This window comes from Streptomyces lavendulae subsp. lavendulae (assembly GCF_002803845.1).
In the GTDB taxonomy this organism is placed as follows: domain Bacteria; phylum Actinomycetota; class Actinomycetes; order Streptomycetales; family Streptomycetaceae; genus Streptomyces; species Streptomyces lavendulae.
Map to the genome: position 1 here is coordinate 1,544,813 of NZ_CP024985.1, position 112,960 is coordinate 1,657,772.

Here is a 112,960-nt window from a genome sequence, read left to right on the forward strand (position 1 = left end):
CCCGGTGCAGGCTGGCGACGGCGTCGGCGCGGCTGAATTCGGTGGTCACGTCGAGGCCGGGGTACTCGGCCGAAACGGCCTTCGCCGTGTCGTCCAGGAGCTCGCGGCCGTCGACGCGGACCCGTTCGATGGTCTCCGCCGACAGGTACAAGGCCCTGCCGTCGGTGTCGGCGCCGTACACGATGTGCAGCGGACGGTCCCGGCGTACGGCCTCCTCGGCCGCCCACAGGGCAGCGACGCGCGCCGACTGCGAGCCGTCCACGCCGACGGCCACCGAGCTGGTGTCCGGCGTACGGAATGTGCTTTCCACGGTTCCTCCCAACCGAGAAGCCGATGAGGGACACCTCTCACGCTGGCACCGGCGGTGCTTCGGGAAGAGGGCCGCCCGGGGCCGCCGGCGGGGCCAAAGGTCCCCATCGTCACGGCTTGGCACCCCGGGCCCTTACGGGCCCCCGGAAGGACCCGTTCGGCCCTCGCTCGCCTGCGGTCGTCGACGGAGGGTGGGAGCACACCCGCACCGGACACCGGCCTCGCGTGACACGGCGGAGCAGGAGGGCCTCATGAAGCACATCAAGGTGGCGGACCTGATGACCGACGAGGTCGTCTCCGTGGCCCCGGGTACCGCCTTCAAGGACGTTGCGAAGCTCCTCGCCCAGTACGACATCTCCGGTGTCCCCGTACTCGACGACGAGGACCGCGTGGTGGGTGTCGTCTCGCAGACGGACCTGCCGGCCCATGCGGGCCCCGGCCCCGGTACCTCCCTGCAGAACGGCACAGCGGTGGAGCCGCCCACCGCGGGCGACGTCATGTCCGCGCAACCGCTCACGCGGACCAGGCCCGGCACGCAATGCCGTGGTGACGGGCACCGGACCGCACGAAGGGAACCGCAGCCATGGAACACCACGTGACCGTTGGAGTCGACGGCTCCCCGGAGAGCCGGGCAGCGGCGCGCTGGGCAGCCCGGGAGGCTGTCCTGCGCCAGGTGCCGCTGCGGCTCGTGCACGCCGTCGACTGGCCCCTGGACCCGGTATTCCCCGGCCTGGGCCGCCAGGACGTGGACCGCTGGGCGGACCAGGCTCTGAGCGAAGCCGCGCGGGAGCTGCACGGGCGCCACCGGAACCTGGAGATCACGACCCGTTGCCTGACCGCCCGGCCGGCCGCCGCCCTCGCGGCCGAGGCCGCCGACGCCGGGCTCCTGGTCCTGGGATCACGCGGTCTGGGCGGCCTGGTCGGTTTCATCGTCGGCTCGGTGGCGATGTCCACCGTGGTGGCGACCGACACCCCGGTCGTCCTCGTTCGCGTCGCCGACGACCCGGACGGCCCGGGCACCGACTCCGGCGCCGAGATCGTCGTGGGCGTCGACATCCATGAAGCGTGCGACCGGGTACTCGTCTTCGCCTTCGAAGAGGCGGCCCGGCGCGACTGCCCCTTGCGGGCGGTGCACGGCTGGGAGATGCCGGCCGCCTACAGCTACGTCCCGTTCTTCGACCCGGACAACGAGCGGGACATCGGCAGGAGCGTCACTCACATGGTGGACGACATGTTGCTGCCCTGGCGGCACAAGTTCCCCGACGTGAACGTCAGCCACGACGTGTTCATGGGATCGGCGGGCGGGCATCTCGTCCGGGCCTCGCGGGGCGCGGGACTCGTCGTCGTGGGACGCCGTGTGCGCCGCTCTCCCCTGGGCGCGCATCTGGGCGCGGTCGCCCACGCGGTCCTGCACCACGCGGCAGCCCCCGTGGCTGTCGTCTCCCACGACTGAAGGAGCGGATCCCGATGGTGCGGTGCACGGCGCTCGGCCGCGTCTCCGCATCCTCGCCGGCCGTCCCATCGAGGAGAACGGACATGAAGCACCTGCACAACGTCGAGGACGTCATGACACACGCCGTGATCTCTGTCGACCGAGGAACCGCGTTCAAGGACATCGTGGAAGCGCTGCGGATGTGGAACGTCAGCGCGCTCCCCGTCCTGGCCCAGGACGGACAGGTGGTCGGCGTCGTCTCCGACGGCGACCTGCTGCTCAAGCCCCAAAGCGCCGACACGGCCCACGACACCACCGCCGAGCAGCTGATGACCCGCCCGGCCGTGACCGTCAGGAAGGACGCCACCATCCCCAGCGCGGCACGCCTGATGGCCCGCAGGCACCTCAAGCGCCTTCCCGTCGTCGACCGCGACGGCCGCCTCGTCGGCGTCGTCAGCCGCGGCGACCTGCTCAAGGTCTTCCTGCGCCCGGACGAGGACATCGGCACCGAGATCCGCGAACTGATCATGTACCAACTGCTCCCGCACATCCCCGCCGAAGCGCACGTCCACCCGCACGGTCCCATCGAGGTGCACGTCCACGTCGCCAACGGCATCGCCTACCTCAACGGGTCGCTGCCGGACCCCGCGATGGAAGACATCGTCCTGCGCGCCGCCGGCACCGTACCGGGCGTCGTCGACGTCAAGGCGGATTTCACCGCCCCCGTCTCCGCATGAGGGCACGACCGCCATGAGGCACCGCAGCGTCGCCGACACAGTCGGCCGGCAGGGCCGGTCGGTCCCCGGTTGGGCCGCTCGGTCCTTCCCAGAGGCCCCGCGAGCGGAAGAGCCTGAAAGCAGCGGCTTTCCGACCCAGGAGGAACATCATGTCGAACCGGATCACGGTAGGCCTGGACGGATCAGGGGCCGGCAGCGCCGCAGCCGACTGGGCCGCCGACGAGGCCGAACTGCGCGGCGCGGCTCTGGAACTCGTCCACGCGGAGGACTGGGCACAGTACGGACCCTTCGCCGCGCCGCTCCCCGAACCGCGTCGTCAGTGGGCGGAAGACCTCCTGTCCCTCACGCGGGACCGGCTCCTGCGCGAACACGGCACGCTCGACATCAGCACCCAAGGCAGCAGAGGAGCAGCGGCCTCCGAGGTCCTCGCCGCGTCCGCAGCCGCATCGGACCTGCTCGTCCTCGGCTCACGCGGTCTCGGCACCGTCGCCGGGTTCATCGTGGGCTCGACCGGCTCGGCAACCATCCCCGAGACCGACACACCCGTCGTCCTCGTGCGCTCCGTCGACGGCCCGGACCATCCGCGCGGGCTCGCGTACGACGCCGGGCCGGTGGTGCTCGGAGTGGACCTGCGCAGCAACTGCGACCGGCTCCTCGCCTTCGCCTGCGAGGACGCCGACCGGCGGGCCTGCCCGCTCGTCGTCGTACACGGCTGGTCGCTCCCGCCCGTCTTCTCCTACGCTCCCACCCTCGATCCCGGCATCGAGAAGGAGATGGCCGACGGACTCGAGACCGCGCTCCGCGAGCTGCTCGGTCCCTGGGAACAGAAGTACCCGCAACTCGCCGTCGACGCACGCATCGTCATCGGCCAGCCCGCCGTCCAGGTCCTGGACGCGGCGTCGGGCGCGGCACTCGTCGTGGTCGGCCGGCGGATCCGCCGTCCGGCACTCGGCACCCGCATCGGCCCCGTCACCCATGCGGTGCTGCACCACGCCACCTCGCCGGTCGCCGTCGTGGCGCACGACTGAGACCGCGCAGACAGGAACAGTCCCGTGACCGCACCACACTTCGACCCCGACACCGTCACACGGCTCATCGGCGACGCCGTCACCGCCCCGTCCATGCACAACGCCCAGCCGTGGAAGTTCGTGTTCCATGTCGACAGCGGTGCACTCGCCCTGTACGGCGATCCGGACCGCGCCATGCCCCGAACCGACCCGGACCACCGCAGCCTCCACCTCGGCTGCGCCGCTGCCCTGTTCAACCTGCGCGTGTCCGCAGCCCGGATCGCTCTCCCGGTCCGCGTGCAGCTCTTGCCCGACGACGCCGAACCGTGGCTGCTCGCGACAGTGACCATCGACGAAGCCGCGGGCACGGACCGCGAGCTGGCCTCCCTGCACGACGCCGTCCGGCGTCGGCACACCAGCCGGTACCCCTTCAGCGAGGAACCGGTGCCGACCGCACTGCTGGACGGTCTGTGGGCCGCGGCCCGCTTGGAGGGCTGCCGGCTGACCGTCCCGGACACCTGGCACATCGACACCGTGCTCGGGCTGGTGCGGGACGCCGAACACCGTGAGGAGATCGATCCGCTCGCCCGGGAGGAGACCACGGCCTGGACCTCCCCCGCGCAGAACGCTTCGGGCACGCGTCGCGACGGCATCCCGGCCGCCGCATTCGGACCGAAGGCCTCCGGCGGCCCGGCCCCCGTCCGCGACTTCGGCTGGGCCAACCCGATACCGGATCGCGGCTGGGCCGTGTTCGAGAAGCGACCGCAGCTGGCTCTGCTGAGCACCGACGGGGACACGCGGGCCGACTGGCTGCGCGCCGGCCAGGCGATGGAGCGCGTACTCCTCCGGGCCACCGCCGACGGCCTGGCCACGTCGATGACGTCCCACCCCCTGGAATGGCCGGAGCTGCGCTGGACGGCCCGCGACCCGGTCGCCGCCATGGGACACGTGCAGATGGTCTTCCGCCTCGGCTACGGCCCCGCAGGACCCGACACGCCCCGCCGCCCATTGACCGAGGTGCTGGACATACGGGAGTAGAGACCACCGGGCGCCTGCCGCGGTCGTCCCGCGCCGGCCGCCGAACGGCCGGAAGCCGGGCCCGCCGTACCGTGGCGCGCCCGGCTCTCCCCCTGCCCCGGGACGCTTCAGGGATGCGGGACCACCGCCACCGGACAGGCCGAGTGGTGCAGGACGGCATGGGCCACGGACCCGATGTGCGCTCCCATCGCCGACCCGCGGACCCGGCGGCCGACGACGAGCAGTTGCGCGTCGGACGCGGCGGCCAGCAGCACCTGGCCGCCACTGCCCTGCTCCACGTGCGCGACGACTTCGACCTGCGGGTACTTCTCCCGCCACGGCTCCAGCGCCTGCTCCAGCGCGGCCTTCTCGTACGGTTCCAGGCCACCGAACCGGTCGGCGATCCACATCGACCCGGGGCTGTAGCCGCAGACCGGAGGCAGACTCCAGGCCCGGACCGCACGGAGCGGCACCTTGCGTGTCGCGGCCGCCTCGAAGGCGACGCGCAGCACCTCGGCGGACTCCTGCACACCGCCCTGCTGCCCGACGACGACCTCACCCTCTTCCGGCACGGCAACCGGCCGGCCGTGCGCCGGGCGTACGGACACGACGGGGCACTCCGCGGCGGCGATCACCTGCCGGCCGTAGGAGCCCAGCAGGAAACCGACCAGCGCTCCGTACCCGCGAGTGCCGATGACCAGCAGCTCCGCGTCCTCGGCGGCGTGCAGCAACCCCGGCACGGGCGCGTCGGAGAGCACTTCCGCGGTGAGGTCCAATCCCGGGTACCGGTGGATGAGCTCGCCCTCGACCTCCTTCAGGACGTCCTCGGCACGGCGGGCTTCGGTCTCACGGTCCTGGACGATCGGGGCGGCGAGCGGCGCCCACTGCCAGGCGTGAACAGCGTGCAAGGGCAGGCCACGCCGTACGGCCTCCTGTGCGGCCCAGTCCGCCGCGGCCCGGCTCTGAGGGGATCCGTCCACTCCGACGACCAGGGTGCGCTTCACGAGTCAGTCCTCCGTACTGATGCCGGAGCATCGGGTGTCGGTCGGCAGGGAGCGGCGTCGGCCGGGAGCACCGGCAGCGCCGACCTCACTCTCCCGGCCGGGCGCCGTGCCACACAGGGGCCAACGGTCCCTCCCGCAGGGCCTGTCCTCCCCTCGCGGCGCCGACCCGGGGAGGGCAGGGTGGAGGCATCGGCTCAGCAGACGAACGTCCCGGACCGTCGCACTCAGGAGCGGGCATGACCTCGTACCCCATCTCGGAGCTCGACGCGCACTGGCGCGCCGCCAACTATCTGGCAGCCGGCCAGATCTACCTCATGGACAACCCCCTGCTCACCGAGCCGCTGCGGCCGGAGCACATCAAGCCGCGGCTGCTCGGCCACTGGGGCACCTCCCCCGGCCTGAACCTCGTCCACACCCACCTCAACCGCGTGATCAAGGACCGCTCGCTCGACGCCCTGTGCATCTGGGGTCCGGGCCACGGCGGCCCCGCCGTCCTCGCCAACTCCTGGCTGGAGGGCACGTACACCGAGACCTACCCGGACATCACGCGGGACGCGGCCGGCATGGGCGCCCTGTTCCGGCAGTTCTCCTTCCCCGGGGGCGTCCCGAGCCACGTGGCCCCCGAGACACCCGGCTCCGTCCACGAGGGCGGCGAGCTCGGATACTCCCTCGCCCACGCCTACGGAGCCGCCTTCGACCACCCCCACCTGCTGGTCGCCTGTGTCATCGGGGACGGCGAGGCCGAAACGGGGCCGCTGGCCGCGTCCTGGCACTCGAACAAGTTCCTCGACCCGGTCCACGACGGCGCGGTCCTGCCGATCCTGCACCTGAACGGCTACAAGATCGCCAATCCCACGGTCCTGTCCCGGATCCCCGAGGCCGAGCTCGACTCGCTCCTGCGCGGATACGGCCACGACCCGCTGTACGTGACCGGCAGCGATCCCGCCCTGGTGCACCGGGCCATGGCCCGCGCGATGGACGAGGCCTTGGACCGCATCGCGGCCATCCAGCGCGAGGCCCGGACGGCGGGCACCGATCCGGGCCGGGAGTACGCGCACTGGCCGGTGATCGTGCTGCGCACCCCCAAGGGCTGGACCGGCCCCGTCACCGTCGACGGCGACCCGGTAGAGGGCACCTGGCGAGCCCACCAGGTCCCGCTCGCAGGTGTGCGGGATAACCCCGCACACCTGAAGCAGCTGGAGACCTGGCTGCGCTCGTACCGACCGGAGGAGCTCTTCGACGCCGACGGGCGGCCCTCCGAACAGGTGCTCGCATGTGTCCCGCGGGGTGAGCGCCGCCTGGGCGCCGTCCCGTACGCGAACGGCGGCCGGCTGCTGCGGCCTCTCCCTCTGCCCGCCCCCGGTGCGTACGCCGTCCCCGTCGACAAGCCGGGCCGCACCCTGCACGAACCGACGCGCGTCCTGGGGCACTTCCTGACGCAGATCATGAGGGACACGGCCGGCCGCAGGGACTTCAGGGTCGTCGGGCCCGACGAGACGGCGTCCAACCGGCTGGACGACCTGTACGACGCCACCGGCAAAGCCTGGCAGGGGCTGACCGAGGCCACGGACACGAACCTGTCCCGGAACGGCCGCGTCATGGAGATCCTGTCCGAACACGTCTGCCAGGGCTGGCTGGAGGGGTACCTCCTCACCGGCCGCCACGGACTCTTCTCCACGTACGAGGCCTTCGCCCACATCGTCGACTCCATGGTCGCCCAGCACATCAAGTGGCTGAAGACCTCGCGCGAACTGTCCTGGCGCGCGCCGATCGCCTCCCTCAACTACCTGCTCACCTCACACGTCTGGCGCCAGGACAACAACGGCTTCTCCCACCAGGACCCCGGCTTCGTCGACCACGTGCTCAACAAGAGCCCCGAGGTCGTACGGGTCTACCTGCCGCCGGACGCCAACACCCTGCTGGCTGTGGCCGATCACGCCCTGCGCAGCCGCGACCGGGTCAATGTGATCGTCGCCGGGAAGCAGCCCTCCTTCGACTGGCTGTCCGTGGACGAGGCCCTCGCCCACGTCGCGAGGGGCGCGGGCATCTGGGAGTGGGCGGGAACCGGCCACGGCTCCCGCGAACCCGACGTCGTACTCGCCTGTGCCGGCGACGTACCCACCATGGAGGTCCTCGCCGCCGCGGCCCTCCTGCGCGAGCACCTCCCGTCGTTGGCCGTCCGCGTCGTCAACATCGTGGACATCGCCCGCCTGATGCCCCACGAGGAGCATCCGCACGGCATGTCCGACACCGAGTACAACGCCCTCTTCACCACCGACAAGCCGGTGATCTTCGCCTACCACGGCTACCCGTGGCTGATCCACCGCCTCGCCTACCGCCGCACCGGCCACCCGAACCTGCACGTCCGCGGGTACAAGGAGTCCGGTACGACGACCACGCCCTTCGACATGGTCGTGCGCAACGACATGGACCGCTACCGGCTGGTCATGGACGTCATCGACCGCGTCCCGGGCCTGGCCGGCCGCGCCGAGGGACTGCGCCGGGCCATGGCCGACCAGCGCATCCGCCACCACGGCTGGATCCGCGAACACGGCACCGACCTGCCGGAGGTCGCGGACTGGTCCTGGCCGTACTGAGCCGGCACGGCACCGCAGCACGGGAGGGGCTCGGCCTCTGCGAGCGCCTGCCGCCTTCACCCATGGTCCGGTCCGAGCCCGCTGCCGCGGACCCGCCCGCTCATCCACGGTCGTAGGCCGGGAGGGGAGCGCGCCGAGGTGCGGCCCCGGCTGCTGCCATGTCGCCGTAGGCGCTGCGCTTGAGCTGTTCCGCCAGGTTCTCCAGCGCCCGGGCGGCCGCGAGTTCGTCGCCGATCTCGGGCACGTCCTTGTCCGTCGGGTTGCAGCGCGCGGTGCCTGCGGTGGCGCCGTGCTTGGTGCCGTAGGCGACCAGGACTCGCTTGGTGCTCATGGCGCGTGCTCCTTGGTTGCGTGGTGCGGGGCCGATGCCACTGTCACGCGGCCGACGGCTGGTCCGCTTGGGCCCTACGGATCCCTGCGGGGGCCATTCGGTCCTCCCCGTAGCGGCTCTCCTCGGCGGCGACGACGTCATGCTTGACGGCGGCGAAGCTGTCCGGAGCGACGGAGATCGAGTCGATGCCGGCGCGGACGAGGAAGGCGGCGTAGGCCGGGTCGTCGCCGGGCCGCCGGCCGCACAGGCCCACCGGACGTCCCAGGGTCCGGACCCGTGGGAGGAGGATGTCGGAGGGGATCTCGGCCGGCCACGGTCGAGGTAGCCCTCGGTGAGCTGGTCGATGGCGCAGCGGTCGGAAGCATCCAGGCGCTCTCCTCGTACGGGAGGCGGCCCGCGTACACCTTGCCCCGGCTGCCTTCGGTCCACGAGACCGTGACGTCGGCGCCGTCGCGCAACACCTCGGTGGCGTTCCCGGTGCGGACGACCGCTGGTACGCCGAGTTCCCGGCTGACGATCGCGGCGCGTGAGGTGCGGCCGCCATGGTCGGTGACGACGGCTGCGGCACGCTTCATGACCGGTTCCTTCATGACCGGTTCCCAGTCCGGGTCGGTGATCGAGGTGACGAGCACGGCTCCTCGGCGCCGACCCGCACGTCCGTGACCGCGCGATCGGGCACCACGGCGGCGCGGCCGCTACGGCCACGGCCTCCCGCTCCGGCACGCCCCAGGTGGTGGTTGGCCGGGTCGGCGAGACCCGCACGCCCGGCGAAGGAGCGGCCGGCCATACGCCGGGCGTACCGAGGTGGAGGTCACGCAGCGGGTACGTCCGCCCGGACGATGGTGATCGGGCACGGTGCGTGGAGCGCCGTCTGATGGCTCACCGAACCGAGCAGAGCCCGGCTGAAGCCGCCTCGACCGCGGCTGCCCACGACCAGCATGTCCGCACCGTCCGCCGCATCCACCAGGACGTCGACCGGATTGCCGCGTACGAGGCGCTGGTGCACTGTGGAGGCGCCGTCCTCACCCAGAACCGTGCGGACCTCCTCGACCAGCCGGCGCTCGGCCTCCTCCTCGTCGAACGTTGCGTCCACCGCCGGGGCCGACCACGATGCGGCACCGGGCAGGTCCCATGCCGCGACCGCTTCCACTCGCCCGCTCACCAGCCCCGCGTACCGGACCGCCCAGCGCAGCGCGGCCTGGGACGCGGGCGATCCGTCGACGCCCACCACGATCCGCGGAGCCTCCTGCTGCCTGTCCATTCCGTTCATCCTTCCGACGGCTGATACATCCACAGTGTGCGCATCGCGATCGCCCCGCCACGCGAGCGCGGGATGGCTGTCGCGTCAGCCCTTGGGGAGGCGGAACCATCGTTCCTGGCCTGCGGAAATGCGTTCGTGCCGGTCTCCGGGCAGGACCAGGGGCACCGGGCCGAGGAGTGACGGGGGGACGCTGATGCCGAGGCGGCCGGGGCGGAACCGGACGTGGATGTCCCGGTGCCCCAGGTAGGAGATCGAGAACGAGCAACCGGGCACTTCGGAGAGGCGCACGGGGTCGATGTGCAGGCCGTCGGCGTGGGGTTCGAGGCCGACGATGCCGCGCTCGACGAGGTCGAGGGTGCCGCCCATGGCTCCGAGGTGGATCCCTTCGCCGGTGGTGCCGCCCCGGACGTCGGTGATGTCGCCGAGCAGGGCTTCCTGGCAGTAGCGCCAGGCGTCCGGGCCCTGCTCCCTCGCGAGGATCCAGCCGTGGACGAGGCTGCTGAGCGTGGAGCCGTGGCAGGTGCGCCGCAGGTAGTACTCCACCGTCCTGCGCCAGAGGCCGTCGTCAAAGCGACACCCGAGCCGGAGGAACAACTGTTCGAGTTCCGAGGGGCGGAAGAGATGGCCGAGCATGAGGGTGTCGGCCTGCTTGGAGGCCTGGTAGCGGTTGGGGGTGTCGCCTTCGGCTTCCAGGATGCGGTCCAGGCGGCGGATGTCGTGGTAGCGGCTGCGGTAGCCGTCCCAGTCGAGCTCGTCGAGGTCTCCGTAGCCGTGGAACTGGCTGATCACGTCGCGATGGAACGGCACGTACAGGCGGCGGGAGACGTCCTCCCAGAGGGTGAGGTCGTCGGGGCCGATGCCGAGTCGGGTGAGGAGCTCGGCGCGTCGGGCCGCCGGGAGTTCCCCGTACAGGTCGAGGGCGCGGGCCAGTACCCACGCGGCGGTGACGTTGGTGTAGGCGTTGTCGTCGATGCCGGGAGCGGCGGCGTCCGGGTAGGCGTCGTGGTACTCGTCGGGTCCGACCACACCGCGGATCCGGTACCGGCTGAGGCCGGTGTCCCACGTCGCCGAGTCCGCCCAGAAGCGGGCTATGTGCAGGAGGAGTTCGGCGCCCGGGCCGTGCATGAATCCGGCGTCGCCGGTGGCCAGCCCGTACCGCCACACGTTCCAGGCGATGGCCGACCCCACGTGGTGCTGGAGGTGGGAGTGGTCCGGGAGCCAGCGGCCGGAGCGCGGATTGAGGTGCAGCCGTTGCGTCTCCTCTGTGCCGGAACTGCCGCTCTGCCAGGGGAACATCGCTCCGTTCGCCCCGGCCCGGCGGGCGGCCTCCAGGGCCGCGGGGAGCCGTCGGTGCCGGTACGCCAAGAGGGCGCGAGCGGTCTCGGGGAGGTGGAGGGCGAGGTAGGGCAGGACGAACAGTTCGTCCCAGAAGACGTGACCCCTGTACGCCTCGCCGTGAAGGCCGCGGGCGGGGACGCCCGCGTCGAGCTCCGCGGTGTGCGGCGAGAGGGTCTGCAACACGTGGAAGGCGTGTAGCCGCAGAACCTCGCCCGTCTCTCCCGGCACCTTCAACTCTCCGTCGCTCCAAAGGCATTGCCAGGAGGCGCGGTGGGAGGTCAGCAAGGAGGAAAAGTCCGGGGCATGGACGGCGCAGTCGATGCTCCGCCGCAGCGGATCGGCCGGGGGACGGTCGAGCGAGGTGCACAGGGCGGCGGTCTTCACGACGACGACCGGGGCGGCCCGCCTGATCGGCAGGACGAACGTCTGTGTGGCGGTGGTGGCTGTGCATGCCCGGCCCACCTGTGCCAGAGGGTGTGTTGCTGTCCGGACCGCGAGCCCGATCACTACGCGGGAGGTGCTCGTGGTGCAGGACAGCCAGGCGGCGCCCTCCGCCTCCACCCCGGTTCGGTGCACGACGAGATGCCGCCCTGCCAGGGCGCGGTAGCGCTCGACCCCCGCGTTCGTGACGTCGCCGTCGAGCACGGACTCGACCTCGATCCCGCCGCCCCAGCCGTACGCTCTGAACACCGTGTTCTGAGCGGCCAGGTTCGGGTCGCCCATGTGGACGAGGCGGGTGTGCGTGACGCCCAGACGGCGGCCTTCGGCGTCGTGGAAGAGCATGCGGCGGGTGAGCGTTCCGGCGCGCAGGTCCAGCGACACGTGGCTGTGGCGCAGGGACGGGTGGTCGGGTGTGAGCCAGTCGCCGGGCGGTGCGCCCTCGGGCAGGCAGCGGTACCGCAGGGCGGTCCAGTCCGGCAGCCGGACCATGTCCTCGTTGGAGACCGTTCGTCCGCCGACGGTGGAGTCGAGCCGGTCGTAGCAGCCGGCGAGGTAGGTGTCCGGGTAGTGGATCTCGTCGGCGACGCTTTCGGGCGCTGAACCGCGTGTGGCGAAGCGGCCGTTGCCCAGGGTGCACAGGGCTTCGACCAGCCGCTCGGTCTTGGGGTCGTAGCGGTCGTACTCCCAGTGCCAGGCGGTCGTCACGGGCGGCGGCCGCCTTCGAGAGCGGCGGGCAGTCCGCCGAGGTCGGGGAGGACGAGATCGGCGCCGTGCGCATCCAGGGCGTCCCTCATGCGTGGATCGTCCTCGCGGTCGAGCCCCACCACCAACCGGAACCCGCCCCGGTGTCCCGCCTCGACACCGGCGAGCGCGTCCTCCACCACGGCCGTATGTGCGGGGGGCACACCGAGACGGCCGGCAGCTTCGAGGAAGAGGGCGGGGTCGGGCTTGCCCGGAAGTGCGAGTGCGGCCGCGTCACGGCCGTCCACCAGGGCGTCGAAGTAGCCCGTGAGCTCTGCGGACTCCAAGAGGGAGCGGGCGTGCCGGGAGGCCGAGACGGCTGCGCACCGGACCGCCTTCTCCCGCAGTTCCCGGAGCGCGGGCCGGACGTCCCCGAAGGCACGGACGCCGTCAGCCCGCAGCATCGCGGAGAAGACCTCCTCCTTGCGGGCGGCGACCGCGTGGACGGTCGCGCACTCGGGCGGATCCTCGGGCGTCCCGGGCGGGAGGCCGATGTCGCGGGCGGCGAGGAAGGCGCGGACACCGTCGAGCCGGGAGCGGCCGTCCACGAGGTCCCGGTACTCGCGGACGGCGTCGAACGGACGCGGTCGTACACCGGTCTGCGACCGCTGCCACTCGGGAAGGCAGCCGTCGAAGGTCTCCTTCCAGGCGGCAGCGTGGCGGTCCGCCGTGGCCAGGAGCACTCCGTCGGTGTCGAAGACGACCGCGCACAGGTCGTTCATACGGCGGTCACGTCGTCGGTGTTGTCGATCCCGAAGGCGACGTCGGGACCTGCGAGCAGGTGGTGGCGATACGTCCCGCCCCGTGCGTGTTCGGCAGCCGTCGGCACGGCACTCACCGCTCCTGGGGCGGTACGGTGACCGTGTCGTGCTGCGGGCCGCCGAGCACGACCTTGAGGGCGCCGGTTTCACCGGCGTTCGAGAAGACGTCGTACGCCTCTTCCATCTGGTCCAGCTCGAAACGGTGGGTGACCATCGCGGCCCCGGGCAGGCGGCCTGCGGCCGTCATGCGCAGCAGCATGGGGGTGGAGTGGGTGTCGACGAGGCCGGTGGTGATGGTGACGTCCTTGATCCACAGGTCTTCGAGGTGGAGGACGGCAGGCTTCCCGTGGACACCGATGTTGGCGACGTGTCCGCCCGGGCGGACCATGCGGGTGCACATCTCGAACGCCTCGGGTACTCCGACGGCCTCGATGACCACGTCCGCCCCGAGCCCGTCGGTCAGGTCCTCGACCAGCCGCTCGGGCTCTTCGTCCGCGCTCGCGGTGGCATCGGCTCCGAGATCGCGTGCGGCGGCGAGCCGGGAGGCGGCGAGGTCGACGGCGATGATCCGACCGGGGCTGTAGAGCTGTGCGGTGGCGATGGCGGCCAGGCCGATGGGGCCGGCACCGACCACGACCACGGTGTCTCCGGGGCGGACGTTGCCGTTGAGCACGCCGACCTCGTAGGAGGTCGGGAAGATGTCGGCGAGCAGTACGGCGTCGTGGCTGTCCAGGGCGCTGGGCAGCGGGTGGACGGAGAGGTCGGCGAAGGGGACGCGGACGTATTCGGCCTGGGTGCCGTCGATGGTGTGGCCCAGGACCCAGCCACCGCCTCCTCGGCACTGTCCGTAGTGGCCCTCGCGGCAGAAGCGGCAGCGGCCGCAGGCGGAGATGCAGGAGATCAGGACGCGGTCGCCGGGGCGGACGCTGCGGACGTCGCCGCCGGTCTCGACGACGGTCCCGACGGCCTCGTGGCCCAGGATGCGTCCGGGAGTGACCTCGGGGACGTCGCCCTTGACGATGTGCAGGTCGGTGCCGCAGATGGTGACGGCGTCGACCCGGACGATCGCGTCGGCGGCGTCCTTGACGGAGGGGTCCGGGACGTTCTGCCAGGAGGTTTGTCCGGGTCCGTGGAAGACGAGTGCCTTCATGGCGCGGCCTTCTCTCTGTGTGCTGCGCGGGAGGTGACCACTGCCAGGCTGTGCCCCTGTCCCTCCCACCCGCTTGGGCCGGTCGGCCCCCACCCGGGACCGGTCGGTCCCCAGCGGACAGGGCGTTCCGGTGCGACGGTGAAGACCGGCATCCGTTCCGAAAGGACTCGACCGTCCAGGAGTCCATCGACATCAACAACTCCACCGGGCCCGCGATCATCGTCTCCTCCGCCGGCATGGCCACCGGCGGCCGCGTGCTGCACCACCTCCGCCGGATCCTGCCGGACCCCCGCAACGCCGTGGTCATCGTCGGGTTCGCCGCCGCCGGCACCCGCTCCCGAAACCTGGTCGACGGCGCCCGCACGCTCAAGATGTTCGGCGAATACGTCCCCGTACGCGCCGAGGTTGCCGACGTCCCGCACTTCTCCGCACACGCCGACGCCGGCCAGGTCATCGACTGGCTGCGCAACGCCCCGGCCCCGCACACCACCTACCTCGTCCACGGCGAGGAGACCCAGGTCCGGGGAGGCCGTCCTGGTCCGCTGACCGGGGCCGGACGGCCCCCGCGGTGTGCACCGCGCGGCCCTCCCGGAGACGGTGCCCACCGAGCAGAGTGGAAGCGAAGGGCTGGAGGCACTCCATGAGCACCCTGCACAGCATCCCCGCTCGCCTACTCAGCTTGAGGACCCCGCCATGACCTCCACCCCGTACACCGTCGCCGACGTCATGACCACCAAGGTCATCGCCGTCACCCCCTCGACCGGCTTCAAGGACATCGCCACTGCGATGGAGCGGTGGAAGGTGACCGCCCTACCCGTCATCGAGGGCGAGGGCCGCGTGGTCGGTGTGGTCTCCGAGGCCGACCTCCTGCCCAAGGAAGAGTTCCACGAGCACCGCCCGGGGCTGATCGAGCAGATGCTCCGCCTCGGCGACACGGCCAAGGCCGGCTCCACCCGGGCCGAGAACATGATGACCACCCCTGCCGTCACGATCCGCCCCGACGCCACCCTGCCTCAGGCCGCCCGCCTCATGGCCGACCGTCGCATCAAGCGCCTCCCGGTCGTCGACGCCGACGGCACCCTCAAGGGCGTCGTCAGCCGCGCCGACCTCCTCAAGGTCTTTCTCCGCAGCGATGAAGAGTTGGCCACCGAGATCCGCCGCACCGTCGTCGACCGCCTCTTCCCCCTCTCCCGCGAATCCGTCAAGGTCACCGTCACAGAGGGCATCGCCACTCTGACCGGCCACGTCAGAGACGGCCACCTGATTGGGATGGCTGACCGCCTCGCTCGCTCCGTCGAAGGCGTCGTGCAGGTCCGCTGCCGGCTGGAGTCACCCGCCTCGCCGTGAGCCTGGACCCGCCGACCTTGAACCGACCAGCCGGAGCGCCGCCTGGCCCGCTCTGACCACCCTGGTCCTCAGCCGGTCCCAAAAACGATCAAGGGGCCGTTTCAGATTGCTCTGAAACGGCCCCTGACCTGCGACTTCGAAAAGTCGGGACGACAGGATTTGAACCTGCGACCCCTTGACCCCCAGTCAAGTGCGCTACCAAGCTGCGCCACGTCCCGTTGTGCCGTCCACCTGGGGTTTTCCCCCTCGCGGCGGGCACATGCAGAACATTACCGCACGTTGAGGGGTGCGCGTGCACGGGTAATCGACGCGCGCGAGGATGGCCCGGTGAACGGACGGGATCGCGATGGTGAGGGGCGGGCGCGCAGTGCGCGGCCGCGTGACGGGCTGGGGCGGCCGCTGCCGTACGGGGCCGAGGGAGTGGCGCGGCAGCCGGAGGGGGTGGTGCGCACTCCGGCCGCGACCGTGGAGGAGGCGCAGCGGCTGCTGGACGCCGGGATGCCCTTCCACGCGCACGAGGTGTTCGAGGACGCCTGGAAGTCGGGGCCGGCGGCCGACGCCCCCCTGTGGCGGGGGCTGGCGCAGCTGGCGGTGGGGCTGACGCACGCCGCGCGGGGGAACGCGGTCGGCGGGGCCAGGCTGCTGCGGCGCGGGGCGGCGCAGCTGAGCGGGGTGCGGGAGGCGTACGGGATGGACCTGCCGGGGCTGGCCCGGTGGGCCGGGGAGCTGGCCCGCCGGGTGGAGGGCGGCGCCGGGGTCGACGCCGCCGTGGAGGCCCCGAGGCTACGCGGTGGCGGGCTGTAGCAGGTCCCAGCGATTGCCGTAGAGGTCCTCGAAGACGGCGACGGAGCCGTACGCCTCGTGGCGGGGCTCCTCCAGGAAGCGGACGCCCTCGGCGGTCATCCGGGCGTGGTCGGCGGCGAAGTCGGCGGTGTAGAGGAAGAAGCCGACGCGGCCGCCGGTCTGGTCGCCGACGCGGGCGCGCTGGGCGTCGTCCTTGGCCCGGGCGAGCAGCAGGGCCGACTCGGTGGCGCCGGGCGGGCGGACCACGACCCAGCGGGAACCGTCGGGGCGGGCGGAGTCCTCGACCAGGTCGAAGCCGAGGGCGCGGGTGTAGAAGTCGACGGCCTCGTCGTAGTCGCTGACCACGAGGGCGGTGAGGGCGATGTGGGATGGCATGCCGTCATTGTGCGTCGAGCAGGACCACGTCCAGGACCCGGGGACCGTGGACGCCCTCCACCCGGTCGAGCTCGATGTCACTGGTGGCGGAGGGGCCGGAGATCCAGGTCAGGGGGCGGGTCGGGTCCAGCCGCTCCAGTGCCTGCGGGACGGAGTCCACCACCTGACCGGGGACGCGCACCACGCAGACGTGGTGGTCCGGGATCAGGGTGATGCGCCGGCGCCCCTGGTCGGGGCCGCCGTCGAGGACGATCGTGCCGGTCTCGGCGACGGCCAGGGCGCAGCCGGTGACCACGGAGCCGACGCGGTCCAGTGCGGCCGGGGTGGAGTCGGCCCGGTCGTGGATGCGGGCCGGGCCGGCCGCGGAGAGCCAGTACGGGGGCAGGCCGGGCGGTACGAGGACGCTCTCGTGCCGGGACAGCAGCCGCGCGAGCAGCTCCGGCAGGCCGTCCCCGTCGGTGCGGTGGACCGTCGCGCGGTAGTCGGTGAGGTGTGCGGCGAGCAGGTCGACGCGCTCGGCCGGGGTGCGGACCGCGTGGACCCGGAGGTAGTCGCGGGGGACCTCGGGGTCCGGGCCGGAGGCGGCGCGGCGGATGCGGGAGAGGATGCGGTCCTTGCTGCTCACTTCTGCGGGGCCTTCCGTTCTCGGGCCCACCAGTCGCGGAAGGACTCCGCCGGTACGTCGGGCAGTGCGCGGGTGTCGGTCCAGGCCCGGCCGGGTCCGGGCAGGCGCTGCGGGCGCAGCCGCCGGGCCCGGGAGAGCAGCCGTTCGCCCGCGCGCAGGGCGCCGGGGCGGTCGAGGAGGAGGCGGGCGGCGCGCATCGCGGCCCGTTCGGCGGTGTGGCCGTGGGCGGGCCGGATGCGGACGCGGACGCCTTCGCGGGTCACGGGGCCGCCCTGGACCACCCGCTCGCGCAGGTGGACGAGGATCTCGGGGATGTCGATGGCGACGGGGCAGACCTCGTAGCAGGCTCCGCAGAGGGTGGAGGCGTAGGGCAGCGTGGCGTCGATCGGGTTGGCGGTGCCGCGCAGTTGGGGGCTGAGGACGGCGCCGATGGGGCCGGGGTAGACGGAGCCGTAGGCGTGGCCGCCGGCGCGTTCGTAGACGGGGCAGACGTTGAGGCAGGCGGAGCAGCGGATGCAGCGCAGGGCCTGGCGGCCCACCTCGTCGGCGAGGGTGTCGGTGCGGCCGTTGTCGAGGAGGACGAGGTGGAAGGCGGTGGGGCCGTCGCCTTCGCCGGTGCCGGTGCCGGTGCCGGTGCCGGTCCACATGGTCGTGTACGGGTTCATCCGCTCGGCGGTCGAGGAGCGCGGCAGGGTCTGGAGGAAGACCTCCAGGTCGCGGAAGGTGGGGACCACCTTCTCGATGCCGACGACCGAGATCAGGGTCTCGGGCAGGGTCAGGCACATCCTGCCGTTGCCCTCGGACTCCAGGACGACCATGGTGCCGGTCTCGGCGACCATGAAGTTGGCTCCGGAGACGGCGACCTTGGCGCGCAGGAACTTCTCGCGCAGGTGCAGGCGGGCGGCTTCGGCGAGTTCGCGCGGGTCGTCGCCGAGGTCCTCGGGGGCCGGGCGGCCCCAGCGGCCCATCTCGGAGCGGAAGAGGTCCCGGATCTCGCCGCGGTTGCGGTGGATGGCGGGGACGAGGATGTGGGAGGGCCGGTCGTGGCCGAGCTGGACGATCAGTTCGGCGAGGTCGGTCTCGTAGGCGGCGATCCCGGCCGCTTCGAGGGCCTCGTTGAGGCCGGTCTCCTGGGTGGCCATGGACTTGACCTTGACGACCTCGCGTTCGCCGGTGGCGAGGACGAGGCCGGTGACGATCCGGTTGGCCTCGTCGGCGTCGACCGCCCAGTGCACGGTCCCGCCCGCCGCCGTGACGGCGGCCTCCAGCTGCAGGAGGTAGCGGTCGAGGTGGCGGAGCGTGTGGTCCTTGATCGCTTTCCCGGCGGCGCGCAGCCGGTCCCAGTCGTCGAGTTCGGCGACGGCGCGGGCGCGTTTGTCGCGGATGGTGTGGGTGGCGTGGCGCAGGTTCGCGCGCAGCACCTCGTCGTGCACGGCTTCGCGGGCCGCTTCGGGGAAGGGCGGGAAAGCGGGCATGCCGAGGTCGGTGCCGGTCATCGCAGCGGTTCCTCCTCCGTGGCGGCCAGGATCTCGGCGAGGTGCAGGGTGCGCAGGGGCTCGCCGGCGCGGCGCAGGGTGCCGTCGAGGTGGGCGAGGCAGGAGTTGTCGGCGCCGCACAGCACCTCGGCTCCGGTGGCCCGGGCGGCCCGGATCTTGTCGGCGCCCATGGCGGCGGACACGTCGGGGTTCTTCAGGGCGAAGGTGCCGCCGAATCCGCAGCATTCCGCGGCGCCGGGCAGTTCGACCAGTTCCAGGCCCTTCACGGCGGCCAGCAGCCGGCGCGGGCGGTCGCCCAGCCCGAGGGAGCGCAGGCCGTGGCAGGAGGGGTGGTAGGTGACGGTGTGCGGGAAGTAGGCGCCGACGTCGGTCACGCCGAGGACGTCCACCAGGAACTCGGTCAGCTCGCGCACCCGCGGTACGAGGTCGTCCGCCAGCGCCGCGAGGGTGCTCCCGCGCCCTTCCTCGGCCGCCTTCCGGCCGATGCGCGGGTACTGCTCGCGGATCATCGCGGCGCAGGACCCGGAGGGGGTGACGACGTGGTCGTAGCCCGCGAAGGCCTCGGCGGTGCGCCGCAGCAGCGGTTCGCTCTCGCGCCGGTAGCCGGTGTTGTACTGCGGCTGGCCGCAGCAGCTCTGGGCGGCCGGGAAGTCCACCTCGACGCCGAGGCGCTCCAGGAGGCGGACGACGGCGATGCCGGTGCGCGGGTACAGCGCGTCGTTGACGCAGGTGACGAACAGGGCGGCACGCATGACGGGCAGAATAGCCGGGTGAAGAAGTTCTCAGTGATCGGCATAGGCGCGGGCGACCCGGACCACCTGACCCTCCAGGCGGTCCGGGCGATCGGCGCGGCGGACGCATTCCTCATCCTGGAGAAGGGGGAGGAGAAGTCGGACCTGACGGGGCTGCGGCGGGCCATGCTGGAGCAGCACGCCCGGCCCGGCCACCGGCTGGTGGAGGGCCGCGATCCGGACCGGGACCGCGATCCGGCCGAGTACGCGCCGACGGTGGACGGCTGGCGCAGCGCGCGCGCCGGGATCTTCGAGCGGTTCGTCGCCGAGGACCTCGCGGACGGCGAGACGGGGGCCTTCCTGGTCTGGGGCGACCCGTCCCTCTACGACTCCACCCTGGCGATCCTCGACGAGGTGCTGGAGCGCGGCCGGGTGGAGTTCGAGCACGAGGTGGTGCCGGGGATCAGCAGCGTCTCGGCGCTGCTGGCCCGGCACCGCACGAACCTGAACCGGGTCGGGCGCCCGGTGCAGATCACCACGGGCCGGCGGCTGGCGGAGGGCTGGCCGCAGGACGTGGACGACGTGGTGGTGATGCTGGACGCGCGGCACGCCTTCACGGCCCACCTCGACCAGGACCTGTTCATCTACTGGGGCGCCTACGTCGGCACGCCGGACGAGATCCTGGTCTCGGGGAAGCTCGCGGAGGTGGCCGGGCGGATCGAGGAGCTCCGCACCGAGGCACGGGCCCGCAAGGGCTGGATCATGGACACGTACCTGCTCAGGCGCCCTTGAGGAAGGCGGGCAGGAGCTCGGCGAGGCGTTCGTACTCCTCGGCGCGGTTGTAGACCTGCCCGCACACCCGGATGCCGCCGCCTCCCCGCCGGGGCCAGATCAGGACCCGGATGCCGGCCTCGGCCGCGAGCTCCTCGCGCAGGGCACGGGCGGCGTCCTGGGTCTCGGCGGTGCCGGGGGGCAGCAGCAGGGAGCGCATCGCCAGGCCCGGGGTGTACGGCAGTGGGGTGAGGCCGGGGATCCGGGCGAGCAGGGCCGCGCCGTAGGCGGCGAGCGCGCTGTTGTGGGCCCGGACCTTGTCCGCGTCGAGGCGTTCGAGGAGGTCGAGGCCCTCGGGCGCGGCGAGCCAGCCGGTGTAGTCGGCGGTGGCGCGGTACTCGACGGACCACGGGAAGCCCCGCTCGTCCTCCCAGGACGGGGAGAGGGAGCGGACGCGGGAGCGGTGGGCGGGGGCCACGGCCAGGAGGGCGCTGCCGGAGGGGGCGTACCCCCACTTGTGCAGGTTCCCGAACCAGAAGTCGGCGCCGGCGGCGATCGGCTCGGCCAGCATGCCGGGGGTGTGGGCCCCGTCGACGACGGTGGTGATCCCGCGCGCGGACAGCTCGGCGAGGAGCCGGGGTCCGGCGATCAGGCGGGCGGTGGGTGAGCTGACGTGGTCGAGGACGGCCACTTTGGTCCGGGGGGTGAGCCCGGCGAGCACGGTCTCGCAGACGGCGTCCTCGTCGGGCAGGTGCGGGTCGAGGGCCACGGTGGTGACGGAGGCCCGGCGGGCGGCGGCCGCGACGACGGTGCCGTAGCCGTGGTCGGTGACCAGGATCTCGTCGCCCGCCGCCAGTTCCACGGCGTCGAGGGCGAGGTTGGCGCCCTCGGTGGCGTTGGCGATGAAGGCGATGCCGTCGGGGTCCGCCCCGAGCCGGCCGGCGATCCGGCGGCGGGCCGCGGCGACCCGTGCGGGGACCGCGTTGAAGAAGGCGTCCGGGTCGGCGTGGGCCTCGGTGCGCAGCAGCTCCTGGGCCTCGTTCACGAGCAGCGGGACGGCCCCGTAGGAGCCGTGGTTGAGGTGGGCGACGCCGGGGTCCAGCCGGAACAGGGCCGGGCCGCCGGGGAAGACGGGCGGAGCGGTCGGGACGGGCGGGACGGACGGCTCGGGCACGGGTACCTCCGGGTGCGCGGTGTGGGCCTGGGCTGCGGGACGCCCCCGGGCTCCCGGCACGGGGCCCGGGGACGTGTCCCCCGGAGCATGCAGTCCCGCCGCACCCTCCGACAGGGCCGATTCCGCCAGAGTGGCCTACCTCCCCGCCGCCCGCCCGCAGGCCGGGCGGACCCGGAGGGTCAGCGCGGCGCGTCCTCCCGGCCGCTGCTCGCCGCGTAGTACTGGAGGTCCTGCACCGCCACCGTGCCGTCGACGCGGTACGGCAGCTCCACCGAGGCGAGCGTCCTCCCGTCGCGCACCACCTCGGCGGAGCTGGTGCCCGGTGCCAGCGGGAGCAGCCGGGCGTGCGTCCCGGCCGGCGCGGCGTGCTCGTCGCGGGCGGCGCCGACGGCGGTGCGGACGGTGGCGGGCTCCGTCAGGAAGCTGAGCACCTCCACCGTGTCCCGGGGCGGGGCGCCGCCCTTGCGCGGCGACATCAGCAGCGACTGGCCGCCGGTCGGGTCGGTGGCGGCGAACTGGGTGCGGGAGGTGAGGTACAGGGTGTCGCGGACGATCCGCGGCCACTGCCCGGTCTTGAAGCGGGTCAGGTAGTACGAGGTCAGGTCCAGGTACGCGTACCCGTTGTGCAGGGAGGGCGCGAACTGGCTGCCCTCGGAGTAGTCGTTCCAGGTGGTCAGCTGCACCCAGTCCGCCCCGTCGTCGATGGCGTGGCTCCAGGTGGTCCGCAGGGTGGCGGTGTTGCCCGCCTCGTCGTAGATGCCCTGGTTCGGCCGGGCGTCCTGGACGGACACCGGCTGCATCCAGACCTTGCCGAGGCCGTGCGCCCGGTCCGCGTCGGCACTGGCGCCCTCCTGGCCGGCGTAGCTGCGGCTGCCCCACTCGGAGAACCCGTAGCTGATGGGCGCGTAGGCCGCGTGGTGGGCGCCGAAGTCGAGGAAGAGGGGGACGAGGGCGGTGCGGACGCCGTACCGGCTCCTGAGGGTGTCGGTCATCCGGGTCCACCAGGCCGGACTCTTCTCCTCCGCCTTGAACGGGGACACGACGAGGCGGCCGTCGCCGAGCCGGTGCGCCGCGGGGTACCGGGCCAGGGCGGCGAGGGCGTCGGCGAGCACCGCGGGGTCGTCGGTGTCCAGCGAGGTCATGTCCGGCATCAGCATGACCTTGAAGGCCGGGTCGACGTCGTGGGCGGCCCGCATCAGGAGGTCCGCGCGCTCCCGGTTCTTCCCGGTCAGGGAGAGCAGGTCGAGGGTGAAGCCGTCGATGCCGGCGCCGCGGGCGGTGCGCACCTCCTGCCGGAGGTTGGCGTACTCCCAGTCGCCGTCCTTCGGGGCGACGGGCAGGGGGCGGTCGCGCAGCAGGCCGCCGTACCGCTCGTGCTTGCCGTTCTCCCCGCCGGGCTGGAGGTAGTTGCGGGTGTAGTAGTCGGAGTCGGCGCTCGCGTTGTCCAGGGAGAGCGGGTACGGGGTGAAGTAGTGGGCGAACACCAGCTTCCCGGCGGCGGCTCCGGTGCGCAGCGCGGCCGGTCCGGGCAGGTCGAAGGGGAGGGCTCCGGCGGGGCGGGCGCCGCCGTCGTCGGCCCTGCCCCGCACGGGGGCGGAGGGCGGGGGCGCGGACGGCACCGGGCCCGTGCTCCCGGGTCCCGGGCCCGTGGCGGGGGCGGTGGGGTCCGAGGGGGCCGACGGGCCCGTGGAGCGGGGCGTGCCGGAGCCGGGCCCGGCGCGGTCCTGGCCGGCGGCGGCCCGGAAGGGGTCCCAGACCATGCCGGTGGCGACGCAGACCCCGGCGAGGAGGCAGGCGACGAGGAGGGCGAGCAGGGGCCGCTTCCCGCGCGGCCGTGGCCGGAGGCGGTGGGACGGGGGCTTCTCGGGGCCGTCCTCGTACCGGTGCGACCGCCCGTACGCCGTCATCTCTCAGCCCCTCCCCGGTACGCGCCCCTGCCGGGGGCTGCACAGCAGTAGAGCGGATTCCCGCTCCCCGGACAACCGTTCCCGGGGAGCCGCCGTTCAGGCGGGGGCCAGGCGGGTCAGGAGGGCGCGGGCGGCGTGGTTGCCCCCGGCGGCGCGGAGGCGGACCCGTAACCGGCGCGCGGCGTCGGTCACCCGGGCCGACTCCAACGGGCCCACGGTGTCGAGCAGTTCGTGCCAGGTGGCACAGGCCCGCTCCAGGTGTCCGCGGTCCAGCTGGAGTTCGGCGAGCCGCGCGGAGGTGACGGCGCGGGCGCGGCGTTCGGCGGGCGGGCGGTGGCGCAGCGAGGCGGACAGGGCGGCCACGGCCCCCGCCGTGTCGCCCAGCGCGGCCAGGACTTCGGACTGCTGGTGGTGGTAGGCGGCCCGGTGGTAGTCGCCGATCGGGACGCACCGGCCCGTGGCGCGTTCCAGCAGCCTTTCGGCGCGGCCCAGTTGGGTCAGGGCGGCCCGCCGGTCTCCGCAGGCCGCCTCCGCGACGGCGAGCTGGCCGGTGACGAACGCGGCCTGGACCGGGGGCAGTCGGGGGGCGTGGCGGGCGGCGGCCTCGGCCAGTTCCCAGGCCTGCTTGCGGTGCCCCAGGTGGTGGGCCTGGACGCTCATCGCCCGGAGCGCGGGCGCGTGGCACCGCGGGTCCCCCGCCTCCCGGCCCAGTCTCAGCGCCGCCCGGTAGTAGGCCTGGGCGAGGCCCTGTTCGTTGCCGTCGAAGCACAGGAATCCGGCCGTGTAGGCGAGGCGGGCGGCGGCGGCGAGCAGCCGGTGGCGGACGGCGGGAGGCGCGTCGGCGCTCAGCCAGGGGACGACGGTGGTGGTGAGGTAGGCGGTCAGGGCCGGGCGGATCCGGCCGCTGCCGTACGTCATGTCGGCGTCTCGGAACACCGGCAGCAGGGCCTCGGCCGCCGCGACGTGGTGGTGTCCCAGCCGGCCCCCGGGCGCCGCCCGCCGGACCGGAGGGCCGGCCGGCGGCTCCCCGTCGGGCCGCCAGTCGCGGGAGTAGACCGGGACCTCGCCGAAGGGGCCTTCGGCCGGGGCGGCCGGTGCGTCGCCACCGGTCGCGCCACCGGTCGCGCCGCCGGTCGTGTCCGGTATCCCGGAGGGCACGGTCCGGGCGAGCCCGGTGTCGGCGGGGCTGATCCGGCGGCCGGTCCGCCGGCTCAGCGCCTCGGCGGCGAGGGCGACCACGTGGGCGGAGGGGCGGGTGCCGGAGAGCCAGTGGGAGACGGAGGTGCGGTCGTAGCGCAGGGTGAGACCGTGCTCGGCCGCCACGCCGTTCACGGCGCGGGCGAAGTCCTGCCCGCTCCAGCGGGCGTCGGTCAGCAGGGTGCGCAGTCGTCCGTTGGGTTCACGCTTGGCCATCAGAACCGTCCAGGTCGCCGGATCGTACACGCGTCCACCGCTTCAACACGGCCGGACATTCAACACGTCGGGGTCGCGGCGGACGTACCGGGTCCGGCCGTCCTGCGCCTCACTAGGACCTGTGCACACCGTGGCACACGGGCCCCGTCCCGCGCCCCGGGCGTACGGGAGCACTGCGGACCCGGGCGGAGCGGAACCGGTCCCCGGCTCGCTCCGGCACACCTCGCACCCCCCGCCCCTCCCCCCGCCCACCGCCCCGGCGCACGCGCCGCGGGACGGCCGCACGACGCCCGCGCACGGCCCGCCGGACAGGAGGCCCACAACCGTGATCCCGTACCCGACGGACCATGACGACCCCGGTGCGGCGACCGCGCCCGGCCGGGCCCGCGCCGCCGCCGACCCGGTGCTGCGCGCCTGTCTGCACACGCTGCCCGAGGCCGTACGGGTGGTCTGCGCGTACCAGCTCGGCTGGGGCGACCGCACCGGCGCCCCGACCGGCAGGGGCACCGGTGCGGGGAGGGGGATCGGGCCCGCCCTGGTGCTGGCGGCCGCGCGGGCGGCGGGCGGACCCGAGGAGGCGGCGCTCCCCGCGGCGGCGGCCGTCGAACTCGTCCACCAGTCCACGCTGTTGCACGCCGGTGTGACCGGCCGCGCCCCGGGCGCGCGTCGCCGGCCCCCGACCCGGGCCGTGTTCGGGACGACCGGGGCGGGCGCCGCGGGCGACGCGATGGCCGCGCTCGCCGTCCGCCTCGTCGCCGGCCGGCCCGAGGCCGTCACCCTCCTCTGCGACCGGCTGATCGAACTGTGCGGGGCCCGGGCCGCACGCCACGCGGCCGGCCCCGCCGCGGCGCTTCCCGGGCCGGGGGCGCTGTTCGGACTCGCGTGCGCACTGGGCGGGATCCACGCGGGCGCATCACCCCGGGTGACAGCGGCCCTGGACGCCTTCGGCCGAGCCATGGGCGCGGCCACCGCTCCTACCCCGGCGACCCGGGCAGCCCCCCTGGCCCGGCTCACCCCGACAACTCGGCCGGCTCCAGCGGCCGGACTCGCCCCGACAGCCCTGCCGACCCCGGCAACCCGGCTCGCCCCTGCGGCCCCGACGGCCCCGCCGACCCCTTCCGCTCCGGCGGCCGGGGCCCACGCTCCCGCAGGGGCCCGGTACACGGTCCCCGCAGGGCCCGGCAGCCCGCTGGAGCAGTTGGCGCGGGCCCTTCCCGGCCCGGGCGAGGCGGCCGAGCTGGCGGCCCTGTACCGGCTGATCGCCCGGACGGATCCCTGAGCCGCGGCCCCGGGGCCACACCGGTCGGCCCGATGGGACGGAATGCGACATTCCCCTGGCCATGCCCTGGAATTGGCGCATAATCGTCGTCACGCGGCTCGAAGAATCCCTGTGGCCGCGCTCGGTCACGCATGCAATGGGGGGCATCGTGATGATGGGGGACTCCCCGCCGCCCGGCGCGGCCACCACACTGACGACCACGTCCGCCGAGCTGTCGATGCTGCTCACCGCCGTGCGCCGGGGCCGGGTGCTCACCGTCACGGGCCGGTTCCGCGCACCGCGGAGCCTGCTCGTACGGGACATCGCGCGCCGGCTCTCGTCCAACTTCTGCGACGGGACGGCGGTGGTCACCGTCACCCGGGACGGCAGTCCGGGAGAGCTGGTGGCCGCGTTGGGCCGCGTACCCGGCACGCCCTTCCCGCCCGGCGGCACGGCGAACGCCGCCTCCTGGCTCGCGGAACGCGACATGCTGCTCGTCCTCGACGACAGCGACCGGCTGAGCCCCGCCGCACTGTCCTGGCTGCGCGCCCTGCTCATCCTCGCGCCCGGCCTGCGGATCCTGGCCTCCGGGGCGCACCCGCTGGCCGTGGGACAGGGGCGGGTGCACCGGCTCTGAGGGCGGCGGCCCCGCTTCACACGCGCGGCACACGACTGCCATACGGGAGTCATTGAGTGGGGGAGCCCCGAATCCTAGGGTCTGACCTGCGGGTTCCGGCGGCCCTGGCGTTCCGGTCGCGGGCCCGGGTACGTACGTCAACTTCCCCCGCGCGTACAGGAGACCCTCGTGAGCGAGCACGACAGCACGCCCCGCACCCCCGTGGTGGCCCGCCGCGGCTTCCTCGCCGGTGCGGCGGCCGTCGCCGCCTCGGCTGCCGCCCCGGCCCTCGCCCGGGCGGCGACGCCCGCCGCCGGCCCCGCAGGAGCACGCCCGAACATCCTGCTGATCGTCACCGACGACCAGCCCAAGCACACCGACTGGGCCATCCCGAAGACCGTCGACTGGCTCGGCGGCCAGGGCGTCACCTTCACCCACGGGCACTCCGCGACCCCGCTGTGCGCGCCCTCGCGCTCCTCGGTGTTCTCCGGCCGCCACGCGCACCACCACGGCGTCCGCAACAACGCGGCCTCCCACAGCCTGGACCAGTCCACCACCGTGCAGCGGTACCTCAAGGAGGCCGGCTACCGCACCGGGCTCTTCGGCAAGTACCTCAACTCCTGGACGCTGGCGGACAATCCGCCGCACTTCGAGGAGTTCGCCCTCCTCCAGCCCGCCTACAACGACGCCCGCTGGAACGTGAACGGCACCGTCCAGACGATCGACGGCTACACGACCAACATCGTCCGCAACAGGACCCTCGCCTTCCTCGACAAGGCCGCGACCGACAGCCGCCCGTGGTTCGCCTACGTCACCCCGTACGCCTCCCACGCGCCGAACGTCCCGGCGCCCAAGTACGCGGAGACTCCCGTCCCCGCGTGGAACGGGCGCCCCTCAGTCCCCGAGGCCGACCGCTCCGACAAGCCGCCCTTCATCCAGGACGCCACGGCCACCCTGGACGACGCCCGGGAGGTGCGCACCCGCCAGCTGCGCAGCCTGCTGTCCGTGGACGACGCGGTGCAGGCCATCCGGGACAAGCTGGTGGCGCTGGGCCAGCTGGAGAACACCCTGGTCATCTTCACCGGGGACAACGGCTACACCTGGGCGGACCACGGCTGGCTGAAGAAGTCGGTGCCCTACTCCCCCTCCCACGAGGTGCCGTTCTACCTGTCCTGGCCCGCCCGCGGGCTCGCCGCCGGGACCACCGACCACCGGATCGTCGCCAACATCGACATCGCGCCGACCATCCTCGAAGCGGCGGGCATCGGGCAGCCCGCCGGACAGGACGGCCACTCGCTCCTCGGCGCCGCCGACCGGGACCACCTGCTGGTCCAGTGGTGGAAGCAGGGAACCGGTGGCGAGGGGCCGAAGACCTGGGCCTCGTACGTCGCCAAGGACAAGCAGTACACGGAGTACTACGACCTGCACACCGATGCGAGCGGGGCGGTCTCCGGCACCGGGCAGGTCTCCTTCCGGGAGTACTACGACCTGGTCGAGGACCCGTACCAGCTGAAGAACCTGCTGTACCAGGCCACCCCCGCGCAGGAACGGGCCCTCGGGATACCGGCGCTCGCCGCGCGGCTGGCCGCCGACCGCACCGGCTGATCCGCCCACCGGCCCCTCCGGGAGACATCCATGGCACCGAAGTCCTGCTGCGCGCCCGTCCGCGGATCCGACCCGCTCACCCTGTCACCGCCCCCGCCCCCGCCCCCGCCCCCGCGGGCGGCGGACCCGGCGGCGGAGCGGGCCGTCCGGGACCTGCTGGACCTGCCGGGGGGCCGGTTCCTGATGGGCACCGAGGACCCGGACGGGTTCCCCGCGGACGGGGAGGGGCCGGTCCGGGAGGCGGTGGTCGGGGCGTTCCGCATCGCCCCGACCACCGTCACCAACGCCCGGTTCGCCTCCTTCGTGAAGGCCACCGGACACGTCACGGACGCGGAGTCCTTCGGCTTCAGCTTCGTGTTCGACGGTTTCCTCACCCCCGCGGTCGCCGCGGCCTCACCAGCGGTCGCCGGGACGCCGTGGTGGCGGGCGGTCTCCGGCGCCGACTGGCGCCGTCCCGAGGGGCCCGGTTCCACTTCCCTGACCACCCGCCAGGAGCATCCCGTGGTGCACGTCTCCTGGAACGACGCGCAGGCGTACTGCGCCTGGTCCGGGACCCGGCTGCCCACGGAGGCCGAGTGGGAGTACGCGGCGCGCGGCGGGCTGGAGCAGCGCCGCTACCCCTGGGGCGACGAACTGCGGCCGGGCGGCCGGTACATGTGCAACATCTGGAACGGGGACTTCCCGCTCCACAACACCCGGGCCGACGGCCAGGCGGGCACCGCACCCGCCCGGTCCTTCCGGCCCAACGGGTACGGGCTCTACCAGGCGGTCGGCAACGTGTGGGAGTGGAGCGCCGACCGGTTCGGCCCGGACGGCCCCGAGCGGACGATGCGCGGCGGCTCCCACATGTGCCACGACTCGTACTGCAACCGTTACCGGGTGGCCGCCCGGACCCGCAACACCCCGGACAGTTCGGCGGGCAACATCGGGTTCCGGGTGGCGGCCGGACCCCGCACCGGGTGACGCGGGGCGGGGCGGCCGGTCAGCGCTGCCAGTCGGCCGGCTTCCACTCGTCGGCGGGCAGTCCGAGGATCACCTCGTCGAGGTACTCCCCCATCACCCAGGCCGACCGGCGCAGGGTGCCCTCCGGGACGAATCCCGCCCGGCGGGCCGCGCCGATCATGGGGGCGTTGTCCGCGAGGGTCTCCAGCTGGAGGCGGTGCAGCCCGCGCACGGTGAACCCGTAGAAGCAGAGCAGCTGGACCACCTCGGCGCCGAAGCCGCGTCCCCGGAAGGCGGGGCGCAGCGACATGCCGAGGTGGGCGCTGCGGTTGTGGGTGTCGATGCCCCACAGCAGGGCCTCCCCGGCGAGTTCGCCGGAGGTCCGGTCGACCACGGAGAAGAAGGCCTCGGCGCCGTCCGACGCCTGCGGCTCGTACGGGGAGCTCCCGCCGGCGGCGGCGATCGGGGCCCAGGGCCGGGTGTCGGCGCGCGAGCGCGTGGCGACGTCGTCGTAGAGCTCGGCGTGGAGCACGGGCACGTCTTCGGGGAGCCGGGCGCGCAGCCCGGTCGAGGGTCCTTGGATCACGGGGACTTCCTACGTGCTCTCCCGGGCCCGGCACAACCGGGTTTCCGCCCGCCGCCCGCGCCCGGAGACGGGTCCGCCCCGGCCGGGCACGAGGCCGGCCGGGGCGGAACCGCGGAGCGCGGGGGCGTCAGCCGAGGAGGCCGAGCGCCTTGTTCAGCGTCGCGGAGGGACGCATGATCTCGGCTGCCTTGGCCGGGTCGGGCTGGTAGTAGCCGCCGATCTCGGCCGGGGAGCCCTGGACCGCGATGAGCTCGCGGACGATGGTCTCCTCGGACTCCGCCAGGGTCTTGGCGAGCGGCTCGAAGGCCGCGGCGAGCTTCGGGTCGTCGATCTGGCGGGACAGCTCCTGGGCCCAGTACAGGGCCAGGTAGAAGTGGCTGCCGCGGTTGTCGATGCCGCCCAGCTTGCGGCTCGGCGACTTGTCCTCGTTGAGGAAGGTGCCGGTCGCGCGGTCCAGGGTGTCGGCCAGCACCTGGGCGCGGGCGTTGCCGGTGGTGGTGGCGAGGTGCTCGAAGGAGACGGCCAGCGCGAGGAACTCACCGAGGGAGTCCCAGCGCAGGTAGTTCTCCTTGACCAGCTGCTGGACGTGCTTGGGGGCGGAGCCGCCGGCGCCGGTCTCGAAGAGGCCGCCGCCGTTCATCAGCGGGACGACCGACAGCATCTTGGCGCTGGTGCCCAGCTCCAGGATGGGGAAGAGGTCGGTCAGGTAGTCGCGCAGCACGTTGCCGGTCACCGAGATGGTGTCCTCGCCGCGGCGGATGCGCTCCAGGGAGTACGCGGTGGCCTTGACCGGGGACAGGATCTCGATGGTGAGACCGTCGGTGTCGTGGTCGGCCAGGTACGTCTTGACCTTGGCGATCAGCTGCGCGTCGTGCGCGCGGCCCTCGTCGAGCCAGAAGACGGCCGGGACGCCGGTGGCGCGGGCGCGGGTGACGGCGAGCTTGACCCAGTCCTGGATCGGCGCGTCCTTGGTCTGGCAGGCGCGGAAGATGTCACCGGCGGCGACCTCCTGCTCCAGGACCGTGTTGCCCGCGGCGTCGACGAGGCGGACGGTGCCGGCGCTCGCGATCTCGAAGGTCTTGTCGTGGCTGCCGTACTCCTCGGCCTTCTGGGCCATCAGGCCGACGTTCGGCACCGAGCCCATGGTGGCCGGGTCGAAGGCGCCGTGGGCGCGGCAGTCGTCGACGACGACCTGGTAGACGCCCGCGTAGCTGCTGTCCGGGAGGACGGCGAGGGTGTCGGCCTCGGCGCCGTCCGGGCCCCACATGTGGCCGGAGGTGCGGATCATGGCCGGCATCGAGGCGTCGACGATGACGTCGGACGGCACGTGCAGGTTGGTGATGCCCTTGTCGGAGTCGACCATCGCCAGGGCCGGGCCCTCGGCGATCTCGGCGTCGATCGAGGCCTTGATCGCGTCGCCGTCGGCGAGGGCGCCGAGGCCGTTCAGGATGGTGCCGAGGCCGTCGTTGGGGGACAGGCCGGCGGCGGCGAGGGTCTCGCCGTAGCGGGCGAACGTCTTCGGGAGGAAGGCGCGGACCACGTGGCCGAAGATGATCGGGTCGGAGACCTTCATCATCGTGGCCTTGAGGTGCACGGAGAACAGGACGCCCTCGGCCTTGGCCCGCTCGATCTGGTCGTTGAGGAAGGTGCGCAGGGCGTCGACGTGCAGGACGGACGCGTCCACGACCTCACCGGCGAGGACCGGTACGGAGTCGCGCAGGACGGTGACGGCGCCGTCGGCGGCGACGTGCTCGATGCGGAGCGCGCCGGCCTCGGCGATCACGGTGGACTTCTCGGTGGAGCGGAAGTCGTTCTCGCCCATGGTGGCGACGTTCGTCTTCGACTCGGAGGTCCAGGCGCCCATGCGGTGCGGGTGGGCCTTGGCGTAGTTCTTCACCGAGGCGGGGGCGCGGCGGTCGGAGTTGCCCTCGCGCAGGACCGGGTTGACGGCGCTGCCCTTGACCTTGTCGTAGCGGGCGCGGATCTCGCGCTCCTCGTCGGACTTCGGGTCGTCCGGGTAGTCCGGAAGGGCGTAGCCCTGGCCCTGGAGCTCGGCGATCGCGGCCTTCAGCTGCGGGATCGAAGCCGAGATGTTGGGCAGCTTGATGATGTTCGCTTCCGGCGTCTTCGCCAGCTCGCCGAGCTCGGCGAGGGCGTCGGCGATCCGCTGGCTCTCCTCAAGGTGCTCGGGGAAGCTGGCGATGATCCGACCGGCCAGGGAGATGTCACGGGTCTCGACATTCACACCGGCCGTCGACGCGTACGCCTGGATGACAGGCAGGAAGGAATACGTCGCGAGGGCCGGGGCCTCGTCAGTGTGCGTGTAGATGATGGTCGAGTCAGTCACCGGATGCTCCGCTCCACAGTCTGCGTCTCTCGTCTGCAACATTGCTCGACATCAAGATATCTCGTGATCGGGGCTGTCTGGACAGCCCCCTGCCGCAAGCGTGACGAGACGCGTGTCACCCCCGGCGGGCCCGGGGCGCGCAAAAGGCGTCGCCCCCCGCCGTCACTGGCGGGGGGCGACGCCTCCGGGCGGCTCCTAGGCCCGGATCTCCTTGGGGTTCTGTCCGTACTCGTTGGCTCCGGGGTGACCCTCGGTGGCCATCAGGATCAGGATCCAGATCCAGCCGACGAACGGGATGAAGCTCACCAGGTACCACCATCCGGACTTTCCGGTGTCGTGCAGACGGCGCACCGAGAGGCCGAGGGACGGCAGGAGGATGGCGAGCGTGTAGATCCAGCCGAGGACCGGGTAGGTGCCGAGGACAAAGTCGAGCACCGTGAGGACGATCACGATCGGGACGTTCCAGAGGACGAACATCCAGTATTCCTGGCGGCGGGCACGGCCGGCGAAGTCGGCGTACCGCTTGATGACGTCGAGGTAGTAGTTCACGAGTCCCCCTGAGGACGGAACCTGCGGCCCTCCCCGTCGAAAATGGGCCGGGCCGGGCTTATGCCCTCCCTACGGCACTCCCAAGCCACTTCGAACCACCTGAATGCGGCCAACCTCCCTGGTTTCAGGGGCAGTTGACGACGACCGGGGCGGAAGTGACGGCACCTCCGCAGCGGGGCGGGGCGGCGGCCGCTCAGGAAGCGGCGGCCGCCGTCACCGGGAGGGTGACCTCGAAGCGGCAGCCGCCGGGGACGTTGTGGACGGCGGTACGGCCTGCGTGGGCCTCCACGATGCCCCGTACGATCGCCAGCCCCAGCCCCGCCCCGGCTCCCACCGGGGCCCCGGCTCGGGACCCCGTGCCCGCACCCGGCGCGGGCACCGGCGTACGCGCCACCGCTCCCCGCCAGCCCGTGTCGAACACCCTCGGCAGGTCCTCCGCCGGGATCCCCCCGCAGCCGTCGGTCACCGACAGCACCACGACCCCGTCGTCCGCCCCGGCATCGGCCGCGATGGCGACCGTACCGTCGGCCGGCGTGTGCCGGATGGCGTTGACCAGCAGGTTCGCCAGGACCCGGGACATCTCCTTGGCATCGACCTCCACCGGCACCCGTTCCACCGCCTCCCCCACCAGCCGGACCCCGTGCTCCCGCGCCAGCGGGTCCACCCCGGACAGCGCCTCCGCGACGAGGTCGTACAGCGACATCCGGCTCGGGCTCAGCGCCAGCGCCCCCGCGTGGATGCGCGACAGCTCGAACAGGTCCCCGACCATCGTGTTGAGCCGCTCCACCTCGGTGCGGATCTGCCGGTGGTAGCGGCCCGGATCGGCGGCCATGCCGTCCTCCAGCGCCTCCGACATCGCCCGCAGCCCGGCCAGCGGGGTCCGCAGGTCGTGCGAGATCCAGGCCACCAGCTCCCGCCGCGAGGCCTCCAGCGCCCGCTCCCGCTCCCGCGAGGCGGCCAGCCGGTCGCTGGTCGCCGCGAGCTCCCGGGACAGCGCCTCCAGTTCGGCGGTGGTCTGCCCGGGCGGCGCGGCGAACCGGCCCCCGTCACCGAAGTCCCGTGCGGCCAGCGAGAGTTCCCGGCTCCTGGCCACCACCCACCGGCCCAGCAGCAGCGCCGTGGCCAGCGAGACCACCGCCGCCATCGCCACCACCAGGGTGACCACGCCGAGGTCGTGCGGGGACAGGAACATGGCCTCGGCCACGGCCAGCGTCCCGGCCAGCATGGCGGTGACCGTCACCCCGGCGATCACGGCGAGGGAGACGGCGACCGAGCGGCGCCGCACGAGGCGCAGCACGCCCGCGCCCAGCACCCCCGCGCACGCGGCCCCGCCGAGCGCGAACAGCGCGATGAGCAGCACGTCCTTCACGCCGCCACCGCCCCACCGGGCTCGAAGCGGTAGCCGACGCCCCACACCGTCTGGATCAGCAGCGGCCGGGCCGGGTCCTCCTCGATCTTGGCGCGCAGTCTGCGTACGTGCACGGTCACCGTCGACAGGTCCCCGAAGTCCCAGCCCCACACCTCGCGCATCAGCTCCTCGCGCCCGTGCGCCCGGCCGGGATGCCGCAGGAAGTGCGCGAGGAGGTCGAACTCCCTCAGGGTGAGGGCGAGTTCGGCGCCGTGGCGGGTGGCCCGGTGGGTCGCGGGGTCGAGCGAGAGCCCGGCGCCGGTCAGCGGCGCGGGCACGGGAGCGGCGCCCGCGGCCCGGCTGCGCCGCAGGACGGAGGTGACCCGCAGGACCAGCTCGCGCGGGCTGAAGGGCTTGGTGACGTAGTCGTCCGCGCCGACCTCCAGGCCGGTGATCCGGTCGTCCTCGTCGCCCCGCGCGGTCAGCATGATCACGGGTACGGGTCCGGTCGCGCGCAGCCGCCGGCACACCTCCAGCCCGTCGATCCCGGGCAGCATCAGGTCGAGGACGACCAGGTCCGGACGGGCCCGTCCGGCGGCTTCGAGGGCGGCGGGGCCGTCGCCCGCCTCCTCCACGGCGAAGCCGGCCCGCCGCAGGTAACCGGCGACGACCTCGGAGACGGTCGGGTCGTCGTCGACGACGAGGATCCGCGCGGGCGCCGTTTCGCGCGGGGGCGCCGCTTCCATGCTGTTCATGCCCCCAGCCTCCCATCCCCCGCCCGCCACCGGACCCCCGCCCGGGGCCGCCGGGGGTGACGTCCGCGTTTCGTAAGGAGCTCGGAGCCCCGTTCGGGGCCCGGCGTTCCTACGGTGAGGACGTGACCTTGACCGTGAATGCTGATCCCTTCCCGCCCTGCCCGACGACGACCCTGCTGGTGATCGCGAAGGAACCCCTGCCGGGCCGGGTCAAGACCCGGCTCACCCCGCCGTTCACCCCGGCCGAGGCGGCCGCCCTGGCCGAGGCCTCGCTCGCCGACACCCTGGCCGCCGTCGCCGCGGCCCCCGCCGCGCGCCGGGTCCTCGTACTCGACGGGCGGCCCGGCCCCTGGCTGCCGCCCGGCTTCGAGGTGCTCCCGCAGTCGGCGGGGACCCTGGACGAGCGTCTCGCCGCGGCCTTCGGGGCCTGCTCCGGGCCCGCGCTGCTGATCGGCATGGACACCCCGCAGGTCACGCCCGAGCTGCTGACCGTCGGCTGGGACAAATGCGACGCCTGGTTCGGGCCCGCCGTCGACGGCGGCTTCTGGGCGCTGGGCCTCGCCGAGCCGGACCCCGCGCTGCTGCGCGGGGTGCCGATGTCGGTCCCGGAGACGGGCGCCCTCCAGTACGCGCGCCTGCGGGCGGCCGGGCTGCGGACCGGGCGGCTCCCGCTGCTGCGGGACGTGGACACGGCCGAGGACGCCCGGCTGGTGGCGGCCTCGGCTCCGGCGGGGGCGTTCGCGGCCCGGCTGGCGGCCCTGCCCGGCGGGACGCCGGCGGTGCGGGGGTGACGGCCGCCGCGGCCTGGACCGCCGACGACCCTTACTCCCTGGCCCTGCGCAGCGGGCGGGGTCCCCTGTACCTGCGGCGGCGGGACGGCTGGCTGCTGCCGCTGGAGGTGGAGCGCTGGTGCGAGGCTCCCGACGAAGCCGACCGGACCGTGCTCGGGCGCTGCCGCGGGGCGGTGCTCGACATCGGCTGCGGCCCCGGGCGGCTGGTGGCGGCGCTGGCCGCCAGGGGCCACCGGGCCCTGGGCATCGACGTGAGTCCGGAGGCGGTGGCCCGTACGGCCCGCGCGGGCGGCAGCGCCCTGCACCGGTCGGTCTTCGACTCCCTTCCCGGCGAAGGGCGTTGGGGCACGGCCCTGCTGATCGACGGGAACATCGGCATCGGCGGCGACCCCGCCGCCCTGCTGGGACGGATGGCCGAGGTCCTCGCGGCCTCGGGATCTCTGATCGTGGAGTGCGCGGAGGTGGACGTGGACGAGCGCTGCGAGGTCCGGGTCGCGGACGGCCGCGGGGCCCTGGGCACGCCCTTCGTCTGGGCCCGCGTCGGCGCCGCCGCGCTGACCGCGCACGCCGGGGCGCGGGGGTGGGTCCGCGCGGACCAGTGGACGGTCGCCGGGCGCGTGTTCGTGGAACTGCGGCGGCGCGCGGGGGCGGTTCCGCGGCCCTCGGACGGACGGCCGGACCGGGCGGTAGGCCCCTGACCGTCCGGTGCCGTACCCGCGGCGGGGGGCCGCGCCGGGCCGTTCCCCCTGTTCGGCGGCGCTCGTTGGACTTTCCGCCGAGGGCGTCCGGCGGCCACGGTCCGGACAGCGCATTGCGCGGGGAGGTGGCGGCGGATTGGATCGGCGGGATCAAGACGGCGGGACCGCTGCCCGGCGTCGACCGGGGGGAAAGCGCATGACCACCACGCCCGACGGCCACACGCCCTGGCCCGCGGAATTCGTCGACCGCTACTGGGCGGCCGGGTACTGGCGCGGCAACACGCTGGACGACCTGCTGCGCGACCGGGCCCTGCGGTACGGGCCGCACACCGCGCTCGTGCACGGCGACACCCGTGTCACCTACGCGAACCTGAACCGGCGCGTGGACCGCATGGCCGCCGGAATCCGGTTGCTCGGCCTCCGTCCCGGCCAACGGGTCCTCGTCCAGCTGCCGAACGTCCCCGAGTTCGTCGTCACCGCGTTCGCGCTGATGCGCGCCGGCGTGGTCCCCGTGTTCGTTCCGCTCCCGTACCGCGCGGACGGGGTGTCGCACCTCGTCCGCGCCACCCAGGCCGTCGGCTACGTCGCCCCCTCGACGTACCGGGGCTTCGACCACACGGCGATGGCCACGGAGATCGCCGCCCGAGAACCCTTCCTGCGGCGGGTGTTCACCCTGGAATCGCCGGACTCCCCGCCCCCGTACGGCGGTGGCTTCACGACCGACCCGGCGGGCTGCCACTACTTCCCGCTGGGCTCCGTCGACGCCCCTCCCGGCCCGGCGCTCGCGCCGGGCGCGGACCGGGTGGCCCTCCTGTTCCCGTCCGGCGGCGGCCCCGCGACGCCCCGGCTCGTTCCGCGCACCCACGAGGCCTACGCCTACCAGGCCCGGGCCGCCGCGGAGGTGGTGTCACTGACCCGGGACGACGTGTACCTCGCCGCGCTGCCCGCCGGGTCCGACTTCGTCTTCGGCTGCCCCGGCATCGTCGGGACCCTCTCCGTCGGCGGCACCGTCGTCCTGGCCGAGGACGCGGATCCCGCCGCGTGCCTTCCGGTCGTCGAACGGGAGCGGGTCACCGTCACATCGCTGTCGCCCGCCGCCGTACGGGCCTGGCTCGACGCGCCCGGCCCGGCCCGGTGCGACACGAGCAGCCTGCGCCTGGTGCAGGTCGGCGGCGCGCCCCTGGAGCGGGAGACCGCCGAACGGATCGGCCCCGCGTGGGACTGCCGCCCGCAGCAGGTCTTCGCCATGCCCGAGGGACTGCTCGTCCTGACCCGGCCCGGCGATCCGGACGGGGCCGTGCTCACCACGCACGGCCGCCCGCTCTCGCCCGGCGACGAGGTCCGCCTGGTCGACGCCGACGGCGAGGACGTGCCCGACGGGGAGAGCGGCGAACTCCTGGTCCGGGGCCCGTACACCGCGCGGGGCTACTTCCGGGCGCCCGGCGAGAACGCGCGCGCCTTCACCGCCGACGGCCGCCTGCGCACCGGCGTCCGCGCGCGGCGCACCCCGGACGGCAACCTGGTGGTGGCCGTCCCCGACCGGGCGGAACCGGCCCCCGGAACCCCTCCGGCAGAATGAGGTCATGAACGGCACACGACACCTCATCGGTTCGGGCTCGCCCCTGGAGCCCGAGATCGGCTTCTCCCGGGCCGTCCGCGTCGGCCCCTACGTGGCGGTCGCCGGCACCGCCCCCATCGGGGACGACGGCGCCACCGTCGGACCGGGTGACGTCCACGCCCAGACCGTGCGCTGCCTGGACATCGCCGAACGGGCGCTGGAGGCCGCCGGGGCCTCGCTGGACGACGTCGTCCGTACGCGGATCATGCTCACGGACGTCACGACGTGGCGGGAGGCGGCGCGGGCGCACGGGGAGCGGTTCGCCTCCGTCCGGCCCGTCACCACCTTCGTCGAGGTGTCCCGTTTCATCGATCCCGCCTGGCTGGTCGAGGTCGAGGTCGACGCCGTCCTCCCGTAGGCCGCCCCGTGCCGGATCCCGCCCGGCCGCTCAGACCCGTTCGAAGACGTGCGTGTGGCCTATGGACGTGAAACCGCGCCTGGCGTACCAGGTGCGCGGCCAGTCCTGGGTGTCGGCGATCAGGAAGCGGATGCCGCATCCCGCGTCGGCGGCCCGGCGCAGGGCCGCGTCCAGGACCGCTCCGGCGTGCCCGCGGCCGAGGTGGGCCTCGGCGGTGACCAGGTCCTCGATCTGGGCCGTGCCCGTCCGCGGGTCCGCGTAGAGGTCGGCCCAGGAGGCTATCTCGCCCTCGCGGGTGCGGGAGCCGATGAACCGTACGAGCTCGGCGCCCCGGCGGCGGCTGCCGCGCTGGTCGACGAGGGCCCGGACGGTCTCCTCCCCGGCCTCCGGCAGGAAGCCCCGCCAACGCCGGGTCAGCGGGTCCCGCAGCGCGTCGAGTTCCACCTCCCGGGCGTGCGCGCCGTCGGGGACGGAATCGGTGTGGAGCATGACGAGATAGGACGAGTGCGTGTACCCGGCCCGCGTCAGCCACGGCCCGCAGGCCGTCGCGGTGTCCTCGTCGAAGACGGAGACCATCCGGTGCTCCAGGTGACCCAGGAGTTCCTCGGCCCGTGCGGGCAGCGCCGCGGGGTCGACGGCCCGCTCGACGACGATCTGGTTGGCGGACCAGGTGCGGGCGAAGGCGTCGTCGAGGGCGGCGAACCCGCCCGGGAACTCGACGGTCCGCGCCGCCTGGCGGCGGGCGAAGGCGGTCAGGAAGGCATTGATCCGAGGAAGTTCGGTGCCCGGTTCGATCGGCTGCGGATGCGGCTGCTGCGGGTGCTGCGTCGGCTCGGTCGGCATGGGCCGAGCCTAGGCATCCGCTCCCCGCTCCCGCCTCCGATTTCCGGCTCATCGACGCCGCCCGGGCGCCGTCCCTCCGCGTCCCGCGCCGGGGCCCGGGACGCCCCGAGGGGTCTCGTCCCGGGCCGCGGCGCGGGCGGGTGGGCGGTGCTCAGCCGATGTGGAAGGAGTCCCCGTAGACCTTCCAGTCGAGCGGGGTGTTGAGGTTCAGGTTGCCCTTCTTCAGGAAGACCCGCTGCGCGGTGTCGACGCGGCTGGTGTCGCTGTGTGCCTCCTCCTGCTTCATCGCCCAGACGCGGGCGTCGAGGAAGGCGTTCAGCCAGGTGGTCTCGTTGCCGCCCTGGGCCGGGGGCTTGGCCTTGGTGAGGGCCCGCTTGCGGATGTTGCGGAAGCTGGTGGAGTCGCTTCCGTCGCCGTGCATCACTATGGCGTCGTAGTAGATGAACTGCCCGAGGGTGCCGACGCCGTCGCTCTTGCCCTGGCCGACGGCGGGGTTGAAGTAGACGCGGTCGCGCTCGTGGTCCTGCGCCTTCTTGAACTCGGCGTCGGTGGCGGCCTTGGCCCAGTCCTTGGTGAAGTTGGGGTCGAGGCCGGCGTGCGAGTCGCCGCCGTTGACCTTGCGCAGGGCGGGCAGGTACTTGGCGAGCACGTTGCCCGGCTTGACCTGCGTGTAGTACTCGACGAGGTCGAGCATGTCGCCGGTGCCGGAACAGAACCCGATGATGCCGGCGGTGTAGCCGCGCCCGTCGCGTATGTCCTCGATGTACTTGTACTGCGCCTTCCAGTCCAGCGAGGAGTTCTCCGCGCTGGAGACGATCTGCATGGCGATGTCCTTCTTCGCCGGGTCGTCGAGCCCGGTCGCCGCCGCCGCGGCGGGGGAGGCCGCGGCCGGGGCCGCCGCCGGGGTGGCGGTGGCGTGCGCGGCGACGGGGGCGGCGAGGAGCGCGGCGCCGAGCAGGGCGCCGATCGTCATGGTCTTGCGGCGGGGAGTGAACACAGGTCCTCCGTACGGTGGTTGAGCCTGCCTCGACTTCATTAGGAAACTTTCCTACCAGACATCCGGGGTGGCCGACACCCCCCGCGGAAGAAGTCCGGAGGAGACCAATCCGCCCGGGCGGCGGCTCCGAAGTCCTCCATGACCGACGCAGCCACCGTCCCGGAGGACCGCCATGACCCGTACGCGACGCCGCCCCGCAGGTCACGGCCGGAGGGGGCCCGCGTGAGGCGGCCGATCCCCTTCGGCACACCGCAGGAACGGTCCGCCCCCGACCTCCCCGGGATCATGGAACACGTCGCCCGCGGCGACCAGGACGCCTTCGCCGCGCTCTACGACGTGATCGCGGGCCCCGTCCACGGGATCGTCGTCAAGGTCCTGCGGGACCGGGCGCAGTCCGAGGAGGTCACCCAGGAGGTCCTGATCGAGGTCTGGCGCCAGGCTCCGCGCTACCGCCCCGACAAGGGCACCGTCATGACCTGGGTGCTGACCATCGCGCACCGGCGCGCGGTGGACCGGGTCCGTTCGGCCCAGGCCGCGACCGCCCGCGAACAGGACACGGCGGCGCGCGAACACGCCCGCCCCTACGACGAGGTGAGCGAGCAGGTGGAGATCCGGCTGGAGGGGGAACAGGTGCGCCGCTGTGTGCGCGGGCTGACCGAACTCCAGCGCCAGGCCGTCAGCCTGGCCTACTACGGGGGGCTCACGTACCGGGAGGTCGCCGAGACCCTCCAGACCCCGCTGCCCACGGTCAAGACACGGCTGCGCGACGGGCTGATCCGGCTGCGCGACTGCATGGGGGTCACGGCATGAGCCGCACGAGAACCGGCACCGAGCAGCTGCACTCGCTCTCCGGGGCCTACGCCCTGAACGCGCTGGACCGGGCCGAACGGGACGCGTTCGAGCGGCACTTGGAGCAGTGCCCGCAATGCGCGCAGGACGTAAGGGAGTTCGCGGCGACGGCCGCCCGGCTCGGCGCGGGAGTGGCACTGCCCGCCCCACCGGGGATGCGGGCGGCTGTCCTGGGCCGCATCGACGGGGTCCGGCAGCTGCCGCCGGCCCGCCGGGGCATCGCCACCCTGCGCCGACGGGCCCTGCCGCTGGCGCTCGCGGCCTGCCTGACCGGGGTGCTGGCCCTCGGCGGGACCGCGGTGTGGGAACACCAGCGGGCCCGGCAGTCGGCCGAGGCGCTCCAGGACCTGACGGCGGTACTGGCCGCGCCGGACGCCCGTACGGTGATCAGGCGGTCGGCGTCCGGTGCCACGGCGACGGTGGTGGCCTCACCGTCCCGGGACCGGGCGGCCTTCCTCGGCTCCGGGCTGCCGACGGCCCCGGAGGGGCGGACCTACCAGCTGTGGCTGGCCGACGGGGGCACGATGCGGCCGGCGGGACTCATGAGCGGCGACGGCGCCTCCGTCCTGACGGCCCCCATCGGCCGCGCGACGGCGGTCGGCCTGACCCTGGAACCCACGGGCGGCTCCCCCGCCCCGACCGGCCCTCCGCTCCTCCTCGTCCCCCTCCCCCACTGACCCCGGGCCCCGCCGGGCGGCGGGGCGGGTGCCGGGACGGGGCGGGGCGGGGCGGGTGCCGGGTCGGGACGGGGCGGGGGCGGGGCGGCGTGCGTGGCTCTGGCACATTCGGGTTCCTTCCGGGCATCCTTGCGTACATGCGAGCCTTATCCGCCATATAACCTCTTACATGCACCCAGCCCTCCAGGCTCCCGCCCGCCCGTACCGACACCAGGAGGCGCCGATGGCCCTCGTCGTGATCCGCCACGCCCCCGTGCCCGCCCCCGATCCGCTCGCCCCCGCCCTGGACGCCGGCGGAGCGTCCGGGCCGGAGATCCGGCGCTGCGACCCCTGGTCGGGGGATCCACTGCCGGCCGGGCTCAAGGACATCGAGGGCCTGGTCCTGACCGGGGACACCCCGGAGGCCCTCCCCCTGCTGCGGGAGGCGCTGGCCGCGGAGGTGCCGGTACTGGCCCTCGGCGGTGGGGCGGACCTGCTGGCCCGCGCCGCCGGCGGATCGACGCCGCCCGCCCCCCGGGCCCCGGAAGCCGCCGATCCGCTGCTCGGCGGCGGGGACGACCGCGACGACCGCGACGGCCGCGACGGCCGCGACGGCCGCCCGGTACCGGCCCCGGCGTTCCGGGTCGGCGGCAGTGCGTGGGGGCTCACGACCCCGCCCGAGGGCGACGGGGCCGGGGGTCTGCTCGGCCGGTTCGCGGCGCTGGTGGCCGGGCGGGCCGAACACACCGCCACCCGGGCCTTCTTCACCCCGCGCGCCGACGCCTGGGAGGAGCGGTTCGCCTACCAGACCCCGGCCTACGAGGCGGCCGTGTCCCGGATGGGCCTCACGGAGGGCGGGACCGCGGTCGACCTCGGCTGCGGCAGCGGCCGTGCGCTGCCCGCGCTGCGGAGGCTGGTCGGCGCCTCGGGCACGGTGCTCGGCGTGGACCTCACGCCCGCCATGCTCACGGCCGCCGCCCGCGAGGGCCGGACCGGCCCGGGGCGGCTGCTGCTGGTCGCCGACTGCGCGCGGCTCCCGCTGGCCGCCGGGACGGTGCACGGCATCTTCGCCGCCGGCCTGCTGGACCATCTGCCGAAGCCGCGCACCGCGCTCGCCGAGTGGGCCCGGGTCTGCGCGCCCGGCGGGGAGCTGCTGCTGTTCCACCCCTCGGGCCGGGCCGAACGCGCCGCCCGCCACGGCCGTCCGCTCAGCCCCGACGACCCCCTGGCCGAGCCCAGCCTCCGCCCGGCCCTGGAGGCGACGGGCTGGCACCTCGCGGAGTACGAGGACGCCCCGGACCACTTCCTGGCCCGGGCCCGGCGCCCGTGAGCCCGGCGCCCCCGATCAGGCAGCCGGCTCCGCCGGATCCGCGGGCAGGTTCAGCTGCCAGGAGACGCCGAAGCGGTCGTTGAGCCAGCCGAACCGGGGGCTGAAGCCGTAGGAGTCCAGGGGCATCAGCTCCTCGCCCCCTTCGGCGAGGGCCCCGTAGAGGCGGTCGATCTCGGCGACGCTCTCGCACTCCACGAACAGCGACACGGCCGGGGTGAAGCCGAAGTCGTGCTTGACGTGGCTGTCGATGCACATGAGGCGCTGGCCGGCGAGCGAGAAGGTGGCCTTCACCACCGTGCCCTCCTCGCCGGGCCCCTCGGGCCCGTAGCGGACGACGTCGATGATCCCGGAGTCCTCGAACAGCGAGGTGTAGAGGTTCATCGCCTCTTCCGCCCTGCCCTCGAACATCAGGAACGTGGTGATCTTCTGTGGCAGCGAGGCCATCGTGCCCGCCTTCCGCGTGATGGTGTGGGCCGTTCGCCTCCGAGGCTAGGACACGCCTGTGACAGCGGCTCCGGGACATCGCCGCGGTCCGCCGGACCCTGCGCACCGCCCGGCCCGGCCGCACGGGAGTTCCACCTCTCGGTCAGAGCCAGCCGTTGCGCCGGAAGCCGCGGTGGATGACGAAGCAGGCGGCCGCCATCACGGCGACCACGATCGGGTAGCCGTAGGTCCAGTGGAGTTCGGGCATGTTGTCGAAGTTCATGCCGTAGACCCCGCAGACCATGGTCGGGACGGCGACGATCGCCGCCCAGGCGGTGATCTTGCGCATGTCCTCGTTCTGGGCGACCGTCACCTGCGCGAGGTGTGCCTGGAGGACGGAGTCGAGCAGGCCGTCGTAGGCGTTGATCTGCTCGGTGGCGCGGATCAGGTGGTCGGACACGTCGCGGAAGTAGGCGCGGGCCTCGGCCGGGATGACCGGTATCGGCTCCGTGGCGAGGTGCTGGAGCGGCCGGCCGAGCGGCGACACCGCCCTGCGCAGTTCGAGGAGTTCGCGCTTGAGCTGGTAGATCCGGCCCGCGTCGCCGCGCCCGCCGTGCTCGCTGAACACGGCCGTCTCGACCGCGTCCATGTCGCTCTGCACGGCGTCGGTGACGGCCACGTAGTCGTCGACGACGTGGTCCGCGATGGCGTGCAGCACCGCCGCCGGCCCCTTGGCCAGCTGCCCGGGCTCCGCCTCCAGCGCTTCCCGGACGGGGCCGAGGGTGCCGCGGCCGCCGTGCCGGATGGTGATCACGAAGTCCTCGCCGACGAAGGCCATCAGCTCGCCGGTCTCGACGACCTCGCTGGTCGCCGTCAGCTCCTCGTGCTCGACGTAGCGCACGGTCTTGAAGACGGCGAAGAGGGTGTCGTCGTAGCGCTCCACCTTGGGACGCTGGTGGGCGTTGACGGCGTCCTCGACGGCGAGCGGGTGCAGCCCGAACAGTTGCGCGAGTCCGGCGAGCTCCTCCTGGGAGGGCTCGTGCAGGCCGATCCAGACGAAGCCGTCGCCCGTCTTGCGGACCCGGCGCAGCGCCTCCTCCACCTCGGCGCAGTCCTCCTGCCGGACGCCGTCGCGGTAGACGAGGCAGTTGACGACGGCGCTGCCGAGCGGGGAGCGGGCGGGGTGGCTGAGGTCGACGGCCCGCCGGTAGCCGCGTCGAACGGCCCGGCGCAGGTTGCTGAACATGGACAAGGACGTACTCCCCTTCGGCGGATCAGCGGACAGTCTGCCACCGCCCCCGCCCCGCGCCCGCTACACCGGCCTCAGTGACTCCTGCGCGCTCTCGGCGACCACCCGCGCGACGAGGGCCAGCGCGGGCGAGTCGAGCTTCCACTGCTGCCAGTACAGGGGTACGTCCAGCGGGCGCTCGGGGGCCAGTTCCAGCAGCCGCCCGGAGCGGATCAGGGGATCCGCCTGCGTCTGGGGCACCAGCCCCCACCCGAGTCCGGCGGCCACCGCGTCGCGGAAGCCCTCCGAGGTCGGCACGTGGTGCCGGGCCCGGGAGGCGCCCGAGGCGCCGTCGGTGAGCCCCCGTACGAAGGCGTCCTGGAGCTCGTCCCGCCGGTCGAACACGATCAGCGGGGCCTCGCACAGGTCCCGTGCCGGTGCCCCCGTCAGGTGGCGGGCGGCGAAGCCGGGGCTGGCCACCGCCAGGTAGCGCACCAGGCCGAGCGCGCGCACCGTGCAGCCCGCGACCGGGTCCGGCGAGGAGGTGACGGCCGCCATCACCTGGCCCTCCCGCAGCAGCGCCGTCGTGTGGCCCTCGTCCTCGCGGTACAGCTCGAAGCAGACCGGCGGGTCCTGCGGCACCCGGGTGAGCGCGGGCAGGAACCAGGTGGCGAGCGAGTCCGCGTTCACCGCCATCGGCAGCCGCACCGGGCCGAGTCCGTCGGCGGCTCCCATCCCCAGCTCGGCCCGCGCGTCGCGCTCCAGACGGGCCAGCTGCCGGGCGAAGCGGATCACCACCTCGCCCGACTCGGTCGGCCGCACCGGCTTGGTCCGCATCAGCAGCACCCGCCCCGTGCGCTGCTCCAGTGACTTCACCCGCTGGCTGACGGCGGAGGGGGTCACGTGCAGGGCGGAGGCCGCGGCGTCGAAGGTTCCCTCGTCGACGACCGCGAGCAGGGTCCGCACCTGTTCGAGGGGGAGCTCGTCCATCATGGGCGCTAATGGTACGTAAAAATCTTTAGCTGTACTCAGCCACACGCCGTGCCTACGGTCGGTTCCATGAACAACGGCATCACCACAGCGGCCCTGGCCGGTTTCGGCACCGGCCTTTCCCTCATCGTCGCCATCGGCGCCCAGAACGCCTTCGTCCTGCGCCAGGGCGCGCGCCGGCACGCCGTGCTCGCGGTGGTCGCCATCTGCGCCGTCTCCGACGCGCTGCTCATCACCCTCGGCGTGGCCGGGGTCGGCGCGTTCGTCACCGCCTGGCCGGCCGCCCTGACCGCCGTCGCGATCGCCGGGGGCACCTTCCTCGTCTGCTACGGGATCCTCGCGGCGCGCCGGGTGCTGCGCCCCGCCCCGGGCGCGGCCCTCGGTACCGGGGGCGCCCCCGCCGGCTCCGCCCGTGCGGCGGTGCTGACCTGCCTGGCGATGACCTGGCTCAACCCGCACGTCTACCTGGACACCGTGCTGCTGGTCGGGTCGCTGGCCGCGGACCGGGGCGACCTGCGCTGGGCCTTCGGCACCGGGGCGGCGCTGGCCAGCCTGATCTGGTTCGGCGCGCTGGGCTACGGCGCCCGGCTGCTGAGCGGGCTGCTCGCGCGTCCGGGGGCCTGGCGGGTGCTGGACGGGCTGGTGGCCGCCACCATGGTGACGATGGGCGGCATGCTGCTGGCCCGGGCCTGACCGGGGGCCGGGCCGCCTGACCGGGGGCGGGGCCGCCTGACCGGGGCCGGGCCGCCCGGCCGGTCCGGCGGCCGTGGTACTGATGCCTGACGGCCGCGCATCCCCGCCCGGCCCGCCGCAGCCTCCAGGAGCCGCCGCCGTGCCCGACCGCCGCCCGCCCCAGGACCCCGCCACGCCGTCCGCCTCCTCTTCGTCCGAGACGGTGCGCGCGCACTACGCCGGCCTGGCGGGCCCCCTCGTCGCCGCGACCGGGGTCGTGCTGGACCTCCACGGCCGGGTCCTGGTCCTGGCCACCTCCTACAAGGACGGCCTGGAGCTGCCCGGCGGCACGGTGGAGGACACCGAGACCCCGGAGGAGGGGCTCGCCCGCGAGCTGAAGGAGGAGCTCGACCTGTCCGTCCCGGTCGGCCGGCTGCTCGCGGTGGACTCCTGCCCGCCCGGCGCGCTCGGCCGCTCGCTCGTGGTCCACGTCCACCTGGTCGGGCCGCTCGACCCGGCCCGGATCGCGGGGATCTCCTTCCCCGACGGGGAGATCACCGAGGCCCACTGGCTCGCCCCGGAGGAGGCCGCCGAGCGGCTCCCCGACCGGATCGCGCCCCGGCTGCGGGCCGCCGTGGCCGCGCTGCGCTCGGGCTCGCTGGCGCACCTGGCCGACGGCGTCCCCCAGCCCGGCTCCCCCGCCGGCCTCGACCCGGCCGTCCGCGCCGCCCTGGAACACGCGGGCGGCTACGACGAGGCCGGCCACCGCGCCGCCCGGCCCAAGGCGGTCACCGCCGCGAACGTGCTGTTCACCGATCGGGCCGGGGCGGTCCTGCTCGTACAGCCCGGCTACGGCGAACCGGGCCGCTGGCTGCTGCCCGGGGGCGGCGTGGACAGCGACCTCGGCGAGACCCCCCGGGCCGCGGCCGCCCGCGAGGTCCGCGAGGAGATCGGCCTGGACCTGGAACCGGGCCGCCTCCTCGCCGTCAACTGGTCCCACCGGCCCGGCTTCCCGGCCCGGATCCGCTTCCTCTACGACGGCGGCGTCCTCGACCCGGACACCCTCGCCCGGATCCGCCTGCAGCCGTCCGAACTGCTGCGCTGGCGCACCGCACCCCGCGACGAACTGCGCGGCCTGGTCAAGCCGCTGCTGCGCCGTCAGATCAAGAACTGCCTGAAGGCCAAGGCCCGGGGCGCCGGACCGCTGGAACTCCACGAGGGGCGCCCCCTCGGCCCGAAGCCGCCCAAGCCGCCGAAGGCGCCCAAGGGCCACACCACGTCACTCTGAGCCGGAAATCAGCCCAACCAAATACGACCCTGTTCGGCTCTCCAGCCGAGCAGTTGACAGGCCATTGCCGAAGTTGACATGGCAGATGCACGATAGGGGCAGGCAGGGCGGACCGGCGACGCGCCGCTCCTCCGACTCCTGCACCGAGCGAGGTGGACCCCATGAACGAGCGCCGCGCGGACGGCAGCGCCGGAGACGTCGACTACGGCCGCATCGGCAGCGGCTACGCGGACCACCGGCGCCCGGACCCCCGGATCGCCCGACGCATCGCCGAGGCACTGGGCGACGCCCGTACGGTGATCAACGTGGGCGCCGGTTCCGGATCGTACGAGGGAGCCGCCCGCGCGGTCACCGCCGTGGAACCCTCCCGCGCGATGCGCGCCCGGCGTCCGGCCGGACTGCCCCGGGCGGTCGACGCCGTGGCGGAGGACCTGCCGTTCGCGGACGGGGAGTTCGAAGGCGCCATGCCCCTCTTCAGCGTGCACCAGTGGACCGACGTGAAGGCCGGCCTGCGCGAGGTGCGGCGCGTGACGCGCGGCCCGGTGGTCATCCTGACCTGCGACCCGAAGCTGGTGCGCGACTTCTGGCTGCACTCCTACGCGCCCGAGGTGCTGGAGACCGAGGCGCGCCGCTACCCGCCGATCGAGGACATGGCCGACGCCCTCGGCGGCACCGGAACCGTGGAGACCGTCCCCATTCCGCTGGACTGCACCGACGGTTTCAACGAGGCCTACTACGGCCGCCCCGAGATGCTCCTCGACCCGGCCGCCCGCCAGGCCTGTTCGGCGTGGAGCTTCGTCGACGACGGGGGGCGCCGGCGGTTCACCGAATCCCTGCGCCGCGATCTGGACTCCGGGGCCTGGGACGAGCGCCACGGCCACCTGCGCCGCCTCCCGGCCTACGAGGGCTCCCTGGTCCTCATCCGCGCCACACCGGCCTGACCCCGGACCCCCGACGCCCGACACCCAGCACTCGACGCCCGAAGCCCTTCGCCCACATACCCCCTACCCCTTTGGAGTATCTCCCGCCGGTCCCCTACGATGCGGGCATGAGCACACGGGCGGGGCGACGGGACGGGCGGCACGGGCCGCCCGCGCGCCTGTTCCTGCTGTTCGCCCTGCTCACCGGGATCGTCGCCATGCACGGCCTGGGCCCCGGGCCGCTGAAGCCCGCCTCCGGGCACACCATGCCCGCGGCGGCACCGGCCGCCCACCACACGGCCGGGGACCGCGACCCGGCCGGCCCCTGCGCGTGCCCCGACGACGGCGGCTCCGACGGGCACGGCCTGCACGCCGACCCGACCTGCGCGGCGCCCGGCACGGCCGGCGCCCCGGTCCTGCCCGCCCCGGCGGCGGCCCCCGGAACCCTCCCCGCCGTGGCAGCGGCCGCACACGGGACCGCGCCCGGGTCAGCGGTCCGGGGTCGCGCCCCTCCCTCCCTCAGCGAACTGCAGCTCCTGCGCATATGAGACGGCTCCGGCACCCGTGCCGCCGAGCCAGTCCTCACACCCCAGCACAGGAGCAGCACCATCATGAGCACCCAGCGTTCCCTCGTCCGCCGCACCGCCGCCGTGGTCGCGGCGGCGGCTGCCGCCCTCGTCCTCGCCGCCTGCGGCACCGACTCCGCGAAGGGCTCCGCCGCGGGCGCGCCCACGCACGACGGCCACGCCGCCGGCTCCCCGGCGTCCGCCACGCCCGGCCAGGGCGGGAACAACGCCGCCGACACCGCCTTCGCCCAGGGCATGGTCCCCCACCACCGCCAGGCGGTCGAGATGGCCGGCCTGGCCGCGACCCGCGCCGGATCGCCCGAGGTCAAGGCGCTCGCCGAGGAGATCAGGAAGGCGCAGGACCCGGAGATCAAGACCCTCTCGGGCTGGCTGACCTCCTGGGGGCAGCAGGTCCCCGCCGCCGACGCCGGTCACAGCGGACACGCCATGTCCGGGATGATGACGGGCGGCGAGATGGACGAACTGACCAAGGCCTCCGGAGAGGAATTCGACCGGGCCTTCCTGCGGATGATGATCAAGCACCACGAAGGCGCCGTGGCCATGGCCCGCACCGAGCAGTCCGCCGGCGCGTACGGGCCGGCGAAGGACATGGCCGCCGCGATCATCAGCTCCCAGAGCGCCGAGATCACCCGTATGAACTCCCTCCTCGGCAAGGGCTGACCCCACCCCCGCACCCCCGGGCCGCGGCGCCCCGCGCGCCGCGGCCCGGGGTGATGTGCGGCCCGTGCGGGGCCGTGCCACGCTGGTCACAGACCCGGGCAGGCGACCGTCGCGAGGAACGGGGGCGCGCTGTGGTGCGAGGAGCGAACACCGGATCCCCCGGGCGCCGCGCCGCCGCCGGTTGCGCGGCGCTGCTGCTCGTGGCCCTCACCTCGGGCCCGGCCACCGGGTCGCCGTCCTCTCCGTCCGCCGACGGGACCGGCGGGCTCGACCCACGGATCACGGCGATCATGCACAAGCCGGAGTACCGCAACGCCCAGTGGGGCCTCCTGGAGACCGACCCCGCCGGCGGCCGGGTGGTGCACAGCCTGTCGCCCCGGACGTTCTTCATCCCCGGGTCGACGGCCAAGCTGTTCGGCGTGTCCGGAACCTGGCGGACGCTGGGCGCCGACCACCGCTTCGTGACCCCGCTCCACGCGGTCGGCGAGCGCCACGGCTCCACGCTGACCGGCGATCTGGACCTGGTCGCGCAGGGCGACCTCACGATGGGCGGCCGGACCCGCCCCGACGGCACGGTCGCCTACACCGACCTCGACCACACCTACGCCAACGACTTCCCGGGCGCCACCCTCACCCCGGAGAACCCCCTCGCCGGAATCGACCTGATCGCCCGCCAGGTGCGCGCCGCCGGAATCACCCGCGTCGACGGCGACGTGATCGTCGACGACCGGCTCTTCCTCCCGGAGCCGGTCTTCGATCCCACCCCGACCCCGCTGATCATCAACGACAACCTGATCGACCTGCTCACCACCCCCGGGGACCGTCCCGGCGCCGCCGCCCGCCTGGACTGGCGGCCGAAGGTCGCCCCGTACGAGGTCACCTCGACGGTCAGGACCGTGGCGGCGGGCCGCCCCACCGCCGTGACGGTGACGGCCACCGGCGGCGGCACCCGGATCCGGCTCTCCGGCACGATCGCCGCGGACGCGCGGCCGCTGCTGCGCACGGCCCCGGTGACCGATCCGGCGGCCTTCGGCCGCACCGCCCTGATCGAGGCGCTGGCACGGTCCGGGGTCAGCGTCAGCGCGCCCCCGACGGGCCCCAACCCGGCCGGCCGGCTGCCGCGGGACTACCGGGGCCGGCCGCGCGTGGCCGCGTACACCTCCCCGCCGTTCGTCCAGTACGCCACGCTCATCCTCAAGGTCAGCCACAACCTGGGCGCCAACCTCGACATGTGCCTGCTGGCCGTCACCACCGGCAGCCGGCAGTGCATGGCCGGCTTCCCGGTGCTGGCCGGTTTCCTGGACCGGGCGGGGGTCGACCGCGAGCAGGCGGAACTGCTGGACGGCCGGGGCGGCAACCCCGCGGACCGTGCCACTCCGCAGGCGCTGGTGCAGATGCTGACGTACTGGCAGCGCACGCCCGAGGCCGCACGCTTCCGGGAGGCCCTGCCCGTCCTGGGCGTCGACGGGCTGCTGGCGGAGAACTGCCGGGACTGCCCGGCCCGCGGCAAGGTCTTCGCGAAGACCGGGGCGGCCGTCGGCCTGGACGCGCTCAACGACCGCCTCGCGGTCGGGGCGATCACGATCGCGGGATACCTGGACAAGGGCGGCGGCCGCTACGACACCTTCTACGCGGGCGTCAACGGCGCCTCCACCCCGACGGCCGACCCCACGGAGGTCCTGTCCATCGCCAACGACCTTGCCATGATCGCCGCCTACCTCCAGGAAGGCTGATTCAGCGCGACTGCGAGCGGGCCGGGGACTCGTCGAGGAAGCCGCCCGACTGGTGCTGCCACAGCTTCGCGTACGCGCCCTCGGCGGCGAGCAGCTCCTGGTGCGTGCCCTGTTCGACGATCCTTCCCCGGTCCAGGACCACGAGCCGGTCCATGGTGGCCACGGTGCTCAGCCGGTGGGCGACCACGAGCGCCGTCCGCCCCTCCATGAGCCGCCACAGCGCCTCCTGGACGAGGAGCTCGCTCTCGGAGTCCAGGGCGCTGGTCGCCTCGTCGAGCAGCAGGATCGGCGCGTCGCGCAGGATCGCCCGCGCGAGGGCGACCCGCTGGCGCTGCCCGCCGGAGAGCTTGACGCCGCGCTCGCCGACCATGGTGGCGAAACCGTCCGGCAGGGCGTCGGCGAACTCCGTGACGTGCGCCGCCTCGGCCGCGCGCCGTACTTCGGCGTCGGTGGCGTCGGGCCGGGCGAAGGCGATGTTGTCGCGCAGCGTGCGGTGGAACATCGCCGGGTCCTGCGGGACGTAGGCGATCAGCCCGCGCAGGTCGGCCTGGCGCAGTCGGCTGATGTCCTGTCCCCCGATCGTGATCCGGCCGGCGTCGACGTCGGTCATCCGCAGCAACAGCCGGGTCAGTGTGGTCTTGCCCCCGCCGGACCGTCCGACGAGGCCGAGCTTCGTCCCGCTGGGCACGTCCAGGTCGAGGTGCTCGAAGAGCGGTTCCCCGCCGCCGTGGGCGAAGGCCACCCCCTCGAACCGGACGTCGCCGTCCCGGAAGCACAGCGGCTCCGGCGAGAGCGGGTCGACCACGGTGGGCGGGGTCAGCAGCAGCGTGGTGAACTGCGCGGCCTCCGTCATAGAGCTCTCCAGCCGGCGGTAGATCTGGTTGAACTCGAACATGATGCGGGTGGCGTTGGCGAAGTAGGTGAAGGCGACGACCACCGCCTCCACGCCGTGCGCCCCGCCGCCCAGCGCGACGGCGAGCAGCAGGCCGAGCGCGTTGGTCAGTACGGACATCGGCGCGACGAGCGTGTCGATGCGCAGGTTGCCGTAGTCCCACGACCGCAGCATGAACCGGCGCGAGCGCGCGACGCGCGAGCGGTGCTCGGCGGCTTCGCGTTCCTCGGCGGCGAACGCCCGCACGGTGTCCATGTTCATCAGGCTGTCGGCGACGTGGCCCGAGACGTGGGCGATCGCCTCCTCGCGCTGGGCGACCAGTGCCTGGCGGCGCCGGATCAGCGGCAGCACGCACACCGCCGTCACACAGATGAGCGTCAACAGCCCCACCACCAGAAGCGGTTCGTACCTCCACAGCACCACCGACCCGAACAGCAGCGGTACGAGCCTGCCCAGGACGGAGAACGCCAGCGTGTCGACGAACTCCTCGAAGCGGGACGCGAAGCTCAGGACCCGTTTGGTCAGCGATCCGGCGAAGTTGTCGTGGAAGAACGCAGCGTCCTTGGCGAACAGTTCGTCCATGCCGATCACGTAGAGATGTTCGATCCCGAGGGCGTCGAGGCGGTTCAGGAAGTGCAGCCCGAGGCGCCACAGCCCCTCGGAGAGCAACAGGACGCCGGCGAAGCCGAGCACGTAGGGCAGCGCCGGCCCGACGCCCGCTCCGGCGCCCGCGGCGATGCGGCCGACGAGCTTGGCGACGACCAGCGGAGCGATGTAGTTGATGCCGATGTTGCCCAGCGCCGGAAGCAGCATCGCCGGCCCCGCCAGGCGGCGGAGCCGGGCCAGTTCGCGGCCGTAGTAGCGGAGTGCGAGGAGTACCGGACCCCTGCCGGTCGGACGTTCGGACGATTCAGCGGTTCCCATCACAACCCTGCGTCCTCATGGGGGCGAGGCAGCGTCACCTCGCCGGATACGGGCCAGGAACCGCAGTGTCCCGCGGGGCCCCCGCCCGGTCCACGCGTTTTCCCGTGTGGGGGACATCGGGGCACGCAGTACTACACCGGGGCCGTCCCGCGCCGGCTCTGCTGGGACATGACGAACCTGATGTTGCGCAGCCGCGCCTCGGCGTTCGTGTGCGCGGTCCCGGCGGCGAGACGCTCCCCGCCGGCCGGGCGGCCCGGTTCCGCCGCCGCACCGGCCTCTGCCTGGAGGACGTCCTCCAGGGCCTCGCCGAAGCCGAGCCCCACGGCATAGGCGTCGGCCCTGAACTCGGCCCTGCGGTGCAGCCGGGCGATGAGCAGGGGAGCGGCCGCCACCGCCAGTACGAGCCACCACATCCCCTCGACGAAGGCGAAGAGGAAGAGGAACTGGACGATCAGCAGGGACAGGCATCCCCCGCAGGCGACTCCCGTCCAGTGCTTCGCCCGGAAGAGGGTGAGCAGGAGGACGAGAAGGGCGCGCCCGGCCACCCGCGCGGGCAGGGCGTACCAGTCGGCCAGCATGGCCGCCCAGGTGTGGCCGCCCACGTGGTGGCCGAGCTCGTGCGCGAGCACCGCGGCGAGACGGGAGTTGGGCAGCCGCTCCATCGCGTGCCGGGTGACGGCGACGACGTGCCCCGCGGCGGCCGTCGCGTTCAGTTCGGCGCGCTCCTGGATCCAGAGCACGTAGGTCTGCCGGTCCACCCCCGCCCGCCGGGTCACCTGCTCCCACACCAGGTCCAGCCGTCGGGACTCCTCCGGTGTGGGCCTGCGCATCCCCAACAGGCGCCGGGCGATGGCGGATTCGACTTTGCGGTGGAAGACCAGCGGGCCGGAGAGCAGCCAGCCCACGGGAACGACGAACGCGAGCACGGGATTGATCACGGCGGACACGAAGGCGAGCACGGCCAGACTGATCAGCCCGATGGGCAGGGTCACCAGGAGGTGCGACAGCGCGGCGCCGTCGATGCTCCGCTGTACGGCCTTCACCATCCTGCGGCCGTGCTCCAGGGCCAGGTCGTCGTGGTCGGCGAAGGACGCGGAGGCCTCGGGCCCGGGTGCCGCGGGCGGCGGGGGCTCCGCCGGGAACGGTGGCGGGGGTGCCGCTGGCGGTGGCGGGGCTGCGGGGTGAGGTGCGGACGGCGGCACGTACGGGTCGGCGGACGCCTGCGCCGGCCGGCCCCCCGCCCTCGGAGCCGGTACCGCCGCACCGGGGTACTCCGGCGGGGGAACCTCCCCGGGGTACCCCGGAGGCGCCACGTTCCGTAAGGACGTCTCCGGGCGGCCGGGTGGGGCGTCTTCCGGGTAGGGGGGCGCCTCATCGCCGGGGTACGGCGGTGGCGACGCGGCACCCGGAGGTGCGGGGACGGGGGCCTCCCCCGGGTACGTGGGCGGGGGAACGTCCTCATGTGCGGACATGGTGGTCTGTCTCCTGACGGTTCTGGTACGGATCGGCGGATTCGTCGTCCGCCGCGGCGGCCCGGCGCCACCCCGGGTGACCGGCGGGCCCGGCGGGCACGGCGAACCCGGCGGCCTCAGCCGGCGAGCAGCGCACCGGGCAGCAGCACCAGCGCCACTGTGAATCCGGCGATGCCCGCCCTCAGCCAGCCGTACTTGATCGAGACGATCCGGCTGTTCTCCGTGAGCGAGGCGAGGACCGCGGCCCGGGGAGCGCGGTCGGTCTCGCACAGCGCCTCCTCCAGTACCGCCTGGCCCCGGCGGGCCGCGCCCCGGATGTCCGCGAAGTGCGTGAGGGGGACGCCCGGCCGCCAGTCGACCGTCCGGTAGCGGGGCACGACGGCCATCAGGAGGGAGGCGAGCGACACGAGGAAGCAGGCGGCTCCGGCCCACCACATCACCTGGCCGACGGCCGAGAGGTCGGAGGGGTGCCAGCCGCGCGCGGCGAGCACGCCGACGAGCGCGGCGGCGGCCATGCCCTGTGCGGCCACGAGGACCGAGCCCTTGGTGTCGGCGCGGGCGGCCTCCCGCCGCAGTTCGGCGAGGAGCCGCTCGGCCGTTCCCGGCAGGGGCGGCTGGTGTGCCTGCGGGTCCGTCCGCACCGGCGCCGGCCCGGGACCGGGCTCGGGAACGGCGGCGCTCACCGCGGCGGCCGCGGGGGCGAGGAGTAACCGAAGAGCGGTCCGTCCTGCGGCGGGGGCGACGGCGCGGCTCCCCCGTCGGGCACCGGGGGGTCGGACGCGGCAGCGGGTCCGGGCACCCGGCCCTGCGCCGGATCCGCGGACGCCTCCGCTCCGGCCACGGCCCCTTCGACGGCGGGCGGCGGCGGTGTCGGTCCCTGGGCCGGCTTGGGGCCGCCCAGTACTTCCTTGATGATGTTGGCGGCGAGCCGGCGCGGCTCGTCCAGCTGGTGCTCCTCCAGGCCGCCGGGTCCCCCGCCGAGCGCCTGGATGGCGACCGTGAGCTGGTTCTTCATGGCCAGCAGCTGGTCCTGACGCAGGTTCTCCATGACGAGGCGGGCGTCTTCGGGGTGCCGGGCGAGCTGGAAGGCCATGGCCGCCGGGCCGCCGCGTTCCAGGTAGTAGGCGTAGTACTCGATCTTCTTGGCCTCGATCTCCTGCAGTTCCAGCTCCTGGCGGCCGCGGTCCAGGGCGCGCTCGTGGTCGAGCGCCTGCTGCTGGAGTTCGACGTGGTGCCGCTGCTGCCCCTGGGCGAGGGCGCGCTCCGCAGCCAGCTCGTCCTCCCGCATCAGCAGTGCGTGCTCGGGTTCGAGCTTCTGGCGCGCGAACGCGATCTCGCGCAGCCGGCGCGCCTGTTCGAGGGCCGCCTCGTCGCGCCGGAGCTGGAGGCCGCAGCGGACGTCGAGCCCGGCGCGGACGCCCAGCGGCCCGGCCGCTTCGATCGCCTTGCGGGCGTGGAGTTCGGCCTCCGCGCTGTCCTCCATGGCGTAGCCGCGCAGGACGGGCCGGATGGCGTCCTCGACCAGGCGCTGGAGCATGGCGGGTACGTTGCGCTCCCCGCTCGCCACGAAGGCGGCCGGCTCGACGACCTGCCAGGTGCAGTTCAGGGACACCTCGAACTGGAAGGCGTCGTTCTGACTGGTGAGGGCGAGGACGGCGACGGCCTCGTGCCGCCCCGTGTCCACCTCGTAGACGCTGGTCCAGCGCCGGGTGGCCAGTTCGGTACGGCTCGGCCGGCTCGGCGGGAGGTAGGTGTCGAGGCCTCCCTGGACCGTGGTGAACACCAGGGCGTGATCGATGCGCGTGGTGCGCAACGGCTTGAACCGGGACAGTTCCTGGATCGTGACCACGGGGTCGGCCAGGACGGTGTGCCGGTTGGCGTCCTGCTGCCACTGGGGCGGCTGGCTCATCATCGTGGAGTTGCTCCTCGGGACGGTTCGAACGGCGTGTCGGCGGGCGGCGCGGACACGAGGGTGCGTAGCCGGACGGCCACGGCGGGAGGGGTGGGATCCCCCTCGCCGCGCAGGTTCTCCAGGAGGTAGGCGAGCCGCCGGTGGTCCTCGGTGGAGACCGCGAGGAGGGGCAGCAACTCGGCGAGCGCGGTCTCGGCGCCCCGGTCGCCCTCGGCGGCCCGGACCCATTGGCGCAGGGCGTTGAGTCCGGAAGCGGAGCACGAGGGGTCGTTGAGGACGCTCCGCCACAGGGCCGCGAGGGTGTGCCGCAGCGCGGCGCCGTCGGTTCCGGGTGTCGGGTCGCCACGCCCGAACAGGTCGAGCAGCAGGGGGCGTCCTGTGCCGCCGGGCCCGTCCGTGGGCCCGCAGGCATGGACCATGGCGCGCAGCACGAAGTCCCTGGTGACGCCGCGGGCGAGGGCAGGCAGGGCCCCCCACAGGGCGGCGGCCTCGTCCCAGTCGTGGCGTGCGGCCGCCTCCTGGCCGCCGGCGAGCAGCAGTGCCGCGGCGGACTGGGCGAGTTCGTCGCGCTCGTCCGCCCAGCCGCGAGCGGGTCCGCCCCGGGCTTCCATGCCGCGTACGGCTTCGGTGAGCGCGGCGAGCGCCTCCCGGGGGAAGGCGTCCCCGACCAGGGCGTAGCCGCGGACGGCGGTCCAGCGCATCCGGTGGTCCGGGTCCGTGCACCACTGCGCGAGGATGCGGGAGACGTGCGGGGCGCCCAGGTGGTGGGCGAGGGCCAGCGCGTTGGCGGCGGCGAGCCGGGCGCGCAGCCGTCGGTCCGCGGCCCAGGAGCGGATGAGGAGGGCCATGGCGGACGGCAGGTCGGCTTCGGCCATGACGGCGGCCGTCGCGGCGGCGCGGGTACGGACGACGGGCCGGGGGTCGTCGGCGAGGCGGCGCAGCCACGCCACGAGCGCGGGCCGGGCGGACGGGTGGCCCGTCCAGACCTCGCGCAGCAGGGTGACGGCCGTCAGCCGGTCCCTGAACTGCACCTTCGTCTGGAGCACCGGGCCCCATTCGGTCTCCTCCGGCTCCTGGTAGCGGTCGGCGAGCGCCTGCCCGACCCGTTGGGCGCTGGAGGTGCCGAAGACGGGGATCCGGGCCGGCTCGCCCGGGTTCTCGATGCGCTGGAGAAGGCCGAAGAGGACGTCGCTCAGTTCTGCCGTGAGGGGGTAGGGGGCCTCGTCGAAGGTGGCGAGGGCGATGAGGAAGGCCTTGTCGTGCAGGGTGTGGTCCGCGCTGTCGAACCATTCCCGGACCTGGCGTTCGGCCGCGTAGTGGCCGAACGCTCCGAGGTCGGCGAGGGAGACCGTACCCCGGGCGTGGCCGGCGACGCGTTCGGCGAAACGGGCGGTGTCGGCGACCGGCCGGTGGTGCGCGAGTACGGCCCGTACCTCGGCGAGGGCGAGAAGCTCGTCCACGGTCCGCCCGGCCAGGTCCTTGCTGGCGAGGTGTCCGGCGAGCAGCGCGGCGGGCTCGGGCGGCTGCCACGGAACGGGGCTCACGCCGCCGTGGACGACGGGGTGGGCCCCGACCACGACGACGAGGTGGCTGCCGGTGGCGTGGAGGCGCTCGCTGAGGGCGCGGACATGGTGTTCACGCAGCGGGCGTTCGGCGGTGGTGGCGAAGTCGGCGACGACGTGCCCGCAGCCTTCGCGGAGCTCCGCGGCGAGCCGGCCCGCCGGGAGCGCGGGGTCGAGGGCGCGGTAGGAGCGGGAGCCGGCCGCGCGGAGCAGCATCAGGGCGGCTGCCCGGCGGCCGGTGGTGGCGGGGCCGGCGAGGACGGCCACACGGTGTTTCCTGAGCCCGGCGAGGGCCAGGGCGAACGGGCTGCCCGCCTCCCACGGTCCGTCCGGCTCCGGGGCCTCGGCCGGGGCCCCTTCCTCGGGTCCGGTGTCGTCCCGCCGCGCGAGGGGGTACACGAAGTTCTCGGCGAGCGACTCGACTTCGGCGGCCGGGATCTCTCCGGACCGTTCCTCGCTGTCGCCACCGAGGTGGTACTCCACCTTGCTGCCGCCGAGGATGACGTCACCGGTGACCTGGCCACCGCTGACGCCGTGCTGGTCACCGCCGACCAGTGAACCGCCGATCCGGCCGGAGTGGCCGAGCATGAAGCCGGGACTGTGGCGGTACAGGTCACGGCGGGAGTCCCAGGCGTGCGGGGTCCCCTCCTCGGCGTCCTCCGGCCCCTCGGCGCCGTGGGCCGGGTCGCCGGCCCCGTCCGGCGCCGGCGGGTCGTCGGCGGCCCGCTCCTGAGGCGGGATCCGTCCGTCCGCGACGGCCCGGTGGTCCTGGACGGCGTTCACGACCGGCTCCCGTCCGTGGGGTTGTGGTCGGTCCGCGTACCGCCGAGCACGACGTCACCTCCGACCTCGCCGCCGCTCACGCCGGTCTGGTCACCGCCGACGAGGGAGCCGTGGATCACGGGGGCGCCGTGGAAGTGGAACACGGCTCCGGCGGACCGCTCGGACGGACCGCCGACAGGAGCCGGAGCGCCGGTCGCGGCGGGATCCGGCGCTGGATCACCGGCGGGCCGGGGGGCCGGTGCGGCGGTCGCGGGTACCGGTGCGGGGACGGTCACGGGGGCCGCAGCGGCGGTGGCGGGGGCCGGGATCCGGTCCGGCGCGGCGCCCTGGTGGATCCAGGCGGACAGCACGCCGTCCTTCACGGTGGCGTCCGTCGGCCGGAAGAACTCCGGCCGTACGCCCCGGTGCCCGTGCCGAACCACTCCTTCGTAGACCGGAGCGCTCACCGCGAGGACGCAGTGCTCGTCACCACGCGCCGCGAGGGCGGAGCGCAGCACGTCCGCGTCGAGCAGCCGGCACGCCTGATTGAGGTCGTGTCCGACGAGTCCCCCGGTTGTCCCGGCGTGCGGGTCGTGGGCCACTTCGCCGACGGCGAGTACGATCCTCAGCCGCATCTGGGCGCTGTCCGAAGCGATCAGATTGTGTTCGTGGAGGAGCTCGGGGGTCGTGGTGAGCAGTGACCGCAGGAGCACGGTCTTCGCCACGTCCCCGCTGAGCAGCACGATCAGACCGTCTCCACGGTCTTCGCGGTACTGCTGGGTGGCCTCGACCCCGGCGGCTTCCAGGGTCCGGTCCACGATGCTGTTCAGGGTGCGCCGCAGGACGGCCTGCACCACGTCGTCACGGCGGCTGAACCTCTCGATGTCGAGGAGCAGGATGGTCCGGTTGACAGGCTCGCGCATGGCCGCCTTCCGCAGGTGACACGGCCCCCTCGGGGCCTTCTGGACATCCAGAAGATGCCAGGGTCGGGGAGTTCGAGGCGAGGGAAACTAGCACACCCTGAGTGTGACCGTGTGCACAGAGCGTGTCCGGCGGCGGGGGTCCGCCGCCCCGGTCAGCCGTTCCCCGAACGCGCCATCTGCCGTAGCACGTCAGGCCGTACGACGACGATCCCGCGCCGCCCCGTCCGTACGACGCCCCGCTCCCGCAACTGCTTGAGCAGCCGCGCGACCGCCTCGCGCGAGGCTCCCACCGACCCCGCGAGCTCGCTCTGCGTGAGTCCGGCCGTGACCAGGACGCCGTCCTGGGACTCCTCGCCGTGGGTGCGGATCAGTTCCAGCAGGAGCAGCGCGAGCCGCTCCTGTACGCCGAGGGAGGCGAACTGCACGCGCCGCCGGTCGCTGTCACGGGTGCGGTCGGCGGTCAGGGCCAGCAACCTCCTCGCCACGGTGGGCCGTTCGTCGAGAAGGGCGCCGAAACGCTCGGCGTCGAGGGCGAGCGTTTCGACCCGTTCGAGTGCGGTGACCGTCGCCCCGCGCGGCCGTCCGCTGAGCAGGGCCTGCTCGCCGACGATGTCTCCGGGGCCCCGGAGGGCGAGGAGCGCCTCGTACCCGTTGGGCGCCGCCGAGGTCACCTTGGCCCAGCCGGAGAGGATGATCAGGACATGCGTCGAGGGTTCGTGCTCCCGGAGCAGGACCTGTCTCGCGGGGAAGGCCAGGGGACTGCCGCTGCGAAGGAGCGCCTGCCGGTCATCGGCGTCCAAACGTGCCACGAACGGGACTTGGTCCTCGAACTGCGCCAACTGTCACTCCCCGACTACCCCTTCGGGCCGCGCACGATCACGCGATCAGCCGGGAGGCTAGCGCACCCCGCCCCCGTCCCTGTCCGCGCCGCCATGGGCCCACGACGGCCGGAAACGCCGAGGGGCCGTTTCACATCCCTCTGAAACGGCTCCTCGATGTACGAACCAACCGGTCCCCGAGGGGCGCCATCCGACCCACCTGACCGCCGCACCGGAATCATCCTGCGGATCAGGGTTTCGGACGGAGTGTCTTGGCAAGGTACTTCCACCATGGGCTTATCGCCGGTTACCGGTCATCCTGCTGTCGCTGTCTTCCGTGAGCCCCGAGGCGGTCGGCCCGCACCGGTGCTGGGTCCACGGGTGGATGCCGAGGCGAAGCGGACCGCGTGGGTGCTGGCCGGGTTGGCAACCCATGCGAGACCTGTCGAGCGGACCCGCGCGCTGCGGCAGGCCACCGCGACTGCCGGTGAGCGGGTGGCCGCGCTGTCTGCGCTGGCTCCGGCCGCGGCCGGTGAATCTCACCGGCAGAGTTGGCGGCCCGCGCCCCGGAGCTGGCCGAGGCACGGGGCGCTCTCCTGGAAGCCGACATCGTGGACGGTGAACGGCACGTCACCCTCGCGTACTCGATGGTGCGTCTGCGTCGTTCCATCGCTCAGAAACCCGAAGGCCCCGACAACGCCGTCGCCGAACTGCGGCTCATGCGCCATCGCCGCGCAGCCCGGTACGCCTCGCTGATCCGATTCGGGGACCACTACATCGCCGACGCCGTGGCCGGCCTGCGCCACTCGTGAGTCCGCGCGTCCGCCGCCCACACCTCCGGCAGGAGACCCCGATGCCCGAGAGACGACGCCCGGCACCACCCGAAGCTCTGCCGTCGCCGCCGACTGGGCACTTGACCCGGCCGGTGCCGGCGCGTGCGAACGGCCGGCCCGCACCCTGTGCACCGGCGGCCCCGACCAGGTCGACACCCCCGAGTGGGTGGCACGGGCCCGGGACGCCTGGGAGGACCTTCCGTTCCCGCTGCGCCGTGAGGTGCGCCGGTTTCGAAGGCACTCCGGCCCGAACGGCACCTTGGTGATCGGCGGCCTTCCCGTCGATCAGCGGGCCCTGCCCGCGACACCGGCCGTACCCGGCTCGGTCCAGCCCCGGGCCACCGTCTCGGCGGCGGTGCTCACCATGGTGGCCTGCGGGCTCGGCGAGCCCCTCGCCTACCGGGCAGAGAAATCCGGCTCCCTTGTGCAGGACGTCGTGCCCGTCCCCGGGCAGGAGAGCTTCCACGGCAACGCCGGATCGGTGCCGCTGTCCTTCCACACCGAGAACGGCTTCCATCCCCACCCACCGGACTATGTGATCTCCCTGTGCCTCCGCGCCGACCACGACCGGATCGCCGGCATGCGCGTCGCCGGCATCCGCCAAGCGCTGCCGCTCCTCACCCCAGCCAGTCGCCAGGCCCTGTTCGCACCGGAGTTCGTCACCACACCACCGCCTTCCTTCAGCCCCGACGCTGCCGCGAACAAGTCCGGCGTCGAGCCCCGACCGGTGCTGTCGGGAGCGGTCGAGGATCCCGACATCCGGATGGCCCAACTCGTCACCACCCCGCTCACCCCTCGGGCCGCCGCGGCGCTGACCGCATTCGGCCGCGCCTGCGAGGTGACCGCCCGCACCCTGTGCCTGAATCCGGGCGACCTGGTCATCATCGACAACCGCGTCACCGTCCACGGCCGCACCGCCTTCCACCCCCGTTGCGACGGAGCAGACCGCTGGCTGCAACGCACCTACGTCACCACCGACCTGCCCCGCTCCCGGGACCACCGCCCCCACGACGGCCACGTACTCGCCCGCTGACCACCTCCAGTCCGTCGGGTAGGTGTTCACGTACGCGGGGCGAGGTACGACCCGGCGGTCTGCCCGTCGAGCCGGACACGCGGGGGGGAGGAGAGAGCTGGGCGGCCTCGCCCGGATCGCAGGCGTCCGGTCCGACCCACCCGGACTGATTGTCGGGGAACTCACTCCTTCCGGTAGCGGAGACCGCCTCACCGTCACGCCTCTCTCCCGGCACGGTTACCTAGAAGCACTCATTGAGCCAGGCCCGGGGTCGACGGGCCGCTGAAGACAGGTGACGGAATTGCGAACTGAGGCCGCCAAGCGGGTCGAGCTCGTCTTCTCCCTCTTCGACGCCAATGGCAACGGAGTCATCGGCTCCGACGACTTCGACCTCATGACGGGCCGCGTTCTGGAGGCGGCCGTCGCATCGGACGACGGCGCCAAGGCCGCGATCCGGGCCGCGTTCCGCCGCTACTGGACGACGCTGGCCACTGAACTGGACGCCAACGGCGACGGTGTGATCACGGTCGACGAGTTTCGTCCGTTCGTGCTCGACCCCAAGCGCTTCGGTCCCACGATCACCGAATTCGCCGAGGCGCTCGCCGCACTTGGCGACCCCGACAAGGACGGCCTGATCGAGCGCCCGCTCTTCGAATCGCTGATGACGGCGATCGGCTTCGAGAAGGCGAACATCCACGCGCTCTTCGACGCCTTCGGCCCGGACGCCGAAGACCGCATCACCGTGGCCACGTGGGCCGCCGGCATCGAGGACTACTACGCGCCGGACCTGGCCGGGATCCCGGGCGACCAGCTGGTGGCTGCCCAGGCCGTCTGACGAGGCCCGTCAGCGGCTGTCCGGGGGGGGGCGGGCGCTCGTTCATCATGGAGCGCCCGCCCGCGGCCCTGTGCGGACGTCGTCGTGAGCGCTGCGGACGTCATGACCGGGGCTTGTGCGCCTTGTGCGCGAACACCCACCGGTTTCCCTCCAGCGCGTCGTTCGGCGCGGGGAGGGGGCCACGTCGGTGCCGGCGGCTGAAGTCGAAGGGCGTGTGCATCGAGGTGGACCAGCCCTTGGCCGCCAGGTCGCCCGCGGAGTCGGGTCGTGGGCCGGTGTCGAAGAGGTGGAGCAGATCGATGCCGATCTGTTCGCGCGTCGCCGTGTAGATCGGGCTGTCGCGGTACGCCAGCAGGTCCTTCTCCAACTTGGCCTCGAAGGCCAGAGCACTGCCTCCGGTGGTCAGCCTGTCCACCGTGTCGATGAGGTTCGTCTCGGCTGTGCTCGGCAGGTAGAAGAGGAGACCCTCGGCCAGCCAGACGCTCGGCACGGCCGGATCGAAGCCGACGGTGGTCAGCGCGGTGACCCAGTCCGCGCGCAGGTCGACCGGCACGGGTACGCGCTTCACCTTCGGGGCGGCCGACAGGTCCGTGAGCACCTGCTGCTTGAAGGCCAGCACGCCCGCTCTGTCGATCTCGAAGACCACCACGTCGGATGGCCAGTCCAGCCGGAAGGCGCGCGTGTCCAACCCCGCTCCCAGCAGCACGACTTGGCGGACGTTCGTACGGACCGACCGGAGGAGGAAGTCGTCGAGGACCCTGGTCCGCAGGCCGAAGTAGCGGGCGAACCGGCCCCACAGTGGGTTGTCGTCCCCGTCCGGAACCTGCTCGATACGGACCGGCCAGTCCGTGCATGCCGGGGCGGCGCGCACGAAGTGTTCCGCGTAGACGTCCTGGGCCAGGCTGTCGTGGCGGTAGGTCTCGATCGCCCGTGCCGCGGCGACCAGGAGGGCGGTCAGGCCCACACCTCCGTCCACGCCTTCCACGTCTGTCTGCTGCGGCGCCGCGCCGGTCATGTTTCCTCCGTTGGCGGGAAGGGGGAGTACGAGGTGTCCACTTGCCGGACGGGACGGGTCCGCGGTGCCGCGTGCCTCGCTCACCGGCTTGTTCTTTCCGGGAGCAGGACGGGTTTGACCACGCGGCCGGCGTCGCAGTCGCGTTCGGCCTCGTTGATGTCGGCCAGCGGGTAGGTGCGGATCAGCTGGTCGAAGGGGAAGCGGCCGGCCTGCCAGAGCCCGGTCAGCCTGGGTATCAGCAGTCCGGGTACGGCGTCCCCTTCGCAGATGTGGCGAATGCTGCGGCCTCGGTCGAGCGTGCCGGGTTCGAGCGGCAGCGCGGTGTGGAGGCGTGCCACCAGGCCGAGGCTGCCGGTGGGGCGCAGTGCTTGGAGCGCGTTGTTGATGAGCGGGGCCGAGGCCGTGGTGTCCAAGGCGTACTGTGCGCCGCCGTCGGTCAGCCGTCGGATCCGTTCGGGCAGTCCGGCCGTTCCGGCGGGCAGTGCGATCGCGCCGAAGCGTTCGGCCAGGGCGAGCCGTTGGGGATGCCGGTCGACGGCCACGGTCAGTGCGCCGGCGGCGGTGGCCGCCATCACCGCGGCCAGGCCCACGGCTCCGGCGCCGAGGACCGTCAGGGTGTCGCCGGGGCCTGCGCCGAAGGTGTTCAGCACGGCTCCGGCGCCGGTGAGGAAGCCGCATCCGAGGGGCCCGAGCAGTTCGATCGGGAGTGCGGGGTCGACCCGGACGGCGTTGCGGGCCGGGACGAGCGCGTACTCGGCGAACGAGGACTGTCCGAACCAACGGGGGGCCAGCGCTTTCCCGGTCGCGTCCGTGAGCCGCGGCGGTACCTCCTCGCGTCCTCCGAAGAGGTTCAGGGAGGCGAAGGAGTCGCAGTAGGCGGGGGCCGCGCCGCGGCAGTTGCGGCAGTGTCCGCAGGAGTCGAAGCTCAGCACGACGTGGTCACCCACGTCGATCGTGGTGTCAGGGCCGCTGCCCGTCCGCACCACGACCCCGGCGCCCTCGTGGCCCAGGACGGCCGGCAGGGGGCTGCGGCCGGCGGATCGCCGGACCGCGAGATCGGTCCGGCACATCCCGGTGCCTGCGATCTCGACCAGGATCTCGTCGGCGGCGGGTTCCGTCCGCAGGGCCACCTCCTCGACCGTGAACGGGTCCTCGTACGAGTGCAGCACGGCCGCCTGGAACCTCATCGTCACACCTCCTGCGGGCGGTGGACGACGAACGGCCGGAGGTTGCCGTAGAGCCCCCACGGTCCGCCCGCGACGCCGACTCCGCTGTCCTTGACCCCTGCGAAGGGCTGGGCGAGGGACAGTTCGGCATGGTGGTTGATCCAGGCCGTGCCGCATTCGAGCCGGTCGGCCACCGTCTCGGCCTGGTCGAGATCGGTGCCCCATACGGAGCCGCCAAGGCCGAAGCCGGTGCTGTTGGCCGCGTCGACGGCTTCGTCGAGGCTCCGGTACGGCAGCACGGGCAGAACCGGTCCGAACTGTTCCTCGGTCACCACCGGACTGCCGGGCAGGACGTCGGTGAGGATCGTGGGAGCGAAGAAGTATCCCGGCCCGTCCAGCCGGTGGCCGCCCCACGCCGCCCGGGCGCCGTCCGCCAGAGCCTGCTCCGTGACCTGTTCCACCCGGGCCAGCTGCCGGGCGTTGTTGACCGGTCCCAGCCGGGTTCCGGGATCGAGGCCGGGCCCGACGGCGACGGTCTTCGCGCGCTGGGCCAGGGCTTCGACGACCTCGGCGTGGAGCCGGGCCGGGACGTAGACCCGTTTGACCGCCATACAGACCTGCCCGCAGTTGCGGAACGCCGCCCAGAACAGCCGGTCCGCGATCCGGTCCACGTCGACGTCATCCAGCAGGAGGGCGGCGTCGTTGCCGCCCAGCTCCAGGGTGACCCGGGCGAGCGAGGCCGCCGCCGCTCCGGCGACGGCCCGCCCGGTCGGCACCGAACCCGTGAAGGTGACGTGACGGATGCCCGGGTGGGACGCGAGGCGGGCACCGAGGGGTTCACGGCCTGTGACGACGGTCAGCACGTCCTCGGGCAGGGCTGTGGCGAGGACGGAGCCGAGCATCCGGGTGGCGAGCGGAGTGAACGGCGACGGTTTGAGGACCACGGTGTTGCCCGCCGCGAGCGCGGGCGCGAACTTCGCCGCCGCGAGCTGGAGGGGAAAGTTCCACGGCACGATCGCGGCGACGGGGCCGAGTGGGCGCCAGCGGACCTCGCTGTGTACGGGCCTGCCGTCGTCGATCCGGCGGGTCCGGGGGGCCAGGTCGGCGAAGTAGCGCAGCCGTGCCGCGGTACGGGCGATCTCCGCGTACGACTCGGCCAGGGGCTTGCCCTGTTCCCGGGTGAGCAACCGGGCGAGGTCGTCGCCGGCCGTCTCCACGGCGTCGGCCGCGCCGCGCAACGCGGCGGTGCGGGCGGCGGGGTCGGCGCGCCAGCCGTGCCAGGCCCGCTGGGCGCGGGCGACCACGTCGTCCAGCTCGCCCGGCTGCTGGTCGGGGGCCTCGTCGAAGGTCTCCCCGGTGGCCGGGTCGACGACCGGGAAACGTACGGCCTCGCGTCCGGAGGCGCTGCCTGCCTCAGGCGTCGGCATGCCGGCCGTCAGTTCACGGCGGGCACGCCGACGGCGTGCTCCCGGGCATGCCGGTCCATCTCCGCCCGGAAGGCGGCCACCAGATGCGGCTGAATCCGCCCGGCGTTGCGGTCGCCGCCCTCGCAGACCGCTCCCCGCACGCCCACGATGTCCGTACCCATGTGGGTCAGCGGACCGAGGTCGGCCTGCGTGACACTGCCCGCGAGGGCCGCGAGCAGACCGGAGGTGTGGGCCAGCCGTACGAACTCGGCACAGACCTCTGGAGGAACGTGGTCGAACAGCCGCGTTCCGTCCTTGATAGCGGTGTCGAGCATGGCCGCGTCGGCACCGGAGCGGGCGGCGATGTCGGGCACGGCGAGCGGGTTGACGCAGCCGATGCGGTGGGCGTCGGCGTAGCCGGAGGCGACGACGAGGGCGTCGGGGCGGTGATCCTTCACCGCTCGGACGACCGCGCGCATGACCTCGATGCCCTGATCGGGCGTGGTGCATCCGTAGAGGCCGACCTTGATGTACGTGGCGCCGGAGACGACAGCGCCGAGTGCGGCCTGCGCCACTGTGCCGGGCTTGTAAGGGACATCTCCCACGGTGGCGGACACGGGCTTGTCCGCCGGCACCGCGTCGCGGATCTCCCGGATGACCCAGGGGAAGTTGGCGCCGAGCGAGCCCTCGTCGGGCTTCTTGACGTCGACGATGTCGAGGTGCTCCGCCGCCTTCGCGCAGTCGAGGGCTTCCTCGACGCTGTCCGGGGAGATGAGAAGCAACACCGTGAGCTCCTTCTGTCGCATGTCCACCTGGCCGAGGACAGGGGGTGCGGATCACCTGGTTCATGTGCGGTGCGCTCATCATTTCCACCACCTGTGGTCACCGGTAGGGCGTGCAGAGTATTCGCGGGGCGCTCACGCTCACGTGCAGTGCGCCGCATATACCGGAGAGAAACGGGACGCTGCGGGCGCGGGAAGCCGGGGCTCCAGTCCCTGGCGCCCCAGGAGGGACAGGGCTTCGACTCGACAGGCCAACCCCCAGTCCCACCGCGGCCACCGTCGCCGGAACGGAGGATCTGGACGGCCGAGGAAGCTGCCCGCTTCCTCGCGTACTGCCACCGGGCCGACCCCGAGACGGCCGACCGGTTCGTCGCCCCGACCGGGGGCACCCTTTCTGCACGGCGGTGTCTGCCTGGGTCTCCCCGGTTCCCCACCCGGATCCGGGCAGAGGACCGACGAGTTGGCTCGTGTCATCGAAGCGCACCCAGGCACGTTCTGGGAGCTTGGAGGGCATGGCGAAGACCGCGGTTGTCATCATCGACATGCTGAACACGTACGACCATCAGGACGCAGATGCACTGGTCCCCTCCGTCGAGCAGGCCCTGCCCGCCATGATCCGCCTGCTGGAAGAAGCTCGCCGACGCGGACTGCCGGTGATCTACGTCAACGACAACTTCGGGAAATGGCGTTCCCACCACGGCGAGATCCTGGAAGCCGCCCTCACCGGCCCCCACGCCCACCTGGTCGAACCCCTGCGGCCGGACGAGGACTCCTACTTCATCGTCAAGGCGCGCCATTCCGCCTTTTACGAGACCCCCCTCGCATACCTGCTGGGAACATTGGGAGTCGGCCACCTCGTGCTGTGCGGGCAGGTGACCGAACAGTGCGTGCTGTACTCCGCGCTCGATGCCCACATCAGGCACCTGTCCGTCACCGTCGCCCGCGACGCCGTCGCTCACATCCACCCCGACCTGGCCGACGCCGCCGTGAACATGATGGAGATCAACATGGCGGCCCGCATCGTGCCCGCGGCAGAGGCCTTCACCTGACGAGGCAGAGCCGGCGCTACTCCGCGATCGTTGGGCCAAGCCGCCCGCGCATCGTCCAGCCCGCCCACACGAAGGAACCGGCCGAGCGGAACCTGTCGCACGGCGCCGCGAGGGCTCCTGGCAGATCCCCGGGGCGCACGCGCGCTGTGCGTACTCGTCGGTCTCGGTACTCGGCTTCGTGTCGGCGCACGGAACGCTGCGACCTGGTGTGCCGGGTCGATCTCGGGATTGCCGTCCATGGAAAATGTCCCGCCCGGAGAACGCTTCGCCCAGTGGCCCATTGAGCCGAGCAGCGCAAGACAGCCTCCCAGGACGTAATCCGTCGAAGCGCCGTCGCGAAAATTCGGCGAGATCTCCTGCCCAGACATCAGGATAAGAAACGAATAAGAATCACATGCATGCCTCGGGTGCACTCGGGCAGATGACGCTTCGGAGGTTGATAACCATGGTTCCCCTGCTTCTCGTTCTTCTGCTGATCCTGATCCTCTTCGGCGCGGGCTTCGCGCTGAAGATCCTCTGGTGGGTCGCCATCGCGGTCCTGGTCCTGTGGCTGATCGGTTTCGTCGCCCGGCCCAAGGGCGGTAGCGGCCGCTGGTATCGCTGGTAGCCGTACGACAACAGCGCAGTTCTCACAGTGCATGGCGGTGGCCGGCCATCCCTTCCGGGGGATGGCCGGCCACCGCCATGTCGTTGCCGGCAGGCTCCTCGCGAACCCGGAACCCATAAGGACGGTCATCGGGGGTATCCGAAGGGCGGCCGGGACGGTCGCCGTGACGCAGCAGGGGACCTGCTCACCTCCAATGATCGACGGCCGCCCCGGCTCCGAATTTCCATCCGGGTGCGTCAAGTCGCAGAGACGGGGCAGACGAAGTCCAGGCGGAACGCAGCACGACCGCCGAGCACCGTACGGAGCAAGGAGGATCGGCGGAGAATTCGTATCGCCGCCGTCCACCGTTGACCGGAGGAGTTGTTTTTCGCGTGACTGATTACATGTGGAGTTACCAGCCGACCTCGGGCCACCTGGCCGGCACCGATCTGACCGGCTACAAGGTCGAGGCGACCGACGGCGGCATCGGCAAGGTCGACAAGCACTCCGACGAGGTCGGTGACGCCTACCTGGTCGTCGACACCGGCGTCTGGATCTTCGGCAAGGAGGTCCTGCTCCCGGCGAGCACCGTCGTCCGGATCGACCCGGAGGACAAGAAGCTCTTCGTCGACCGCACCAAGGAACAGATCAAGAACGCGCCCGAGTTCCACCGCGACAAGCACCTCGGCGACGCCGGCTACCGGGAGGAGCTGGGCACGTACTACGGCACCGGCGCCCCCTTCGGCGGCCGCCCCGCCTGATCCCGTTCCCGCACCAGAAGCCGGTCCCGGCGCCCAGGAGGCGCCGGGACCGGCTTTCTGCGTCAGCCGAATGCGAAGGCCTCGGCCAACACGGCTTCCCGCTCTCTCCCCCCGTCTCCGGCGCTCATGCCGATCACCGCATACCGCCAGGACCGGCCGTCGGGGGGCGGGTCCGCGTAGAGGACCACTCTCTCGCCGCGATCCGGGTCGAACGCGAGGCGCGATGCGCGCAGCCGGGCAGCCCCTTACGCCCCGCCGGCGGAGGGCGCGTGCCGCCACTCGCGGCCGCCGCCCCGGACGTGTGGGTACAGATCGCGGACGCCGACGCACCCGCCTCGGACTGGCGTAAGGCGACCTGGTCGAGATCGCCACACGGTGCGGCGCACTGCGCGGACGGTTGCGCATCGGCTCGGTCCGCCCGGGTGTCCTGTTCGTGCCCTTCCCCTACGGGTACGGGACACTCCCGCCGGCAGTGTCGAACGGGCCGACGGCCAGTCGGCGCCGTACGCGCCGGCGTCAGCCTGAAGAGGCGTCCTCGAAGGTGATCTCGCCGCTCGACCCCGGGTCGCTCGCCATGTTGCGTTCCATCATCCGCAGGGCCGTCTCGGCGCGGCCGGCGTCAATGGGGGCGACCACGTCGACGTGGCGGATACCCTCGCCACCGTCGACGGTCTGCTCAAGGACGACCCCTGGCAGGGCCCTCCTCGGTGCCTCTCCCCCGAGTGCCCGCGGCCCGCTCACCTCACCGACCCGTGACGAAGGAGGCCCGACGCCATGACACAGCCACAGCACACGACCGTACGACGGCTGATGGACGCATACGGGCAGACGCACGCCGAGGAAGCCGGCATCAAGCTGCGGAACACACCCGCGCCCCTGTACCAGCTGCTCGTCCTCTGCGTGCTCTTCGCGGTACGCATCAAGGCCGACATCGCCGTGGCCGCCGCCCGCGAGCTGTTCGGCGCCGGAATGCGCACACCCCGGACAATGGCCGACTCCTCCTGGCAGGACCGGGTGGACGCACTCGGCCGCGCCCACTACCGCCGTTACGACGAGAGCACGGCCACCGCACTGGGCGACGGGGCGGAGCTCGTCCTCGACCGGTACCGCGGAGACCTGCGCCGGCTCCGCGACGCGGCCGACGGGGACCCCGACCGGATCCGCGAGCTGCTGCAGGAGGTCCCGCGGATCGGACCGGTGGGAGCGGACATCTTCTGCCGCGAGGCCCAGGGCGTGTGGCCCGAGCTGCGCCCGTCTTTCGACGCCCGTGCCCGCGAGGCCGCCGCCGAGCTCGGCCTCCCGGCCTCTGCGGAGGGCCTCGCACGCCTGGTGGACGCCGAAGCCCTGCCGAGATTGGCAGCCGCCCTGGTAAGGGCCGAACTGTCCAAAAGCGCCGTCGATGACCTCCTGAAGACCGGCTGACACGGCGGACGGAGTTCACGACAGGAATGCGCAACAGGGCCGCACCCACGAGCCCGTGCTCACCAGGATCCGGACCAGCCCCCGCCGACAAACCGCACTTCGCCGTCGATGTCCCCACCCCCGACCACCACCGCACCACGGTGCCGCCAGAAGCGAAGGCCCTGGTGCCGAAGCCAACCGCGACGACCCGCTACCGCGACTACGTCCGCAACGACCCCTATGAGGGGTGATCCTGACGACCCGTTCACCGGACCGGTCTTCTGCCGACCCGACGGCCGGCCGCTCGGACCGCACCGTGTCCTGAACCGACTCCACCAGCTGTCCGAAGAGGCCGGCGTCCCGCGGATCACCGTCCACGACCTGCGGCACCTGGCGGCCACCACGCGACCACCACGCCCCGGACGCGCGAAAGGCCGTCCTCTCATGGATGAGAGAACGGCCTCCGACCTGCGTTTCCGCACAGTCGGGACGACAGGATTTGAACCTGCGACCCCTTGACCCCCAGTCAAGTGCGCTACCAAGCTGCGCCACGTCCCGATGGTCGTTGACCTGGGGTTTCCCCTGGCCGGACCAGCACGAGAACAATACCGCACTTCCGGGGGTGGTCGCGCGCGGGTTGCGCCGCGCGGCCGGATCTGACGGATCCGGCGATGACGGCTTGACCTCAAGTCCACTTGAGGAAGCATGGTGGGTGCATGACACAGGCAATCGCGGACACCGGGTTCCGCCACGGGGATCTGGGCCGCCTCATCGCGCTCATGACAGGGGCCGAGAAGCACGGGCCCGCCGCCACCTCCACGCTCGACGCGCTGTGGGTGCTCTACGACCGGGTGTTGCGCGTCGGGCCCGGGAGCGCCGAGGCGCCGGAGCGGGACCGGTTCCTGCTCTCCAAGGGGCACGGCCCCATGGCCTACTACGCCGTGCTCGCCGCGAAGGGGTTCTTCCCCGTCGAGTGGCTGGCCGGATTCGGCTCCTACGACTCCCCCCTCGGGCACCATCCCGACCGCACCCTGGTCCCCGGCGTGGAGATCGGCAGCGGCTCCCTCGGGCACGGGCTGCCGCTCGCCGTCGGCACCGCGCTCGGGCTGCGGGCCCAGGGGCTGGACGACCCGGCCGTATGGGTGCTGATCGGAGACGCGGAGCTGGACGAGGGCAGCAACCACGAGGCCATCGCCTACGCCGCCCCGGCCGGGCTGGAGCGGCTGCACACCCTGGTGATCGACAACGACTCCGCGACCCACGGCTGGCGCGGCGGGATCGCCTCCCGCTTCGAGGCGGCGGGCTGGTCGGCGGTCACCGTGGACGGGCGCGACCACGAGGCGCTGCACGCCGCCTACACCGCGCCGCATCCGGGCCGGCCGCACGCCGTCGTCGCCCGTGTCGAGAAGAAGTTCTGAGGAGGCGGGTCATGGACACCATGCGGGACCGGTTCGTATCGGTCACATCGAAGCTGCTCGACGAGGACCACCGGCTGGCGGTCGTGCTCGCGGAGATCACCATGGACGGGTTCCGGCCCGCCCAGCAGCGCCACCCGGACCGGGTGATCAACGTCGGGATCCGCGAGCAGCTGCTCGTCGGCGTGGGCGGCGGTCTGGCCCTCACCGGGCTGCGGCCCGTGGTCCACACCTTCGCCAGCTTCCTCGTCGAGCGGCCCTTCGAGCAGGTCAAGCTGGACTTCGGGCACCAGGGCACGGGCGGGGTCCTGGTCAGCGCCTCCGCCAGCTACGACTGGCCGGCCGGCGGGTTCACCCACATGGCGCCGGGTGACGTGGCACTGCTGGACACCCTCGACGGCTGGACGGTCCACACCCCCGGCCACCCCGACGAGGCGGAGGCGCTGCTGCGCCACGCCTACGCCGCCGGGGACGACAAGGTGTACGTCCGCCTCACCGGGCAGTCGAACGCCGCACCGCGCCCCGTCGGCGATCTGCGCACGCAGACGGTGCGCACCGGGAGCGCGGGCGTGGTGCTCGCCGTCGGCCCGCTGCTCGACGAGGTGCTCGCCGCGACCGAGGGCCTCGACGTCACCGTGCTCTACGCGGCCACCGTGCGCCCCTTCGACGACGAGGCCCTGCGCGCCGCCGTGGGCAGGGCGGCGCCGCAGGTGGTCCTGGTCGAGCCGTACCTGGCCGGAACCTCGGCGGCGGCCGCCGGGCAGGCCCTGATGGAGGTGCCGCACCGGATCCTGCCGCTCGGGGTGGGCCGGGCCGAGCTGCGCCGCTACGGCACGGTGGAGGAGCACACCGCCGCCCACGGCCTGGACGCGGCCTCGCTGCGGCAGCGGATCACCGCCTTCCTGCGCTGACCGCGCCGGGAGGGCCCGGCGGGAGTCCGCCCCGTAGCCCCGCGCGGCCCGACGCCGTCAGCCGCGCCGGTCCTCCCGCGCGTGGATCAGCTCCACCAGGTCGGCGGCGAGTGCCTTGACCGTCGTCAGGCCCTCCGTCCCCCAGCGCCGCGGCACCACGTCCACCGCGCACACCGTGCCCAGGACGACGCCGCGCCGGTCGGTGAGCGGAGCCCCCAGGTACGAGCGCACCCCGCTCTCGTCCACGACCGCGTTGCCCGCGAAGCGCGCGAAGTCCCGGACGTCCTGGAGCACCAGTGCGCGGCGCCGCACCACCACGTGCGGGCAGTAGCCGTGGTCCCGGGGCAGCACCCGTGCCGGGTACCCGGCCTGTGCGGCGTCCGGGCCGTGGTGCAGCCCGGCGAAGAACTGCCGTTCCTCCCCGACGAAGTTGACTCCGGCGTACGGGGTCCGCAGGGTCCGGGCGACGCGCGCCGCGAAGGCGTCGAGTTCCGCGTCCACCCGCTCCCCCAGACCCAGTTCGCGCAGCCGGACGGCGCGCGCGGGCGCCTCCCGGTCCACCGGAGTGAGGAGCAGGTGACCGGTCGATTCGTAGTACGTCATGGCGGTTCCCCCGGATCCGAGTGGGCTTGTTTCCCTGTGGACAGCAGATGGTGGACGAGGGCCGCGAGGGTCCCCGTACCGGAACCCCGCAGTCGCGCGTCACAGCGGACGACGGGCACCCGCGGGCCGAGGCCGACCGCCTCGCGGACCTCCTCGGCGGTGTAGCGGTGGGCGTCGTCGAACTCGTTGACGGCGACGACGAAGCCGATCCCGCGCCGCTCGAAGAAGTCCACGGCGGGGAAGCAGTCGGCGAGCCGGCGGGTGTCGGCCAGCACCACGGCCCCCAGGGCTCCCGCGCACAGCTCCTCCCACAGGAACCAGAAGCGCTGCTGCCCCGGCGTGCCGAACAGGTACAGGACGTGCCGGTCGTCGAGGGTGATCCGGCCGAAGTCCAGCGCGACCGTCGTCGTCGCCTTCGACTCCACCCCGTCGAGCGGGTCGGAGCCCTCGCCCACCCCGCTCAGCACCTCCTCCGTGCGCAGCGGCTCGATCTCGCTGACCGCGCCCACGAAGGTGGTCTTCCCCGCCCCGAACCCGCCCGCGACCAGGATCTTCAGGGTCGCGGGCGGGGCGGGGGCGTCACAGTCGCCGGCGTAGGCCATCGAGCACCGCCCTGAGCAGGGTCTGGTCGTCGTCGGCGAAGGAACCGCCGTCGGGGAACCGGGGCGCCCGCACCGAGACGGCCCCGTACTGCATCAGGTCGCACAGCAGCACCTTCACCACCACCGCCGGGAGCCGCAACTGCCCGGCCACCTCGGCGACGGTCACCCCGGCCGCACCCGCGCAGATCCGCAGCGCGAGGGTGTGCTCGGCTCCGAGCGGAACGCGCGGACGGACCCCGGTCGCGGTCACCAGCGACAGCAGGTCGAGGTGGACGGCCGCCCGGGTCCGCCCGCCGCTGGCGGTGTACGGGCGCATCACCCGGCCCGCCGAATCGTCCAGCCAGGGCGTGTCGCGCGCCGCACCGGCTCCCCTGTCCCCCCGTGCCCAGACCCTCATCGCTCCGCGTCGACGGCGTGCGCGGGCCGGCGCGGCGGGGCCGCCAGGTACGGGCGGACGCTCTTGACCAGCATCGCCATCTCGTAGCCCAGGACGCCCGCGTCGGCCTCCCGGTCCGCGAGCACCGCCAGGCAGGTCCCGGATCCGGCGGCCGAGACGAAGACCAGCGCCGTGTCCAGCTCGACCACCACCTGCCGGACCTCGGCCCCGTCCCCGAACCGGGATCCGGCGCTGCGCCCCAGCGAGTACAGCCCGGAGGCCAGGGCGGCCATGTGGTCGGCGCTGTCCGGATCCATTCCGTGCACGCAGGTGACGAGCCCGTCCGCGGTGAGCAGCACCGCGCTGCGCGTGTACGGCACGCGTTGGACCAGGCCGCCGAGCAGCCAGTCGAGGTCCGAGAGGCTGCCTGTCTTCGTCGCCGCTTCTCCGGCCATGGGGTTGTGCTCCTTGCTGGGGTGAGGGGTCCGGGCCGGGGGCCCGGTTCATGCCTGCTGCTCCGACTGGGCGAGCCCGAAGCCGCGCTGGAAGGCGGCCATCAGGCCGGGGTCGTGCACGGGTTGTTCGGTGTCGGGTGCCCGGCGCGGGGCGGGGGTCTCGCGCAGCTGCGGCGCGAGGTGGTGCTGGGCCCGGCGCCGGGGCAGCGCCGGCCGCTCCTCCCCGTCCGGGGCGGGGGCGGGTACGACCGCGTGCCCGGCCTCCGACGGCACCGCGGGGGACGTTCGTACGGGGACGGGCGCGGGCGCCGCCGCTGCGGCCGGGGCGGTCGCGCCGGGGGTCACGGCCACGGCGGGCGGGACCGGGACGGGAGCGGCCACGGCGGGCGGGACCGGGACGGCAGCGGCCACCGGGACGCCCGCGGGGGGCTCCGCGGGGGCCGCCGCCTGCGCCCACCAGCCGCCGGGCCCCCGCTCCGGCGCGGGCTCCCCCTGCGGCCGGACGCCCGGCACGTGGACGCGTACGGGTTCCAGCGGAGGCACGGCTCCGCCCTCGCCGGTCCCCCAGGAGGTGGCCCGCGACCCCTCCAGGAGGTCGGCTCCGCTCGGCGCGTCCGCGCCCAGCAGCGCCTGGGGCAGCACCAGGACGGCCAGCACCCCGCCGTAGATGTTGGACTTCAGCTCGACGGCGATGCCGTGGCGGCGGGCCAGCGCCGAGACCACGAAGAGCCCGATCCGCCCGTCGGCGAGCAGGTGCCGCACGCTCACCTGGTCGGGGTCGCCCAGCAGGGCGTTCATCCGGTGCTGCTCCCCGGCGGGCATGCCCAGTCCGCGGTCCTCGACCTCGACCGCGATCCCGGCGGTGACCCGCTCCGCCCGCACCACGACGTCGGTGTCGGGGGCGGAGAACACCGTGGCGTTCTCGACGAGTTCGGCCAGCAGGTGCACCACATCGGCGACGGCGTGTCCGCGCACCGTGCCGCCCGCCGGGGGCACCACCTTGACCCGGGTGTACTGCTCGACCTCGGCCACCGACGAACGCAGCACCTCGCTCAGGTCGATGGGCCGGGTCCACTGGCGGCGCGAGGCGGACCCGCCGAGCACGGCGAGGTTCTCCGCGTGCCGCCGGATCCGGGTGGCGAGGTGGTCGACGTGGAAGAGCTCCTTGAGCAGGTCGGGGTCCTCGACCGTGTCCTCCAGCTCGTCGAGCAGGGAGATCTCGCGGTGCACGAGCGACTGAAGCCGGCGCGCGAGGTTGACGAAGACCTCCACCTTGCGGTCGCTGTCGCTCGGCGCGGCCGGGACGGCCAGCCGCACCAGGGTCGTGTAGGCCTGTTCGCGGGCGCCGCGCAGCTCCTGCGCGAGCAGCCAGAACTCGTCCACCCCGGCCGGGTCGGCGGCCGTCGGCGGACCGCTCGGCCCCCCTCGTACGGGCCGTCCCGGACTCTCCCCCCGCTCCAGGCGCTCGGCGGCCGTCCGCAGCTCCTGGCGGCCCCGCACGCTGGAGCGCCGCAGGGCCTCGCAGCGGTCGCGCACGGCCTTGGCCGCCCGCTGCGCCCCGAGCAGGGCACAGGCGAGGGCGCCCACGACGAGCAGGGCGCAGCCGGTGAGGACGGGCCAGAGCCGGGCGTCGCGCTCCCCGGCGCCCCCGCCGAGCTGGAGGGTGAAGATGACCGCGGCGGTGCCGCTGAGCCCGGCGGCGAGCGTGGGCAGCAGGGCGGCGCGGACCAGCTGGGGGCCTATCTGCCGGCCGGGTCCGGTGACGGCGTGTCTCGACGGGGCGTGGCGGGCTGCGCGGAATCCGGACATCGGCGTCCTCGGTACGTGGGGCCCGGCCACCGGCGGTCCCGGGGCCCGGTGTTGATCACCGGATACCCACGCTAGACCGCACGCTCCCACCCCTGACGCCCAGTTGGGGAACTTGGCAGGGCTGCTTCCCGCTCCCGATGGAGCGCTCGTACGAGAGCCCGAATGCGCCGGGAGCGCGTACCCCGGGAGGGCCGGGGGGCGTACGCCGCCCGGCCCGCGCTCCCCGCGAGAACCCGGGGCCCGGGCCTCCCACCGGGCCCCGGACCCCGGTCCGCTACGACCCCACGGCCTCCGGCTCGCCCTGTCCGGCCGGTGCCGGGGCGACGGGAGCGGCCGCGGGGCGCGCCCGTACGGGGGTGGCCGTCACCGGGGCCGGGGGCGCGGCCACGAAGGGGCGCCACCAGGCCTGGTCCGGGGCGTCGGCCGCGCCGGGCTCGAAGGGCTGGCCCGGGATCGGCAGGGCGACGGCCGCCCCGGCCGCCCCGGCGGCGGCGACGGTGCCCTCGCCGGGCTCGTCCCACGGGTGCGGGGCCAGGTTGAAGGTGCCCCAGTGGATCGGCAGCATCGTCCCGTGCGGGAGCCCGCCCTGGAGGTCGAGGTGGGCCCGGATCCCCTCCGCGGGGGTCATGTGGATGTCCGGCCAGTACTCGGAGTAGGCGCCGATCTGGATCATCGTCGCGTCGAAGGGGCCGTGCTCGGCGCCGATCTCCGCGAAGCCGGGGAAGTAGCCGGTGTCCCCGCTGTGGAAGATCCGGTGTTCCCCGCTCTTGACGACCCAGGAGGCCCAGAGGGTGAACTGCTGGTTGCGCAGGCCGCGGCCGCAGAAGTGGCGGGCCGGGGTGGCCGTGAGGGAGAGCCCGGCGACCTCGGTCGTCTCGTTCCAGTCGAGCTCGCGCAGCCGGTCCGGGGCCACGCCCCAGCGCTCCAGGTGGGCGCCGACGCCGAGCGGGACCGCGAAGACGGTGTCCGTGCCGGCCAGTGCCTTGATGGTGGGCAGGTCGAGGTGGTCGTAGTGGTCGTGGGAGATCACCACGACGTCGACCTCGCCGAGGGAGGCCAGCGGCACGGGGACCGGGTGCAGCCGCTTGGGTCCCGCGAAGGGGAAGGGGGAGCAGCGCTCGCCCCAGACCGGGTCGAAGAGCACCCGGCGCCCGTCGATCTCGGCGAGCACGCTGGAGTGCCCCATCCAGGTCAGGCGCAGCCCGCTGACCGGCGGTTTCGCCAGCTCGGCGAGGGTCGTGGGGTAGACCGGGATGGGGGCGCCCGGGTTGCGCCGTACCCGCTGCTCCTTGTGGAAGTAGATCTTGGCGAACTCGACCATGGACCCTGAGGGCCTGGTCCGTGCGCCCACGGGGTTCTGGAAGACCCCGTCGGCGAAGTTCGGCGAGCGCAGGATCCGCTCCAGCCGTGCGCCGGAGGGGTCCGCGCCGAAGGCTTCGGGCCGCAGGGCGCGCAGCCGGGGACGCAGGGGTTGGGAGCCGGTCAAGGCGCCTCCTGGAGGTGCAGGACGGTGTGGGACGGTCGTACGACCACGACCATCCCAACGCGTACCGGCCCCCGAGGATTCCGCGTCCCGCCCGCGAGTCGGCCGGACCTCCCGACCGGCCGCCCACGGGCCGCCCGTGCGGGTCCTGCCGCGGGCGGCCCGGCGGTCCTCCCCGGGGCCGCTAGAGCGGCAGCAGGTCCGGGCGCTTGGCCTCGACGTGGTCGCCGGAGGACTCCCCGCGCAGCCGGCGCCCGATCCAGGGGACGAGGTGCTCGCGCGCCCACTGGATGTTGTCCCGGGTGACGTCCACCGATCCGCGCGGCGGGGTGGGCGGCCACGGCTGGTCCGGGTCGGCGGGGACCTCGTAGCCGAGGACCTGCGCGGCGCGGAGCGCGACGCGGGTGTGGCCCTCGGGCGAGAGGTGCAGCCGGTCGCCGTCCCAGGCCCGGCGGTCCTGCACCGACTTCAGCGACCACAGGTCGAGGACCGGGCAGTCGTAGCGGTCGGCGATGGCGCGCACGTGCGCGCTGTACGTCGCGACCTTGCCCCGCAGGTGCTTGAGGACGGGGATGCCGCGGGTGTCGAAGCCGGTGGTGATCATGACGAGGCCGACGGCCCCGGTGAGGTCGGCCACCGCCGCCTCGAACCGTTCCGCCACGTCGTCCGGGTCACTGCCCGGCCGGATGATGTCGTTGCCGCCCGCGCAGAAGGTGACCAGGTCCGGGGCGAGGTCCTTGGCCCTGGGCACCTGTTCGGCCACGATCTGGTCGAGGAGCTTGCCCCGCACCGCGAGGTTCGCGTACCGGAAGTCGTGCTCGTCGCGCTGATCGGCCAGGAGCACGGCGAGCCGGTCCGCCCAGCCGAGGTACGAATCCCCGGGTCCCGGGTCCCCCACGCCTTCGGTGAAGCTGTCCCCGATCGCCGCGTACGAGCCGATGGTCTTGAGTGTCGTCTTCGTCGCTGCCACGGAACGACATCCTTCACCCCCGCCGCCAACCTACGCCAACGTAATGAGGGGTTGACGGACCGTGATCTATACCACGCGGGGGATAAGGAATAAGTACACGTGGGGCCGGGACCCCCCTCAGGCCCCGGCCCCACGCGTGTCCGTGCCGCTGCCGCGGCTCCCGTCAGACGTTCACGCCCTTGGAGCGGAGGTAGGCCAGCGGGTCGATGTCCGAGCCGTAGGACGGGCCGGTGCGGATCTCGAAGTGGAGGTGCGGGCCGGTCACGTTGCCGGTGGCGCCGGAGAGGCCGATCCGCTGTCCGGCGGTGACGCTCTGGCCGACCGAGACGGACAGCTGGGAGAGGTGGCCGTACTGGGAGTACTTGCCGTCGGCGTGGCGGATGACGACCTCGTTGCCGTACGCGCCTCCCCAGCCCGCGGACACGACGGTGCCCGCGCCCACCGCCTTGACGGTGGTGCCGGTGCTCGCGATGAAGTCGACGCCGGTGTGGTAACCGGAGGACCACATGCTGCCGCTCTGGTGGTACGGGGTGGAGGTGCCGCCGTCGACCGGGGCGACGAAACCGGAGCCGTTCGAGGGCGCCTCGGAACCGGTCGCGGCGGCGGGCGCGGAGGGCGCCGGGCGCTGGGCGGGGGTCCGGGCCGCGGCCCCGCGCGGGGCGGCGGACTTCGGTGCGGGGGTCTCGTCGGCGGTGTCCCCGCCGGCCGTGCCCGTGGCGGACGGGGCCTCGTCCGCCGCCTGAGTACCGCTGGAGGATCCCTCGGTCCCGGCCGCAGGAGCCTTCGGGGCGGGGGCGGCGCCGCGGCCGTCCAGGGTCAGCCTGAGGCCCGGATGGATGAGGGAGGGGTTCTCGCCGACGGCCTCGCGGTTGTCCGCGTAGAGCCGCTCCCAGCCGCCCGGGAGGTGGCGCTCGGCGGCGATCTTCGACAGGTAGTCGCCCGGCACGACCGTGTAGACGGCCGGAGCGGCTGCGGGGGCCGTGGCCGGGGCGGCGGTGGCGGCCCGGAGGGCCTGGGGCGCCTGTGCGGGCTGCGCGGGCGCCGCGGCCGGGGTGGCGGCGTGGGCGCCGGCGGCGAGGGTCAGCGGCAGCGCGAGGGCGGCGCCACCGGTGCCGGCCACGGCGAGACCGCGGGATATGGAACGGGACTTCGGACGGCGGTGCTTACCCTTTGCGGGCATGGTGCATTCCTCTCCGGCGCCTGCGAGGTGAGCTGTCGGGTTCGGACTGGAGATGTCCGGCCGCACCCGTGGAACGCGCGTACGACTTCACCCCGAGCCGCCCCGAAGTGATCCGGAACGGCGACTTACCTGGTTCCCCCGCTCCTGCCGCGCGCGTCGATGGTCGGGTGCGGTTCCCGGGCGGCGGCAGGATGAGGCGGTCCACCCGGATCGATCGCGAAGGTAATCCAGCGGGAGTGCGCGCAACAAGCCGTGAATTCCCTGACGGAATAGCAGGAATGAAGGATCATCGGAATTCCCGTCACCCTCCGTCCATTCCCGTGCGACAACAGCCGCCCTGGCAAGGGAATTCTGATTCCGCGATCAGGCACGGACGGTCACCGTATGATCTGGCTCACGGGGCCCGGCGCGATCTCGCCCCCACGTACGGCAAGTTGGCCCCAACCAGAGCAAGCAGAGCAATTCGGACACGCAGGACACGCCAGACACGCGGAGGAGCGCACGTGACCCAGCAGATACCCCAGCCCCCGCCGAGCGCGCCGGAGCCGGCGCCCGGGCCCGAGCTCTCCGGGGTGCGCAATTTCCGTGACGTGGGCGGCCTGTCGACCACCGACGGACGGCAGGTCAGGCCGGGACGACTGTTTCGAAGCGGACATCTCGCGCATGCCACCGAAACCGATGCAGAATTCCTCGAATCCCTCGGGCTGCACACCGTCTTCGACTTCCGCAACGGAGCCGACCAGGCCCTGGAGGGCCCCGACGTCGAGCTGGCGGGCGTGCGCAACGTGAACATCCCGCTGTCGGACCCGGCCGACGGGAGGGAGTTCTGGGCGATGGTCCGCGACGGGGAGCTCGACCGGCTCCGCACCGTCCTGGGCGACGGCAAGGCGGCCGCCCGCATGAGGGACTCGTACCGGACGATCATCCTCACCCGCACCGCCGAGCACGGCCGGGTGGTGCACGCCCTCGCCGAGGACAGCGTCCCGGCGCTGATGCACTGCGCCGCGGGCAAGGACCGCGCGGGACTGTCGATCGCCGTCACCCTGCTCGCCCTGGGCGTCGAGCGCGACGCGATCGTGGCCGACTACCTGGAGTCCAACGCCCCGCACAACCGCTACCGCGTCCGGCGCGGCAGCGACGCGCCCGAGGCCCGCTCCCCCGAGGTGATGGAACTGCTGGCCCCGCTCTTCGAGGCGCGCGCCGAGTACCTGCTCACCGCGTTCGACGCCATCGACGGCCGGTGGGGCGGGGTGGACGGCTACCTCGCCGAGGGCCTCGGCCTCGCGCCCGCCACCCTGGAGCGGCTGCGCGAGCGGCTCCTCACCGGCTGACGCCGGCGGGGCCCGCGGCGGGGGCCCGCACGGCGCCCGCCGCCCGCTCAGCGGTTGCCGACCGCCTGCTTGACCAGGGTCCTGCCGAAGTCCCACATCAGCCCGCCCCCGCCGTGCGCCTCGTCCATGACCTCGCGGAACGCCCCGACGAAGCGGTCCACGTCCGCCTCGTCCACGATCAGCGGCGGGATGAGCTTGATGACCTCCAGGTGGTCGCCGGAGACCTGGGTCAGGATCCGGTGCCGGTTCAGCAGCGGCGCGACGACCATCTGCGCGAACAGCCCCTTGCGGGCCGCCTGGAGCACGGCCCAGCGGCTGCGCAGGCCCAGGGAGGACGGCCGGCCGAACTCGATGCCGATCATCAGGCCGCGCCCCCGCACCTCGTGCAGCAGCTCGTACTCGTCCACGAGCGCGGCGAGCCGCCCGCGCAGCAGGTCGCCCGTCGCGCGGGCGTTGGCCACCACCTGCTCGTCCTCCATGACGGCGAGGACCGCCAGCCCGGCCGCCATCGCCTGCGCGTTGGAGCCGAAGCTGGCGGAGTGCACCAGCACCCGGTCCATGGAGGAGTAGACCTTCTGGAAGATCCAGTCCTTGCCGAGGGTCGCGCCAACGGGGACGTAGCCGCCGGAGAGGGCCTTGGCCACGCACACCAGATCCGGTTCCACGCCCGGCTCGTGCTGGTACGCGTAGAAATCTCCCGTCCGGCCGAGGCCGGTCTGGACCTCGTCCGCGATGAGCAGCGCCTTGTGGCGGTGCAGCAGTTCCTGTGCGGCGCGCAGGTATCCGGGCGGGGCGGCGAGCACCCCCTTGCCCTGGACCGGCTCGACGATCAGGGCGGCGACGTCCCCGCGCCGGAGCTCCGCCTCCAGCGCGTCCAGGTCCCCCATCGCGATCTTCGTGTCGGGGAGCAGCGGGGCGAAACCCTCGCGGAACCCGCCCTCCCCGTTGACCGACAGCGAGCCCGTGGTGAGCCCGTGGAAGGCGTGGTCGCAGTAGAGGATCCTGGGGCGGCCGGTGGCGTAGCGGGCGAACTTCAGGGCGGTCTCGACGGCCTCGGTGCCGCTGTTGCCGAAGAAGACCCGGTCCAGGTGGGGGCTGTGGCCGAGGAGCTTCTCGGCCAGCAGTCCCGGCAGCGGCTGGCAGTCGAAGCGGGTCAGGTCGGCGAGCTGGGCGTCCAGCACGTCGTGCAGGGCCCGGCGCACCACGGGGTGGTGGCGGCCCAGGCCCATCACGCCGAACCCGGCCAGCATGTCGAGGTAGTCGTTGCCCTCGTCGTCCCAGAAGTGCGCGCCCTCGGCCCGTACGTAGACCTTGTCGAAGCCGATGGTGCGCAGCATCCGGGGCAGCTGGTGGTTGAGGTGGCGGGCGTGCAGCTCGTACCGCTCCCCGCCGCGCTCGGCCAGCAGCGCGGCGAGGTCGAAGCCCTTGCCCCCTCCGGGCGCGGACGTCATGCCGAGCCGGCCCGGTTGCCGCCGATCGTCTCCCGGGCCGCGCGCAGGGACTCCTTGAGGGATCCCATCGTGGCGAGGACGGCGGTCGGCTCGTAGCCGCAGTGCGCCATGCAGTTCGCGCAGCGCGGGTCCTTCCCGCGGCCGTACTTGCTCCAGTCGGTGTCCTCGATCAGCTCCCGGTACGTGGGCACGTAGCCGTCGCTCATCAGGTAGCAGGGGCGCTGCCAGCCGAAGAGGGAGTAATTCGGGATCGCCCAGGCGGTGCAGGGGAAATCCGCCTTTCCTTCGAGGAAGTCGAGGAAGAGCGGGGAGTGGTTGAGCCGCCAGCGCAGCCGGTTGCCTCCGGCGAAGGCCTTCTTGAAGAGTTCCCGGGTCTGTTCGACGCCCAGGAAGTGTTCCTGGTCGGGGGCCTTTTCGTAGGCATAGGCGGGCGAGATCATCATTTCGTCGACCTGGAGGTCGTCGTTGAGGTAGTTCAGCACCTCGATGATCGTCTGGGGTGTGTCGGTGTTGAAGAAGGTGGAGTTGGTGGTCACCCGGAATCCGCGACGCTTGGCCTCCTTGATGGCCGCCACGGCTTCGTCGAAAACGCCTTCCTTGGCCACGGATTCGTCGTGGCGTTCGCGCAGTCCGTCGATGTGGACGGCGAAGGCGAAATACGGGGAGGGGGTGAACTTCTCGATCTTCTTGCGGAGCAGCATCGCGTTGGTGCAGAGGAAGACGTACTTCCGCCTGGCCACCAGCTGGCGCACGATCTCGTCGATCTGCGGGTGCATCAGGGGCTCGCCGCCCGCGATGGACACCATCGGGGCGCCGGACTCAAGGACGGCGCCGACCGCCTGGGCGACGGGCATGCGCTGCTTGAGCACCCCCGCCGGATGCTGGATCTTCCCGCAGCCCTCGCAGGCCAGGTTGCACGCGTAGAGCGGCTCCAGCTCGACGATCAGCGGGAACTTCTCGCGCTTGCGGAGCTTCTGTTCGAGAAGATAGGTCCCGACCCTGATGGACTGTCGCAACGGCATGGCCATCTGGCTCACCTCCTGGGGAGCAGCAACGAACGGTGCCAGTCATGGAACGCGGGCCGTACGGCACGCAGCACGCGGAAGGCCGATATTCCTCCGCGCACCGTGCCGATACGGACGAGCTCGTGCTCCGGAGCGTCCACGATCACCCGGACGGCCGCAAGGGGACGGCCGGCGCCCCCGTGTGCGGTCCACAGGGTGGCCGCGGACTCCATGTCGACCGCGATGGCGCCGGTGGCGCGCAACTGCGCGCGCTCCGGCCCGCGGACGACGTGGTCGGATCCGGTCAGTGCGCCGAGGTGCACGGTCCGGCCGGGCACCGCCCGGGCCAGTGCCTCGGCGAGGAGGGCGGTGCCGGTGCAGGCGACCGCCCCGCGCGGGTCCCGGGTCTCCTCGGCGACGACCAGGTCGCCGGGGTGCATCCCGGGGACGAGGCCGGCGCAGAAGCCGGTCGCCAGGACGGCGGCCCGCTCCATGCCGGGCCGTCCGAGGGCCCGCGTGAGGGCGCGCTCGGCGGCGCGCGGGCCCATGCCCGTGCGCAGCAGCGCCCCGTCCGGTGCGCCGCCGCGGCCGGCGCTGCGCAGGGCCGCCTGCTCGATGCGCAGGGCGCAGGCGATCAGCAGCGGGGGCCTGGGCGGCGGCGCTCCGGCGTTCATCAGGACGCTCCGGCCGGCCGGTGGGCCCCGGGCGTGCGCGGACCGTCGGGGCCGAACGGTTCTCCGTGGAGGTAGCGGCCCAGGGCGGTGAGGGGGAACACCTGCCGGTAGAGGTGGTAGTTGATGGAGAAGTCCCAGGGGAAGCCGGTGCCGGTGAAGTACGGCTCGTCCCAGGTCCCGTCGGGGCGCTGGGTCCCGACCAGGTAGGCCAGTCCCCGCTCGACGGCCTTGCCGTCGCGCTCCCCCGCCGACAGCAGCGCCATCAGCGCCCAGGCGGTCTGGGAGGCGGTGGAGGCGCCCTTCCCGGCCCATGAGCGGTCCTGGTAGGAGCGCTGGTCCTCGCCCCAGCCGCCGTCCTCGTTCTGTACGGATTCCAGCCAGGCCACGGCCCGCCGGACCGCGGGGTGCGAGGGGGCGATGCCGGCGGCGGTGAGGGCCGGGACCACCGAGCCCGTCCCGTAGACGTAGTTGGTGCCCCAGCGTCCGAACCAGGAGCCGTCCGGCTCCTGTTCGGCGAGCAGCCAGGCGACGCCGCGCCGGGTGCGGGGGTCGGCGGCCTTGCCCTCGAAGGCGAGCATCTCGACGACGTGGGCGGTGACATCGGCCGAGGGCGGGTCGATGACCTCGCCGAAGTCGCAGAAGGGCAGCCGGTTGGGGAAGGGGCTGGTGTTGTCGGCGTCGAAGGCGCCCCAGGCGCCGTTCTTCGACTGCATGCCGAGGTTCCAGGAGACCCCGCGGGCGATGGCGGCCTCGACCTTCGCCGGTTCGGGGTGGTGGATCCGGCGCAGGGCCAGGACGACCTCGGCGGTGTCGTCGATGTCCGGGTAGTTGTCGTTGTGGAACTCGAAGGCCCAGCCGCCGGGTTCGAGCCCGGGGCGGCGCACGGCCCAGTCGCCGCTGCGCCGGATCTCCTCGCCGAGCATCCAGTCGGCGGCCTTGACCAGGGCGGGGTGGTCGGGGCGCACCCCGGCGTCGGCGAGGGCGATCGCGGCGAGGCAGGTGTCCCACACCGGGGACTGGCAGGCCTCGATCATGCGGGCGCCGTCCTCGCGCCAGACCGCGAACCGGTCGAGGGACTCCAGTCCGGCCCGCATCACCGGGTGCCCCAGGTCGTAGCCGAGCAGGTGGAGGGCGATGACGGAGTACACCGCGGGTGGCTGGATCCCGCCCCAACAGCCGTCGTTCTCCTGGCGCTCGACGATCCAGCGGCCGGCGGCCGTCATGGCGGCCTTGCGCAGCCGGCCCGGGGCGAACCGCCGGTAGAGGTGCAGGGCCTTGTCCATGCGCTGGAAGGCCCCTTCCCAACTGGCCAGCGGAGCGGCCGGCCTGGCCGGGAAGGGGTTGCGCGCGTCGGTGTGCAGCTCGTCGAGCGCGAAGGGGGCCGGGCGGACGGGCCGCAGGGCCGAGACGACGGTGAGCGGGACGATCGTCTGGCGGGCCCAGCAGCCGAAGTCGTAGATGTTCAGCGGCACCCAGGGGGGCAGGAAGACCAGCTCGGGCGGGAGTTCGGGCAGGTGGTCCCAGTTCCACCAGCCGAACAGGGCGAGCCAGATCCGGGTGAACACCCGGGCGCCGGCGATCCCGCCGTGGGCCCGGATCCAGGCCGAGGCGCGGGCCATGTGCGGGCTGCCCGGTTCGTCCCCGGCCAGGCGCAGGGCGACGTACGCCTCGATGGTGGCGGAGAGTTCGGGCGGCCCGCCGTGGAAGGTGGCCCAGGTGCCGTCCTCGCGCTGCTCGCCCCGGATGAAGAGGGCGGCGGCGCGCGTGGTGGCCTCGTCCCGGATGCCGAGGAACTGCCTCAGCAGCAGGTCCTCGGCGTCCATGGTGACGTTGGTCTCCAGGTCGCCCTTCCACCACCCGGCCGGGTCCTGGCGCTCCAGCAGCGCGCGGACGGCCTTGTCGGTGGCCTCCTGGACACCCCGGACACCGCGCGGCGAGCCGTCCGGCCCCGCCCCGGCGCCGGGCGGCCCGGCGGCCGCGTCCCTCGGCGCTGCGGGCGCCGGGGCGGCCGTCCCTGCCGTCCCCTCTTGGTGTTCCGGATCCGCACCGCGGGCCATCGCACCGGCGCCGTCGGTCGTCGCTGTCATGGCTTCCCCTTAGAACAGTGTCCTCTGCTGTGCTGGGGTCTGCCGTCGGCCGGTGCGCTCTAGCAGGTGGCGGCGCCGGCCGGCGACTCGCGCTTCATATCCGCTGCCGGGTGGCGATCACCTCTTGCGCACGACGACGAAGTCGGCGAGGGCGACGAGCTGGTCCCGTACCCGCTGCGGCATGTTCACGTCGTCCAGGGCCCGGATCGCCACCGCGTGCTGGCGCCGGGCCTCGTCGGCGGTCCACTGGCGGCCGCCCGCGGCCTCGATGAGCGAGGCGCGGTGGGCGAACTCCTCCTCGGAGAAGTTCTCGAAGTCGTTGCTCTTGGCATCGGCGGCGAGCAGCTGGGCGAGTTCCTCGCAGGCGGGTCCGCCGGCCGCGAGGGCGGCGACCACGGGCAGGGACTTCTTGCGCTGGCGCAGGTCGCTCCAGGTCTGCTTGCCGGTCGCGTCCGGGTCGCCCCAGATGCCGAGGAGGTCGTCGACGGCCTGGAAGGCGAGGCCGAGGTGGTAGCCGTACTCCTCCAGCTTGTCGGCGGTGCGGTCGTCGGCGCCGCCGAGGACGGCGCCGATGGAGACCGCGCAGGCGAGCAGGGCGCCCGTCTTGTTGCCCTCCATCTCCAGGCACTCCTCGACGCTGACGCGCTCGCGGTGCTCGTAGGAGATGTCCTGGGCCTGGCCGTCGATGAGCTTGCGGCTGGCCGTGGTCAGGCGGCGGGCCGCGCGGCCCGCCTCGACGGTGCCCAGCTCCAGCAGGACCTCGTTGGCGAGGGCGAAGAGGGCGTCGCCGACGAGGATCGCCAGCGCCGGTCCGTGGACCTTCCAGACCGTGTCGCGGTGGCGGCGCTGTTCGTCGCCGTCCATCAGGTCGTCGTGCAGCAGCGAGAAGTTGTGGACGAGCTCCACGGCGACGGCGCCGGGGATGCCGACCTCGGCGGAGGCGCCGGCGGCCTCGGCGGAGAGCAGGGCGAGGGCGGGCCGGACGGCCTTGCCCCCGTCGCCGTCCGCCGGGTTGCCCTGGGCGTCGATCCAGCCGAAGTGGTAGGCGGCGACCGTGTCCATGGGCGCCGCGAGCCGGTCTACGGCGGCCCGGAGCACGGGGGTCGACAGCGTGCGGCCGCGTTCCAGGAGGGCGAGCGTGTCCGCCTGCTCCCCGCCGGCCGTGCCCACACTGGCAGCCGTGTTCTCGACAGCCGGGTTCCCCGGGTTCACTGGCTCTCCTCTGGTTCCTGTACGTGCTGTGCCGGTTGTGCTGGTGGTCGTGGTCGTCATGCCGCCTCCCACGGAGGACGTCCGGCGGGGCGGCCCAGGGCGGTCAGTGCCGCCCCGGCCGCACCGGTGCCGCTGCGGACCGCGCTCTCCATGGTCGCGGGCCAGCCGGTGGCGGTCCACGCACCGGCGAGATAGAGGCCCGGCGTGTCGGTCCGGTTGCCTGGGCGCAGCCGGCCGACGCCCGGACTCGGGGCGAAGGTGGCGGTGCGTTCCCGGGTGACGAAGAAGTCGCGCACCTTCGCGCCCCGGGCGGCGGGCAGCAGCCGCTCCAGCTCCGGCAGGTACTTGGCGCGCAGGACGGACACCGGTTCGTCGATGTCCTCCTGGGCCGCCGACTGGGACACGGCCAGGTACTGGCCGCCGTCGGTGAGGCCGGAGGAGTCGGTGCGGTCGAAGACCCACTGGACCGGGGAGCCCAGGGCGGCGAAGAAGGGCTGCCTGAGCACCTTGCGGTCGTAGACCACGTGGACGTTGAGGATGGGCGCGGTGCCGATGTCGAGGAGCTTGTCCGGGTCGGCCAGCGCCCCGGGCGGGAGCAGCCCGTGGGCCTCGCGCTGCGGGACGGCGAGGACGACGGTGCCCGCCGCGAGGGACTCCTCCTCGGTGTCGACCCGCCAGTTCCCGTCGTCCGTACGGGAGACGCAGGTGACCCGGGCGCGCAGTTCGGTGCGCACGTCGGCCGCGTCGAGGGCCTTGCGGGCGAGGGTGTCGTGGAGGTCGCCGAGCGGGACGCGGGCCCAGCCGATGTCGGCGGCGCCGTTCTCGGAGAGCAGGCCGGTCTTGAAGACCATGGCGGCCAGGCCCAGCGAGGACTGGTCGGCGGTGGCGTTGAGGGTGGCGACGCCGACGAGGTCCCAGAGGGCCTCGACGGTGCGCGGGGACTGGCCGTAGCGGGCGAGCCAGGTGGCGAAGTCCAGGCCGTCGAGGGCCGGGTCGGCCGGGTCGAGTCGGCGCAGGGCCAGGGCTGCGCGTCCCACGGCCGCCCGCTCGGCGAGCGAGAGGTGCGGGTAGGTGGCCAGGGACGCGGCCAGGTGCAGGGGGACGGGCAGGGCGCTGCGGCGCAGCCGGCCCAGGCGCGGTCCCCGGGGGTGGGCGACGTCGAGGACGGGGACGTCGAGCCGGTCCTGGACCGGGGCGAGGTCCGCGCCGCCGATGCGCTCCAGGAACCACCGGTAGGCCGTGCAGCAGCGGAGGTAGACGTGCTGGCCGTTGTCGACGGTCAGCTCGCCGCGCTTGAAGGAGAACGCGAGCCCGCCGAGCCGGGGGCGGCCTTCGAGCAGGGTGACCCGTAGTCCGGCGTCGGCGAGGCGGAGCGCGGCGGTGACCCCGGCGAGTCCGCCGCCGACGACGACGGCGTGCCGGTCGGCGTCCTGGCCGGCGCCTCGGCGCGCGCGCTGGTCGGCGGTGCTCATGCGTCCTCCCCCGTGGTGCGGTGGCCCTGTCGGACGGTGGGGGCGGGCACGCCTCGGCGCGCCGCGGCCCGGTGCGGACCACGGCCTTCGCCCGCCCGGACAGACGCCGCGGGGGCGGCCGGGGTTGCCCGGCCGGCGGCCCGGCCGGACGGCGGCCGGGCCGGTGCCGGGCGGGCGCCGCCGGGCCGGGGGGCGGCCGGGGCCGGGGCGGGGGTCCTGGTGCGCCGCATCAGATGCGCCTGCGCGTGCTCTGACGGGAGATGGTCCGGGCGTCGAGGCCCGAGAGGCCGCGCACGGCGACGTACGCCTTCTCGTGGGTCGGCAGCGAGACGCGCCCGCGCAGCACGGCCTCGGGCTCGCGCTCGATGCGGTCCAGGAGGCGGCGGTAGATGCCGGCCATCGCGGCCACGCAGGCGCCGCTGCGCCGGTCGAGCATCGGCAGCAGCCGGTAGCCCTCGACGAACAGGGCCCGCGCGCGCCGCACTTCGTGGTGGACGAGGCCGGCGAAGTCGGCTCCGGCGGGGGCCCGGTCCCCGTGGAAGCCCTCGGAGCAGCCGAACTTGGCGAGGTCCTCGGCGGGGAGGTAGGTGCGCCCGTTGGCCGCGTCCTCGCGAACGTCCCGCAGGATGTTGGTGAGTTGCAGGGCCAGGCCCAGGGTGTCGGCGTACTCGTCGGCGCGGGCGGCTTCGGGGGCGCCGAGGCCGCCGGTGTGCACGGTGCCGAAGACGCCGAGGGAGAGCCGTCCGATGGCCCCGGCCACGCAGCGGCAGTAGGCCTTGAGGTCGTCCCAGGTCTCGTACTCCTCGCCGCGGACGTCCATCAGGACCCCGTCGATGAGTTCGTCGAGGCCGCCGAGGGGGATGGGGAAGCGCCGGGCGGCGTGCGCGAGGGCGACGGCGACCGGGTCGGTGTCGTCCTCCTCGACCTCCTCGGCCCGGATCCGGCCGAGCAGGGCGCGCGTCTCCTCCAGCCGTACGAGCTTGGCCTCGGGCGGGAGCGTGCCGTCGCCGATGTCGTCGACGCGCCGTGAGAAGGCGTACAGCGCCGACATCGCCTGCCGCTTGTCGGTGGGCAGCAGCCGGATGCCGTACGCGAAGTTGCGCGCCTGCGTGCCGGTGACGGCCTCGCAGTAGCTGTAGGCCGCGAGGACCGGAGCGGACGGAGCGGACGCGTGTGTGGGGCCCTCCACGTTCGGGCTCACCCCTTTCTCGGCGCTGTGCGCAGGACGGCGGCCACCTCGCGGAGCAGGAGGCTCCGGGTGGGCTTGGGCGGGCCGGGCAGCACGTCGAAGCCTGCGGCCGAAACGGCCCGCAGGGCGGCGCGCCCTCCTCCCACGAACCCCGCGAGCAACAGCCGTAGCCTGCCGTGCACGCTACCCACGAGGGGGGTGCCTTCATTCAGGAGTTCGCGTGCGCGTTCAGTTTCGAATGCGACCAGGGAGCGTACGGACGCTCCGGCGGACGGGGCCCGCAGGTCGTTCTCGGTGACGTGGAAGCGGCGCATGTCCTGCGCGGGGAGGTAGATCCGGTCGCGGCCGAGGTCCTCGGCGACGTCCTGGAGGTGTTCGGCGATCTGCAGGGCGGTGCAGACGGCGTCGGAGCGGCGGATGCGCTCCGGGGTGGCGGTGCCGGTCAGGGCGAGCACGAGGCGGCCCACGGGGTTGGCGGAGAGCTCGCAGTAGGCGAGCAGGTCCGCGTACGTCGCGTACCGCGTGACGTGCTGGTCCCGGCGGTTGGCCTCGATGAGCCCGAGGAAGGGCTCGGGGGTGAGGCCGTGGTCGCGCACGACGGGGCGCAGGGCCTGCAGCAGGGGGTGGCGGGGCGGGCCGTCGGCGGAGCCGAAGACGCGCATCAGGTCGGCCTCGAAGGCGTCGAGCATGGCGGGACGGTCGTCCACGGCGGCCGGGTCGAGGCCGAGGAGCACGGCGTCGCGGCCGCCGGGGGCGAGGTCGCCGTCGCCGATGTCGTCGACGAGGCGGGCGTAGCCGTAGACCGCCGTCAGGCCCTCGCGCCAGGCGCGGGGCAGGAAGGCGGGGGCGACGGGGAAGTTCTCCGCCGCCGCCTTGGCGAGGGTGGCGCGGGCGTGGGGGTCGAGGGCGGCACCGGGGGCGCCGGGCCGGATGCCGGGCCCGGCGGTCACCGCCCGCCGCCCGCGGCGGGGACGGCCACTGCGCATGGGGACCGCAGAATTCCCGTAGCCATTGCCGTCACGTCTCCCGTTCTACACTGCCGACCCAAGTCATCCCATTTCGGACACGCCGCCGAAGTTTACCCGGGAGTATCCGGGGAGAACCGGTTGTGGGGAATCGTCCCCTCTTGGCGCGATTGAGAACTGGTCCAGCTTACGCTGTACAACGCCGCGGCGGCCTATCGGGTGTTCACGGCGCCCCGGAATGTCGGCCGCGGCCGGATCCCGCCGCACGGCGAGGCCCCCGGCGCGCGGAGCGGCGGGGGCCTGCGACGGCCTGATCCGGCAAGCCGGAGCCCTCGGTCAGTGGCTGGTGGCCTTCTCGTAGGCGGAGACGACTTCCTCGGTGGGCCCGTCCATCAGGAGTTCGCCCTTCTCCAGCCACAGCACCCGGCTGCAGGTGTCGCGGATGGAGTTGTTGTTGTGGCTCACCAGGAAGACCGTGCCGGCCTTCTCCCGCAGTTCGCGGATGCGCGCCTCGGAACGCACCTGGAACTTGCGGTCACCGGTGGCGAGGGCCTCGTCGATCATCAGGACGTCGTGGTCCTTGGCGGCCGCGATCGAGAAGCGCAGGCGCGCCGCCATGCCCGAGGAGTAGGTGCGCATCGGGAGGGAGATGAAGTCCCCCTTCTCGTTGATCCCCGAGAAGTCGACGATGTCCTGGTAGCGCTCCTTGATCTGCTCGCGGGTCATGCCCATCGCGAGACCGCCGAGGACCACGTTGCGCTCGCCCGTGAGGTCGTTCATCAGGGCCGCGTTCACGCCCAGCAGCGAGGGCTGGCCGTCGGTGTAGACCTTGCCGGACTCGCAGGGCAGCAGGCCCGCGATGGCGCGCAGCAGGGTGGACTTGCCGGAGCCGTTGGAGCCGATGAGGCCGATGGCCTCACCGCGGTACGCCGTGAAGGAGACCCCGCGCACGGCGTGGACCCGGCGGACGCCCGGGGCGTCGCCCTTGCCGCGGCGGAGTATCTTGCTCAGCGCCGCCGTGGCGCTGCCCTTGCCGGAGCTGCCGGTGTTGACGCGGTACACGATGTGCACCTCGTCGGCGATGACGGTGGGCACGCGGCCCTGGGTGATCTCAGCCACGGCCGTAACGCTCCTCAGCCTTCCAGAAGTACACGAAGCCGCCGGCGCCGATGACGACGGCCCAGCCGACCGCGAAGAGCCAGACGTGGGGCGGCAGGTTCGAGGCGCCGTAGTCCTCGATCAGGGAGAAGCGCACCAGGTCCATGTAGATCGCCGCGGGGTTCCACTGGAGGACGTCCGCGATCCAGGCCGGCTTGTCCTTCAGCATCGTGCCGATAGAGAACATCACGCCCGAGGCGTACATCCACGTGCGCGTGAGGAAGGGCATCAGCTGCGCGAGGTCGGGGGTCTTGGACCCCATCCGCGCGAAGACCAGCGCGAGGCCGGTGTTGAAGACGAACTGCAGGGCCAGCGTCGGGATCACCAGCAGCCAGGACGGCTGCGGGTAGTTCCCGAAGGCGACCGCGACGATGACCACGACGATCATCGAGTACAGCAGCTGCTGGAGCTGCTGCATGGAGAAGGAGATCGGCAGCGAGGCGCGCGGGAAGTGCAGCGCGCGCACCAGGCCGAGGTTGGTGGGGATCGCCCGGACACCCGCCATCAGCGAGTTCTGGGTGAAGGTGAAGACGAAGATGCCCATCACCAGGAAGGGGATGTACACCCCCTTCTCCATGCCCCGGCCCGCGTTCAGGATGAGGCCGAAGATCAGGTAGTAGACCAGCGCGTTGAGCAGGGGGGTCGCCACCTGCCAGATCTGGCCGAGCTTCGCCTGGCTGTACTGCGCCACCAGCTTGGCCCGGGAGAAGGCCATGATGAAGTGGCGCCGGCCCCAGAGCTGCCGCACGTATCCGCCCAGGCTGGGCCGAGCGCCACTGACCGAGAGGCCGTACTTCCTGGCGAGCTCGGCGGGGCTCAGGCCCGCGTCGTCGGACGGCGGCTTGCTCGTGGCGAGGGCGCCGTCGTGGGTTGTGTCACTCACAAGTTGAAACTTTCCGTCTTCAAGATGCGGCAGGAGGGGCATCGGGGCTGGAGCGCCGGACCCGTGATGGGGCCCATGCTCCCAGACGTGAGCTTGTCAGATGACAGGCGGTCGGCCCAGCCGGGTCAGCTTCCAGACCGTACGCCACCTCATGGGGCGCCGGGGACCGCAGGGTGTGGTCCAGCCCTCCTTGAACCCGCCGAACCAGGCCTTGAGCGCCGGCGCCGAGGGCCTGCGCACGAGCGTCAGCGCGAGCCAGACGCCCAGGTAGACCGGGACCAGCGGGGCGGGCAGGTTGCGGCGGGCGAGCCACACCCGGTTACGGGCCACCATACGGTGGTAGACCGCGTGCCGGGACGGGGCGGTGGTCGGGTGCAGCAGCACCATGTCCGCCCGGTAGTCGATCAGCCACCCGGCGTCGAGCGCCCGCCAGGCCAGATCGGTCTCCTCGTGCGCGTAGAAGAACTCCCCGGGCAGGGCTCCGACCTGCTGGAACACCGTCGTGCGGACGGCATTGGCCCCGCCCAGGAAGGTGGTCACGCGGGAGGAGCGCATCGGGTCCGAGGCGCGCAGCCGGGGCACGTGACGGCGCTGGGTGGCGCCGGTCTCCGGGTCGGCGATGCGGAAGCTGATGATCCCCAGCTCCCGGTCCTCGGCGAAGGCCTGCCGGCACAGCTCGGCGGTGTCGGTCCGCTCCAGCAGCCCGTCGTCGTCGAGGAAGAGCAGGGCGTCCACGTCGGCGCCGCCGGGGCCGAAGGCCTCGATGCCGACGTTGCGGCCGCCCGGGATGCCGAGGTTCTCCGGCAGCTCGACGGTGCGCACGCCCTCGGGCAGGCCGGTGAGCGGCACGCCCTGGCCGACGACGACCACCTCGACGGGGTCGCCGTCCTGGCGGGCCACCGAGTCCAGCAGCGCCTTGAGCTCGTCGGGGCGGTTGCCCATGGTGATGATCACGGCGCCCAGCCGCATCGGCGCGGTCACTTGAGCCTGCTGGAGGCCAGGATCGACACCAGGTGCAGCACGGTCTGGAGCAGGGCGATGCCGGCCAGGACCGCCACGCCGAGCCGGGAGAAGAACAGGTCGCCGCGGACCTGGTCCAGGACGGCCAGCACCAGGATGAGCAGGGAGGCCTCGATGCCCAGGACCAGGCGGTGGAACTTGAGCGCGGAGGCGGCCCGGCGGGCGAGGGCCATGCCGGAGGAGCGGGGCTCGGAGGCCGCCTCCTTGACCGGTTCCTTGCCCGTCTGGTGGCGGGCGACGCCGACCAGGTCGGTCTCGGCCTTGATCAGGATCGCGCCGAGCGCCGCGAGGGTGCCCAGGAAGGCCCACAGCCAGTCGATGCGGCCGCCGCCCCACAGGTCGCTGGCGCGCAGGCCGAAGCCGACCAGGACCGCCGCGTCGCACAGGTAGGCGCCGACCCGGTCCAGGTAGACCCCGGCGAGCGAGTACTGCTTCTTCCAGCGGGCGACCTCGCCGTCGACGCAGTCGAGCAGCAGGTACAGCTGGACCATGACCACGCCGAGGACGGCGCCCCAGATGCCGGGCACCAGGAGGGCGGGCGCGGCGAGGACACCGGCGAGGGTCATCACGTAGGTCAGCTGGTTGGGCGTGATCTTGGTGGTGACCAGGACACGGGTGATGCGCAGGGAGATCTCGCGCATGTACAGGCGGCCGCCCCAGTGCTCGCCACTGCGCCGGTCCTTGACGCCCGGCGGGTGAACGACGGGCCGGAGTTCAGCTACGGATGGTCTGGGCATAGTCGGCGTAAGCGTCCCTGATCTCGGCTGCGGACAGGTTGAGGTGCTCCAGGATGGTGAAGCGTCCCGGGCGGGTCTGGGGGGCGTAGTCGACGGCCGCGACGAACTCGTCCACGCTGAACCCGATCTCCTCGGGCAGCACGGGCAGCCCGTGGCGGCGCAGGACCTCGGCGAACAGCCCCGACTGCCCCGTGGCGCCGCGCAGGTGCATGGCGAAGGCGGCGCCGATGCCGACCTGCTCGCCGTGGAGGGCGGAGCGTCCCGGGTAGAGCAGGTCGAAGGCGTGGCTGATCTCGTGGCAGGCGCCGGACGAGGGCCGGGTGTCCCCGCTGATCGACATGGCGATGCCGGACAGCACGAGGCCCTCGGAGAGCACGGTGAGGAACTCGTCGTCCCCGCATCCGCCGGGGTGCCGCAGGACCGACTCGCCCGCCGTGCGGGCCATGGCGGCGGCCAGGCCGTCGACGGCCTCGCCGGTGACCTGGTGCGAGAGCTCCCAGTCGGCGATGGCCGAGATGTTGGAGATCGCGTCGCCGATGCCCGCGCGGATGAACCGCACCGGGGCGTCCTTGATCACGTCGAGGTCGATCACCATGGCGATCGGCGTGGGCACGCCGTAGGAGCCGCGCCCGTTGTCGTTGTCCAGGATGGACACCGGGGAGCAGATCCCGTCGTGCGACAGGTTGGTGGCGACGGCCACCATGGGCAGCCCGACCCGCGCCGCGGCGTACTTCGCCACGTCGATGATCTTGCCGCCGCCCAGGCCCACGACGGCGTCGTAGCGGCGGCCCTTTATGTCGTCGGCCAGCTTGACCGCGGAGTCGATGGTGCCGTCGACGACCGGGTACCAGTCGGCGTGCGGCAGGACGGGCTCCAGCTTGGCGCGCAGCGCCTGGCCGGAGCCCCCGCTGATCGCCACGGCGAGCTTGCCCGACGCGGAGATGCGCTGGTCGGCGAGGAGGCCGGCCAGGTCGTCCATCGCCCCTCGGCTGATGTCTACGACAACGGGCGAGGGGATCAGCCGCGTCAGTACCGGCATGCGATCGTCCGGCCCTTGGCGAGGTCGTCGTGGTTGTCGATCTCGACCCACGCGACGTCTCCGATGGGCGCGACGTCGATGGTGAAGCCGTCGTCGACGAGCTGCTGGTAGCCGTCCTCGTAGTAGAGGTCGGGGTCCCTCTCGAACGTGGTCTTCAGCGCCTCGGCGAGCTGCTCGGCGGCCTCGGGCTCGATGAGGGTGACGCCGATGTACTCGCCCGTCGCGTCGGCCGGGTCCATCAGCTTGGTGATCCTGCGCACGCCCTGACCATCGGCCGTGACGACCTTCATCTCCTCGTCGGCCAGGTTCTTGACCGTGTCGAGGGCGAGGATGATCTTCTGACCGTTGCCGCGGGCGGCGAGCAGGGTCCGCTCGACGGAGACCGGGTGGACGGTGTCGCCGTTGGCGAGGATCACGCCCTGCTTGAGGACGTCACGCGCGCACCACAGGGAGTAGGCGTTGTTCCACTCCTCGGCCTTGTCGTTGTCGATCAGCGTGATCTTGACGCCGTACTTGGCCTCCAGCGCCTCGCGGCGCTCGTAGACGGCCTCCTTGCGGTAGCCGACGACGATGGCGACCTCGGTGAGGCCGACCTCGGCGAAGTTGCCCAGGGTCAGGTCGAGGACCGTCAGGCTCTCCTCCTGGCCCTCGGGGCCGACCGGCACGAGGGCCTTGGGCAGGGTGTCGGTGTAGGGACGCAGGCGGCGTCCGGCACCGGCAGCGAGGACAAGGCCGATCATGCTGGTTCTCCTTCGTCATGTACGGCGGGTGCTCCGGAGGAGACCCAGAAGCGGATGCTCTCCACGAGCACCACCAGAGCCACGAACACGGCCGTGACCGTGAGCGCGACGGGGAAGTCCGCTGCGCGCGACGCCAGGACGGCGGCCAGCACCGCCGTGAGCAGCACCCGGCCCTCGTGCCCGCCGATCGTCCGCACCAGCCAGTGCGGGGGCGCGCCGGTGCCACCGCGGATGCGGTAGACCGTGTCGTAGTGATGGTAGGCGACCGCCGCGATCAGGCCGAATGCCGCCGGGAGCGCCCCGGGCACGTCCGCCTTGACGGCGAGGACCAGGACGGTGGTGTATTCGGCGGCCCGGAACAGGGGCGGCAGCAGCCAGTCCAGGGCGCCGCGCAGCGGGGCGCCGACGGCGTCGCCGCTGAGCAGCGCGTACAGCAGGGCGGCGTAGACGACCGTCATCGAGCCGAAGGGCTCGTAGCAGGCGGCGGCGACCACGAGGACCGCGGCGAGCACGGCGAAGGGCAGGCGCAGCGAGCGGGCGGGGTGGGAGACGGCCCGGGCGACCAGCTCGGCGAGCGGGCCCGAGTCGGTGAGGTCCAGGAGCGCCTGCGCGGCCCGGTCGGTGCGCTGCGCCTTGCGGGTCAGGGAGCGCAGGACCCGGCCGGCGGTGGTGTAGAGGGCGCCGAAGGCGCAGCCGACCAGCAGGGCGTAGAAGACGATGCGCGGGGTGGTGAAGGCGGTCAGGACCGCGATCATGGCCCAGCGCTCACCGATCGGCAGGATGATCATCCTGCGGACCCAGACCGTCCAGCCGACGCTGTCGAGCCGGCCGGACAGGGCGGCCGTCGGGCTGGTGTTGGCGGTGGCGTCGTGGTTGGCCTCGTTGAAGGCGAAGTCGACGACGTGCCGGCAGGTCATGAGGATCATCGCGCCGAGCGCGAGGGCCCACACGTCGTCGCCGTTCCTGGCGGAGCCGAGCGCGAGGCCCGCGTAGAAGGAGTACTCCTTCGCGCGGTCGAAGGTCGCGTCGAGCCAGGCGCCCATCGTCGAGTACTGGAGCGAGTAGCGGGCGAGCTGCCCGTCGGTGCAGTCCAGGACGAAGGAGACGAGCAGCAGGACGCCGGCCACGACGTAGCCCCAGCGGTCGCCGGTGGCCGCGCAGCCCGCCGCGATCAGGGCGGTGACCAGCGAGGCCGTGGTGACCTGGTTCGGGGTGAGGCCGCGGCGCGCGCACCAGCGGGCGATGTAGCGCGAGTACGGGCTGATGAAGAAGGTGGTGAAGAAGCCGTCGCGGGACTTCACGGCGGTGCGCAGCCGCACCGCCTCGTCGTCCACGGCGGCGACGGCGGCGACGGCCTCGGCGCGCTCCGCGTCGGTGCCGGGCACGGCGGCGACCAGGGTGCCGAGCTCGGGCCGCTGGACGGTGGTCCCGTCGGCCTCGACGGCGGCGGCGAGCCGGTCGGCGTACGGTCCGGCGCCCGCGGGCGCGAGGGCCGCGGCCCGGTCGAGGGCGGCGCGGGCCCCGGGCAGCACGGCGAAGGCGCCGGTCACGGCGCAGGCGTCGAAGCGCGGGTCGGTCAGCGCGAGGCGCAGCGCGTGCGGGTGCCCGACGAAGGCGCTGTCGACGACGGCCACCCGCTGGTCGGCCGGTACGCCGGCCAGCGCGGCAGCGGCGCCTTCGGGACCGGTGACCGGGCGGACGTCGAACCCGAGCGAGCGGAGCTCGTCTTCAAGCGGTGATCCGGGGACCGGCAGGCCGGTGAGGATGACGGTCGACAGACGGACTCACTCCTTGCGGGAAATTCTCGACGGGGCGCCCGGTGGGGCGGCGCGGCACGTCGGCAGAGGCTATCGGATGAATGGAACGGGGTATTCATCAGCCTTTCGGGCTCCCCGAGGGGGCTTTGGCCTCGGATGTTAGGGTGATGGCCGGCGTGTACGAATTCCGTGAGCACGTCCCGGAACGAGGAAAGAGGTGGATTGATGACCGTCGCAGTGGTCGCTGCCGAGCGCGGCGAACTCCGGTACGTCCCCGTTTCCTCCCTCCGGGCTTCCGGCCGGGCCTGAGCACGCCGTTCGGTCCCGTCGGCCGGAGCCCCCTGTCATAGGGCTCACGTTGACCGACCACATCGACCACACCGAATCCACCGAACACACCGACGACTCCCGTGAGGGCGCCGCCTTCGCGGCCTTCATGGAGCTGCACCACGGTCTGCCCCGGCAGTCCCCCGGTTCCGACGCGACCACCCGCCGCCTGCTGTCCCTGTGCGGACCGCTGCCCGAGCGGCCGCGCGTCCTGGACCTGGGCTGCGGTCCCGGCCGCAGCGCGCTGCTGCTCGCCGCCGAGGCGGCGGGGCCCAGCGGGCCGGGCTCCGCCGAGGTGACGGCCGTCGACCTGCACGAACCGTTCCTCGCCGAACTGCGCGCCGCCGCGCGGGCCCGCGGCCTTTCCGGCCGCGTCGAGGCGGTCCGGGCGGACATGGGCGCGCTCCCGTACCCGGACGGCTCCTTCGACCTCGTCTGGGCCGAGGGCTCCGCCTACTGCATCGGCTTCGACCGCGCGCTCGCCGGGTGGAAGCGGCTGCTGGCACCCGGCGGCACCCTGGTGCTGACCGAGTGCGAGTGGACCGCCGAGGAGCCCTCCGCCGGAGCGCGGGCCTTCTGGGACCCGCAGTGCGCGCTGCGCTCCGCCGCCCGCAACACCGCCGCCGCACAGGCGGCCGGGTACCGGGTGCTGGGCACCCTCCTCCAGCCGGACTCCGACTGGGCCGAGTACTACGGTCCGCTCGCCCACCGGGCCGGGGCCGCGCGGGCCTCGACCCCGGCGGCCGAGGCGGCCCTGGCCGCCACGCGCGAGGAGATCGCCGTACGGGAGCGGCACGGTCACGAGTACGGCTACCGCGGCTACGTCCTGACCCCGGTGACCGCCGGGGACGGGGACCGCTGGCAGGCCGGTCCGCAGACCGCGGCGCAGGCGGCGGCCGTGCGGGCCGTCAACCTGGCGGCCTTCGGCACCCCGCTGGAGGCTGATCTCGTGGACGCGCTGCGCGCCGACGCCGCGTGGCTCCCGGGGCTCTCCTACGTGGCCCGGCGTCCCGACGGCTCCGTGGCGGCGCACGCGCTGCTGACCCGGTGCACGGTGGACGGCGCACCGGCGCTCGCGCTCGCGCCGGTGGCCACCGATCCGGCGGCGCAGCGGTCGGGCGCCGGCAGCGCGGTCGTCCGGGCCCTGCTCGCGGCGGCCCGGGAGCGGGGAGAGTCACTGGTCCTGGTCCTGGGGCACCCCGCGTACTACGCGCGCTTCGGGTTCGTACCGGCCTCGCTCTTCGGGATCCGGGCCCCCTTCGAGGTGCCCGACGAGGCGATGATGGCGCTGGTCCTCGACGATTCCGTCCCGGTGCCGAAGGGGACCGTCACCTACCCGGCCCCGTTCGGGATCTGACGGCGCGGCTCACCGCTCCGCCCCCGCCGCGTGCCTAGCACGCGGCGGGGGGCGGACATGCGCTGATCTCCGAAGTGGGGACAAGACTCTTTTGTACGGCAGACTGAAGGCCGGAGTCCGAAGCGAAGGATGGGTATGCCGACCACACCAGCCACCGACGCGGGCAGCGCGTCCGCCGGCACCGGCACTCAGGAATCGATCATGCTCGAACTGGTCGACGAGTCCGGCAACACCATCGGCACGGCGGAGAAGCTCTCCGCCCATCAGGCGCCCGGGCTGCTGCACCGGGCGTTCTCCGTGTTCCTCTTCGATGAGCGGGGCCGGCTGCTGCTCCAGCAGCGCGCCCTCGGGAAGTACCACTCCCCCGGCGTCTGGTCGAACACCTGTTGCGGCCACCCCTACCCCGGCGAGTCCCCGTTCGCGGCGGCGGCCCGGCGGACCCACGAGGAGCTGGGGCTGTCGCCCTCGCTGCTCGCCGAGGCGGGGACGGTGCGCTACAACCACCCGGACCCCGCGTCCGGGCTGGTCGAGCAGGAGTACAACCACCTGTTCGTGGGACTGGCGCAGGCGGCGCCGGATCCGGATCCGGAGGAGGTCGGCGACACGGCCTTCGTCACGGCCGAGGAGCTGGCGAAGCGGCATGCCGAGGTGCCGTTCTCGGCCTGGTTCATGACGGTCCTGGACGCGGCCCGGCCCGCGATCCGCGAGCTGACGGGCGACGCGGCGGGCTGGTAGCCGCGACGGCCTCCGGTCGGGCTCCCGCACCGGCTCCGGCCCGTGCGGGGCGTGCTCGTGCGTGATGCGCTCGTTCAGGGCCTGGGGGCCGGTGCGGTGAGCGGCAGGGCGGCCCAGATCACCTTGCCGCCGGTCGAGGTGTGCTCGACGTCGCAGACCCCGCCGGCCTCCCGCGTGACCTCGCGGACCAGCAGGAGGCCCCGGCCGCCGGTCTGGCCGAAGTCGGCCTCCAGCGCCTTGGGCCGGTACGGGTGGTTGTCCTCGACGGCCACCCGTACCCATTCCCGGCCCACCGCCACCTCGACGGCCACCTCCGGGGAGAGCAGGGCCGCGTGCCGGACCGAGTTCGTCACCAGTTCGGAGACGATCAGCAGCAGGGAGTACACCAGGTCCTGCGGGGCCGGCACCCCCTGGCGGCCGAGCAGGTCGCGGACCGCACGGCGGGCCTGCGGAACGGATTCTTCAACCGCCGGCGCAGTGAAGCGCCACACCCCCTCGTACGCGAGGGGGTCCGCCGGAGCCGGCGCCTCACCCTCCCTGGCTGGCGGGACGCTCCCGCTGTCGTTCATCTTCCGGCCCCCGTCTTCGCGCTCGATCGTCTCCACGTGCCAAGAGTGGGGACGCGGCTGGTCCGGACCGCGTCGCTGACCAGAAAACAGCGTCAATCGGACGCCTTCTGACCGCTGGTTTATGACGGAGTCAGTTGTTGACCGTTCTTGATCCGGCGTGACGCCGCTCACGGCGCCGGTAGCGGGCTCCCCCTCGATCATGGGATCAGCCGACCGGGATAGCATCCGGCGCATGGACGCAGCCCTCCGCTCCACCGTCGCCGACGGCGTGGCCACCGTCGTCATCTCGCACCCGGCCAAGCGCAACGCCATGACCGCCGCGATGTGGCGGGCCCTGCCGGAACTGCTGGCGCGGCTCGCGGCGGACCCGGCCGTCCGGGTCCTGGTGCTGACCGGGGACGGTCCGACCTTCTGCGCGGGCGCCGACATCTCCTCCCTGACGGGAGACGACGATCCGCAGGCCCTGTCGGTCGCCGCGGAGGAGGCCCTGGCCGCCTTCCCGAAACCGACCGTGGCGGCGGTCCGGGGCTTCTGCGTGGGCGGCGGCAGCCAGCTGGCGGCCGCGTGCGACCTGCGGTTCGCGGAGGAGGGCGCCTCTTTCGGGGTGACCCCGGCGAAGCTGGGCATCGTCTACCCGGCCTCCTCGACCCGGCGGCTGGCCTCGGTGGTCGGCCCGGCCTGGGCCAAGTACCTGCTGTTCTCGGCGGAGTTGATCGGCGCTGAGCAGGCGCTGCGGGCCGGGTTCCTGCAGGAGCTGCTGCCGGCCGGGCAGCTGGACAAGCGGATCACCGAGTTCACCCGGATCCTCACCGGCCGCTCGCGGCTGACGCAGGCGGCGGCGAAGGAGTTCGCGGACGGCCGCACCGACCGGGACGCGTACTGGGCGGAGCAGGCGGCGGCGAGCGGCGACACCGCGGAGGGCGTCGCCGCCTTCCTGGAACGCCGACCGCCCCGCTTCGGCTGGCCGTCGGCGGACTAGCGCGCGGCGCCGCGCAGCCGGGCGACGATCTCCGCCGGGGCCTTGTCCGGGGACCCGGCGTCGTAGGGCGGCTGGGGGTCGTACTCGCACATCAGCTGCACGGTCTGGGCGTACTCGTCCCCGGCGATCCGGCCGAGCAGGCCGAGCCCCATGTCGATGCCGGAGGACACCCCGGCGGCGGTGACGTACTTCCCGTCGTAGACCACCCGCTCGCTCGTGGGACGGGCGCCCAAGGGGGTCAGCCGGTCGAGGTAGAGCCAGTGCGAGGTGGCCCGGCGCCCGTCGAGCAGGCCGGCGGCGGCGAGCAGGAGTGAGCCGGTGCAGACCGACGTGGTCCAGGTGGTGGTGGCGTCGACGGCGCGCAGCCAGTCGAGGACGGCGGGGTTCTTCATCTCCTCCTCGGGGTGCGGCCCCCCGGGCACGACGACCACGTCGGGCCGGGTGACCTCGTCGAGCGCCTTGTCGGCGACGAGCGCGAGCGACCCGTTGTCGGTGCGGACGGGGCCGGGCCGCTCGGAGACGAACACGGTCTCTGCGCCCTGGAGCCGGCCGAGGGTGTCGAAGGGCCCGATGGCGTCGAGGGCGGTGAACCGGTCGTAGAGCAGTACGGCGATCTGCATGGCTCCTCCGGAGCGGTAGATGATCGGCCCCGCCGGGAAGCCCCCGCCGGAACCACCCCCGGGCCCACCCCGGGAGCACACGACCACGCCCGGCACCCGGGCACAGCCAGAATGAACGGCCCCGACCGGAGTACCCGGTCACGACCCGCCCTGGGGGCCGGGGTGCAGCCCGCGGTCCGGACGCCGGGGCGGATCCCGGGCCCCGGGACCGGGGTGAACCCCCGGGCCCCACGGCCGGGCCGGAACCCCCGGGCCCCACGGCCGGGGCGGAACCCCGGGGCCGGAAAGGGGCTCGGCGGGGGTGGCCCCGGTCGGGGGTTCGGGGTGCCGGCGGGGCCTAAGGGCCGAAGCGGCGGCGGTATTCCGTCGGGGGTTGGCCGAGGTGGCGGACGAAGGCGCGGCGGAGGGCCTCCGGGGTCCGGTAGCCGCAGGCCCGCGCGACCTGCGCGACCCCCTCCCCGCCCTCCTCCAGCAGCCTGCGCGCGTGCTCCACCCGCACCCGCTCCACGTACCGCCCCGGCGTCACCCCCGTCTCCGCCTGGAAGGCCCGCGCGAAGTGCCGCGGCGACAGCGCGGCCCGCGCCGCGAGCGACTCCACGCTCAGGTCCCCGCCCGGGTGCTCGGTGATCCACTGCTGCACGTCCCGCAGCGGCTCCCGCCGCGCCGTCTGCGCGGCCAGCTGCGCGCTGAACTGCGCCTGGTTGCCCGGCCGGCGCAGGAACACCACCAGGTGGCGGGCGATCAGCAGTGCCACGTCCCGCCCGAGGTCCTCCTCCACCAGCGCCAGCGCCAGGTCGATCCCGGCGGTGACCCCGGCGGAGGTGGAGACCGGGCCGTCCCGCACGTAGATCGGGTCCGGCTCCACCGACACCCGGGGGTAGTCCCGTGCCATCCGCTCGCAGGAGTACCAGTGCGTCGTGGCCCGGCGGCCGTCGAGCAGCCCGGCCTCGGCCAGCAGCAGACCCCCGGTGCACACGGACACCAGCCGCTCCGCGCGTCCCCCGTGCGCGCGGAGCCAGTCCGTGAGCCGCGGTGCGAAATCGCCCCGGTACTGGCCCCCGGGCACCAGCAGCGTGGTGCCCGGGCCGGGCCGGGCGCCCTCCAGGTCCCCGTCCGGGACCAGGGTCAGCCCGCTGTCCGTCCGGACCGGCGCCCCGGCCGGGGACACCGTCCGGATCGCGTACCCGCCCCGGCCGCCGGGGCACCGCCCGGCCGCGGCGAACACCTCGACCGGCCCGGTGACGTCCAGGCTCTGCACCCCGTCGTAGAGGACGACGAGCACGTTTCGCAACGACATGCCCCCATGGTGTGATCCCGCTCCGATGGCCGCAATGACGGGCATCCCACCTATCCGGACATCACCCGACGGCGGCGGGCCCGCCCCGGCGCGCGGATAGGATCGGGGCATCATGACTGCAACCCTCGTCGCCAAGAACCTCACCGCCGCGCACGGTGAGCGCACGCTCTTCGCCGATCTCGACCTCGTCGTCGCGCCCGGCGACGTCATCGGACTCGTCGGCGTCAACGGCGCCGGGAAGTCGACCCTGCTGCGGATGCTGGCCGGGCTGGACACCCCGGAGACCGGTGAGCTGCGGCTCTCCCCGCCCGGCGCGGCCGTCGGGCACCTCCCGCAGGAGCCCGAGCGGCGCCCCGGCGAGTCCGTGCGCGAGTTCCTGGCCCGCCGTACCGGCGTCGCCGCCGCGCAGGCCGCTCTCGACGAGGCCACGCAGGGCCTGGTCGACGGCACCCCGGGCGCGGACGACGCGTACGCGGACACCCTGGACCGCTGGCTGAACCTGGGCGGCGCCGACCTCGACGAGCGGGCCCAGGAGGTCGCGGACGAACTCGGCCTCGCCGTGAGCCTGGACCTGCCGATGACGGCCCTGTCCGGGGGCCAGGCGGCCCGCGCCGGGCTGGCCTCGCTGCTCCTGTCCCGCTACGACGTGTTCCTCCTGGACGAGCCCACCAACGACCTGGACCTGGCCGGTCTGGAGCGGCTGGAGCAGTTCGTCAAGGGACTGCGCGCGGGCACGGTCGTGATCAGCCACGACCGCGAGTTCCTGACCCGGACGGTCACCAAGGTCCTCGAACTCGACCTGGCGCAGCAGCAGATCAACCTCTACGGCGGCGGCTACGAGTCCTACCTGGAGGAGCGGGAGCGGGCCCGGGGCCACGCCCGCGAGGAGTTCGAGGAGTACGCGGGCAAGAAGGCCGCCCTGGAGGGCCGGGCCCAGATGCAGCGCAACTGGATGGACAAGGGCGTGCGCAACGCCCGCCGCAAGGCGAGCGACAACGACAAGATCGGCAAGAACCTGCGCGGGGAGTCCAGCGAGAAGCAGGCCGCCAAGGCCCGCCAGACGCAGCGGGCCATCGAGCGCCTGGAGGTCGTCGACGAACCCCGCAAGGAGTGGGAGCTGCGCATGGAGATCGCGGCGGCCCCGCGCTCCGGCTCGGTCGTCGCCACCCTGCGCGAGGCGGCCGTCAAGCGCGGGGACTTCACGTTCGGCCCGGCCAGCCTGCAGATCGACTGGGCGGACCGGGTGGCGATCACCGGGGCCAACGGCGCCGGCAAGTCCACGCTGCTCGCGGTCCTGCTCGGACGGCTCGCCCCGGACTCCGGCTCCGCCACCCTCGGTTCGGGGGTGCTGGTCGGCGAGGTGGACCAGGCGCGCGGCCTGTTCCTCGGCGGCGAACCGCTGCTGGAGGCCTTCTGCGCGGCGGTCCCGGACACCGAGCCGGCGGAAGTGCGCACGCTGCTGGCCAAGTTCGGCCTCAAGGCGGCGCACGTGCTGCGCCCGGCGGCCACCCTCTCCCCGGGAGAGCGGACCCGGGCGGCGCTGGCGCTGCTCCAGGGCCGCGGGGTGAACCTCCTCGTCCTGGACGAGCCGACGAACCACCTCGACCTGCCGGCGATCGAACAGCTGGAATCGGCCCTGGAGTCCTACGAGGGCACCCTGCTGCTGGTCACCCACGACCGCCGCATGCTCGACGCGGTCCACGTGACCCGCCGCCTGGCGGTCGCGGACGGCAGGGTCACCGAGCTCTAGGCCGTCTCCCGTCCGTCCCCGCGGCCCGTCCGTCCCCGCGGCCCGTCCGGCGCGCGGGGCGGTCGGCGATCTCCATGGCCCAGGCCCGGAATGCCGCCCTCTCCTGCGGCGGGATCCGGAGGTGGTCGGGGACCAGGGAGCCCGCGGCGGCGGCCAGGAGGTCGCCGAGGCCGAGGGCGTGCCATTCCCAGAGCATGTGGTTGTGGGCGCGCATCAGCGGCGCGACCCGCTCGCGGATGGCCGCCACCTCGGCGGGCCCCAGGCCGGCCCGGTCCAGCCTGGCCAGGGTCGCGGCCTCCTCCTCGGGGGTGAACCACGTGTCCAGGAAGGGGTCCAGGAGGTCGCCCCACACGTCCGGCCTGCGCCGCAGCGGGATCCCGTAGCGGGCGCAGAAGCGCTCCAGCTCGGCGCGGCGGCCGGCCGGGACGAACACGGTCTCCCCCGAGCGGGTGCGCAGTTCCGGTGGCGAGGCCTCGGGGTCGGCGTCCCTGACGTCCGCGGCGGTGAGCGTGGTCCGCGGCAGCCAGGCGTCCGCCGGGAGCCGGATGTGGTCGTCGGCGAACTCGGGACCGCGGGCCACGGCGCCGTCCTCCCCCGCGCTGCTCAGGGCCGGTCCGCCGGGGCGTTGCGCTTGCGCGGCATCCGGCTGGCCACGAACCCGCGCGGCAGGTGGCGGGCGGCGAGGGCGTAGGCCCGGTAGTGCCGGCCGGTGATGCTGACCGGACGGCGGCGGGCCAGGTCCCGCAGGGCCTTGTCCACGACCGTCTCCGGCTCCAGCCACACCGCGTCGCGCAGGGCGCTGACGTCCATCCCGGCGCGCTCCTGGAACTCGGTGCGGGTGAAGCCCGGGACCACGGCCAGCACCCGGACCCCGTAGGGCTCCATGTCCACCCGCAGGGACTCGCTGAAGGCGATCACCCAGGCCTTCGCCGCCCCGTACGTGCCCGTCGGGAGGAGTCCCGCGACGGAGGCGAGGTTGAGCACGGCGCCCCGGCGGCGCTCGCGCAGGCCGGGCAGCAGGGCGTGGGTGAGCCGGAGCGGGACCTTGACCAGCAGGTCCAGCATCCGTTCCTCGTCCTCGACCGGGTTGTAGGGGTAGGGCGCGGGCAGTCCGAAGCCGGCGTTGTTGACCAGCATGTCCACGGGCCGGGCCGGGTCGGCGAGCCGTGCCTCGACGGTGGCGCACTGCGCCGGGTCCAGCAGGTCGGCGGGCAGCACCTCGCAGGCGGTCCCGAACTCGCGGCGCAGGCCGCTGGCAACGGATTCCAGGCGGGCCTTGTCGCGGGCGACGAGGACGAGGTCGCAGCCCTTGGCGGCGAAGCCGCGCGCGAAGGCCGCGCCCAGGCCGGCGCTGGCTCCGGTGATCAGAACGGTGGTGCTCAAGGGTGCGTCACTTCCTGTGCGGATCGGTGGTGAAGGCGGTGGTCTCGGGGGAGGCGTAGGCCCTGGCGACGTCGACGAGGAACCTGGCCTCGTCCTCCAGTCCGCCGCCCTCGCCGGAGGTCTGCATCGCGGCCGGGAGTTCCAGGGCGGTGGCCCGGCCCGGCTGTCCGGGGCCTCCGGCGAGCTTCGCCCGTCGCGCCTCCTTCAGTACGCAGGCCAGCGCGGCGGCCGTGACCCGCTGTTCGGGGACCAGGCTCCCGGCGACGTGGCGGCGGGCCCGCTCCGGCAGGCCCGGGGGCACGTACTCGCCGAGGATCAGGATCGCGTCGCGGGTCTCGATGACCTTGCGGTAGACCAGCAGGTTGCGCGGCACGGGCGGCCAGAGCAGCTCCAGGACCCGGCCGGTCCGGGGCTCGGAGAGGACGACGTGCGGGACGGCCTGGACCAGCTCCCGCCACAGGGGCCACAGCCGCCAGGCGATGACGGTGTCGGCGGTGGTGCGGCGCAGCGTGAACAGGGTGGGCACCAGGATCGCGGCGGCGCGCAGCAGGCCGTGCAGGTTCATCATCAGCGGCAGGGCGGGCATCGCCCAGGTGCTGCCGAACAGGGCCTTGAGCAGGTACGCGAACCAGAACAGGCCGGCCAGCGCGGTGCCCAGCCCGAACAGCCGCAGCCCGGCCGCCAGGGCCCGGCTCTCGGCGCGCCGGCCGTAGCGGCAGCAGACGTACACGCAGACGGTGTTGGCGATGAGGTGGGCCGAGATCAGGACGAGCCAGTACGCGAGCGAGGGTACGGGCGGTCCGGCGGGCGGGATGGTGTGCGCGGTGTGGCCGGGGGCGGCGGCGTCCAGGGCCACGAGGGCGCCCAGCCAGAGCAGGGTGCCGGCCCAGGCGGCGAGCTGAAGCCTGCGGCCGCGGGTGGCGGCGGCGACGAAGTAGAGCACGGCGCCCGCCGACAGCACGCCGATGAGGTTGCGGACGAGGCCGACGGCGTGCGCGTAGCCGGGTTCGCGGCTGGTGGCGTAGGCGACGACGGCGGGGAGGTTCAGGGTCATCGCGGCGGCGGCGGTGGCGACCGCGAACCACAGTCCGCGCTGCTGCGGGGAGCGCAGGGCGCCGGGGGCGCGCAGCAGGACGGCGGCCCACAGGCACAGCACGCTGGGGACGGCGAGCCAGTCTCCGAGGGCGGCCAGGTCAGCTGCCATCGCGCGGGCCCCGCTCGTATCCCATGGCGGATTCCAGGCGGGCGAGGGCGCCCCGGGGTGCGGCGGCGGTGCGGGGGTGGCCGGGGCCCGCCGTGCGGATGCGGATCATGCTCGCGAGCATCTCCGCCTCCCGTTCCTGGCGGGTGGTGTAGTTGGTGCGGCCGAGGACCACGGGGGCCCGGCCGTCGGTCTCCCGGCCTTCCAGGGAGTGGTGGCCGAAGAGGATGTGTCCGAGCTCGTGGAGCACGATGTGCTCCCGGTGCAGGGGGGTGGTGTGGGCCTCGTAGAAGACGTAGTCCACGGTCTCGGTGCCCACCCACAGTCCGCAGACGCCGGATTCGGCGGCCTCCGGGGGCAACGGGTGCAACCGGATGGGGCGGCCGCGCTGTTCGGCGATCCGTGCGCACACGGCGTCCAGGGAGAACGGGTGCGTCAGGTCCATGTGACCGAGAATCGTCTCGCAGCGTTTGCGCAGGCTGGGGTTCCGGTGGGGCATGTGTTCCCTCTGCGGACCCTTTCTCGGGCAGCGTCGATAGGTGTGGGGGGTGGGCATCGGCATGGCGTCCTGTGCCTTGAGGCGCCCTCGGGAGTGCGTTTTCCGGGGGCGGAAATGCGGAAGCCCGTCCGCGGGTGACGAACGGGCGTTCCACCATGCCTACAGATCGACTACGGGAATTGGCAAGGCACGTTCCCCTGTGAGGTGCCTATTCGGCCACTCTTGCCGGTCCGCCGGAGCCTTTCCTTCCGGTCGTGGTCCTACGAGCGCTTGCGGTGGTCCTCCGGGCCGGTGAGACCGGCGCGGCGCAGGGCGTCGGCCATGGCGCTGTTGGCGGGGGCGGGCGCGCCGGAACGCTGACCGCCGCCCTGGCCGCCCTGCGGTCGGCCGCCCTGACCGCCTTGGCCGCGCCGGCCCTGACCCTGCCCCTGGCCCTCGTTCTGCCGCTGGCCCTGGCCCTGACCCTGGCCCTGGCCGCGCTGCTGCGGGGGCCGGCCTCCGCCGCGCCGCTCCTGGCGCTCCTCGCGGGGGCGGGGCGTGCCCGCCGTCCGCTCGGCCTCGTCCTCCAGCCGCAGCGTGAGCGAGATCCGCTTGCGGGGGATGTCCACGTCCATGACCTTGACCCGGACGATGTCGCCCGGCTTCACGACGTCCCGCGGGTCCTTGACGAAGGTCTTCGACAGGGCCGACACGTGCGCCAGCCCGTCCTGGTGGACGCCGATGTCGATGAAGGCGCCGAAGGCGGCCACATTGGTGACCACCCCTTCCAGGATCATCCCGGGAGCCAGGTCGCCGATCTTCTCCACGCCCTCCTTGAAGGTGGCCGTCTTGAAGGCGGGACGCGGGTCGCGGCCCGGCTTCTCCAGCTCGCGCAGGATGTCGCCGATGGTCGGCAGGCCGAAGGCCTCGGTGACGAACTGCTCCGGCCGCAGGGACCGCAGGACGGTGGAGTTGCCGATCAGGGCGGCCACCTCGGCGCCCGCCGTCTTGCCCATCGCCCGGACCACGGGGTAGGCCTCGGGGTGCACGCTGGAGGAGTCCAGCGGGTCGTCCCCGCCGCGGATGCGCAGGAAGCCCGCGCACTGCTCGTACGCCTTCGGGCCCAGGCGGGCCACGTCCTTGAGGCCCCTGCGGCTGCGGAAGGGGCCGTTGGCGTCGCGGTGGGCCACGATGTTCTCGGCGAGGGTGCCGCTGATGCCCGACACGCGCGAGAGCAGCGGCGCGGAGGCGGTGTTGACGTCCACGCCGACGCCGTTCACGCAGTCCTCGACGACCGCGTCGAGGGAGCGGGACAGCTTCACCTCGGACAGGTCGTGCTGGTACTGGCCCACGCCGATCGACTTCGGGTCGATCTTGACCAGTTCGGCGAGCGGGTCCTGCAGGCGGCGGGCGATGGACACGGCTCCGCGCAACGACACGTCCATGCCGGGGAGTTCCTGCGAGGCGAAGGCGGAGGCGGAGTACACGGAGGCGCCGGCCTCGGAGACCATCACCTTGGTGAGGCCCAGCTCGGGGTGGCGGGTGATGAGGTCGCCGGCCAGCTTGTCGGTCTCGCGGGAGGCCGTGCCGTTGCCGATGGCGACCAGCTCGACCGCGTGCTCCTTCGCGAGGCGGGCGAGCGTGGCGAGGGAGGCGTCCCACTTGTTGGCGGGAACGTGCGGGTGGATCACGTCCGTCGCCACGACCTTGCCGGTCGCGTCGACGACGGCCACCTTGACCCCGGTGCGGAAGCCCGGGTCCAGGCCGAGGGTGGCGCGGGTGCCGGCCGGCGCGGCGAGCAGCAGGTCGCGCAGGTTGGCGGCGAAGACCCGTACGGCCTCGTCCTCGGCGGCGGCGCGCAGCCGCGTCCGCAGATCGATGCCCAGGTGGACCTGGATCTTGGTGCGCCAGGCCCAGCGGACGGTGTCGGCCAGCCACTTGTCGCCGGGGCGGCCGCGGTCGGCGACGCCGAAGCGGCGGGCGATCAGGCCCTCGTACGTGGACGGGCCGGGGGCGTCGGCCGGCGGCTCGGGCTCCAGGTCGAGTGTGAGCACGTCCTCCTTCTCGCCGCGGAGCATGGCGAGGACCCGGTGGGAGGGGAGGGCGGTGAAGGGCTCGGCGAAGTCGAAGTAGTCGGCGAACTTCGCGCCGGCCTCCTCCTGGCCCTCGCGGACCTTCGCGGCGAGCCGGCCGCGGGTCCACATGCGCTCGCGC

107 protein-coding genes, 2 tRNA genes, 2 pseudogenes and 1 riboswitch (2 of these 112 cut by a window edge) are annotated in these 112,960 nt (G+C 73.4%); of the genes and pseudogenes, 41 read left to right on the plus strand and 70 right to left on the minus strand.

What is annotated here, in order from left to right; genetic code table 11:
- Positions 1–310, minus strand: the 5' portion of a protein-coding gene (locus SLAV_RS06955) for a universal stress protein (RefSeq protein ID WP_030224527.1). The gene continues 599 nt to the left of window position 1, outside the view; the window shows 310 of its 909 coding nt (coding positions 1–310); it begins with the start codon at positions 308–310; the stop codon falls past the left edge of the window.
- A 250-nt stretch (positions 311–560) separates the two neighbouring features.
- On the opposite strand from SLAV_RS06955, the gene SLAV_RS06960 reads away from it, so the two are divergent.
- The 5 genes from SLAV_RS06960 to SLAV_RS06980 all read left to right on the plus strand — a co-directional run bounded on the left by SLAV_RS06960 (position 561) and on the right by SLAV_RS06980 (position 4,523).
- The gene (locus SLAV_RS06960; protein WP_234333341.1) at positions 561–908 is read left to right on the plus strand and encodes a CBS domain-containing protein; all 348 of its coding nucleotides are present in this window, start codon (positions 561–563) and stop codon (positions 906–908) included.
- Complete coding sequence (locus SLAV_RS06965) at positions 905–1,762, plus strand: universal stress protein (RefSeq protein ID WP_100661258.1); 858 nt, start codon at positions 905–907, stop codon at positions 1,760–1,762. The genes SLAV_RS06960 and SLAV_RS06965 overlap by 4 nt, the downstream gene beginning before the upstream one ends.
- Positions 1,763–1,845: 83 nt before the next feature.
- Positions 1,846–2,478 (plus strand): CBS domain-containing protein, encoded by a 633-nt coding sequence (locus tag SLAV_RS06970; protein WP_030224534.1) that lies wholly within the window; start codon positions 1,846–1,848, stop codon positions 2,476–2,478.
- A gap of 149 nt (positions 2,479–2,627) precedes the next feature.
- Positions 2,628–3,506: a universal stress protein gene (locus SLAV_RS06975; RefSeq protein ID WP_030224537.1), complete on the plus strand. Its 879-nt coding sequence runs from the start codon at positions 2,628–2,630 to the stop codon at positions 3,504–3,506.
- Between the two features lie 24 nt (positions 3,507–3,530).
- On the plus strand, positions 3,531–4,523 hold the full coding sequence (locus SLAV_RS06980; protein ID WP_030224539.1) for an Acg family FMN-binding oxidoreductase: 993 nt from the start codon (positions 3,531–3,533) through the stop codon (positions 4,521–4,523).
- Between the two features lie 107 nt (positions 4,524–4,630).
- Here the strand turns inward: SLAV_RS06980 and SLAV_RS06985 are convergent, their stop codons facing one another.
- A complete protein-coding gene (locus SLAV_RS06985) occupies positions 4,631–5,506 on the minus strand; it encodes a universal stress protein (RefSeq protein ID WP_030224542.1) in 876 nt (291 codons plus the stop codon).
- Between the two features lie 236 nt (positions 5,507–5,742).
- On the opposite strand from SLAV_RS06985, the gene SLAV_RS06990 reads away from it, so the two are divergent.
- Positions 5,743–8,103 carry a phosphoketolase family protein gene (locus SLAV_RS06990; RefSeq protein WP_030224543.1) on the plus strand — a complete coding sequence of 787 codons (2,361 nt, stop codon included), beginning with the start codon at positions 5,743–5,745 and terminating at the stop codon, positions 8,101–8,103.
- 100 nt (positions 8,104–8,203) lie between these two features.
- On the opposite strand, the gene SLAV_RS06995 is transcribed toward SLAV_RS06990, so the two are convergent.
- The 7 genes and pseudogenes from SLAV_RS06995 to SLAV_RS07020 form a co-directional block, all read right to left on the minus strand.
- Positions 8,204–8,434: a dsRBD fold-containing protein gene (locus tag SLAV_RS06995; protein ID WP_051840117.1), complete on the minus strand. Its 231-nt coding sequence runs from the start codon at positions 8,432–8,434 to the stop codon at positions 8,204–8,206.
- Between the two features lie 43 nt (positions 8,435–8,477).
- Positions 8,478–8,687, minus strand: a complete 210-nt coding sequence (locus tag SLAV_RS42260) for a putative PEP-binding protein (RefSeq protein WP_030224546.1) — start codon at positions 8,685–8,687, stop codon at positions 8,478–8,480.
- 223 nt (positions 8,688–8,910) lie between these two features.
- Positions 8,911–9,024 (minus strand): annotated as a pseudogene (locus SLAV_RS42265) (PEP-utilizing enzyme); the annotation flags it as partial.
- 221 nt (positions 9,025–9,245) lie between these two features.
- The gene (locus SLAV_RS07005) at positions 9,246–9,695 is read right to left on the minus strand and encodes a universal stress protein (RefSeq protein WP_030224547.1); all 450 of its coding nucleotides are present in this window, start codon (positions 9,693–9,695) and stop codon (positions 9,246–9,248) included.
- Between the two features lie 84 nt (positions 9,696–9,779).
- Positions 9,780–12,179, minus strand: a complete 2,400-nt coding sequence (locus tag SLAV_RS07010) for a glycoside hydrolase family 65 protein (protein WP_030224549.1) — start codon at positions 12,177–12,179, stop codon at positions 9,780–9,782.
- Positions 12,176–12,937 carry an HAD family hydrolase gene (locus SLAV_RS07015; protein WP_030224550.1) on the minus strand — a complete coding sequence of 254 codons (762 nt, stop codon included), beginning with the start codon at positions 12,935–12,937 and terminating at the stop codon, positions 12,176–12,178. The genes SLAV_RS07010 and SLAV_RS07015 overlap by 4 nt, the downstream gene beginning before the upstream one ends.
- Positions 12,938–13,049: 112 nt before the next feature.
- Entirely contained in the window at positions 13,050–14,126 is a 1,077-nt protein-coding gene (locus tag SLAV_RS07020) for a zinc-dependent alcohol dehydrogenase family protein (RefSeq protein WP_030224551.1), read from the minus strand.
- A 50-nt stretch (positions 14,127–14,176) separates the two neighbouring features.
- Here SLAV_RS07020 and SLAV_RS07025 point away from each other — a divergent pair, with 50 nt between their 5' ends.
- Together SLAV_RS07025 and SLAV_RS07030 are read left to right on the plus strand one after the other, a co-directional pair.
- Entirely contained in the window at positions 14,177–14,770 is a 594-nt protein-coding gene (locus tag SLAV_RS07025) for an MBL fold metallo-hydrolase (protein ID WP_267884246.1), read from the plus strand.
- Positions 14,771–14,819: 49 nt separating this feature from the next.
- Entirely contained in the window at positions 14,820–15,473 is a 654-nt protein-coding gene (locus SLAV_RS07030; RefSeq protein ID WP_030224555.1) for a CBS domain-containing protein, read from the plus strand.
- Between the two features lie 144 nt (positions 15,474–15,617).
- On the opposite strand, the gene SLAV_RS07035 is transcribed toward SLAV_RS07030, so the two are convergent.
- Positions 15,618–15,691: transfer RNA gene (locus SLAV_RS07035), tRNA-Pro, on the minus strand.
- 109 nt (positions 15,692–15,800) lie between these two features.
- Here SLAV_RS07035 and SLAV_RS07040 point away from each other — a divergent pair.
- Positions 15,801–16,277 carry a DUF309 domain-containing protein gene (locus SLAV_RS07040; protein WP_030224557.1) on the plus strand — a complete coding sequence of 159 codons (477 nt, stop codon included), beginning with the start codon at positions 15,801–15,803 and terminating at the stop codon, positions 16,275–16,277.
- Here SLAV_RS07040 and SLAV_RS07045 read toward each other — a convergent pair.
- From SLAV_RS07045 to SLAV_RS07060, 4 genes are read right to left on the minus strand one after another with little or no spacing between them, the layout of a single operon-like run.
- A complete protein-coding gene (locus SLAV_RS07045; RefSeq protein ID WP_030224561.1) occupies positions 16,257–16,652 on the minus strand; it encodes a VOC family protein in 396 nt (131 codons plus the stop codon). The genes SLAV_RS07040 and SLAV_RS07045 overlap by 21 nt on opposite strands.
- Before the next feature lie 4 nt (positions 16,653–16,656).
- Positions 16,657–17,277, minus strand: coding sequence for a LutC/YkgG family protein (locus tag SLAV_RS07050; protein ID WP_030224564.1), 621 nt, complete (start codon positions 17,275–17,277; stop codon positions 16,657–16,659).
- Complete coding sequence (locus SLAV_RS07055) at positions 17,274–18,773, minus strand: lactate utilization protein B (protein ID WP_030224567.1); 1,500 nt, start codon at positions 18,771–18,773, stop codon at positions 17,274–17,276. The genes SLAV_RS07050 and SLAV_RS07055 overlap by 4 nt, the downstream gene beginning before the upstream one ends.
- Positions 18,770–19,525, minus strand: a complete 756-nt coding sequence (locus tag SLAV_RS07060) for a (Fe-S)-binding protein (RefSeq protein WP_030224570.1) — start codon at positions 19,523–19,525, stop codon at positions 18,770–18,772. The genes SLAV_RS07055 and SLAV_RS07060 overlap by 4 nt, the downstream gene beginning before the upstream one ends.
- An 18-nt stretch (positions 19,526–19,543) precedes the next feature.
- On the opposite strand from SLAV_RS07060, the gene cobF reads away from it, so the two are divergent.
- On the plus strand, positions 19,544–20,296 hold the full coding sequence (gene cobF, locus SLAV_RS07065) for a precorrin-6A synthase (deacetylating) (RefSeq protein ID WP_030224571.1): 753 nt from the start codon (positions 19,544–19,546) through the stop codon (positions 20,294–20,296).
- Here cobF and SLAV_RS07070 read toward each other — a convergent pair.
- The 3 genes from SLAV_RS07070 to SLAV_RS07080 all read right to left on the minus strand — a co-directional run bounded on the left by SLAV_RS07070 (position 20,283) and on the right by SLAV_RS07080 (position 24,769).
- A complete protein-coding gene (locus SLAV_RS07070; RefSeq protein WP_030224573.1) occupies positions 20,283–21,449 on the minus strand; it encodes an aminotransferase class V-fold PLP-dependent enzyme in 1,167 nt (388 codons plus the stop codon). The two genes, cobF and SLAV_RS07070, sit on opposite strands and share 14 nt — an antisense overlap.
- 179 nt (positions 21,450–21,628) lie before the next feature.
- Positions 21,629–23,356: a glycoside hydrolase family 71 protein gene (locus tag SLAV_RS07075; protein ID WP_030224576.1), complete on the minus strand. Its 1,728-nt coding sequence runs from the start codon at positions 23,354–23,356 to the stop codon at positions 21,629–21,631.
- 96 nt (positions 23,357–23,452) lie between these two features.
- The gene (locus tag SLAV_RS07080; protein ID WP_030224578.1) at positions 23,453–24,769 is read right to left on the minus strand and encodes an NsdA family TPR-like regulatory protein; all 1,317 of its coding nucleotides are present in this window, start codon (positions 24,767–24,769) and stop codon (positions 23,453–23,455) included.
- A gap of 325 nt (positions 24,770–25,094) precedes the next feature.
- Between SLAV_RS07080 and SLAV_RS07085 the strand changes: the two genes are divergently transcribed.
- The 4 genes from SLAV_RS07085 (at position 25,095) to SLAV_RS07100 (ending at position 29,211) form a co-directional block, all read left to right on the plus strand.
- Positions 25,095–26,048: a polyprenyl synthetase family protein gene (locus tag SLAV_RS07085; protein WP_051840119.1), complete on the plus strand. Its 954-nt coding sequence runs from the start codon at positions 25,095–25,097 to the stop codon at positions 26,046–26,048.
- A gap of 136 nt (positions 26,049–26,184) precedes the next feature.
- The gene (locus SLAV_RS07090) at positions 26,185–26,664 is read left to right on the plus strand and encodes a hypothetical protein (RefSeq protein WP_030224584.1); all 480 of its coding nucleotides are present in this window, start codon (positions 26,185–26,187) and stop codon (positions 26,662–26,664) included.
- Between the two features lie 168 nt (positions 26,665–26,832).
- Positions 26,833–28,248 (plus strand): sulfatase family protein, encoded by a 1,416-nt coding sequence (locus SLAV_RS07095; RefSeq protein WP_037686030.1) that lies wholly within the window; start codon positions 26,833–26,835, stop codon positions 28,246–28,248.
- A 30-nt stretch (positions 28,249–28,278) separates the two neighbouring features.
- On the plus strand, positions 28,279–29,211 hold the full coding sequence (locus tag SLAV_RS07100; RefSeq protein ID WP_030224588.1) for a formylglycine-generating enzyme family protein: 933 nt from the start codon (positions 28,279–28,281) through the stop codon (positions 29,209–29,211).
- Between the two features lie 19 nt (positions 29,212–29,230).
- Here the strand turns inward: SLAV_RS07100 and SLAV_RS07105 are convergent, their stop codons facing one another.
- The 5 genes from SLAV_RS07105 to SLAV_RS07125 all read right to left on the minus strand — a co-directional run bounded on the left by SLAV_RS07105 (position 29,231) and on the right by SLAV_RS07125 (position 34,775).
- Positions 29,231–29,776, minus strand: a complete 546-nt coding sequence (locus tag SLAV_RS07105) for a GNAT family N-acetyltransferase (protein ID WP_030224589.1) — start codon at positions 29,774–29,776, stop codon at positions 29,231–29,233.
- Positions 29,777–29,903: 127 nt separating this feature from the next.
- Entirely contained in the window at positions 29,904–32,123 is a 2,220-nt protein-coding gene (locus SLAV_RS07110; RefSeq protein ID WP_030224592.1) for an NADP-dependent isocitrate dehydrogenase, read from the minus strand.
- A gap of 195 nt (positions 32,124–32,318) precedes the next feature.
- Complete coding sequence (locus tag SLAV_RS07115; RefSeq protein WP_030224594.1) at positions 32,319–32,672, minus strand: DUF805 domain-containing protein; 354 nt, start codon at positions 32,670–32,672, stop codon at positions 32,319–32,321.
- 193 nt (positions 32,673–32,865) lie between these two features.
- A complete protein-coding gene (locus SLAV_RS07120) occupies positions 32,866–34,041 on the minus strand; it encodes a sensor histidine kinase (RefSeq protein WP_030224596.1) in 1,176 nt (391 codons plus the stop codon).
- Positions 34,038–34,775 (minus strand): response regulator transcription factor, encoded by a 738-nt coding sequence (locus SLAV_RS07125; RefSeq protein WP_100660802.1) that lies wholly within the window; start codon positions 34,773–34,775, stop codon positions 34,038–34,040. The genes SLAV_RS07120 and SLAV_RS07125 overlap by 4 nt, the downstream gene beginning before the upstream one ends.
- A gap of 122 nt (positions 34,776–34,897) precedes the next feature.
- Between SLAV_RS07125 and SLAV_RS42270 the strand changes: the two genes are divergently transcribed.
- The 4 genes from SLAV_RS42270 (at position 34,898) to SLAV_RS07145 (ending at position 38,240) form a co-directional block, all read left to right on the plus strand.
- The gene (locus SLAV_RS42270) at positions 34,898–35,566 is read left to right on the plus strand and encodes a TIGR04282 family arsenosugar biosynthesis glycosyltransferase (protein WP_158740424.1); all 669 of its coding nucleotides are present in this window, start codon (positions 34,898–34,900) and stop codon (positions 35,564–35,566) included.
- The gene (locus SLAV_RS07135) at positions 35,563–36,264 is read left to right on the plus strand and encodes a class I SAM-dependent methyltransferase (protein WP_030224603.1); all 702 of its coding nucleotides are present in this window, start codon (positions 35,563–35,565) and stop codon (positions 36,262–36,264) included. Before SLAV_RS42270 ends, SLAV_RS07135 begins: the two co-directional genes overlap by 4 nt.
- Before the next feature lie 196 nt (positions 36,265–36,460).
- Positions 36,461–37,843: an AMP-binding protein gene (locus tag SLAV_RS07140; protein WP_030224606.1), complete on the plus strand. Its 1,383-nt coding sequence runs from the start codon at positions 36,461–36,463 to the stop codon at positions 37,841–37,843.
- A 4-nt stretch (positions 37,844–37,847) separates the two neighbouring features.
- The gene (locus SLAV_RS07145) at positions 37,848–38,240 is read left to right on the plus strand and encodes a RidA family protein (protein WP_030224609.1); all 393 of its coding nucleotides are present in this window, start codon (positions 37,848–37,850) and stop codon (positions 38,238–38,240) included.
- 30 nt (positions 38,241–38,270) lie between these two features.
- Here SLAV_RS07145 and SLAV_RS07150 read toward each other — a convergent pair whose 3' ends face one another.
- Positions 38,271–39,083 carry a GNAT family N-acetyltransferase gene (locus tag SLAV_RS07150; protein ID WP_078950046.1) on the minus strand — a complete coding sequence of 271 codons (813 nt, stop codon included), beginning with the start codon at positions 39,081–39,083 and terminating at the stop codon, positions 38,271–38,273.
- 151 nt (positions 39,084–39,234) lie between these two features.
- Positions 39,235–40,056, minus strand: a complete 822-nt coding sequence (locus SLAV_RS07155; RefSeq protein ID WP_030224611.1) for a chitosanase — start codon at positions 40,054–40,056, stop codon at positions 39,235–39,237.
- A gap of 246 nt (positions 40,057–40,302) precedes the next feature.
- On the opposite strand from SLAV_RS07155, the gene SLAV_RS07160 reads away from it, so the two are divergent.
- The 3 genes from SLAV_RS07160 to SLAV_RS42275 all read left to right on the plus strand — a co-directional run bounded on the left by SLAV_RS07160 (position 40,303) and on the right by SLAV_RS42275 (position 42,915).
- On the plus strand, positions 40,303–40,890 hold the full coding sequence (locus SLAV_RS07160) for a sigma-70 family RNA polymerase sigma factor (protein WP_051840122.1): 588 nt from the start codon (positions 40,303–40,305) through the stop codon (positions 40,888–40,890).
- Positions 40,887–41,606, plus strand: coding sequence for an anti-sigma factor (locus SLAV_RS07165; protein ID WP_030224618.1), 720 nt, complete (start codon positions 40,887–40,889; stop codon positions 41,604–41,606). Before SLAV_RS07160 ends, SLAV_RS07165 begins: the two co-directional genes overlap by 4 nt.
- 169 nt (positions 41,607–41,775) lie before the next feature.
- The gene (locus SLAV_RS42275) at positions 41,776–42,915 is read left to right on the plus strand and encodes a methyltransferase domain-containing protein (protein ID WP_234333342.1); all 1,140 of its coding nucleotides are present in this window, start codon (positions 41,776–41,778) and stop codon (positions 42,913–42,915) included.
- A 15-nt stretch (positions 42,916–42,930) separates the two neighbouring features.
- Here the strand turns inward: SLAV_RS42275 and SLAV_RS07180 are convergent, their stop codons facing one another.
- The 3 genes from SLAV_RS07180 to SLAV_RS07190 form a co-directional block, all read right to left on the minus strand.
- Entirely contained in the window at positions 42,931–43,359 is a 429-nt protein-coding gene (locus tag SLAV_RS07180; RefSeq protein WP_030224622.1) for a VOC family protein, read from the minus strand.
- A 142-nt stretch (positions 43,360–43,501) separates the two neighbouring features.
- Positions 43,502–44,584, minus strand: coding sequence for a magnesium/cobalt transporter CorA (gene corA, locus SLAV_RS07185; RefSeq protein WP_030224624.1), 1,083 nt, complete (start codon positions 44,582–44,584; stop codon positions 43,502–43,504).
- 66 nt (positions 44,585–44,650) lie between these two features.
- Positions 44,651–45,556, minus strand: coding sequence for a LysR family transcriptional regulator ArgP (locus tag SLAV_RS07190; protein WP_030224626.1), 906 nt, complete (start codon positions 45,554–45,556; stop codon positions 44,651–44,653).
- A gap of 69 nt (positions 45,557–45,625) precedes the next feature.
- Here SLAV_RS07190 and SLAV_RS07195 point away from each other — a divergent pair, with 69 nt between their 5' ends.
- From SLAV_RS07195 to dacB, 6 genes are all read left to right on the plus strand, one after another.
- Positions 45,626–46,249 (plus strand): LysE/ArgO family amino acid transporter, encoded by a 624-nt coding sequence (locus SLAV_RS07195; RefSeq protein WP_030224628.1) that lies wholly within the window; start codon positions 45,626–45,628, stop codon positions 46,247–46,249.
- 139 nt (positions 46,250–46,388) lie between these two features.
- A complete protein-coding gene (locus SLAV_RS43080) occupies positions 46,389–47,516 on the plus strand; it encodes an NUDIX domain-containing protein (protein WP_158740426.1) in 1,128 nt (375 codons plus the stop codon).
- 161 nt (positions 47,517–47,677) lie between these two features.
- Complete coding sequence (locus SLAV_RS07215) at positions 47,678–48,457, plus strand: class I SAM-dependent methyltransferase (protein ID WP_030224632.1); 780 nt, start codon at positions 47,678–47,680, stop codon at positions 48,455–48,457.
- A gap of 107 nt (positions 48,458–48,564) precedes the next feature.
- Positions 48,565–48,984 carry a DUF6153 family protein gene (locus SLAV_RS07220; RefSeq protein ID WP_030224635.1) on the plus strand — a complete coding sequence of 140 codons (420 nt, stop codon included), beginning with the start codon at positions 48,565–48,567 and terminating at the stop codon, positions 48,982–48,984.
- A 63-nt stretch (positions 48,985–49,047) separates the two neighbouring features.
- Entirely contained in the window at positions 49,048–49,683 is a 636-nt protein-coding gene (locus tag SLAV_RS07225; RefSeq protein ID WP_030224636.1) for a DUF305 domain-containing protein, read from the plus strand.
- Positions 49,684–49,814: 131 nt separating this feature from the next.
- On the plus strand, positions 49,815–51,416 hold the full coding sequence (gene dacB, locus SLAV_RS07230) for a D-alanyl-D-alanine carboxypeptidase/D-alanyl-D-alanine endopeptidase (RefSeq protein WP_234333344.1): 1,602 nt from the start codon (positions 49,815–49,817) through the stop codon (positions 51,414–51,416).
- Between the two features lies 1 nt (position 51,417).
- Here dacB and SLAV_RS07235 read toward each other — a convergent pair whose 3' ends face one another.
- From SLAV_RS07235 to SLAV_RS07270, 7 genes are all read right to left on the minus strand, one after another.
- The gene (locus SLAV_RS07235; RefSeq protein WP_051840125.1) at positions 51,418–53,232 is read right to left on the minus strand and encodes an ABC transporter ATP-binding protein; all 1,815 of its coding nucleotides are present in this window, start codon (positions 53,230–53,232) and stop codon (positions 51,418–51,420) included.
- A 131-nt stretch (positions 53,233–53,363) separates the two neighbouring features.
- On the minus strand, positions 53,364–54,278 hold the full coding sequence (locus SLAV_RS07240; protein WP_051840131.1) for a M48 family metalloprotease: 915 nt from the start codon (positions 54,276–54,278) through the stop codon (positions 53,364–53,366).
- A 542-nt stretch (positions 54,279–54,820) separates the two neighbouring features.
- Complete coding sequence (locus SLAV_RS07245) at positions 54,821–55,387, minus strand: Pycsar system effector family protein (RefSeq protein WP_234333345.1); 567 nt, start codon at positions 55,385–55,387, stop codon at positions 54,821–54,823.
- Entirely contained in the window at positions 55,384–56,616 is a 1,233-nt protein-coding gene (locus tag SLAV_RS07250; RefSeq protein ID WP_051840134.1) for a hypothetical protein, read from the minus strand. Before SLAV_RS07250 ends, SLAV_RS07245 begins: the two co-directional genes overlap by 4 nt.
- A complete protein-coding gene (locus tag SLAV_RS07255; protein ID WP_051840137.1) occupies positions 56,613–58,961 on the minus strand; it encodes a hypothetical protein in 2,349 nt (782 codons plus the stop codon). Before SLAV_RS07255 ends, SLAV_RS07250 begins: the two co-directional genes overlap by 4 nt.
- Entirely contained in the window at positions 58,958–59,863 is a 906-nt protein-coding gene (locus SLAV_RS07265; protein WP_030224650.1) for a hypothetical protein, read from the minus strand. The genes SLAV_RS07255 and SLAV_RS07265 overlap by 4 nt, the downstream gene beginning before the upstream one ends.
- 152 nt (positions 59,864–60,015) lie before the next feature.
- A complete protein-coding gene (locus tag SLAV_RS07270; RefSeq protein ID WP_335341778.1) occupies positions 60,016–60,672 on the minus strand; it encodes a Crp/Fnr family transcriptional regulator in 657 nt (218 codons plus the stop codon).
- A gap of 560 nt (positions 60,673–61,232) precedes the next feature.
- Here SLAV_RS07270 and SLAV_RS42290 point away from each other — a divergent pair.
- The 3 genes from SLAV_RS42290 (at position 61,233) to SLAV_RS07285 (ending at position 63,361) form a co-directional block, all read left to right on the plus strand.
- Positions 61,233–61,493: a hypothetical protein gene (locus SLAV_RS42290; RefSeq protein ID WP_030224657.1), complete on the plus strand. Its 261-nt coding sequence runs from the start codon at positions 61,233–61,235 to the stop codon at positions 61,491–61,493.
- Positions 61,494–61,680: 187 nt separating this feature from the next.
- Entirely contained in the window at positions 61,681–62,547 is an 867-nt protein-coding gene (locus tag SLAV_RS07280; protein WP_234333346.1) for a TauD/TfdA family dioxygenase, read from the plus strand.
- 280 nt (positions 62,548–62,827) lie between these two features.
- Positions 62,828–63,361, plus strand: a complete 534-nt coding sequence (locus SLAV_RS07285; RefSeq protein ID WP_030224666.1) for an EF-hand domain-containing protein — start codon at positions 62,828–62,830, stop codon at positions 63,359–63,361.
- A gap of 100 nt (positions 63,362–63,461) precedes the next feature.
- Here the strand turns inward: SLAV_RS07285 and SLAV_RS07290 are convergent, their stop codons facing one another.
- From SLAV_RS07290 to SLAV_RS07305, 4 genes are all read right to left on the minus strand, one after another.
- On the minus strand, positions 63,462–64,376 hold the full coding sequence (locus SLAV_RS07290) for a class I SAM-dependent methyltransferase (RefSeq protein WP_030224669.1): 915 nt from the start codon (positions 64,374–64,376) through the stop codon (positions 63,462–63,464).
- Between the two features lie 80 nt (positions 64,377–64,456).
- Complete coding sequence (locus SLAV_RS07295) at positions 64,457–65,563, minus strand: NAD(P)-dependent alcohol dehydrogenase (protein WP_030224670.1); 1,107 nt, start codon at positions 65,561–65,563, stop codon at positions 64,457–64,459.
- Between the two features lie 2 nt (positions 65,564–65,565).
- On the minus strand, positions 65,566–66,969 hold the full coding sequence (locus tag SLAV_RS07300) for an aldehyde dehydrogenase family protein (RefSeq protein WP_030224675.1): 1,404 nt from the start codon (positions 66,967–66,969) through the stop codon (positions 65,566–65,568).
- Positions 66,970–66,977: 8 nt separating this feature from the next.
- Positions 66,978–67,733: a (5-formylfuran-3-yl)methyl phosphate synthase gene (locus tag SLAV_RS07305; protein ID WP_030224677.1), complete on the minus strand. Its 756-nt coding sequence runs from the start codon at positions 67,731–67,733 to the stop codon at positions 66,978–66,980.
- 509 nt (positions 67,734–68,242) lie between these two features.
- Between SLAV_RS07305 and SLAV_RS07315 the strand changes: the two genes are divergently transcribed.
- From SLAV_RS07315 to SLAV_RS07335, 4 genes are all read left to right on the plus strand, one after another.
- Entirely contained in the window at positions 68,243–68,779 is a 537-nt protein-coding gene (locus SLAV_RS07315) for a cysteine hydrolase family protein (protein WP_030224679.1), read from the plus strand.
- A gap of 421 nt (positions 68,780–69,200) precedes the next feature.
- Positions 69,201–69,386, plus strand: a complete 186-nt coding sequence (locus tag SLAV_RS07320) for a hydrophobic protein (protein WP_199922110.1) — start codon at positions 69,201–69,203, stop codon at positions 69,384–69,386.
- A gap of 383 nt (positions 69,387–69,769) precedes the next feature.
- Positions 69,770–70,126 carry a PRC-barrel domain-containing protein gene (locus SLAV_RS07325; protein WP_388097901.1) on the plus strand — a complete coding sequence of 119 codons (357 nt, stop codon included), beginning with the start codon at positions 69,770–69,772 and terminating at the stop codon, positions 70,124–70,126.
- A 774-nt stretch (positions 70,127–70,900) separates the two neighbouring features.
- Positions 70,901–71,548 (plus strand): endonuclease, encoded by a 648-nt coding sequence (locus tag SLAV_RS07335; RefSeq protein WP_030224687.1) that lies wholly within the window; start codon positions 70,901–70,903, stop codon positions 71,546–71,548.
- A gap of 463 nt (positions 71,549–72,011) precedes the next feature.
- On the opposite strand, the gene SLAV_RS07345 is transcribed toward SLAV_RS07335, so the two are convergent.
- Positions 72,012–72,085: transfer RNA gene (locus tag SLAV_RS07345), tRNA-Pro, on the minus strand.
- Positions 72,086–72,243: 158 nt separating this feature from the next.
- Between SLAV_RS07345 and SLAV_RS07350 the strand changes: the two genes are divergently transcribed.
- Together SLAV_RS07350 and SLAV_RS07355 are read left to right on the plus strand one after the other, a co-directional pair.
- A complete protein-coding gene (locus SLAV_RS07350; RefSeq protein ID WP_030224689.1) occupies positions 72,244–72,945 on the plus strand; it encodes a thiamine pyrophosphate-binding protein in 702 nt (233 codons plus the stop codon).
- Between the two features lie 11 nt (positions 72,946–72,956).
- Positions 72,957–73,853 carry a transketolase family protein gene (locus tag SLAV_RS07355; RefSeq protein WP_030224690.1) on the plus strand — a complete coding sequence of 299 codons (897 nt, stop codon included), beginning with the start codon at positions 72,957–72,959 and terminating at the stop codon, positions 73,851–73,853.
- A 57-nt stretch (positions 73,854–73,910) separates the two neighbouring features.
- On the opposite strand, the gene SLAV_RS07360 is transcribed toward SLAV_RS07355, so the two are convergent.
- From SLAV_RS07360 to SLAV_RS07395, 8 genes are all read right to left on the minus strand, one after another.
- Positions 73,911–74,456, minus strand: coding sequence for a GAF domain-containing protein (locus SLAV_RS07360; RefSeq protein WP_030224693.1), 546 nt, complete (start codon positions 74,454–74,456; stop codon positions 73,911–73,913).
- Entirely contained in the window at positions 74,453–75,058 is a 606-nt protein-coding gene (locus SLAV_RS07365) for a GTP-binding protein (RefSeq protein WP_030224695.1), read from the minus strand. The genes SLAV_RS07360 and SLAV_RS07365 overlap by 4 nt, the downstream gene beginning before the upstream one ends.
- Complete coding sequence (locus tag SLAV_RS07370) at positions 75,036–75,455, minus strand: DUF742 domain-containing protein (RefSeq protein ID WP_051840140.1); 420 nt, start codon at positions 75,453–75,455, stop codon at positions 75,036–75,038. Before SLAV_RS07370 ends, SLAV_RS07365 begins: the two co-directional genes overlap by 23 nt.
- Positions 75,452–75,889 (minus strand): roadblock/LC7 domain-containing protein, encoded by a 438-nt coding sequence (locus tag SLAV_RS07375; protein WP_030224699.1) that lies wholly within the window; start codon positions 75,887–75,889, stop codon positions 75,452–75,454. The genes SLAV_RS07370 and SLAV_RS07375 overlap by 4 nt, the downstream gene beginning before the upstream one ends.
- A gap of 48 nt (positions 75,890–75,937) precedes the next feature.
- Complete coding sequence (locus tag SLAV_RS07380) at positions 75,938–77,698, minus strand: sensor histidine kinase (RefSeq protein ID WP_063760234.1); 1,761 nt, start codon at positions 77,696–77,698, stop codon at positions 75,938–75,940.
- A 274-nt stretch (positions 77,699–77,972) separates the two neighbouring features.
- Positions 77,973–79,184: an MBL fold metallo-hydrolase gene (locus SLAV_RS07385; protein ID WP_030224703.1), complete on the minus strand. Its 1,212-nt coding sequence runs from the start codon at positions 79,182–79,184 to the stop codon at positions 77,973–77,975.
- A gap of 181 nt (positions 79,185–79,365) precedes the next feature.
- Positions 79,366–80,151, minus strand: coding sequence for an SGNH/GDSL hydrolase family protein (locus SLAV_RS07390; RefSeq protein ID WP_030224705.1), 786 nt, complete (start codon positions 80,149–80,151; stop codon positions 79,366–79,368).
- Positions 80,152–80,314: 163 nt separating this feature from the next.
- Positions 80,315–81,331, minus strand: coding sequence for a M23 family metallopeptidase (locus tag SLAV_RS07395; protein WP_030224708.1), 1,017 nt, complete (start codon positions 81,329–81,331; stop codon positions 80,315–80,317).
- Positions 81,332–81,333: 2 nt separating this feature from the next.
- A riboswitch (cyclic di-AMP (ydaO/yuaA leader) is annotated at positions 81,334–81,500 on the minus strand.
- 334 nt (positions 81,501–81,834) lie between these two features.
- Here SLAV_RS07395 and SLAV_RS07400 point away from each other — a divergent pair.
- Complete coding sequence (locus tag SLAV_RS07400; protein WP_030224710.1) at positions 81,835–82,662, plus strand: tyrosine-protein phosphatase; 828 nt, start codon at positions 81,835–81,837, stop codon at positions 82,660–82,662.
- Positions 82,663–82,709: 47 nt separating this feature from the next.
- Here the strand turns inward: SLAV_RS07400 and SLAV_RS07405 are convergent, their stop codons facing one another.
- From SLAV_RS07405 to SLAV_RS07480, 15 genes and pseudogenes are all read right to left on the minus strand, one after another.
- On the minus strand, positions 82,710–84,113 hold the full coding sequence (locus SLAV_RS07405; RefSeq protein ID WP_030224713.1) for an aspartate aminotransferase family protein: 1,404 nt from the start codon (positions 84,111–84,113) through the stop codon (positions 82,710–82,712).
- Complete coding sequence (gene hpnH / locus SLAV_RS07410; RefSeq protein WP_030224715.1) at positions 84,110–85,141, minus strand: adenosyl-hopene transferase HpnH; 1,032 nt, start codon at positions 85,139–85,141, stop codon at positions 84,110–84,112. Before hpnH ends, SLAV_RS07405 begins: the two co-directional genes overlap by 4 nt.
- Before the next feature lie 5 nt (positions 85,142–85,146).
- Positions 85,147–85,791: a phosphorylase family protein gene (locus SLAV_RS07415; protein WP_030224717.1), complete on the minus strand. Its 645-nt coding sequence runs from the start codon at positions 85,789–85,791 to the stop codon at positions 85,147–85,149.
- Complete coding sequence (gene shc, locus SLAV_RS07420; RefSeq protein WP_051840143.1) at positions 85,791–87,878, minus strand: squalene--hopene cyclase; 2,088 nt, start codon at positions 87,876–87,878, stop codon at positions 85,791–85,793. The genes SLAV_RS07415 and shc overlap by 1 nt, the downstream gene beginning before the upstream one ends.
- Positions 87,879–87,995: 117 nt before the next feature.
- A complete protein-coding gene (locus tag SLAV_RS07425) occupies positions 87,996–89,090 on the minus strand; it encodes a polyprenyl synthetase family protein (RefSeq protein WP_030224721.1) in 1,095 nt (364 codons plus the stop codon).
- A 56-nt stretch (positions 89,091–89,146) separates the two neighbouring features.
- Positions 89,147–90,565, minus strand: a pseudogene (gene hpnE, locus SLAV_RS07430) (hydroxysqualene dehydroxylase HpnE); the annotation flags it as partial.
- 226 nt (positions 90,566–90,791) lie between these two features.
- Positions 90,792–91,763, minus strand: coding sequence for a presqualene diphosphate synthase HpnD (gene hpnD, locus SLAV_RS07440; protein ID WP_388097804.1), 972 nt, complete (start codon positions 91,761–91,763; stop codon positions 90,792–90,794).
- Positions 91,760–92,737: a squalene synthase HpnC gene (hpnC, locus tag SLAV_RS07445; RefSeq protein ID WP_078950056.1), complete on the minus strand. Its 978-nt coding sequence runs from the start codon at positions 92,735–92,737 to the stop codon at positions 91,760–91,762. Before hpnC ends, hpnD begins: the two co-directional genes overlap by 4 nt.
- 315 nt (positions 92,738–93,052) lie before the next feature.
- Positions 93,053–93,835 carry an ABC transporter ATP-binding protein gene (locus tag SLAV_RS07450; protein WP_030224728.1) on the minus strand — a complete coding sequence of 261 codons (783 nt, stop codon included), beginning with the start codon at positions 93,833–93,835 and terminating at the stop codon, positions 93,053–93,055.
- Complete coding sequence (locus SLAV_RS07455) at positions 93,828–94,757, minus strand: ABC transporter permease (RefSeq protein WP_030224730.1); 930 nt, start codon at positions 94,755–94,757, stop codon at positions 93,828–93,830. Before SLAV_RS07455 ends, SLAV_RS07450 begins: the two co-directional genes overlap by 8 nt.
- A gap of 96 nt (positions 94,758–94,853) precedes the next feature.
- Positions 94,854–95,726, minus strand: a complete 873-nt coding sequence (locus SLAV_RS07460; RefSeq protein WP_100660809.1) for a glycosyltransferase family 2 protein — start codon at positions 95,724–95,726, stop codon at positions 94,854–94,856.
- 8 nt (positions 95,727–95,734) lie between these two features.
- Complete coding sequence (locus tag SLAV_RS07465; RefSeq protein WP_030224736.1) at positions 95,735–96,514, minus strand: CDP-alcohol phosphatidyltransferase family protein; 780 nt, start codon at positions 96,512–96,514, stop codon at positions 95,735–95,737.
- Positions 96,492–97,553 carry an iron-containing alcohol dehydrogenase family protein gene (locus SLAV_RS07470; protein WP_030224739.1) on the minus strand — a complete coding sequence of 354 codons (1,062 nt, stop codon included), beginning with the start codon at positions 97,551–97,553 and terminating at the stop codon, positions 96,492–96,494. The genes SLAV_RS07465 and SLAV_RS07470 overlap by 23 nt, the downstream gene beginning before the upstream one ends.
- Positions 97,541–98,293, minus strand: coding sequence for a phosphocholine cytidylyltransferase family protein (locus SLAV_RS07475; protein WP_030224741.1), 753 nt, complete (start codon positions 98,291–98,293; stop codon positions 97,541–97,543). The genes SLAV_RS07470 and SLAV_RS07475 overlap by 13 nt, the downstream gene beginning before the upstream one ends.
- Positions 98,290–100,071 carry a DUF5941 domain-containing protein gene (locus tag SLAV_RS07480; RefSeq protein WP_030224744.1) on the minus strand — a complete coding sequence of 594 codons (1,782 nt, stop codon included), beginning with the start codon at positions 100,069–100,071 and terminating at the stop codon, positions 98,290–98,292. Before SLAV_RS07480 ends, SLAV_RS07475 begins: the two co-directional genes overlap by 4 nt.
- Before the next feature lie 337 nt (positions 100,072–100,408).
- Between SLAV_RS07480 and SLAV_RS07485 the strand changes: the two genes are divergently transcribed.
- Both SLAV_RS07485 and idi read left to right on the plus strand, forming a co-directional pair.
- On the plus strand, positions 100,409–101,734 hold the full coding sequence (locus SLAV_RS07485) for a bifunctional class I SAM-dependent methyltransferase/N-acetyltransferase (RefSeq protein WP_037686041.1): 1,326 nt from the start codon (positions 100,409–100,411) through the stop codon (positions 101,732–101,734).
- A gap of 135 nt (positions 101,735–101,869) precedes the next feature.
- Entirely contained in the window at positions 101,870–102,469 is a 600-nt protein-coding gene (gene idi / locus SLAV_RS07490; RefSeq protein ID WP_030224747.1) for an isopentenyl-diphosphate Delta-isomerase, read from the plus strand.
- A 74-nt stretch (positions 102,470–102,543) separates the two neighbouring features.
- Here the strand turns inward: idi and SLAV_RS07495 are convergent, their stop codons facing one another.
- The gene (locus SLAV_RS07495) at positions 102,544–103,074 is read right to left on the minus strand and encodes an ATP-binding protein (RefSeq protein ID WP_030224749.1); all 531 of its coding nucleotides are present in this window, start codon (positions 103,072–103,074) and stop codon (positions 102,544–102,546) included.
- Positions 103,075–103,270: 196 nt separating this feature from the next.
- On the opposite strand from SLAV_RS07495, the gene SLAV_RS07500 reads away from it, so the two are divergent.
- The gene (locus SLAV_RS07500; RefSeq protein WP_030224751.1) at positions 103,271–104,017 is read left to right on the plus strand and encodes an enoyl-CoA hydratase/isomerase family protein; all 747 of its coding nucleotides are present in this window, start codon (positions 103,271–103,273) and stop codon (positions 104,015–104,017) included.
- On the opposite strand, the gene SLAV_RS07505 is transcribed toward SLAV_RS07500, so the two are convergent.
- Positions 104,014–104,637 (minus strand): DJ-1/PfpI family protein, encoded by a 624-nt coding sequence (locus tag SLAV_RS07505; protein WP_030224757.1) that lies wholly within the window; start codon positions 104,635–104,637, stop codon positions 104,014–104,016. The genes SLAV_RS07500 and SLAV_RS07505 overlap by 4 nt on opposite strands.
- 337 nt (positions 104,638–104,974) lie before the next feature.
- Positions 104,975–105,934, minus strand: a complete 960-nt coding sequence (locus SLAV_RS07510) for a GlxA family transcriptional regulator (protein ID WP_030224761.1) — start codon at positions 105,932–105,934, stop codon at positions 104,975–104,977.
- Between the two features lie 112 nt (positions 105,935–106,046).
- Between SLAV_RS07510 and SLAV_RS07515 the strand changes: the two genes are divergently transcribed.
- Positions 106,047–107,684 carry an ABC-F family ATP-binding cassette domain-containing protein gene (locus SLAV_RS07515; protein WP_030224763.1) on the plus strand — a complete coding sequence of 546 codons (1,638 nt, stop codon included), beginning with the start codon at positions 106,047–106,049 and terminating at the stop codon, positions 107,682–107,684.
- On the opposite strand, the gene SLAV_RS07520 is transcribed toward SLAV_RS07515, so the two are convergent.
- From SLAV_RS07520 to SLAV_RS07540, 5 genes are all read right to left on the minus strand, one after another.
- Positions 107,671–108,264, minus strand: coding sequence for a hypothetical protein (locus SLAV_RS07520; RefSeq protein WP_030224766.1), 594 nt, complete (start codon positions 108,262–108,264; stop codon positions 107,671–107,673). The genes SLAV_RS07515 and SLAV_RS07520 overlap by 14 nt on opposite strands.
- Before the next feature lie 23 nt (positions 108,265–108,287).
- Positions 108,288–109,067, minus strand: a complete 780-nt coding sequence (locus SLAV_RS07525) for an SDR family NAD(P)-dependent oxidoreductase (protein WP_030224768.1) — start codon at positions 109,065–109,067, stop codon at positions 108,288–108,290.
- 7 nt (positions 109,068–109,074) lie between these two features.
- Positions 109,075–110,271: an MAB_1171c family putative transporter gene (locus tag SLAV_RS07530; protein ID WP_051840149.1), complete on the minus strand. Its 1,197-nt coding sequence runs from the start codon at positions 110,269–110,271 to the stop codon at positions 109,075–109,077.
- Positions 110,261–110,713, minus strand: a complete 453-nt coding sequence (locus SLAV_RS07535; protein ID WP_100661261.1) for a M78 family metallopeptidase domain-containing protein — start codon at positions 110,711–110,713, stop codon at positions 110,261–110,263. Before SLAV_RS07535 ends, SLAV_RS07530 begins: the two co-directional genes overlap by 11 nt.
- 314 nt (positions 110,714–111,027) lie before the next feature.
- A protein-coding gene (locus SLAV_RS07540) for a Tex family protein (RefSeq protein ID WP_030224773.1) crosses the window boundary here: on the minus strand, positions 111,028–112,960 show its 3' portion. The gene runs 536 nt beyond the window's last position; only the last 1,933 of its 2,469 coding nucleotides appear in the window; the start codon falls outside the window, past its right edge; the stop codon is at positions 111,028–111,030.

Coding starts and splice junctions, on each gene's coding strand:
- SLAV_RS07165 (WP_030224618.1), top strand. CDS start 40,887: ATGAGCCGCACGAGAACCGGCACCGAGCAGCTGCACTCGCTCTCCGGG.
- SLAV_RS07475 (WP_030224741.1), bottom strand. CDS start 98,293: ATGATCGGCCTTGTCCTCGCTGCCGGTGCCGGACGCCGCCTGCGTCCC.
- SLAV_RS07215 (WP_030224632.1), top strand. CDS start 47,678: ATGAACGAGCGCCGCGCGGACGGCAGCGCCGGAGACGTCGACTACGGC.
- SLAV_RS07460 (WP_100660809.1), bottom strand. CDS start 95,726: ATGCGGCTGGGCGCCGTGATCATCACCATGGGCAACCGCCCCGACGAG.
- SLAV_RS07240 (WP_051840131.1), bottom strand. CDS start 54,278: ATGGTGAAGGCCGTACAGCGGAGCATCGACGGCGCCGCGCTGTCGCAC.
- SLAV_RS06995 (WP_051840117.1), bottom strand. CDS start 8,434: ATGAGCACCAAGCGAGTCCTGGTCGCCTACGGCACCAAGCACGGCGCC.
- SLAV_RS07020 (WP_030224551.1), bottom strand. CDS start 14,126: ATGAAGGCACTCGTCTTCCACGGACCCGGACAAACCTCCTGGCAGAAC.
- SLAV_RS07325 (WP_388097901.1), top strand. CDS start 69,770: ATGTGGAGTTACCAGCCGACCTCGGGCCACCTGGCCGGCACCGATCTG.
- SLAV_RS07250 (WP_051840134.1), bottom strand. CDS start 56,616: ATGATGAGCCAGCCGCCCCAGTGGCAGCAGGACGCCAACCGGCACACC.
- SLAV_RS07465 (WP_030224736.1), bottom strand. CDS start 96,514: ATGCCCAGACCATCCGTAGCTGAACTCCGGCCCGTCGTTCACCCGCCG.
- corA (WP_030224624.1), bottom strand. CDS start 44,584: ATGTTCAGCAACCTGCGCCGGGCCGTTCGACGCGGCTACCGGCGGGCC.
- SLAV_RS07395 (WP_030224708.1), bottom strand. CDS start 81,331: ATGCCCGCAAAGGGTAAGCACCGCCGTCCGAAGTCCCGTTCCATATCC.
- SLAV_RS07155 (WP_030224611.1), bottom strand. CDS start 40,056: ATGACGATCGGCGCCCTGCTCGGCGCCGCGCTCCTCGCCGCCCCCGTC.
- SLAV_RS07125 (WP_100660802.1), bottom strand. CDS start 34,775: ATGAACAGCATGGAAGCGGCGCCCCCGCGCGAAACGGCGCCCGCGCGG.
- SLAV_RS07100 (WP_030224588.1), top strand. CDS start 28,279: ATGGCACCGAAGTCCTGCTGCGCGCCCGTCCGCGGATCCGACCCGCTC.
- SLAV_RS07220 (WP_030224635.1), top strand. CDS start 48,565: ATGAGCACACGGGCGGGGCGACGGGACGGGCGGCACGGGCCGCCCGCG.
- SLAV_RS07360 (WP_030224693.1), bottom strand. CDS start 74,456: ATGACGTACTACGAATCGACCGGTCACCTGCTCCTCACTCCGGTGGAC.
- SLAV_RS07015 (WP_030224550.1), bottom strand. CDS start 12,937: ATGAACGACCTGTGCGCGGTCGTCTTCGACACCGACGGAGTGCTCCTG.
- SLAV_RS07370 (WP_051840140.1), bottom strand. CDS start 75,455: ATGAGGGTCTGGGCACGGGGGGACAGGGGAGCCGGTGCGGCGCGCGAC.
- SLAV_RS07505 (WP_030224757.1), bottom strand. CDS start 104,637: ATGCAGATCGCCGTACTGCTCTACGACCGGTTCACCGCCCTCGACGCC.
- SLAV_RS07365 (WP_030224695.1), bottom strand. CDS start 75,058: ATGGCCTACGCCGGCGACTGTGACGCCCCCGCCCCGCCCGCGACCCTG.
- SLAV_RS07300 (WP_030224675.1), bottom strand. CDS start 66,969: ATGCCGACGCCTGAGGCAGGCAGCGCCTCCGGACGCGAGGCCGTACGT.
- hpnH (WP_030224715.1), bottom strand. CDS start 85,141: ATGGCCATGCCGTTGCGACAGTCCATCAGGGTCGGGACCTATCTTCTC.
- SLAV_RS07315 (WP_030224679.1), top strand. CDS start 68,243: ATGGCGAAGACCGCGGTTGTCATCATCGACATGCTGAACACGTACGAC.
- shc (WP_051840143.1), bottom strand. CDS start 87,878: ATGACAGCGACGACCGACGGCGCCGGTGCGATGGCCCGCGGTGCGGAT.
- SLAV_RS07090 (WP_030224584.1), top strand. CDS start 26,185: ATGGGGGGCATCGTGATGATGGGGGACTCCCCGCCGCCCGGCGCGGCC.
- SLAV_RS07515 (WP_030224763.1), top strand. CDS start 106,047: ATGACTGCAACCCTCGTCGCCAAGAACCTCACCGCCGCGCACGGTGAG.
- SLAV_RS07500 (WP_030224751.1), top strand. CDS start 103,271: ATGGACGCAGCCCTCCGCTCCACCGTCGCCGACGGCGTGGCCACCGTC.
- SLAV_RS07180 (WP_030224622.1), bottom strand. CDS start 43,359: ATGGCCTCGCTGCCACAGAAGATCACCACGTTCCTGATGTTCGAGGGC.
- SLAV_RS07060 (WP_030224570.1), bottom strand. CDS start 19,525: ATGCGTGCCGCCCTGTTCGTCACCTGCGTCAACGACGCGCTGTACCCG.
- SLAV_RS07030 (WP_030224555.1), top strand. CDS start 14,820: ATGACCTCCACCCCGTACACCGTCGCCGACGTCATGACCACCAAGGTC.
- SLAV_RS07320 (WP_199922110.1), top strand. CDS start 69,201: ATGACGCTTCGGAGGTTGATAACCATGGTTCCCCTGCTTCTCGTTCTT.
- SLAV_RS07225 (WP_030224636.1), top strand. CDS start 49,048: ATGAGCACCCAGCGTTCCCTCGTCCGCCGCACCGCCGCCGTGGTCGCG.
- SLAV_RS07405 (WP_030224713.1), bottom strand. CDS start 84,113: ATGACGTCCGCGCCCGGAGGGGGCAAGGGCTTCGACCTCGCCGCGCTG.
- SLAV_RS07195 (WP_030224628.1), top strand. CDS start 45,626: ATGAACAACGGCATCACCACAGCGGCCCTGGCCGGTTTCGGCACCGGC.
- SLAV_RS06975 (WP_030224537.1), top strand. CDS start 2,628: ATGTCGAACCGGATCACGGTAGGCCTGGACGGATCAGGGGCCGGCAGC.
- SLAV_RS06970 (WP_030224534.1), top strand. CDS start 1,846: ATGAAGCACCTGCACAACGTCGAGGACGTCATGACACACGCCGTGATC.
- hpnC (WP_078950056.1), bottom strand. CDS start 92,737: ATGCGCAGTGGCCGTCCCCGCCGCGGGCGGCGGGCGGTGACCGCCGGG.
- SLAV_RS42275 (WP_234333342.1), top strand. CDS start 41,776: ATGCACCCAGCCCTCCAGGCTCCCGCCCGCCCGTACCGACACCAGGAG.
- idi (WP_030224747.1), top strand. CDS start 101,870: ATGCCGACCACACCAGCCACCGACGCGGGCAGCGCGTCCGCCGGCACC.
- SLAV_RS07290 (WP_030224669.1), bottom strand. CDS start 64,376: ATGACCGGCGCGGCGCCGCAGCAGACAGACGTGGAAGGCGTGGACGGA.
- SLAV_RS07045 (WP_030224561.1), bottom strand. CDS start 16,652: ATGCCATCCCACATCGCCCTCACCGCCCTCGTGGTCAGCGACTACGAC.
- SLAV_RS07415 (WP_030224717.1), bottom strand. CDS start 85,791: ATGAACGCCGGAGCGCCGCCGCCCAGGCCCCCGCTGCTGATCGCCTGC.
- SLAV_RS06990 (WP_030224543.1), top strand. CDS start 5,743: ATGACCTCGTACCCCATCTCGGAGCTCGACGCGCACTGGCGCGCCGCC.
- SLAV_RS07375 (WP_030224699.1), bottom strand. CDS start 75,889: ATGGCCGGAGAAGCGGCGACGAAGACAGGCAGCCTCTCGGACCTCGAC.
- SLAV_RS07235 (WP_051840125.1), bottom strand. CDS start 53,232: ATGGGAACCGCTGAATCGTCCGAACGTCCGACCGGCAGGGGTCCGGTA.
- SLAV_RS07150 (WP_078950046.1), bottom strand. CDS start 39,083: ATGCCGACCGAGCCGACGCAGCACCCGCAGCAGCCGCATCCGCAGCCG.
- SLAV_RS07080 (WP_030224578.1), bottom strand. CDS start 24,769: ATGGCCAAGCGTGAACCCAACGGACGACTGCGCACCCTGCTGACCGAC.
- SLAV_RS07055 (WP_030224567.1), bottom strand. CDS start 18,773: ATGACCGGCACCGACCTCGGCATGCCCGCTTTCCCGCCCTTCCCCGAA.
- SLAV_RS07380 (WP_063760234.1), bottom strand. CDS start 77,698: ATGTCCGGATTCCGCGCAGCCCGCCACGCCCCGTCGAGACACGCCGTC.
- SLAV_RS07535 (WP_100661261.1), bottom strand. CDS start 110,713: ATGGACCTGACGCACCCGTTCTCCCTGGACGCCGTGTGCGCACGGATC.
- SLAV_RS07190 (WP_030224626.1), bottom strand. CDS start 45,556: ATGGACGAGCTCCCCCTCGAACAGGTGCGGACCCTGCTCGCGGTCGTC.
- SLAV_RS07335 (WP_030224687.1), top strand. CDS start 70,901: ATGACACAGCCACAGCACACGACCGTACGACGGCTGATGGACGCATAC.
- SLAV_RS07355 (WP_030224690.1), top strand. CDS start 72,957: ATGGACACCATGCGGGACCGGTTCGTATCGGTCACATCGAAGCTGCTC.
- SLAV_RS07145 (WP_030224609.1), top strand. CDS start 37,848: ATGAACGGCACACGACACCTCATCGGTTCGGGCTCGCCCCTGGAGCCC.
- SLAV_RS07295 (WP_030224670.1), bottom strand. CDS start 65,563: ATGAGGTTCCAGGCGGCCGTGCTGCACTCGTACGAGGACCCGTTCACG.
- SLAV_RS07140 (WP_030224606.1), top strand. CDS start 36,461: ATGACCACCACGCCCGACGGCCACACGCCCTGGCCCGCGGAATTCGTC.
- SLAV_RS07350 (WP_030224689.1), top strand. CDS start 72,244: ATGACACAGGCAATCGCGGACACCGGGTTCCGCCACGGGGATCTGGGC.
- SLAV_RS07075 (WP_030224576.1), bottom strand. CDS start 23,356: ATGACGGCGTACGGGCGGTCGCACCGGTACGAGGACGGCCCCGAGAAG.
- SLAV_RS07530 (WP_051840149.1), bottom strand. CDS start 110,271: ATGGCAGCTGACCTGGCCGCCCTCGGAGACTGGCTCGCCGTCCCCAGC.
- SLAV_RS06960 (WP_234333341.1), top strand. CDS start 561: ATGAAGCACATCAAGGTGGCGGACCTGATGACCGACGAGGTCGTCTCC.
- SLAV_RS07265 (WP_030224650.1), bottom strand. CDS start 59,863: ATGCGCGAGCCTGTCAACCGGACCATCCTGCTCCTCGACATCGAGAGG.
- SLAV_RS07510 (WP_030224761.1), bottom strand. CDS start 105,934: ATGTCGTTGCGAAACGTGCTCGTCGTCCTCTACGACGGGGTGCAGAGC.
- SLAV_RS07470 (WP_030224739.1), bottom strand. CDS start 97,553: ATGCCGGTACTGACGCGGCTGATCCCCTCGCCCGTTGTCGTAGACATC.
- SLAV_RS07005 (WP_030224547.1), bottom strand. CDS start 9,695: ATGGACAGGCAGCAGGAGGCTCCGCGGATCGTGGTGGGCGTCGACGGA.